Annotated in this window: 72 protein-coding genes and 1 pseudogene; 40 read left to right on the plus strand and 33 right to left on the minus strand. The window is 64.4% G+C overall.

Annotated features, from left to right (window positions below):
* Nucleotides 1–607: 607 nt before the first annotated feature.
* Nucleotides 608–1,045, minus strand: a complete 438-nt coding sequence (locus SR3_RS14780; protein ID WP_068087500.1) for an Rrf2 family transcriptional regulator — start codon at nt 1,043–1,045, stop codon at nt 608–610.
* Nucleotides 1,046–1,132: 87 nt separating this feature from the next.
* Here SR3_RS14780 and SR3_RS14785 point away from each other — a divergent pair, with 87 nt between their 5' ends.
* Nucleotides 1,133–1,912 (plus strand): class I SAM-dependent methyltransferase, encoded by a 780-nt coding sequence (locus SR3_RS14785; protein WP_068087678.1) that lies wholly within the window; start codon nt 1,133–1,135, stop codon nt 1,910–1,912.
* 51 nt (nt 1,913–1,963) lie between these two features.
* The gene (locus SR3_RS14790; RefSeq protein WP_068087504.1) at nt 1,964–2,815 is read left to right on the plus strand and encodes an exonuclease domain-containing protein; all 852 of its coding nucleotides are present in this window, start codon (nt 1,964–1,966) and stop codon (nt 2,813–2,815) included.
* Here SR3_RS14790 and SR3_RS14795 read toward each other — a convergent pair.
* A complete protein-coding gene (locus SR3_RS14795) occupies nt 2,812–3,345 on the minus strand; it encodes an NADPH-dependent FMN reductase (protein WP_068087508.1) in 534 nt (177 codons plus the stop codon). The two genes, SR3_RS14790 and SR3_RS14795, sit on opposite strands and share 4 nt — an antisense overlap.
* A gap of 132 nt (nt 3,346–3,477) precedes the next feature.
* On the opposite strand from SR3_RS14795, the gene SR3_RS14800 reads away from it, so the two are divergent.
* The 4 genes from SR3_RS14800 (at nt 3,478) to SR3_RS14815 (ending at nt 7,659) form a co-directional block, all read left to right on the plus strand.
* A complete protein-coding gene (locus SR3_RS14800) occupies nt 3,478–4,437 on the plus strand; it encodes a bifunctional helix-turn-helix transcriptional regulator/GNAT family N-acetyltransferase (RefSeq protein WP_245653932.1) in 960 nt (319 codons plus the stop codon).
* A 92-nt stretch (nt 4,438–4,529) separates the two neighbouring features.
* The gene (locus SR3_RS14805) at nt 4,530–6,287 is read left to right on the plus strand and encodes a chloride channel protein (protein ID WP_068087511.1); all 1,758 of its coding nucleotides are present in this window, start codon (nt 4,530–4,532) and stop codon (nt 6,285–6,287) included.
* Between the two features lie 245 nt (nt 6,288–6,532).
* The gene (locus tag SR3_RS14810) at nt 6,533–7,201 is read left to right on the plus strand and encodes a FadR/GntR family transcriptional regulator (RefSeq protein ID WP_068087685.1); all 669 of its coding nucleotides are present in this window, start codon (nt 6,533–6,535) and stop codon (nt 7,199–7,201) included.
* A 131-nt stretch (nt 7,202–7,332) separates the two neighbouring features.
* Entirely contained in the window at nt 7,333–7,659 is a 327-nt protein-coding gene (locus SR3_RS14815) for a hypothetical protein (RefSeq protein WP_068087514.1), read from the plus strand.
* 6 nt (nt 7,660–7,665) lie between these two features.
* Here the strand turns inward: SR3_RS14815 and SR3_RS14820 are convergent, their stop codons facing one another.
* The 7 genes from SR3_RS14820 to SR3_RS14850 all read right to left on the minus strand — a co-directional run bounded on the left by SR3_RS14820 (nt 7,666) and on the right by SR3_RS14850 (nt 16,478).
* The gene (locus SR3_RS14820; protein WP_068087517.1) at nt 7,666–9,003 is read right to left on the minus strand and encodes an MFS transporter; all 1,338 of its coding nucleotides are present in this window, start codon (nt 9,001–9,003) and stop codon (nt 7,666–7,668) included.
* A 62-nt stretch (nt 9,004–9,065) separates the two neighbouring features.
* Nucleotides 9,066–10,418 carry a hypothetical protein gene (locus SR3_RS14825; protein ID WP_157098866.1) on the minus strand — a complete coding sequence of 451 codons (1,353 nt, stop codon included), beginning with the start codon at nt 10,416–10,418 and terminating at the stop codon, nt 9,066–9,068.
* 157 nt (nt 10,419–10,575) lie between these two features.
* On the minus strand, nt 10,576–12,063 hold the full coding sequence (locus SR3_RS14830; protein ID WP_068087523.1) for an aldehyde dehydrogenase: 1,488 nt from the start codon (nt 12,061–12,063) through the stop codon (nt 10,576–10,578).
* A complete protein-coding gene (locus SR3_RS14835; protein WP_068087526.1) occupies nt 12,056–12,967 on the minus strand; it encodes a dihydrodipicolinate synthase family protein in 912 nt (303 codons plus the stop codon). The genes SR3_RS14830 and SR3_RS14835 overlap by 8 nt, the downstream gene beginning before the upstream one ends.
* A 25-nt stretch (nt 12,968–12,992) precedes the next feature.
* Nucleotides 12,993–14,330, minus strand: a complete 1,338-nt coding sequence (locus SR3_RS14840) for an MFS transporter (RefSeq protein WP_068087529.1) — start codon at nt 14,328–14,330, stop codon at nt 12,993–12,995.
* 28 nt (nt 14,331–14,358) lie between these two features.
* Nucleotides 14,359–15,678, minus strand: a complete 1,320-nt coding sequence (locus SR3_RS14845) for an NAD(P)/FAD-dependent oxidoreductase (RefSeq protein ID WP_068087532.1) — start codon at nt 15,676–15,678, stop codon at nt 14,359–14,361.
* 86 nt (nt 15,679–15,764) lie between these two features.
* Nucleotides 15,765–16,478, minus strand: a complete 714-nt coding sequence (locus SR3_RS14850; protein WP_068087535.1) for a GntR family transcriptional regulator — start codon at nt 16,476–16,478, stop codon at nt 15,765–15,767.
* A 173-nt stretch (nt 16,479–16,651) separates the two neighbouring features.
* Here SR3_RS14850 and SR3_RS14855 point away from each other — a divergent pair, with 173 nt between their 5' ends.
* Nucleotides 16,652–17,605, plus strand: a complete 954-nt coding sequence (locus SR3_RS14855) for a DMT family transporter (protein ID WP_068087538.1) — start codon at nt 16,652–16,654, stop codon at nt 17,603–17,605.
* Nucleotides 17,606–17,624: 19 nt separating this feature from the next.
* Here SR3_RS14855 and SR3_RS14860 read toward each other — a convergent pair whose 3' ends face one another.
* The gene (locus SR3_RS14860; RefSeq protein ID WP_068087542.1) at nt 17,625–18,275 is read right to left on the minus strand and encodes a DsbA family oxidoreductase; all 651 of its coding nucleotides are present in this window, start codon (nt 18,273–18,275) and stop codon (nt 17,625–17,627) included.
* A gap of 171 nt (nt 18,276–18,446) precedes the next feature.
* Between SR3_RS14860 and SR3_RS14865 the strand changes: the two genes are divergently transcribed.
* Nucleotides 18,447–19,316: a hypothetical protein gene (locus tag SR3_RS14865; protein WP_068087546.1), complete on the plus strand. Its 870-nt coding sequence runs from the start codon at nt 18,447–18,449 to the stop codon at nt 19,314–19,316.
* On the opposite strand, the gene SR3_RS14870 is transcribed toward SR3_RS14865, so the two are convergent.
* Both SR3_RS14870 and SR3_RS14875 read right to left on the minus strand, forming a co-directional pair.
* Nucleotides 19,317–19,541 carry a tautomerase family protein gene (locus SR3_RS14870; protein WP_068087551.1) on the minus strand — a complete coding sequence of 75 codons (225 nt, stop codon included), beginning with the start codon at nt 19,539–19,541 and terminating at the stop codon, nt 19,317–19,319. It abuts the gene before it with no gap.
* A 46-nt stretch (nt 19,542–19,587) separates the two neighbouring features.
* Nucleotides 19,588–20,298: an SDR family NAD(P)-dependent oxidoreductase gene (locus tag SR3_RS14875; protein WP_068087555.1), complete on the minus strand. Its 711-nt coding sequence runs from the start codon at nt 20,296–20,298 to the stop codon at nt 19,588–19,590.
* Between the two features lie 78 nt (nt 20,299–20,376).
* Between SR3_RS14875 and SR3_RS14880 the strand changes: the two genes are divergently transcribed.
* Entirely contained in the window at nt 20,377–21,276 is a 900-nt protein-coding gene (locus SR3_RS14880) for a LysR family transcriptional regulator (protein ID WP_068087559.1), read from the plus strand.
* Between the two features lie 129 nt (nt 21,277–21,405).
* On the opposite strand, the gene SR3_RS14885 is transcribed toward SR3_RS14880, so the two are convergent.
* From SR3_RS14885 to SR3_RS31340, 5 genes are all read right to left on the minus strand, one after another.
* The gene (locus SR3_RS14885; RefSeq protein ID WP_068087562.1) at nt 21,406–22,407 is read right to left on the minus strand and encodes an MBL fold metallo-hydrolase; all 1,002 of its coding nucleotides are present in this window, start codon (nt 22,405–22,407) and stop codon (nt 21,406–21,408) included.
* A gap of 123 nt (nt 22,408–22,530) precedes the next feature.
* Nucleotides 22,531–23,616, minus strand: coding sequence for an MBL fold metallo-hydrolase (locus SR3_RS14890; protein WP_068087565.1), 1,086 nt, complete (start codon nt 23,614–23,616; stop codon nt 22,531–22,533).
* Nucleotides 23,617–23,716: 100 nt separating this feature from the next.
* Nucleotides 23,717–24,034, minus strand: a complete 318-nt coding sequence (locus SR3_RS14895; RefSeq protein WP_068087568.1) for a 2Fe-2S iron-sulfur cluster-binding protein — start codon at nt 24,032–24,034, stop codon at nt 23,717–23,719.
* A 71-nt stretch (nt 24,035–24,105) separates the two neighbouring features.
* Nucleotides 24,106–26,529: a TonB-dependent receptor gene (locus SR3_RS14900; RefSeq protein ID WP_307561654.1), complete on the minus strand. Its 2,424-nt coding sequence runs from the start codon at nt 26,527–26,529 to the stop codon at nt 24,106–24,108.
* A gap of 196 nt (nt 26,530–26,725) precedes the next feature.
* Nucleotides 26,726–26,908, minus strand: coding sequence for a hypothetical protein (locus SR3_RS31340; RefSeq protein WP_157098867.1), 183 nt, complete (start codon nt 26,906–26,908; stop codon nt 26,726–26,728).
* A gap of 246 nt (nt 26,909–27,154) precedes the next feature.
* Between SR3_RS31340 and SR3_RS14910 the strand changes: the two genes are divergently transcribed.
* From SR3_RS14910 to SR3_RS14950, 9 genes are all read left to right on the plus strand, one after another.
* Nucleotides 27,155–28,237, plus strand: a complete 1,083-nt coding sequence (locus SR3_RS14910) for a putative urea ABC transporter substrate-binding protein (protein WP_068087575.1) — start codon at nt 27,155–27,157, stop codon at nt 28,235–28,237.
* Between the two features lie 37 nt (nt 28,238–28,274).
* A complete protein-coding gene (locus tag SR3_RS14915; RefSeq protein WP_068087687.1) occupies nt 28,275–29,090 on the plus strand; it encodes an ABC transporter permease in 816 nt (271 codons plus the stop codon).
* Complete coding sequence (locus tag SR3_RS14920; protein ID WP_068087578.1) at nt 29,087–29,872, plus strand: ATP-binding cassette domain-containing protein; 786 nt, start codon at nt 29,087–29,089, stop codon at nt 29,870–29,872. Before SR3_RS14915 ends, SR3_RS14920 begins: the two co-directional genes overlap by 4 nt.
* Nucleotides 29,869–30,336: a CopG family ribbon-helix-helix protein gene (locus tag SR3_RS14925; protein WP_068087581.1), complete on the plus strand. Its 468-nt coding sequence runs from the start codon at nt 29,869–29,871 to the stop codon at nt 30,334–30,336. The genes SR3_RS14920 and SR3_RS14925 overlap by 4 nt, the downstream gene beginning before the upstream one ends.
* Entirely contained in the window at nt 30,333–31,157 is an 825-nt protein-coding gene (locus SR3_RS14930) for an urea amidolyase associated protein UAAP1 (RefSeq protein WP_068087584.1), read from the plus strand. The genes SR3_RS14925 and SR3_RS14930 overlap by 4 nt, the downstream gene beginning before the upstream one ends.
* Nucleotides 31,158–31,258: 101 nt before the next feature.
* Nucleotides 31,259–31,894, plus strand: a complete 636-nt coding sequence (locus SR3_RS14935) for an urea amidolyase associated protein UAAP2 (protein WP_068087587.1) — start codon at nt 31,259–31,261, stop codon at nt 31,892–31,894.
* A complete protein-coding gene (gene uca, locus SR3_RS14940) occupies nt 31,891–35,484 on the plus strand; it encodes an urea carboxylase (protein WP_068087589.1) in 3,594 nt (1,197 codons plus the stop codon). The genes SR3_RS14935 and uca overlap by 4 nt, the downstream gene beginning before the upstream one ends.
* A complete protein-coding gene (gene atzF / locus SR3_RS14945) occupies nt 35,481–37,250 on the plus strand; it encodes an allophanate hydrolase (protein ID WP_068087592.1) in 1,770 nt (589 codons plus the stop codon). The genes uca and atzF overlap by 4 nt, the downstream gene beginning before the upstream one ends.
* A 20-nt stretch (nt 37,251–37,270) precedes the next feature.
* Complete coding sequence (locus SR3_RS14950; protein ID WP_068087595.1) at nt 37,271–38,194, plus strand: Vgb family protein; 924 nt, start codon at nt 37,271–37,273, stop codon at nt 38,192–38,194.
* A gap of 44 nt (nt 38,195–38,238) precedes the next feature.
* On the opposite strand, the gene SR3_RS14955 is transcribed toward SR3_RS14950, so the two are convergent.
* From SR3_RS14955 to SR3_RS14975, 5 genes are all read right to left on the minus strand, one after another.
* Nucleotides 38,239–38,586 carry a UrcA family protein gene (locus SR3_RS14955; protein WP_068087598.1) on the minus strand — a complete coding sequence of 116 codons (348 nt, stop codon included), beginning with the start codon at nt 38,584–38,586 and terminating at the stop codon, nt 38,239–38,241.
* Nucleotides 38,587–38,677: 91 nt separating this feature from the next.
* Nucleotides 38,678–39,043 (minus strand): hypothetical protein, encoded by a 366-nt coding sequence (locus SR3_RS14960; protein ID WP_068087600.1) that lies wholly within the window; start codon nt 39,041–39,043, stop codon nt 38,678–38,680.
* Nucleotides 39,030–40,607, minus strand: a complete 1,578-nt coding sequence (locus SR3_RS14965; RefSeq protein WP_068087604.1) for a tetratricopeptide repeat-containing sulfotransferase family protein — start codon at nt 40,605–40,607, stop codon at nt 39,030–39,032. The genes SR3_RS14960 and SR3_RS14965 overlap by 14 nt, the downstream gene beginning before the upstream one ends.
* A complete protein-coding gene (locus SR3_RS14970; protein WP_068087607.1) occupies nt 40,604–41,500 on the minus strand; it encodes a sterol desaturase family protein in 897 nt (298 codons plus the stop codon). Before SR3_RS14970 ends, SR3_RS14965 begins: the two co-directional genes overlap by 4 nt.
* Nucleotides 41,501–41,629: 129 nt before the next feature.
* Nucleotides 41,630–42,556, minus strand: a complete 927-nt coding sequence (locus tag SR3_RS14975; RefSeq protein ID WP_068087690.1) for a LysR family transcriptional regulator — start codon at nt 42,554–42,556, stop codon at nt 41,630–41,632.
* A gap of 147 nt (nt 42,557–42,703) precedes the next feature.
* On the opposite strand from SR3_RS14975, the gene SR3_RS14980 reads away from it, so the two are divergent.
* The 9 genes from SR3_RS14980 to SR3_RS15020 all read left to right on the plus strand — a co-directional run bounded on the left by SR3_RS14980 (nt 42,704) and on the right by SR3_RS15020 (nt 52,088).
* Nucleotides 42,704–43,687 carry a sterol desaturase family protein gene (locus SR3_RS14980; protein ID WP_068087610.1) on the plus strand — a complete coding sequence of 328 codons (984 nt, stop codon included), beginning with the start codon at nt 42,704–42,706 and terminating at the stop codon, nt 43,685–43,687.
* Nucleotides 43,688–43,712: 25 nt separating this feature from the next.
* A complete protein-coding gene (locus tag SR3_RS14985; protein WP_068087613.1) occupies nt 43,713–44,351 on the plus strand; it encodes a hypothetical protein in 639 nt (212 codons plus the stop codon).
* A 271-nt stretch (nt 44,352–44,622) separates the two neighbouring features.
* Nucleotides 44,623–44,706, plus strand: coding sequence for a pyrroloquinoline quinone precursor peptide PqqA (pqqA, locus tag SR3_RS32810; protein WP_068087616.1), 84 nt, complete (start codon nt 44,623–44,625; stop codon nt 44,704–44,706).
* A gap of 9 nt (nt 44,707–44,715) precedes the next feature.
* Entirely contained in the window at nt 44,716–45,618 is a 903-nt protein-coding gene (gene pqqB / locus SR3_RS14995) for a pyrroloquinoline quinone biosynthesis protein PqqB (protein WP_068087619.1), read from the plus strand.
* Nucleotides 45,615–46,346 carry a pyrroloquinoline-quinone synthase PqqC gene (gene pqqC, locus SR3_RS15000; RefSeq protein ID WP_068087622.1) on the plus strand — a complete coding sequence of 244 codons (732 nt, stop codon included), beginning with the start codon at nt 45,615–45,617 and terminating at the stop codon, nt 46,344–46,346. Before pqqB ends, pqqC begins: the two co-directional genes overlap by 4 nt.
* 3 nt (nt 46,347–46,349) lie before the next feature.
* On the plus strand, nt 46,350–46,622 hold the full coding sequence (pqqD, locus tag SR3_RS15005; protein ID WP_068087625.1) for a pyrroloquinoline quinone biosynthesis peptide chaperone PqqD: 273 nt from the start codon (nt 46,350–46,352) through the stop codon (nt 46,620–46,622).
* Entirely contained in the window at nt 46,619–47,704 is a 1,086-nt protein-coding gene (gene pqqE / locus SR3_RS15010; protein ID WP_084455590.1) for a pyrroloquinoline quinone biosynthesis protein PqqE, read from the plus strand. Before pqqD ends, pqqE begins: the two co-directional genes overlap by 4 nt.
* 6 nt (nt 47,705–47,710) lie before the next feature.
* Nucleotides 47,711–48,673 (plus strand): prolyl aminopeptidase, encoded by a 963-nt coding sequence (pip, locus tag SR3_RS15015; protein ID WP_068087627.1) that lies wholly within the window; start codon nt 47,711–47,713, stop codon nt 48,671–48,673.
* 373 nt (nt 48,674–49,046) lie between these two features.
* Nucleotides 49,047–52,088 carry a TonB-dependent receptor domain-containing protein gene (locus SR3_RS15020; RefSeq protein WP_068087630.1) on the plus strand — a complete coding sequence of 1,014 codons (3,042 nt, stop codon included), beginning with the start codon at nt 49,047–49,049 and terminating at the stop codon, nt 52,086–52,088.
* A 71-nt stretch (nt 52,089–52,159) separates the two neighbouring features.
* Here the strand turns inward: SR3_RS15020 and SR3_RS15025 are convergent, their stop codons facing one another.
* From SR3_RS15025 to SR3_RS15035, 4 genes and pseudogenes are all read right to left on the minus strand, one after another.
* A complete protein-coding gene (locus SR3_RS15025) occupies nt 52,160–52,834 on the minus strand; it encodes a DsbA family protein (RefSeq protein WP_157098869.1) in 675 nt (224 codons plus the stop codon).
* A gap of 77 nt (nt 52,835–52,911) precedes the next feature.
* Nucleotides 52,912–53,319 carry a thiol-disulfide oxidoreductase DCC family protein gene (locus SR3_RS15030; RefSeq protein ID WP_157098870.1) on the minus strand — a complete coding sequence of 136 codons (408 nt, stop codon included), beginning with the start codon at nt 53,317–53,319 and terminating at the stop codon, nt 52,912–52,914.
* Nucleotides 53,320–53,333: 14 nt separating this feature from the next.
* Nucleotides 53,334–53,611: pseudogene (locus SR3_RS32815) on the minus strand (SbmA/BacA-like family transporter).
* 114 nt (nt 53,612–53,725) lie between these two features.
* Nucleotides 53,726–54,412 (minus strand): CHAP domain-containing protein, encoded by a 687-nt coding sequence (locus SR3_RS15035; protein ID WP_245653933.1) that lies wholly within the window; start codon nt 54,410–54,412, stop codon nt 53,726–53,728.
* A 339-nt stretch (nt 54,413–54,751) separates the two neighbouring features.
* Here SR3_RS15035 and SR3_RS15040 point away from each other — a divergent pair, with 339 nt between their 5' ends.
* Entirely contained in the window at nt 54,752–55,456 is a 705-nt protein-coding gene (locus SR3_RS15040) for a ZIP family metal transporter (protein WP_157098871.1), read from the plus strand.
* Here SR3_RS15040 and SR3_RS15045 read toward each other — a convergent pair.
* The 4 genes from SR3_RS15045 to SR3_RS15060 all read right to left on the minus strand — a co-directional run bounded on the left by SR3_RS15045 (nt 55,453) and on the right by SR3_RS15060 (nt 60,456).
* Entirely contained in the window at nt 55,453–56,607 is a 1,155-nt protein-coding gene (locus tag SR3_RS15045) for a CobW family GTP-binding protein (RefSeq protein ID WP_245653934.1), read from the minus strand. The genes SR3_RS15040 and SR3_RS15045 overlap by 4 nt on opposite strands.
* Before the next feature lie 177 nt (nt 56,608–56,784).
* Nucleotides 56,785–57,375 (minus strand): TetR/AcrR family transcriptional regulator, encoded by a 591-nt coding sequence (locus tag SR3_RS15050; protein WP_068087639.1) that lies wholly within the window; start codon nt 57,373–57,375, stop codon nt 56,785–56,787.
* Nucleotides 57,376–57,377: 2 nt separating this feature from the next.
* Entirely contained in the window at nt 57,378–58,781 is a 1,404-nt protein-coding gene (locus tag SR3_RS15055; RefSeq protein WP_084455597.1) for an efflux transporter outer membrane subunit, read from the minus strand.
* Nucleotides 58,782–58,854: 73 nt separating this feature from the next.
* The gene (locus tag SR3_RS15060) at nt 58,855–60,456 is read right to left on the minus strand and encodes a DHA2 family efflux MFS transporter permease subunit (protein ID WP_245653935.1); all 1,602 of its coding nucleotides are present in this window, start codon (nt 60,454–60,456) and stop codon (nt 58,855–58,857) included.
* Between the two features lie 106 nt (nt 60,457–60,562).
* Between SR3_RS15060 and SR3_RS15065 the strand changes: the two genes are divergently transcribed.
* Nucleotides 60,563–61,714 carry an HlyD family secretion protein gene (locus SR3_RS15065; RefSeq protein WP_157098872.1) on the plus strand — a complete coding sequence of 384 codons (1,152 nt, stop codon included), beginning with the start codon at nt 60,563–60,565 and terminating at the stop codon, nt 61,712–61,714.
* A gap of 3 nt (nt 61,715–61,717) precedes the next feature.
* On the opposite strand, the gene SR3_RS15070 is transcribed toward SR3_RS15065, so the two are convergent.
* Nucleotides 61,718–62,707 carry a sensor domain-containing diguanylate cyclase gene (locus SR3_RS15070; protein WP_084455593.1) on the minus strand — a complete coding sequence of 330 codons (990 nt, stop codon included), beginning with the start codon at nt 62,705–62,707 and terminating at the stop codon, nt 61,718–61,720.
* Between the two features lie 134 nt (nt 62,708–62,841).
* Nucleotides 62,842–65,127, minus strand: a complete 2,286-nt coding sequence (locus SR3_RS15075) for a TonB-dependent receptor (protein ID WP_068087646.1) — start codon at nt 65,125–65,127, stop codon at nt 62,842–62,844.
* A 283-nt stretch (nt 65,128–65,410) separates the two neighbouring features.
* On the opposite strand from SR3_RS15075, the gene SR3_RS15080 reads away from it, so the two are divergent.
* Nucleotides 65,411–67,528 (plus strand): methyl-accepting chemotaxis protein, encoded by a 2,118-nt coding sequence (locus SR3_RS15080; RefSeq protein ID WP_157098873.1) that lies wholly within the window; start codon nt 65,411–65,413, stop codon nt 67,526–67,528.
* A gap of 25 nt (nt 67,529–67,553) precedes the next feature.
* Here SR3_RS15080 and SR3_RS15085 read toward each other — a convergent pair whose 3' ends face one another.
* Nucleotides 67,554–68,522, minus strand: coding sequence for an SDR family NAD(P)-dependent oxidoreductase (locus SR3_RS15085; protein ID WP_068087709.1), 969 nt, complete (start codon nt 68,520–68,522; stop codon nt 67,554–67,556).
* 189 nt (nt 68,523–68,711) lie between these two features.
* On the opposite strand from SR3_RS15085, the gene SR3_RS15090 reads away from it, so the two are divergent.
* The 10 genes from SR3_RS15090 to SR3_RS15135 form a co-directional block, all read left to right on the plus strand.
* The gene (locus tag SR3_RS15090; RefSeq protein ID WP_245653936.1) at nt 68,712–69,602 is read left to right on the plus strand and encodes an AraC family transcriptional regulator; all 891 of its coding nucleotides are present in this window, start codon (nt 68,712–68,714) and stop codon (nt 69,600–69,602) included.
* Between the two features lie 69 nt (nt 69,603–69,671).
* A complete protein-coding gene (locus SR3_RS15095) occupies nt 69,672–70,850 on the plus strand; it encodes an ROK family transcriptional regulator (RefSeq protein WP_068087655.1) in 1,179 nt (392 codons plus the stop codon).
* 230 nt (nt 70,851–71,080) lie between these two features.
* Complete coding sequence (locus SR3_RS15100; protein ID WP_218018832.1) at nt 71,081–72,187, plus strand: mannonate dehydratase; 1,107 nt, start codon at nt 71,081–71,083, stop codon at nt 72,185–72,187.
* A gap of 31 nt (nt 72,188–72,218) precedes the next feature.
* Complete coding sequence (locus tag SR3_RS15105; protein ID WP_068087662.1) at nt 72,219–75,011, plus strand: TonB-dependent receptor plug domain-containing protein; 2,793 nt, start codon at nt 72,219–72,221, stop codon at nt 75,009–75,011.
* Entirely contained in the window at nt 74,947–76,347 is a 1,401-nt protein-coding gene (locus SR3_RS15110) for a sugar porter family MFS transporter (protein WP_084455594.1), read from the plus strand. The genes SR3_RS15105 and SR3_RS15110 overlap by 65 nt, the downstream gene beginning before the upstream one ends.
* The gene (locus SR3_RS15115) at nt 76,344–77,705 is read left to right on the plus strand and encodes a family 43 glycosylhydrolase (protein ID WP_157098874.1); all 1,362 of its coding nucleotides are present in this window, start codon (nt 76,344–76,346) and stop codon (nt 77,703–77,705) included. The genes SR3_RS15110 and SR3_RS15115 overlap by 4 nt, the downstream gene beginning before the upstream one ends.
* A complete protein-coding gene (locus SR3_RS15120) occupies nt 77,702–80,857 on the plus strand; it encodes a glycoside hydrolase family 2 TIM barrel-domain containing protein (RefSeq protein ID WP_068087668.1) in 3,156 nt (1,051 codons plus the stop codon). Before SR3_RS15115 ends, SR3_RS15120 begins: the two co-directional genes overlap by 4 nt.
* Nucleotides 80,854–81,786 carry an ROK family protein gene (locus tag SR3_RS15125; RefSeq protein ID WP_068087671.1) on the plus strand — a complete coding sequence of 311 codons (933 nt, stop codon included), beginning with the start codon at nt 80,854–80,856 and terminating at the stop codon, nt 81,784–81,786. The genes SR3_RS15120 and SR3_RS15125 overlap by 4 nt, the downstream gene beginning before the upstream one ends.
* A gap of 71 nt (nt 81,787–81,857) precedes the next feature.
* Nucleotides 81,858–82,439: an RNA polymerase sigma factor gene (locus SR3_RS15130; RefSeq protein ID WP_068087675.1), complete on the plus strand. Its 582-nt coding sequence runs from the start codon at nt 81,858–81,860 to the stop codon at nt 82,437–82,439.
* Between the two features lie 108 nt (nt 82,440–82,547).
* Nucleotides 82,548–82,751 (plus strand): FecR/PupR family sigma factor regulator (locus tag SR3_RS15135; protein ID WP_245653937.1); only part of this gene is annotated, 204 nt, incomplete at its 3' end.

Raw genomic sequence — 82,751 nt, forward strand, 5'->3', positions numbered from 1 at the left:
GAGCCGGTGACGACGATATCGGCGGGCTGGCTGGCGGCGTCGGGCGCGGCGGCGTCCTGCTGCGCGAAAGCGGGTGTGGCGCTCAGCGTCAGCGCCAGACAGGCGCAGCTGTGCAGCAATGTGGTTCTGGTCATTGAATGTATTCCCCCCTGTGTGGCTTCGCAACTGGATCAGACACGGCGTCGGTTCATGCTGCGGCGGGCCGGTGGCGCGATGCATCTCGTCTTTTTCCTGCCGGCGCGCGGCTTTCGGATGGAAAGCCTGAGCCGGGCAGGTCAGCCCTGACGAAGCGTCGCGATCAGCCTGCTTTGGCATGATCGTGTGGGTACGAAATCCGGCTCCCTTACCGGTCCTGGTTCGCCTTTGATCGGCAGTGGTTTTGTCACATTACTGTCATGGAAAATGAGAGTTAAGTCAAGTCCATTGCAAGACGAAAGATAGATTGGTATTGTAAATTATTAAAACATACAATTATTACAGCTGTATGAAATCCAATACCTGTCGTGAATGGTATTGTTTTTGCAGGCGAAAGCGACCCTTGTGGAGGGGCGCCGGCCTGCAGGCGCGCTCGTGCGCAAGGATGGGCGGTTCTTCCCTTATCGATCGATTATGACAGGGGCGCTGCCTTGCAATGCGCATCGAACTGCTGCGCCAACTGGGCCAGCGTGACCGCGCCGAGCCGGGCGATCAGCAGCGCCTGCGCGTCCTGCAGCGCATCCTCCAGCGCGTCATTGACCGCTTTCTCCACCGCGCAATCGGGGTTCTTGTGCTCATGGCCGATGGCGAAGATGCGCGGGCCGCCGACCGCGCGATGCACATCGAGCAGCGACACCTTGCCCAGATCCGCGCAGAGCGCCCAGCCGCCGCCATGGCCCTTTTCGGAACGGACATAGCCCGCCTCGCGCAGCCCGGCCATGGTCCGCCGGATCACGACCGGATTGGTGCCCAGCATCCGCGCGATCGCCTCGGAGGTCATGGGGCCGTCATGGCGCGCCATATGCAGCAGCACATGGAGCATGCGGGAAAGGCGGCTGTCATTGCGCACGGTTCATCCTTGTCCGGCATGGCGCGGATTGGCAAGGGTGCTCAATCACGATACCTATAAAGTTACATGATTCGCGAAAGGCATGCCATGCACGAGTTCGAGAACCCCGATCATTGGGATACCGCTGCCCTTCATTACGAAAAGACGGCCCATCCTTTCACCAGCCTCTATGCGCAAACCGCGCTGGCGCGCGTGCCGCTGCGGCCCGGCAGCCGTGTTCTCGACGTGGCGGCGGGCACGGGGGCCCTGTCTCTGGCCGCCGCGCGGAGCGGGGCTCAGGTGCTGGCGACCGACTTTTCGCCCGGCATGGTGGCGCGCATCGCCGCGGCCGGTCTGCCCAATGTCGAGGCGCGGGTGATGGACGGGCAGGCGCTCGATCTGCCCGATGCCTCTTTCGACGCCAGCTTTTCGATCTTCGGCGTCATCATGTTTCCCGACTGGCGCAAGGGGCTGGCGGAGATGGCGCGTGTCACGCGTGCCGGTGGTTATGGCGTGGTCGCCACATGGCAGGACCGGGGCGCGGCGACCTTCCTGCTGCTGGGGCAGGTGCGGCGCAAGCTCTTCCCCGAGCGTGAGGCCATGACCATGCCCGAGGCGGTGCAGGCGCTGAGCAAGCCGGAGGATTTCGCCCTTGAACTGCTGGCGGCGGGCTTTGGCGATTCCCACATCGAAGCGGTCACCCATGATTACGCTCTGGAGGTTGCCGCGCTGGCCGAGCCCGACACGCTCTTCGGCATGTCCCCGGACTGGGCCAGCCTGAGCGAGGCCGAAAAGGCCGACGTGGTGGCCGAAGTCCGGCGCATGGCCGGTGATCGGGCGGTGCTGCCCATTCCCTCGACAGCGCTGATCGCTGTCGCGCGGCGCTAAGGTCGCGCGCCCGGGCTTCGATCCTGGCGGGCGGTTTGCTATGGGCCTGCCATGAACCTTTCGAATCCTCTGCATGAGCCCGATTTCGTCGTTGTCGATGTGGAAACCGCCTGCGCGCGGGTCAGCAGCATCTGCCAGATCGGCATTGTCGGCTTCCGGGATGGGAGGGAGGTTTTCTCCTATGAAACGCTGGTCGATCCGCGCGACGAGTTCTCCGCCTTCAACATCGGCATCCACGGCATCACGCCCCGGCATGTGGCGGGGCAGCCCGGCTTCGCCGACATCCACGCCATCGTGGAGCGCCATCTGCGCGGGCGGATCACCGTGGCCCATTCCTGGTTCGACAAGGGCGCTCTGGCCGCTGCCTGCCGGGTGAGCGACTGCCCCGAGATCGCCACCGCGTGGCTCGACAGCGTGCGGGTGGCCAAGCACGCCTGGCCTCAGTTGGAGAATCACAAGCTCAACCGGCTGGCCGCCTTTCTGGGGATCGAGCACCGCCATCACGATGCGCTGAGCGATGCGCGCGCGGCAGGCATGGTGATCGTCAAGGCCATCGAGCATACCGGCATTGACCTCAAAGGCTGGATGGCCAAGCCCGACCGCAAGAAGGCCCAGCCTCCCGCCGCCGCTCTGGAGGGCCCGCTGAAAGGCCAGCGCATCGCTCTGCTGGGCGAACCGCGCGACGGGCCGCTGGCCCAACATCTGGCGGGCGCGGGCGGGCGGATTGTCGCTTCGGTCGGCTCGACCACCAGCATGCTGGTGGTGGCCACCAAGCAGCCTTACGGGCGCTGGGCCGAAACCAGCGAGCCCTATCGCAAGGCTGTCGCGCTGCGCGGGGCAGGCAGGCCTATCGAGATCATCACCGAAAAGGATCTGCGCGCCCGGTTGCAGCGCGGCGGCTAGATCGGCGCGGAGGCGTGCCGCGCCAGATCGGAGAGGAAGCGCCGGATCTGCGTGGCATGATCGGGATGGCGCAGGGTTTCGTCAATCTCTTCGGGCGTCATGTTGACCAGTTTGAAGCGCAGGAAAATCCCCTCGCTGAAGCGGTCTGACACGGTGGAGAGCACAAGGCGCAACTGGGCCAGCATGTCATCCCCGCGATACGAGGCATGGGCCAGCGCGATCGGCTTGCCCACGATCTCCTGCCGTGAGACCAGCCAGTCGATGGCGTTCTTCAGCCCGCCCGGCAGGGCCCTGACATACTCCGGGCTGGCGATGATCAGCGCCTGATGCGCCGCGATCAGATCGGCAAAGCGCCGCACCGGGGCGGGCAGGGCATCACCCTCCAGATCCGGCGTGAAGACGGGCAATGCGGCCACGTCGCTGAACACCGTGATCTCATGCTCGCCCGCGGCGCTGGCGGCGATGGAGCGCAGCATGGCAGTGTTAGTCGAGGCCAGACGTCCACTGCCGGACAGGGCGAGAATCTTCATGACATGCCACCACAGGATCGGAAAAATCGGGTCTTTCCATCTGTTAGCGCGGATCGATGCGCTGGGCCATGGACAGACATCATAGCTGGATATATACCATGATATATAGATTCGGAGCGTATGATGGCAGACGTGTTGAAAGACGCAGATGTATTGAAGGATTATGGCGACCTGTTCCTCGGCAGCCGCCTCAAAAGGCTGGCGGAAAGGCTTCAGGCCGATGCCGCGCGGATCATCCGCGAGGCGGGGCTGCCCATCCAGCCCGCGCAATTCCCCATGCTGGCCGCGATCCATCGCTATGGCCCGCTGACCGTCGGCAAGGCGGCGGAGGTGCTGGGCATCAGCCAGCCGGTGGTCACCCGCACGCTGGGCGGGCTGATGGAGATGGGCCTGCTCGACACCACGCGGGATGGCGCAGACCAGCGCCAGAAGACCATCCGCTTCACCAGCGCCGGGCAGGCGATGATGGCGCAGGGCACGGTCAGCGTCTGGCCGCGCGTCGATGCGGCGGTCAAGGTGCTGTGCGCGGGGCTGGAAGGCCCCTTCCTCGACCAGATCGGCCAGATGGAGGCCGCGCTGGACCGGCAGTCGCTGGAAAGCCGGGTGCTGTCGCAGCCGCCCGCGCTCACCATCCGCCCCTACGCCGACGATCTGGCCGAGGCCTTCTATCGCATCAACGCCGAATGGGTGCAGGCCATGTTCACGCTGGAGGAGAACGATATCCAGATCCTCACCCGCCCGCGTGAACTGATCCTCGACCGGGGCGGAGAGATCCTTTTCGTCGAAACGCCCGATGCCGGTGTGGTGGGCACCTGCGCGCTGATCCGCATGGAGGAGGGCGTGTTCGAACTCACCAAGATGGGGGTGAGCGCGGCGGCGCGCGGGCGCAAGGCGGGCGAATTCCTGCTGGCCGCCACGCTGGACCGGGCCCGCGCCATGGGGATCGAGACGCTTTATCTGCTGACCAACCGCACATGCGAAGCGGCGATCCATCTCTATGAAAAGCTGGGCTTCGTCCATTCCGAGGCGATCATGGAGCGTTACGGCGCACGCTATGAGCGCTGCAATGTGGCGATGCTCTACCGCTGGTAGGGCGTGCCCGGCGCATAGGCTCTTCCGCTTGCCGGGCCTTGATCCTAAGGAGGTCAGGCCCCGGCGTGCGGTGAAGAGGAGTAAGCTTGCGCATGCGATTGGCCAGACTGCCCAGACATCATCGCCTGCGGCAGGGCATCATCGCGGTGCGGCGCTGGCTGCGCGCCAGCGAAGCGGCCTTCATCGTGCTGGCGGCGGCGGTGGGCGTTCTGGCGGGGCTTTCCACGCTGATCCAGAGCTGGCTGGCCCATGGCCTGCAGCATCTTTTCTATGGCGTGACCATCAACCGGTTGAGCGCGCTGGCCTCGATCCGCCATCCCTGGAGGCTGCTGGCCCTGCCTTTGGGGGCTTTGGCGCTGATCGGCCTTAACCGCTGGCTGGCCTTGCGCGGGCGCACGCCGGTCGACGTGGTGGAGGCTAATGCGCTGCATGGCGGGCGCATCGCCATGTTCGACAATCTGGTGATCGGCGCCCAGACCGTCATTTCCAACGGCTGCGGCGCTTCGGTGGGGCTGGAGGCGGCCTATGCGCAATTGGGCGGGGGCCTTGCCTCATGGCTGGGGCAGAAGGTGCATCTGCGCCGCGCCGATCTGCGCACGCTGGTGGGGGCGGGAGCGGGAGCGGGGGTGGGCGCGGCCTTTGGAGCGCCGCTGGCCGGGGCCTTTTATGCCTTCGAGATCGTGATCGGCACCTATGGCACGGCGGCGGTGGCGCCGGTGATCACCGCCTCGCTGGTGGCCGCCGCGATCATGCGCGCGCTGGGCCCCGAGCCGTGGTTGATGGCGACCACGGCGGTGCGCATGATCACTCTGGGGGACTATGTCGCCTATGCGCTGCTGGGCCTCCTCTGCGCGGGGCTGGGGATTGCTGTGATGCGCCTCGTCACCGCCGCCGAGCGGGTGATGCAGGCGATAACACGCTCCAGCTCGTGGCGACCGCTGGCCGGGGCGCTGCTGCTGATGCCGATTGCCTGGGTCTCGCCTCAGGCGCTGTCGGCGGGGCATGGGGCGTTGCATCTCGATCTGGCGCTGAAGCCGCCGATCGCCTTTCTGCTGGGCGTGCTGGCGCTGAAGGTGGCGGCGTCTGTGGTGTCCCTGGCCAGCGGTTTTCGCGGGGGGCTGTTCTTTGCCTCGCTGTTTCTCGGCTCGCTGGCGGGGCAGGCCTTTGGCGAGGTGGCCAATCTCTGGGGCTTCGGCATCGATCCCAACGATGCCGCGCTGGTGGGCATGGCGGCGCTCAGCGTCTCCATCGTGGGCGGATCGATGACGCTGGCCCTGCTGATGCTGGAGATCACCCATGATTTCGCGCTGATGGGCGTGGTGCTGACCGCCGCTCTGGTCTCCAGCGCGATCACGCGGGAGGCTTTCGGCTATTCCTTCTCGACATGGCGGCTGCATGTGCGCGGCTCGGACATCCGTTCCCCGCGTGACATCGGCTGGCTGACCACGCTGACCGCCGGGCGGATGATGCGCCGTGACTGGACCGCGGTGCAGGCCGGGACCAGCGTGGGCGTGTTTCGCCAGACGGTGCCTCCAGGGTCGGTCAGCAAGGTGGTTCTGGTGGATGAAAGCGGCCATTATGGCGGGATCATCCCGATGGCGGCAGCCCATGCCGCCACGCTGGACCCCGACCTGCCCATCGAGACGGTGGCGCGGCTGCAAGACAAGGTGCTGATGCCGGCCATGGGCATTCGCGCCATTCTCGACGCGCTGGACGAGGCAGGGGCCGATGAGCTGGCGGTGGTCAATGCCGAAGGCCAAGTGGTGGGCGTGCTGAGCGAAAAGCATGCCCGCCGCCGCTATCTGGAGGAGATCGAGGCTGACCAGAAGCGCATGTTCGGTGAAATGTAGGGGAGAGGATCGAGGACTATGCGACCTTGATGACGATGGTGTTAACCCTATCGTCACCGCTATAGGGAAGATGGATGATACGCCGGGCCTGGTTCGATAACAGGGCTCGATAACAGGACACACGCATGACCCAGCGCCATGACCTTGATGATGACGATGAGGCGCTGGAGAATGACGGGGCGGGCGAGGATGCCGGTGAGGCCGTGGCCGGGCAGGGCCGGGCTGGCCGCAATCTGACGCAGAGCATGCTCGATGCGCTGGGCCGCTCCATCGTGACGGGCGAGTTCAGCCACAAATCCTTCCCTACCGAGAACGATCTGGCGCACAGCTATGGCGTCAGCCGCTCGGTCACGCGGGAGGCCACCAAGATGCTGAGCGCCAAGGGCCTGCTCACGGCCCGCCCGCGTCAGGGCACCAGCATCCAGCCGGAAACCTCGTGGAACCTGTTCGACCCTGATGTGCTGCGCTGGCTGCTGGAGCGCGCCTTCTCGCTGGAGCTGCTGGCCCATTTCACCCAGTTGCGCGTCGCCATCGAGCCAATGGCGGCGGAGCTGGCCGCGCGCAACGCCTCGGGCGAGGGACTGGCGCTGATCGAGGCCGCCTACCGCCGCATGGAAGCCGCCGAGCGCGGTGAGGAGGACGGCCTGCTGGCCGATATCGCCTTCCATGTCTCCATTCTGGAAGCCTCGAACAATCCCTTTTACGCGCAGTTCCGCGATGTGGTGGGCACGGCGTTGAAAAAGTCGATCGTCTTCACCAACCGCTTCGCCGGGCGGCAGGCCAGCCTTCCGGCGCATAAGGCGGTGATGGACGCCATCAAGGCGGGCGACACCGCCAACGCCCATGCCGCCATGGCGATGATCGTGCATGAGGTGATGCAGCTGATCGATCAGGCGCGGCGCGACGAGGGCTGAGGCAAGATGCCTATGAATGCATGGGTATCATCTGATGAAAAGGGAATGAACAACGCGACCAGCCGAAGAGTAAACCTATGGAAGATAATCCATTCCATGGTAAGGGCTGCTTGAAACGTGATGGAGAAAGCATGTTCGCCCTGACACTACTCATCGCGGCCCAGGCCGGGCCTTCTCTTGCTCCACCCGGCGGTGGGCACGCTTTCAAGGTCTTTGGTATTGGCGCGACCAGCTGCGCCTCGGCCTATGGCAATCGTAACGCCGAAGCCATGTCCGAGGCCTGGGTGCTGGGCTATTTCACGGCGCTCAACACGCGCAGCGACCCGGGCGTGGGCCAGAGCGTGAATGCCGAGGGCATGCTGGCCGCGGTCAGGCAGGCCTGCGGGCAGCAGCCCTCCGCCTCGCTGGATGCGACGGCCCATGGCGTCTACACCTTCATGCAGAGTCTGGGCCGGTAGAGCATCCTATCGTTTCAGCGAAGCGGCTTCCTCAAGGCTGAGCGAGGCGGTTTCGGGCGCCAGCAACAGCGAGATCGCCAGACCCAGAAAGGTGATGGCCGCCGCCGCCTGCATGGTGTGGCCGATGCCGATCCACTCCAGCGCCACCGGCACCAGCCATGTGCCCGCCGAAGAGCTGAGCGCCGCCAGAGACGCGCCGAAGCCCACCGCGGCGGGGCGGATTTCGGTGGGAAACAGCTCGTTGGGATAGACGATTTCCAGCACCTGCGCGCCGCCGATGAACAGGGCATAGATGCCGAACAGCGTCAGCACGATCCAGCCCGGCGCATCTGGGAACAGCCCCAGCCCCAGCAAGCCCAGCCCGGAAAACAGGAAGCTGCCGATGATCATCGTGCGCCGCCCGATGATGTCGATCAGCCCGGTGGCGAGGCCGCAGCCCACCGCCAGCAGCAAGGTGATGGCGATCGAGCCGTAGGAGGCCATGTCGCCTGTCAGATGCAGCGCGGAAAACAGGCGCGGCACAAAAGCATAGAGCGCGAACATCGGCACCACGGCGCAGGCCCAGAACACCACCACGAACAGGATGCGCGGCCCGTAACCGGCGCGGATCGCATCGAGGAAGCGCATCGCCCCGGCGGGCGCATGTTCGCCAAGATTCGCCAGCGAGAAGGTGGGGCCATAGACCTTCTTGATGATGCGGTCGGCCTCGTCGCGGCGGCCCTTGCTCAGCAGCCAGCGCGGCGATTCCGGCGCATCCAGGCGCAGCAGCAGCATGGTGATGGCGATCAGCGCCGGGCTGGCCATGATATGGCGCCATGCTTCCGGACCCCAGATTTTCAGCGCCGTGGTGCCCACGATATAGGCCAGGGCCGCCCCCGCAAACCACATCACCGTCAGCAGCGAGAGGCGCGAACCCCGGCTCTTCTGCGGGATGAATTCGGTCAGCAACGATCCCGCCGAGGTGTATTCGATGCCCACGGCCAGACCCGAGAACACCCGCAGCCCTGCCATCACCGCGCTGTTCTGCACCCAATACATCGAGAGCGAGACGGCAAGGATGATCAGCGGCCCCAACGCATAGGGGCGGCGTCGCCCGAAGCGCCCGGTCAGCGCGCCGCCGACAAAACCGCCGAAGAACACGCCCAGCAGCTCCATGGCGGCGACCATGCCCTGCTCATTGCCGCTCAAGTGCAGCTCGGAGGCGATGGGGATGGTCGCCACGCCGATCACGCTGACGATATAGCCCACCATCGACCAGCCGATGCAGGCGCTCAGGGTCAGATGCTGGTGGAAGCGGTTCACCGCCACATCCTCGATCCTGATCGGTGTTTCGGATGATGTCATGAAGAATCCTTATCCGTGAAATGCGTGGAGCTGGCCAGAGCGTGAGCGGGGTGATGTGCGGTTCAGAAGTAGTAACCAAAGATGCACAGGAACGAGACCTTGGTGCGATTGTCCCCGCCCATGGCCGCGCCTTGCGAGAACTGGCCCGCGCCGATGTTGGGATCGTTCTGGCCGATCAGCGCTTCGGTCCAGACGCGAATGCGCTGATGCGCCTTGTCGGTCCAATAGGCGCCGACATTGACGCGGGTGGTGTCCCTGAAACCCGCCGCATCCTTGAGGAAGCGGGCATAGTTGGCATAGAGGTCCAGCTTCACCGGGAGCTTGCCGGTATCGATGCTGCGGCCAACCTCGCCGAACACCAGCGTGCCATGGGCGGCGATGTTGTAGGCGCCGTCGTAATCGCCCACCGAAACCACCTCCCGGTTGCCCGGATTACGGGCCCAGATGTCCTGACGCGCCACGCGGGCGGCGGCATGCCAGGGGCCTTGCGTGGCCTTGAGGCTCAGCGCGAAGCTGTGGCGCGCGCCGTTGAGGCCGGTGTCGAAATTGTGGATTTCCGAAATCCATGCCGAAGCTGCCACGGTCAGGCTGCTGTTGGGGTTGGCGATCAGCCTGTAGTGGACATTGCCGATGCCCATGTTGCGCTCGGCATTGCTGGAGCCGTTGGCGAGGCCGTTGTCGCCCTTCACGATATTGACCGAATAGCGCGAACTGTCCGCGCTGATGCCGAAAGCGGCCGGGGCTGGGGCGGGGAAGAAGCCGCCGGCAAAGCTCAGGCGCTTGCCGTTATGCGCGAAAGTGGCGCCGACATTGTAGGTTTCCTCCATGCCATAGACGAAGCCGAGGCTGTTGAGGAAGGATGAGCCGAAGAACTGGTCGTCGAAAGGCACCGGTTGCAGGCCGAAAGCCACCTTGTTCTTGGCGTCCAGCTTGACCCCTGCATAGGCATAGACTGGAAAGCTGATCTCGCCGGGGTAATTCTGATAGCCCGAGGCTTTGCCGTAGAGAAAGCTGCCACCGTAAAAACGGTACTGCGCCGAGGCGAAAAACTTCGAGGAATCGTAATCCGCGCTCAGGATCACCGTGTCGAAGGAGAGGTGGCTGGAGGTCTTGCGCGCACCCGCGCCATTGGCATCGTTGAAGCGCAGATCGTAGCGGCCACGCACAGCGCCGCCCAGCTTCAGCTTGCCCGCGCTGTCCACCGGCGTATCGGCGGCGGCAACCTTGGCGGCCGCCGTGTTGGCGGGCGGCGGCGAGAAGCGCGAAGGCTCGGCGGTGTTCTGGATCACGGGCGCTGCAGGCAGCGGTGCGGGATCGATCATCACCTCGGCCGCGGCGGTTTCAGGCGCGACATCAGCAGCAAGCGCAGGCGAGGCCAGCGTGGCGGCAGCGGCAAGCGTAACAGTGGCAATCATGGTCATACCCTCCCCAAGGCGTGTTCTATCGTTGGGCTTGCCCCCGTTTTCGGGCAAAGCCTCCCCGTGCCCCGCAGCGCGGGGCTTTGGCCGTTACGGCCTGCGTGTGGTGGTTCCTTCCGCCCCCTCACGACGAGGGGACGGAAGGCCTTGCGTCTTATGCCGAGGCGTCGATCCAGATGGTCTTGATCTCGGTGTACTGGTCATGCGCCCATTGCGACTTGTCGCGCCCGCCGAAGCCGGACTGCTTGTAGCCGCCGAAGGGCGTGGTGATGTCGCCTTCGCCAAAGCAGTTGATCGTCACCACGCCGGCGCGGATCTCGCGCGAGAGGCGCAGCGCGTGTTTCAGACTGCCGGTGTAGGCCGAGGCGGCCAGACCGTAGATCGTGTCATTGGCGAGGGTGATGGCCTCATCGATGGTCTCGAAAGTGGTGACGGCCAGCACCGGGCCGAAGACCTCCTCCTGGAACAGGCGGTCTGCGGGCTTCACCCCGTCGACGATGGTGGCCTCGACGAACACGCCATCCCGCGTGCCACCGCCGACGCGGACAGCAGCCTTGTCGGCCTCATCGAGGAAGGTCTTCACCTTCTCGAAATGGGCCTTGCTCACCAGCGCGCCCAGACGGTTGTCCGGGTCCATCGGATCGCCCAGCTTCCAGTCGGAGAGCTTTTCTACCACACGGTCGAGCAGCGCATCCTTGATGCTGGCATGCACGATCAGCCGCGAGGAGGCCGAGCAGTTCTCGCCCATGTTCCAGAAAGCGCCGGCCGCGATATGCTCGGCCACGGCGTCCAGATCTTCGACATCGCCCATCACCACGGCGGGGTTCTTGCCACCCAGCTCCAGCACGATACGCTTGAGGTTCGATTCCGCCGCATAGCTCAGGAACTTGCGCCCCGTTGCCGTCGAGCCGGTGAAGCTGACCATGGCGATGTCCTCATGGCGACCGATGGGCTCGCCCACCTCGCGTCCGCTGCCGGGCACGATGTTGAAGACGCCTGCCGGAATGCCCGCTTCCTGCGCCAGTTTAGCCACATAGAGTGCCGTCAGCGTGGTTTCCGCCGCAGGCTTCACCACGATGGAGCAGCCCGCCGCCAGCGAGGGGCCGATCTTCCACGCCAACATCAGCAGCGGGAAGTTCCACGGCAGCACGAGGCCCACCACGCCGATGGGCTCACGCACCACCAGAGCAACGGCATTGTTGCCGACCGGCGCGGTGTTGTCATAGACCTTGTCGATCAGCTCGGCATGCCAGCGGATGGTGTGGATCGTCTCGGGCACGTCCACCGTCTCGCATTCGGCGACCGGCTTGCCGCTGTCGAGGCTTTCCAGCACGGAAAGCTGGTGGCTGTGGTCTTCCAGCAGATCGGCGAAGCGCAGCAGGATATGCTTGCGCTCCGAGGGGGCCAGCTTCCACCAGCGGCCATCCTCGAAAGCGGCCTTGGCCGCGGCGACGGCGGCGTCCACATCGCGGCTGTCACCGGCGGCGATCTGGCCCAGCGAGGCGCCGGTGGCGGGGTTGGTGGTCTCGAAGGTGCCGCCACCGATGGCGTCGCGGAAGGCGCCATCGATGAAGGCCTGACGCGGCGTGTCCAGCCCGGCGGCTATGGTGGCGTATTCGGCCTTGGACAGCAGCTCAGCCAAGAACCTTCTCCTTGGTGACGGCGGCGACTTCGGCCTTCAGCGCGGTGATGACATTGCCCAGTTCGGCCTTCTCGTCAGCATTCAGCGGCTGAAGCGGCGCGCGCACGCCGCCGGTCTTCAGGCCGATGAATTCGCTGCCCGCCTTGATTGACTGGACGAACTTGCCGTTCTCAAGGAAGTCCATCAGCGGCAGCATGGCCGACATGATCTTGCGGCCCTTGGTAAAGTCACCCTCGACCACGCAGGCCTGATAGAGCGCGACATGCTCGGCGGGGGTGAAGTTGGACCCCGCGCACACCCAGCTGGTGGCGCCCCAGGCGAAGAATTCCAGCGCCTGATCGTCCCAGCCGCAGGAGAGGGCGATTTCGGGATAGTTACGGGCCAGACGGTGCAAGCGGATCGGATCGCCCGAGCTTTCCTTGATCGACTGGATGTTCTTCGTGCCCTTGATGGCGGCAAAGAAATCATCACCCATGCTCACGCCCATGCGGGCGGGGTAGTTGTAGAGCATGATCGGCAGATCGGCGGCGGCGTCCACGGCCAGCACATGGGCGGCGATCTCAGCCTCGGTGGGCAGGGCGTAGGGCGGGGTGGTGACGAGGATGGCGTCGGCGCCGATCTCGCTGGCGTGCCGGGCGAAGGCCACGGCATCCTCGGTGCGGATGGCGCCGGTGCCCACGATCAGCGGCAGGCGGGTGCCGATCACCTTGCGGGTGCGCTCGGCCAGCTGCTGGCGCTCCTGCGTGGTCTGGGCGTAATATTCGCCGGTCGAGCCGCCGATGATGATGCCATGCACACCGCTGGCGATCAGATGCTCCAGCACCGCGTCGAAAGCGGGCCAGTCGATCTGGTTGTCTGCGGTCAGCGGCGTGATCGCCGGGGTGTAGATGCCTTCGAACTTCATGGAACGTCTCCGTTGAAAGGGGGGATCAGGTACGGTTGGGGAGGGCCGAGGCTTCGGCGAGATTGAGTGCGCGGGTCTCGGGCGCCAGCGCCAGCGAGACGATCAGGCCGACCAGCGTCACGCCTGCCGCGATGTACATCGTCACGCCGATGCCGTAGCGGTCGAGCGAGATCGGCACGAGCCACGTCCCCGCCGCCGCGCCGATGCGCGAGAAGCTGGTGCCGAAGCCCACGGCCACGGCGCGGATTTCGGTGGGGAAGATCTCGTTGGGATAGACCAGCTGGAGCACCTGCGCGCCGCCGATGAACACCGCATAGCTGCCGAACAGCAGCAGGATCATCAGCGGCGAGGCATCGGCCGAATAGCCCAGACCCAGCAGCGCCAGCCCCGACCACAGGAAGCTGTGGATCACCATCGGGCGGCGGCCGATGCCGTTGATGAGGCCGGTGGCGATGATGCAGCCCACCACGAAGAGCAGGGTGATGGCGATGGAGCCGAACGCCGCCATCTCGCCATGGAGGTTGAGCGCCAGCAGCACCTTGGGCGCAAAGGCATAGACCGCGAAGACCGGGATCACCGAGCAGGTCCAGAACAGCGAGACGAAAGCCAGACGGCTGCCGTAACCGGCCTTCAGCAGGCCCCAGAGCGAGATGTTCGAACGCTCGGGCTCGGCGGCCAGATCGGCCATGGAATACTGAGGCCCGAAAACCTGCTTGATTATGCGGTCGGCATCCTCGCGGCGGCCCTTGCTGATCAGCCAGCGGGGCGATTCAGGGGTGCCCAGACGCAGCACGAAGAGGATCAGGCCAAAGAGGGCGGTGCTGGCCAGCGCCAGACGCCAGGCCTGCGCCCCGCCGAACTGCAGGATGGCATTGCCCATGATGTAGGCGCAGGCGGCGCCCGCGAACCACAGGATGGTCAGCGTGGCCAGCCGGGGGCCACGCGCCGTCTTGGGCAGGAATTCCACCAGCAGTGCTGTGGCCACCGGATATTCGATGCCGACCGCCACGCCGAGCATGAAGCGGCAGGCGAACAGCTGCCAGCCAGCGGAGATCACCAGCTGGACGATGGAGAAGGCCATGAACAGGACGGGCCCCACGAAGAACACGCGCTTGCGCCCGAAATGATCGGTCAGCCAGCCACCGACCATGCCGCCGCAAAAGATGCCGATCAGCGCCGAGGCGGCGATCAGCCCCTGCCACAGGCTGTCGACATGTAGCGCGTCGGCCATCTGCACCATCACGACGCCGATGATGCTCAGCACATAGCCATCCACGAAGGAGCCGCCGCCAGAACGCACGGTCAGCCTTTTGTGGAAGCGGTTGAGCGGAATGTCTTCGAGGGTTTGGCCCTTCATAAGCATGGTTGTTCTCCCGTTGTCTTGTGGTTGCTTAGCGTTCCAGACCGGCGCGATACTGGCCCCAGGCGAAGCTGGCGTTCACACCGATGTCGAGGAAGGGGCGCGGCGGATTGCGGTTCGGCCCGGGCGAGGCGAGCAGGAAGTCGATCACCTCGCTGCGCTCGCCCGCCAGCCAGTCGGCCAGCAGCAGACCGGTCGCGGTGCCGCGCGTGACGCCAAGGCCGTTGCAACCCATCGCGCCGTAAACATTGTCGGCCAGCTGCCCGAACTGCGACTGATGGTTGCGCGCCATGGCCAGCGCGCCGCCCCAAGTGTAGTCGAACTCGACATCGGGCAGCATCGGGAAGCGGCGGTCGTAAGAGATGCGATGCTGCTTGCGGAACGCCTCAAGATAGCGCGGGCGGGCGCGGCCATCGGGGATGAAGGCGAAGCTGTTGCGCACCAGCAGGCGGTTGTCGGCGGTGCGGCGCAGGGTGGTGCCCATGGGATCGGCGGGGATCAGGCCCCAGAAATCCTTGCCGCCCAAGCGGGCCTGTTCGTCCTGCGTCAGCACGCGGGTCAGGCTGCCGTAGGTGAAGGTGGGCACGAAGCTGTTCTTCAGGAAGCCGAAGGCCATGCCGAAAGCATTGGTGGTCAGCAAAAGCTTGTCGGCGATGATGCGGCCACGGGCATGGGTCAGCGTGAGCTTCCGGCCATAGTCGACGCCGGTGATCGGCGTGCCTTCATACAGGGTGACATTGGCGGGCAGCGTCTCGGCCAGACCTTTCACCAAGGCCGAGGGCTGGATCAGCGCCGTGCCGGGGGTGAAGAGCGCCTTGCGGTAGAAATGCGTGCCGATGTGATCGGGCAGATCCTTGCCCTCGATCACCTCATAGGGCTGGCCCAGCTTGTCGAGACCGCCGCGATAGGCGTCGAGAATGGCGATGCCGCGATCCTCCACGGCGCCTTGATATTTGCCCGAAGCGCGCATCTGGCAATCGATGCCATGCTGCGCGACCACCTCTTTCAGGTGGTTCTGGCCGGTCATGTTCAGCTTGAGGACCAGCTTGGCCGTGTCGATATCGCCGATGTAATCAGGCGCGCCAATGTCATGCGGCAGGTCGATGGCGAAACCGGCGTTGCGGCCCGAGGGGCCAAAGCCCACCTCCTGCGCCTCGATCAGCAGGATTTCGTCGGCGGGGAAGCGTTCGGCCAAACGGCGGGCGGCGGCCAGACCCGTAAAACCCGCGCCCACGATCACCCAGCGCGCATGGCTTTCGCCCTGATGCGGCGCCTTGGGGGTGCGCCTGGGGCTGAGATGATACCAGCCGCAGCCGGTATCGTCAGCGGGAAGGTCTTTGACGGTATGCATGGCAGGAACTCGTGACAAGGGCGTGCCTCGACACCTCGGCGGTGCCATGGGCAGCGAGTTTTGAAAGGAAATGAGGCGGAGACGGATCAGCTGAGCGGGATGTCCAGCCCCTCCGGCGTGGCGTAATCGGACATGCGGCGGCGCGAGAGATCCCAATGCGCCCGCACCAGCATGCCGGCGCGATCCGGGCTGCGGCTGGCGATGGCCTCGATGATCTGGTCATGCTGCTCGACGGCGGAGCGCAGGCTGTCCTGCATCTCCTGCGTGGGCGGATGCCGGTAGAAGGTCATGCCAAGCCGGGCATGGTCAATCAGCAGGCGGCGCAGGCTGGGCATCAGATAGTCGTTATGCGCCATCTGGCCGATCGCGAAGTGGAAGCGATCGTTGTAATGGACGCGTTCGTTCACATCGCCGGCCTCGATCGCCATGCGGAAGCGGCGCTGAATGTCCTTCAGCCCGTCGATCTCGGCGGTTGTGGCGTTGGTGGCCGCCAACTGGGTGGTGGCGACATAGAGCAACGGCGCGGCCAGAAAGAAATTGCGCAGCGACTGATAGCTCATGGACGAGACGCGGGCGGGGCGGTTGGGCTCCAGCTCCAGATAGCCTTCGGCGGCCAGCTGACGCATCAGTTCACGCACTGGCGGGCGCGAGAGGCCGAATTCATCGGCCAGCGCCACCTCATCCACCACCGCGCCCGGAGCCAGCTCCATCGTCACGATCCGGCGGCGCAGGCTGTCATTCAGGACGGCCTTGCGGTCTTGAGGTTGCGCGGCAGCCTCGATCATGTCTGGCGCTTTCATACCTGCCTCTCCACCGCCCGGGTGGGGCGGCTTTCTCCATGTCGTCGCTTTTAGGGCAACTTTGACGGCGATCTGAGTCGAAATACAATCTGTAGACATTGCATAGACTGAAAGAAGGCATCTCGTCTATAGGGCGCGCAACAGATTTTGATTCGCGCCATGGGGACGTAAAAATGTCATCGAAAAACATCCCCTTGGGGCTCGCCTTCGGCATGGCGGCAGGGGCGCTGTGGGGGCTGGTCTTCGTGGTGCCCGACGTTGCGAATCACTTCGGGCCGCTGCAGCTCTCGGCAGGGCGCTATCTGGCCTATGGCGTCTTCGCGCTGGCGCTGCTGGCGCCCCACTGGCGGCGGATCGCGCCTTTGCTGGGGCGCCGGGAATGGATCGCGCTGGCCTGGCTCAGCCTGCTGGGCAACATCCTCTATTACGTGCTGCTGGCCAGCGCCGTGCAGATGGGCGGGGTGGCGATGACCTCTCTGGTGATCGGTTTTCTGCCCGTGACGGTCACCATCATCGGCAGCCGCAGCAAGGGCGCGGTGCCTCTGCCCAGACTGATGCCTTCGCTGGCGCTCAGCGTGGCGGGCATCGCCTGCATTGCGTGGGAAGCGTTGGGCCGGGCGAGCAGCGCCTCCTTCCTCACCCAGATCGGCGGCTTTGCCTGCGCGGTGGGGGCGCTGGTGTCATGGACCGGTTTCGCGGTGGGCAACAGCCGCTGGCTGGCCCGGCTGGACGGCCTCTCCGGCCATGACTGGAGCCTGCTGATCGGGGTGATGACCGGCGCTCAGGCCCTGTTGCTGGTGCCGCCCGCGCTGCTTTGGGAAGGCATGGGGCAAACCGCGCGGGACTGGCTGATGTTCGCCGGGGTCTGCACCGGCATCGCGCTGCTGTCCTCGATCATCGGCAATGGCTTGTGGAACCGCATGAGCCGCCTGCTGCCGCTGACGATGGTGGGGCAGATGATCCTGTTCGAAACCCTCTTCGCGCTGCTCTACGGCTTTTTGTGGGAGAAGCGCTGGCCCACCATGTTCGAAGGGCTGGCCATCGTGCTGGTCTGCGCCTCGGTGCTGTCATGTCTGGCGGCCCATCGCCCCCGGGAGGGGCATGCGCCCCTGCTGGCCGAGCATTGACCGGTGAACCGCCCTAGCCTCAGACGGTTTCGCTCGCGATCTTCTGCAACATCTGCTCGAAGACCTCGACCGGTTGGCCGCCGCTGATCAGATAGCGCTCGTTCACGATGATGGCGGGCACGCTGTTGATGCCGCGCTGGCGCCACAGATCCTCTTCCTCGCGCACGGCGGCGGCGAAGGTGTCGCTCTCCAGAATCTCCCGCGCGCGCCGGGTGTCGAGGCCGACCGACCCGGCCACATCGAGCAGCACATCATGGTCGCTCACATTGCGCTGCCGCGTGAAATAGGCCTCGAACAGCGCCAGCTTCAGCGCCTCCTGCTTGCCCTCTGCGCGCGCCCAATGCAGCAGGCGATGGGCGTCGAAGGTGTTGTAGATGCGGCTCTCGCCCGACATGGCCATGGTGAAGCCGAATTCCGCAGCGCGCTCACGGATCATCGCCCGGTTGGCTTCGGACTGCTGGGGCGTCGAGCCATATTTCTGCGCGATATGCTCGCCCAGATTCTGGCCCTCGGGCCCCATATCCGGGTTGAGTTCGAAGGGGTGGAGTTGGAGCCCGCCCTCCACGCTGGCGCCCATGCGCTCGAGCGCGGCTTCCAGCCCTTTGATCCCGATCACGCACCACGGGCAGGAGACATCCGAGACGACATCGATCTTGAAGCTGGGAGGCATGGGAAGGGCTTTCTCTCGCTTGGGGGGATGGTCGATATAGGGCGCGATCCGGGGAATGCGATGGTCGCGGCAGGAAGAAGGAGGGAGGAGCCTAAAAAGGCCGTATAAAATCAGGCGGATCCTGAAGCAGCAGGCTCTTATGCCGTTCTGGCCATGGCAAAGGATTGGCCCATGACGAGCATCAGCAGCAGTTCTCCCTTCGCGATTCCCAGACTGTCCGCCAGCCTGTCGGCCCTCGCGGCGGGCACATCGAATGCCGCTGCCCAGAGCGATTCGGATGTGGCGCCGCTCCAGCCAAAGCAGGTCCAGCCCTTCGACATCACCAAGACCGACACCTACGCCCAATGGCAGGCGGAGGGTGCGGTCGCTCAGGACACGCAGGATCTGGCCAACACGATCACGGCGGCGTTTCAGAGCATCCTTGCTCAGCGGCCCGATCTGGCCGACGCCACCTTCGATTTCACCGGCGGCAAGGACGGGATCAAGGTGATCTCCAGCGCGCTGAGCGACGAGGATCGCGCCTGGCTGGAAAAGACGCTCAATGCCAACACCGCGCTTGTCGATCTGGTGAACCGTTTCAACAGCGATCTGGGCAAGGCGATGGACGGGGCCGCCGCCCTCAAGGCCAGAGAGGCCAGCGCTCCGGGCACGACGCCTCCGAAGAGTCCGGCGGCGAAGGTGGACGGCAAGGTTTCCTTTCTGGCGCTGATGCAGGGGGTGATGAACAAGGCTGCGCCCTCGGGCTCCTCCGATGATTCCACCTATACCGACCAATGGGACCGACCGGTTGATCTGCGCAGCGCCAAAACCACCTCGCTGGCCGGGATGATCGACGCCAAGCGGCAGCTGGATGCCCTGCAGGATGGTTCCATTGTCACGCATCTGGGCAATGGGCGTGTCCTGCATGGCTCCTATGTCGATCCCGATCCCTATGCGGCGGCGGTCAGCATCGCCGCCGCCTTCGTGCCGAGCGCATCCTCGACCGCATCTCTGGCGGTGATGGTGCGTGCGGTGACGCCGCAGATCGACCAGCGGGTGTGATCAGCGCTTGCTCTGGCGCCATTCCGGAAGCGGCAGGCCGCCGCGCCCCCAGTCTTCCAGCTCGATCTCCTGAAAGATGACGAAGGTGTCGTCGGGGTCTTTGCCGAGCACCTGCTGAAGCAGATCGCTGACGCCTTTGTGGATCATCGCTTTCTGCAAGGTGGTGGTGCGGTCCGCGGCGGCGGTGGTGCCCTGACGGGTAACCTGCACGGTGACGATGGGCATGATGGTGATCCTTTGGGGGCGGGAGGCGGGGCTCCCTTGCGAAGACTCAGAAACCGGCGATCATGCCGCCATCGACGTGGAGCGTTTCGCCCGTCACGAAACTCGCGTCTTCCAGATACATCACCGCCCGGGCGATATCGGAAATCTCGCCCATCCGGCCCATGGGATGCATGGTGGCCAGCGCTTCATGAGTGGCGGGGGCATGCATCGGCGTCTTGATGATGCCGGGTGAGATCGCATTGGCGCGAATGCCGCGCGACGCATATTCGATGGCCAGACTGCGCGTGGCGGCGTCCAGACCGCCCTTGGTCAGCGAGGCGACCACCGAAGGCACGGCGGAGCGCGCCTGATCGACCAGCGTGGTGGTGATCTGCACGATCAGCCCCGCGCCCTGCTTCAGCATGGCGGGGATCACGGCCTGCGTGATGAAAAAGAAACCGTCGAGATTGGTGTGCAGCTTCTGGCGATACTGGTCCTCGGTGTAATCGGTGAAGGGGCTGGCGACGAAGATGCCCGCATTGTTGACCAGCGTGTCGACGCGGCCAAATTGGGCGATGGCCTGCGCTACCACGCGCTGGCCGGTTGCCGGATCGCCGATATCGCCGGGGATGGTCAACAGATCGGGATCGCTCGACGGCTGGATCGAGCGTGAGGTGGCGGCAACGCGCCAGCCGCGCGCCCGGTAAGCCTGCACGATACCTGCGCCAAGGCCCTGCGAGGCCCCGGTCACGATAGCCACTTTCTGATGGTCCGACATGGTCACTGCTCCTGTAGGATGATGTGGAGCGGGATTTAGGGCCTTGGTGTCTGCGTGATAATTCACTATCCTTGCACCATGGCTGATCAAAAACGCACAGCAATGGATTGGGAGGATCTGCGCTTCTTTCTGGCGCTGGCGCGGCATGGCACGCTGTCCGGCGCGGCGCGCACCCTTGGTGTCAATCACGCGACGGTGGCGCGCAGGCTGCAGGCGCTGGAGGAGGGGCTGGGCGTCAAGCTGGTCGAGCGCCGTCCCGAGGGCTATGTACTGACCCCCGCCGGCACCCGCGCGCTGGATGCTGTCAGCGATATGGACCATGCCGCCCGGACGCTGGGCCATGGCGAGGCCGAGGGGGCGCCGACGGGCCTGGTGCGCGTGAATGCGCCGCCCGGTCTGGCGCTGGGGTTTCTGACGGACCGTCTGGCGCGGATCGCCTTGCGCCATCCGGGGCTGGACCTGGATCTGGCGACCAATCTGCGCTCGGTCAGTCTGGAGCGCCACGAAACCGATATCGCCATCCGCATGGACCGCCCCGAGGATGGCGATGTGATCGCATGGCCGCTGGGATCGGTTCATCATGGCTTTTACGCCACGCCGGAGCTCTGCCGCAAGGTCGAGGGTGGGGCGCTGCCCACCTTCATCGGTTTCGATGAGGCCAATGCCTTTGTTCCCCATGCGGCATGGCTGGCGCGGCACTTCCCTCGGGTGCGCGTGGTGTTTCGCGCCAACAACCATGCCGCTCAGGCGATTGCGGCAAGGTCGGGCGTGGGGATTGCCCTGCTGCCGCATTACATCGGCAAGACCGAAGGGGCGCTGCGGCTGATTGATTTGCGCAGCGTTCCGCCCCCGCGCGACCTGTTTCTGCTCACCCGCCGCCGTGACCGGACGGCTTTCACCATCCGCGCCGTCGCTGATGAGATCATCCGCATCTTTGCGCAGGAACAGGCGCTGTTTCAGCCCTCCCCGGCCAGATAGACCGGCGGGTCGATGGCGGTTGCACGATGCGATGGTTGCAGGTTGCCATCCGGGTATGAATTCAGGGCATCTGCCCGTTAAACAGGTGTGATATTATATTTTCTTTGGTGTGAATGCTGATTTTTCTGATTATGTATATTTATAGGGGTTGCGGTCGATCGTTGTTAAATGACGGGTTTGATTGCAGAGGAACACGGTTCCTGTGAAATAGATGCCGGGCTTGGTGATTGTCTTTGCCATTGCGAAGGCCTCGCGCAATTGCTGAACGGTCATTTCGACAGGAGCCTCATCCGGCTGGTATGTTAAACCGTAAGGATAATCCTTCCCGTCTTTGCTGATTTCCACATGGCAGCCCATGACATGGGTGACAGGATGAGTGTCACAAAATGCAATCAGGCGCTGCATGCTGGCGAACCAGGGCTCCCAAAAGCTGATATAGCACCGTCCGCGATAGAACATATCACCGGTGTATAGGATTTGCGTGTAGCTGTCATAGTAGGCGAACTCGGAAATGACATGCCCCGGCGATCCCCAGATGAGAATCTCTCGTCCGCCAAGGTCCAGGGTAACCCGTTCTTCCGGAAAGTTCGTCATGCCCCAGAAGCCGACCATTTCTTCATGGGTCAGGCCCATATAACGGGTGTTGGGGCGGTCTGCGAACTGGTTGGTCGCGGCGTAGTGATCGATATGGAGGTGGCTGAAGGCAACCAGAAGCTCAAGGCTTGCCGGATCGCGCCCATTGCGTCGGCACCAATCCTCAATGCATGAATCGACGACGCTGCGAAGATCCCAATCGTTGCGCAGTTGGACGAACCCTTCATCCAGAAGAAGAACCCGGTCGTTCCCGAAGTATAAGGGTGCGAAGGGGGCCTCGTAGCTGTAGGCCTTGTTCTGCCTCAGGATCGCTGTATGCGGATTGTACCAATGGACATGAACCGGAGGATCGGTGTTGTCCATGCAGGACGCCGATCCGCAAATCCACTTTTGAGGAAACGTGCCGGTTGCGGGCAGATTGCTCTTGAAATCGATGGGGTCAGGTCTGACGGCCGCCATTGCGGCCGACGCGCCTTCGATCGATCCGGAAACAGTCGCCGTGACGGCAGCGGCGGAAAGAAATGTGCGACGGTCCATGGTGGCGTGTCCGATCGTCTGTTTTAGAGCAGTTGTTCCGATTGCATCGGATCAACGGCTCTTGATTCTTGTTTTACCGCGTTTTCCGAGTCGCTGGGTGATTCCACCCAGCTTGAAAACGCTCTAGAAAGGGCGGGGGGGATCGATGACGGGCAGATCGCCGGGCCAATCGGCATTGCGCTGATCCGGGCTGACGCCGTTGTAGAGCACAAAATCCCCGCGAATCTGCATCATGGCCTTGCCCTGAACAAGCTGAGCATATTTCAGCACCTCATCGACGAGCGTGGGGGTGATTTCCAGAACCCGCTCATAGGGCTTGTATGTCGCGAACCTTGGGTAGAAGCGGCCAGGCACGAACATCATTTCGATATGGCCGCCCAGAATCCATTTGACCGGATTGCCGACGATGAAGGCCTTGATGCGTTGCAGCGAGACAATGAAGTCCTTATCATTGCTGATGTTGATCTTGCCCGGATACAGGAAGTCTCCGGTGAAGAGCAGGTCGCAATAGGGATCGTAGAAGCTGACCCCATCCTTATGGGTGCCTGGCGTGGGGATCACCTCGACAATGCGGTCCCCCAGATCGATCTTGCCCGTGCCCGATGGCCAGCTGCCGAGCCGATAGAAAGCCTTCATGAGCTCCAGGGGCTTGGGAACGATGGTGGTGTCGGGGCGATCGGCAAACTGCTGCAGGCCCTGGTTCTGCGCGATGTCCTCGCCCGATGTCAGGGCAATGGTGAGCGGGACGTTCCGCCGGTTGCGCGCCTTTGCCCAGCGCGTGATGATGGCATCCACCGTCTCGCGCAGGGGATAGTGGCGCGGGTCGGTAGTGGCTCCGGTGTCAATAAGCAGGGCGCCCTTGTTGCCGAACAGCAGATAGGTGAAGGGGGCTTCCCAATGGACACACACGTTCTGGCGCAGGACGAAGGTGTCCTCGTTATATTGCACGACTTGTACGCGCGGATCGCGGTTTTTGGCGGCCACGTTGGAGCCATAGGTCCAGCGGAAGCCGAGCGTGCCTGCTGCCGGCCCATCGCTGCGATAGTCATGTTGCACCGGCGTGTTGCGGTGCAGGGGAATGGCGCTGTCCGTGTTACGAACGCCGGGCGGATTATAAGGAAGGTTGGGGTTTCCGTTGGGATAGGAAGGCGCTGGCGCAGCTCGCGCCTTTTCCGTCAGGCATGCATTGTTCATCGTCATCTCAGCCATAAAAATCCCCTGACATTTCGATCGATGACCGCCAGCGCTTTCGCATTTGTTTCGACCCCTCGGGACAGTCTCCACCGTCCCCTTTTTGGGCTCTGGTTGTTCAGACCGCCGGCGGGATCATGATGGCCATGCCCTCAAGCTCGTCGCAGAGTGGAATCTGGCAGGCCAGGCGTGAGGTGGCGAGGCGACCTTCGATGGACTCAAGCAGATCCTGCTCATCGTCAGAGACGGGCGGCAGTTTTGCGAACCAGTCCGGGTTCACCACCACATGGCAGGTCGCGCAGGAGCAGCCGCCGCCGCAAAAGGCTTGAATATCCTCGAAACCGTTGTCGCGCAGCGCTTCCATCAGCGATTGGCCAGCCGTGGCCTGCACGCTGATGTCCTGCGTGCTTGCGGTCGAAACTGTGAAAGTGGTCATGCTTGTCCTTTGGCATGCTGAGCCGTCCGAAAGGGAAGGGCGGGCGCCCGCTGTGGAGCGCCCGGCCCGGCTCAATAATAATGGAAGTGGAAATCCACGCCGACGCGGCGGGGCGTCAGCACGCCCTGCGCATAGTAGCGCTCGACCACGCCGGTGCGGGTCTGGTTGTAAGAGCTGACGTCATTGCTGATCGCGGTGACGGCATATTTGTTGAAGATGTTGTCGGCATAGACGCCGATGTCGAACGTCTTGGCGTGATAGGTGACAGAGGCGCGGTGCAGCACATAGCCAGGAATATCCTGACCATTGCCGCGCAGGCCAATACGGGAATAGATATCGCCGGTGTAGGTGGTTGCCCAATTGGCCTCGATATCGCGTCCCTGGCTCAACGGGAAGGTGTAGGTCAGCTGGGCGCTGCCCGAGTTCTTGGCAGAACCCGGCAGGCGATCCCCAGCCTTCACGTCATAGGCCACGCCGCCGCTGACCACCACGCCAGAGGCATCCTGCGTAAGATGCGCATCGGTGTAGGAATAGGTGCCCGCCAGCTGCAGGCGCGGTGTGATCTTGAACTGGCCTGAGAATTCAAAACCTTGCGATACGGCATCCTTGGCGTTGACCGTCACGCCCGTCGCGCCGTTGACAGTCTGGGTCGCAACCTGAATGTTGTTCCAGTTGACATGGAAAGCATCCACCGTGAATTGCAGGCGCTTGTCGAACAGCGATGCGCGGATGCCGATTTCCGCATTGCGCGTCTTGTCCGGCTTATAGGACAGCTCATTGGGCAGGGCGCAGACATTCTGCCCCGGGCCAAGTGGCAGCACGCAGGGCGCCACGCGGTTGACATTGCCCGTGCGATAGCCCGTGCTGAAGGTGGCATAGGCCAGCAACTGATTGCTGAACTTGTAGGAGGTGTTCGCCTTCCAGACCGTGCCGCTGGCGCTGGTCGCGCCGGATTTGATGCGGCTGGCGGCGAATTGCACCAGCGGATAAGGGGTGCGGGCAAGGCCGCCGCCAGTCAGCGGCGTGTCGGTGCCGCCGGTGGCCATGGCGTCATAGTTGAAATAGCGCAGGCCGCCGGTCACTTGCCAGGCCTTGGTGATATGGAAGGTGCCTTCGCCATAGACCGCCTTTTCCTTGGTGGCGGTGTTCACGAAGGACATATATTCCAGATCGTCAGGGCGGTTAACGCCGATGTAATTGGCATAACCCGGCGTGTATTCGCGATAGTTGCGGTAATCGCGAAGATTGTTGTAGAAGCCGCCGACCACCCAGCTGAACGGCCCGCCATGCGATGAGACCAGCCGCACTTCCTGGTTGAACTGACGGTAATATTCGGTCTGCGTGTTGTAGGACGAGAAAGCCGGGAAGGCTTCATAGCCGTAGTCCAGATCGAGCAGAAGGTCGGTGTTGTCGCCCTTGGTCTGGTTCTTCTGATTGGTAAAGGCGGTGGTCGCCACGAGCTGCGCGATGCCGAGGTTGACGTTGAACTCCGCCGAGAACAGATCGGAGATACGCGCGCTCGGCTCAAGATAGCGCCAGGGGGCTTCATAATTGCCGGTGCCCAGCACGCCTGCGCCATTGGCCTGGCGGCCACCCGTACGGGTTTCCTGATGCGCGTAGGTGAAATAGGATTTGATGTCGGGATTGATCTCTACAAGCAGCTGGTTGCGGGTTGTGAAGGTGTGTTCGTAATTGACATCGCGCTTGCTGTAGAAGTTGGCGTTGTAATCGGCCTGCGTGCCGAAGGAACCTTGCGCCGCCGAGGTGCCCCGCACCGGCTGAGGGTTCGACACGCCCGGGTTCTTCAGCAGATGATTGTAATCGATAAAGCCGGGATTGTCATAGTAACCGACCACCGATCGCAGTGCGACATGATCCTTGATGATGGGAATATTCACCGCACCATCGATGTTGATGCCGGGCGATGAGCTGTGCGACTGTCCAAAGGCACGCTCATGGAAATCGAAGGAGAAATGGTCGGCAGTGGGGCGGTTGGGCATATAGCGCACCGCGCCCGACAGCGTGCCGAGCCCATAAAGCGTGCCTTGCGGGCCCTGAAGAACCTCGACCCGGCTGATGTCGATCAGCTTGAAGTCCAGATACATCGGAACTTCGCCAAGGTAAACGCCAAGCGAGTTCTGGTAATTGGAGCCACCTGCGCTGGTGCTGGAAGACGAGATGCCGCGCAGGATGATGTTGCCGGTCGATCCGGGGCCCGTATCGACCACCGTCATGCCGGGCGTAAAGGCCGACAGCGATTTGACATCATCGATGCGTTGCTTGGAAAGCTGTTCCGCGCTGACGGCACTGATGTTGATCGGCGCGTCCTGAATCGTGGTGGAGCGGCGGGTGGCCGTGACCACGATTTCATTGGCCGCACCCGGTGCGGCGCTTGCGGGATCCGGCGCAGCATCGGCTGCAAAGGCCGGGGCGGACGCGGCGCCCATCAGCATGGTCGCGCATAATAACGACTTACGGAAAGATTGCTCGGTCACTTCGGCCCCCTTCTGTCTTGAAAAAGCCTGTCGCAAAGTGACATCCCCTCATGGACGCCTGACTATGCCAGTGTCGTCAGCCAGATCTTGGCCATTATTCCCTGATGGAACCCCGAATGGAGAAGGCGTTCCACGTTTTACTCTTGGATTGGCCCGGCATGGACACGATGCAGGAGGGTCTTCTGCCGGGCGATGCTCATACGCTATTGATATTACCTAGATGGTCAAGCGTAATAATTTTTGTGCGTTGCAGTATGAAGGGATTGCGCATCATCCGCAGGAATAGCGCGATATTTCCCAAACGATCCTTGCGGCAAGCGCCGTAATCATGCGCATGCTTGAAGGCGGAAATGCGTGTGGCGTTCATCGAAACAGTCATGAAGAAGCTTCCTGATTCGCAGTGGAGCCATGTTCATAAAGGTAATGAAAAACGGATGTTTATCTGATGATTTCGGGCGCATGACCTCAGCCGGCGAGAAGCGCCTGATAGGTCGCTTCTCGCCGCTCTGCGTCCGGATTTTCCGAGAGGCAAGCTGACTTGATATTACCAATCATCGAATACGTAATATTTCCACTGGACAGTTTGGCGGATCGTCGCAATGCTGCAATGCGAAGGGGACGAATCATGCCAGGATCATTCCGCAAGACCCGCAATCTCACCCTGATGGCCGCCGTGTTTCTGGCGGCATCCTGCTCTCCCTCTACCAGCGACAGCGCCAAGCCGCGTCATGAATTCAACATCGGCTGGTCGATCTACACCGGTTGGATGCCATGGCCTTATGCGCAGCAGGCCGGTATCGTGAAGAAGTGGGAAGATAAATACGGTATCAAGATCAACATCGTTCAGGTGAACGACTATGTTGAATCGGTCAATCAATACACCGCCGGAAAGTTCGACGGCGTCACGGTCACCAATATGGACGCGCTGACCATCCCGGCTGCAGGCGGCAAGGACACCAGCGCGATTATTCTTGGAGATTATTCCAACGGCAATGATGGCATCCTTGTGAAGGGTGGCGACAAAGTTGGCGATATCAAGGGCAAGTCGATCTATCTGGCCGAGCTGACGGTGTCGCATTATCTGCTGGGCCGCGCGCTCGATACCGCCAAATTGTCGTTCAATGATGTGAAGACCGTCAATACGTCAGATGCCGATATCGTGGGGGCCTTCGCCAGCCCGGACGTCAAGGCCGCGGTGGCGTGGAACCCGCAGCTTTCGACCATGAAGGCGCAGGACGGGGTGAAGCAGGTCTTCAGCTCCGCCGATGTGCCGGGCGAGATCCTCGATCTGCTGGTGGTCGATACCAACACGCTCAAGGCCAATCCCAATCTGGGCAAGGCGCTGGCGGGCATCTGGTATGACACGGTGACGCTGATGAAGAATCCTGACGCCAAGGGTAAGGAAGCCCGCGCCCAGATGGCCAAGCTGGCGGGCGCAAAGCCCGACGTCTTCGACAGTCAGATCGCCACGACCTATCTTTATGACGATCCCAAGGCGGCTGTCGCGGCAACAACGGCTCCGGCGCTGGAAACGACCATGAAGAGGGTGCGTGACTTCAGCTTCTCCAAGGGGCTGTTCAAGGGCGCGACGTCCGCGGACGCCGTGGGCATTGGTTTCCCTGGCGGCAAGACTTTGGGCGACAGCCAGCATGTCACGCTGCGTTTCGACGAAAGCTTTATGAAAATGGCCGCTGACGGCAAGCTGTAATCGCTTGGGTTTCGCGCTCCATCAAGGTGCTATGAAGATGCGTTGGGTCAACCGTCACATGCGGCGGCAGGATCGCCTATTTTTGGGCGGGCTGCCGATTGCGCTGCTGCTGCTGCTCTATCTGTTCATGGCGATGCAGCGCCACAGCATCAATCCTGCCGACAAGATCCTGCCCCTGCCCGGCGGCATGGCGCAGAGCCTTGGTGCGCTGATGGCCCAGCCCGATCCCCTCTCGGGCAAACTGATCTTTGTGGCTGATACCATGGCCAGTCTGGAGCGGCTTGGCATCGGCATCGGCATCTCCACCCTGATCGCGCTGTTTGCGGGGCTTGCGCTGGGCGTGCTGCCGCCGGTGCGCGCAGCCTTCGGGCCGCTGGTGACGGGCATTGCCGTGATCCCGCCGATCGCCCTGCTGCCGATCCTGTTTATCGCGCTGGGGTTGGGCGAAACCGCCAAGATCGCGCTGATCGTGCTGGGCATTGCCCCTGCCATGCTGCGCGATCTGGCAGGCCATGTTGCGGCCCTTCCGCGTGAGCAGATCATCAAGGCGCAGACTTTGGGCGCCGGCAGTTGGCAGATCATGATCCGTGTTGCCCTGCCTCAAGCCATGCCCCGTCTGCTGCAGGTGGTGCGCCTGTCGCTCGGCCCGGCATGGGTGTTCCTGATTTCCGCAGAGGCGATCGCTTCGGATGTCGGCCTTGGCTATCGGATCTTTCTGGTGCGGCGTTATCTGGCGATGGATGTGATCATTCCCTATGTCGTGTGGATCGCCTTGCTGGCGATCCTGATGGATGCCGCACTGGCGCTGATGAGCCGCCGTCTCTTCCCCTGGGCCCATGGAGCAAGCCATTGAGCGCGCTTCTCAGCCTTCGCGGCGTCTGGGTCGAATATGGCGACAAGGTCGTGCTGGAGAAGGTCGACCTCGATGTCGAGGCGGGGTCTTTCGTCTCCATCGTCGGCCCTTCTGGTGCGGGCAAGAGCAGCTTCCTGCGCGTCATCCTGGGGCAGGAAGTGCCGACACGCGGCAGCATCCTGCTCGATGGCGTCCCGCTTGCTCCTGAATGCGGCCCTGATCGCGGCGTCGTTTTCCAGCGCTATTCGGTCTTCCCGCATCTGACCGCGCTGCGCAATGTGGTGTTCGGGCTGGAATGCGAGAAGGCGCCGTTGGCCGCAAGGCTCTTCGGCAGCGCCCGCCGCGCCGCCGAGGAAGAGGCTGCCGCCATGCTCAAGGCCGTGGGGCTGGGTGACAGTCTGCATCTCTACCCGGCGCAAATGTCGGGCGGCATGCAGCAGCGCCTGGCCATTGCGCAGGCTTTGCTCAAGCGCCCGCGTATTCTGCTGCTGGATGAACCCTTCGGTGCGCTCGATCCCGGCATCCGCGCTGATATGCATGCGCTGATCCGCCAGTTGTGGAGCGATTATGCCCTGACCATCATCATGGTCACGCATGATATTCGCGAGGCTTTCAGCCTTGGCACCCGCGTTCTGGCGCTCGACAAGCGCCGCCATGACCCGCATGCGCCGCATCGTTACGGCGCCACGGCGGTTTATGACCTGCAACTCGACCGTAAGGACAGAAAACCTCTCGGTATTACGGTTGACAATAAAGGTAATAAATTAGAGGCTGCGCTATGAGTTCAGAATCGACCCTGGCCCGCCTCAGCATCAGCCTGCCCGCCGACCTTTTTCGACAGCTCGACATGATGGTGGAGGAGCGGGAACTGCCCTCCCGTTCGCAGCTGATCTCCGAGCTGATCCGCCACGCGCTGGCCGAGCATGAAGCGCTGATCCGGCCCGAGGAGATGCTCGCGGGCACGATCACGCTGGTCTATCGCGGCGAGCGTGGCCGCGTCCGCCATCAGCTCGCCCAGACCGAAGCGGAATTTCTGCGCGAAGTGATTTCCGCGCAGCATGTTTTTCTTGAGGACGACCAGTCGCTGGAGGTGCTGCTGGTGCAGGGCCCGGCGATAAGGCTGAAGGAATTGTGCGATGCGTTGCGCCGGGTGCGCGGCGTGCAGCAACTTGAACTCGTCACCACCACGGCGCTTCTGCCTCCTTTGCATGAGCAGGACGCCAAGCGGAAAGGAACAGGCGAATGAGCCAAATTCTGGCCAACCCGCTCGCCGCGCGCGATCACGCCCGCGCCATGGGCGGCACGCAGGTCGAGACCATGCCGATCATCCCGCCGGTCGCCAGCGACCTGCCCGAGGGTGTGGCGGCAGAGGATCTGCTGTGGGAAGAGACCATCGCGGCAGGCGGCTATGCCACGCGGCGCCTGGCGCGCGGCACGCGGCTGCGGCTGATCGATCTGCAGGGCGATGCCTGTGCTTCGCTGATGCTCTTCAACGCGGAGATGCCCACCGAAAGGCTCAATGTCGCCGACACGGTCAAGATCCAGTGGAACGCCTATCTGGAGGCGGGCAAGCTGCTGCTTTCGGATATGGGCCGGGTGCTGGTGAGCATTCTGGAGGATGACGCGGCAACCCATGACACCTTCTGCGGCACCTCCAACGAGGCGGTCAACACGCGCAAATATGGTGATGGCCGCAACAGCGGCGCCTTTCCCAACGGGCGCGACCGCTTGCTGCTGGGCGCCGCCAAGCATGGGCTCGGCCGCCGCGACGTGCATCCCTGCATCAACCTGTTCAAGGGCACGCGCATCGAGGCGGACGGCACGATCACCCCGGTGATTGGCCCCTTCGATGCGGGCCGCAGCGTGACCCTGCGCGCGGAAATGGATGTGATCGTGGTCATCGCCAACTGCCCCCATGTGCTTGACCCGCGCGAGGCGTGGACGGTTGCGCCGCTGCGCGTTTCCGCCTGGCGCGGCGCGGTCACCCCCCCGCAAGACCCTATTCGCAATGCGACGCCGGAGGGCCTGCGCGCCTTTCAGAACGTCGAGGATTATTACCGCCGCTAGAGCCGCTTAACCCGCTCCAGATTCTGTTTGACCGCGTTTTCGCGCGGGTGAGGCCCTGCGCCCGCCGCATGCGACAACGCCCAGTTGCAAGGAAGGCCGCCATGAGCGCTGATCCTCATCTCTCCGGACTGACCGGCACCCCGATCCATGACGAGATCGTGCCCGCCCGCGCGCCCTGGCTGCATACGGTGAAGGCCGGGCAGACTCTGCGCATCGTCGATCTGGAAGGCAATCAGGCGGTGGATTTCATGATCTATGCCGCCGCCGATGATGCCGAGCGTTACAGCGCGCAGGATACGGTCTCGGCGCAAGGCAATCTGTTCCTGCGCGGCGGCAGCGTGCTGCTCTCCAACGAGGGCCGCCCGATGATGACGATCACCGGCACCTCGGTGGAGTATCATGACACGATCGGCGGCGCCTGCTCCTGCGAGTCCAACACATTGCGTTACGGCCACCACACCAAGTCGCAACACGCCTGCGTCGAGAACTTCCTCGAAGCCAATCTGGCGCAGGGCCGCGGCAAGCGCGACATCGTGTCCAACATCAACTTCTTCATGAATGTGCCGGTGGAGGCCGATGGCGCGCTGGGCATTGTCGATGGCATTTCCGCGCCCGGCCTGCTGGTCGATCTGCGCGCGGAGATGGATGTGATCGTGGCGGTGTCCAACTGCCCGCAGATCAACAATCCCTGCAACGCCTTCAACCCCACCCCCGTGCGCATGATCGTCGCGGCATGAGCTTCGACACCGTTCTGATCGCCAACCGGGGCGCGATCGCCACCCGCATCATCCGCACGCTCAAGCGCATGGGGCTGCGCTCGGTCGCCGTCTATTCGGAGGCGGATGAAGGCTCTTTGCATGTCGCCCTGGCCGATGAGGCGGTGTGCATCGGCGCGGCACCGGCGACGGAAAGCTATCTCAACGCCGCCAAAATTCTGGAGGCGGCCAAGGCCACCGGCGCCGGGGCGATCCATCCCGGCTATGGCTTTCTGGCCGAAAACGCCGATTTCGCCGAAAGCTGCGCGGCGGCAGGCATCGTCTTCATCGGCCCCACGCCCGAGAACATCCGCACCTTTGGCCTGAAACACAGCGCACGCGCTCTGGCGCAGGCGCATGGCGTGCCTCTGGCGCCCGGCACGGGCTTGCTGACCGATGAGGAAGAGGCCGTTTCGGCGGCGCAAACCATCGGCTATCCCATCATCCTGAAAGCCACCGCAGGCGGCGGCGGCATCGGCATGCGCATTTGCGAGGATGAAACCGCCATCCGCCAGGGCTTCGCCACCGTGGCGCGGCTGGGCGAGGGCAATTTCGGCGATGCCGGGGTCTTCCTCGAACGTTACGTGGGCCGCGCGCGCCATGTCGAGGTGCAGATCTTCGGCGACGGCGCGGGCCATGTCATGCCGCTGGGCGAGCGTGACTGCTCGCTCCAGCGCCGCAACCAGAAGGTGGTGGAGGAGGCGCCCGCCCCCCTGCTGCCCGATCATGTTCGCAAGGATCTGATCGCCGCGGCGGTGCGGCTGGGGCAGGCGGCCAGCTATCGCTCGGCAGGCACGGTGGAATTCCTCTACGATGCCGATCAGCAGCAGTTCTTCTTCCTGGAGATGAACACCCGCCTGCAGGTCGAACATGGCGTCACCGAGGAGGTGATGGGCGTCGATCTGGTGGAATGGATGGTGCGCGGCGGGGCGGGGGATTTCACCTTCCTCGATGGTGAGCCGCCCTTGCCAAAGGGCCACGCGGTGCAGGTGCGCCTCTATGCGGAGGATCCGGCGGTCGATTACCGCCCCACCTCGGGTATGCTGACGGCGCTGGAGTTCCCAAGCGATATTCGCGCCGAAACATGGTGCATGGCGGGCACCACGATCAGCGCCTGGTATGATCCGATGCTGGCCAAGCTGATCGTCCACGCGCCCACGCGCGATGAAGCTGTGGCCGCGATGCAGCACGCGCTGGACCACAGCCGCGTCGATGGCATCGAGACCAATCTGCGCTGGCTGCGCGATGTGGTGCGCGCGCCCGCCTTCACCAGCGGCGAGGTTTCGACCAAGGCGCTCGACAGCGTCACCTATCACCCGCGCAGCATCCGCGTGATCAGCGGCGGCACCGCCACCACCGTGCAGGACTGGCCGGGGCGTGAGGGCCTGTGGGCGATCGGCGTGCCGCCCTCGGGGCCGATGGACGATCAGTCCTTCCGTCTGGGCAACCGGCTGCTTGGCAATCCTGAAGGCACGGCGGGGCTGGAAATCACTGTTTCGGGCCCCAGCCTGCTGTTCAACACCCCTGCGCGCATCTGCTTGATGGGCGCCGATTTTGGCGCGACCCTCGATGGTGCTGGCGTGGCGCGGGGCATTCCGGTGGAGATCGCCGCAGGGCAGACGCTGGCGCTGGGCCGTCCGGCGGGCGGCGGCATGCGCGGCTATGTGTTGTTTGCCGGGGGGCTGGATGTCGCCACCTATCTCGGCAGCAGCAGCACCTTTGAACTGGGCCAGTTCGGCGGCCATGCCGCGCGGCGCCTGTTGGCGGGCGATACGCTACATCTGGGCGATGCCCCGGCGCAGCAGGCTCTGCCTGCCGTCAGCCTGCCCGAATTCGGCACGGATTGGGCCTTGCGGGTGCTCTATGGCCCGCATGGCGCGCCCGATTTCTTCACCGCCAAAGACATCGACACCATCACCGCTGCCGAATGGCAGGTGCATTACAACAGCAACCGCACCGGCGTGCGTCTGGTCGGCCCCAAGCCCGAATGGGCGCGGTCCGACGGCGGCGAGGCGGGCCTGCACCCCTCCAACATTCACGACAATCCCTATGCGATCGGCGCGGTGGATTTCACCGGCGATATGCCGATCATTCTGGGGCCTGACGGCCCTTCGCTGGGCGGTTTCGTCTGCCCCTTCGTGGTGATCGCGGCGGATCGCTGGAAGATCGGCCAGCTCAAGCCCGGGGACAGGCTGGCCTTCGTGCCGGTCACCATTGAGGACGCGCAGGCCGCCGATGCGGGGCAAAAGGCGCTGATCGCCACCGGTGCGGCACCGGGCTCCACCCCTGCGTGCACCATGGCCGGTCTGTCCCCGATCCTCGCGCAGATCGCGCAGGCGCCGGGTCGCCCGCGCGTGGTCTATCGCCAGCAGGGCGACCGCAACATTCTGGTCGAATATGGCGATATCGTGCTGGATATCGAGTTGCGCATCCGCGTCCATGCGCTGATGCGCGAGCTGGAGCAGCAGGCGCTGCCCGGCGTGATCGACATCGTGCCCGGCATCCGCTCGCTGCAGCTGCATTTCGACGGCAACGCCCTGACCCAGCAGACCGCTCTGGCGGCGCTGGTCGCGGCGGAGGAGCAGCTGGGTGATCTGGCCGATTTCTCGATCCCCTCGCGCATCGTACATCTGCCGCTCAGCTGGCGCGATCCGGCCACCATCGAGACCATCGAAAAATACATGAGCGCCGTGCGGGCCGATGCGCCATGGTGCCCGGACAACATCGAATTCATCCGCCGCATCAATGGTCTGCCCGATGCCGATGCGGTGGAGAAGCTGATCTTCAACGCCAGCTATCTGGTGCTGGGTCTGGGCGATGTCTATCTCGGCGCTCCGGTCGCCACGCCTGTCGATCCAAGGCACCGGCTGGTCACCACCAAATACAATCCCGCGCGCACCTGGACTCCCCCCAATGTGGTGGGCATCGGCGGGGCCTATATGTGCATCTATGGCATGGAGGGGCCGGGGGGCTATCAGCTGTTCGGCCGCACGATCCAGGTGTGGAACACCCACCGCCAGACCGACAGCTTTATCGATGGCAAGCCCTGGCTGCTGCGCTTCTTCGACCAGATCCGCTTCTTCCCCGTCAGCGCGGATGAGCTGACCGAATGGCGCCGCGATTTCCCCAGCGGCCGCCGCCCGATCCGGGTGGAGGAGTCCGAATTCCGCCTCTCCGATTACCGCGCCTTTCTGGCCGAGAATGCTCAGGATATCGCGCAATTCGAAACCAGCCGTCAGGCCGCCTTCGATGCCGAGCGCGATGACTGGCAGCGCAAGGGCGAGTTCGACCGCGCGCCGGAAACCGAAGACCTCGATAGCGCCCCTGTCGCCATCGAGGTGCCGGAAGGAGCGGAACTTCTCGAAGCGTCCTTCGGCGGCAGCGTCTGGAAGATGCTGGCGGCGCCCGGTGATGAGGTCGAGGCGGGCGATACGCTCGCGGTGATGGAGACCATGAAGATGGAATATCCGGTGGAAAGCCCCGGTGCGGGCACGATCGTGGAGGTCTACCTGCAGGAGCGCCAATCCTTCCAGCCCGGCGCCGCCATGTTCGCGATCAGGCGCCAGTCATGAGCGGGATGAACCGGCGCAACGCCGCCACCATCGCCGCTGCCGTCAAGGCGGGCTGGATGAGCGCTGTTGCCGTGGCGCAGGACACGCTGGAGCGGCTGGAGGCCTATGACAAGGTCCAGCCGCAGATCTGGATCAGCCGTGCTTCTCCCGAAGCGCTGCTGGCTCAGGCCGAGGCCATCGATGCCCGGGTTGCGGCAGGTGAGGTGTTGCCCCTGGCGGGCGTGCCTTTTGCGGTGAAGGACAACATCGATGTCGCCGGTTTCGAGACCACGGCGGCCTGTCCGGCCTTCGCCTATCGCCCGGAAGCCACGGCCAGCGTGGTCGAGCGGCTGCTGGCGGCAGGCGCGCTGTGCGTGGGGAAAACCAATCTCGATCAGTTCGCCACGGGGCTGGTCGGCACGCGCAGCCCTTATGGCATTCCGCGCAATGCCTATAATCTGGATTATGTCAGCGGCGGCTCCAGCTCTGGCTCGTCGGTGGCAGTGGCGGCGGGCCTCGTCTCCTTTGCATTGGGAACGGACACGGCTGGCTCCGGGCGCGTGCCCGCCGCTTTCAACCATCTGATCGGCTTCAAGCCCAGCAAGGGGCGGTGGAGCACCAGAGGGCTGGTCCCGGCCTGCCGCACGCTCGACTGCATCACGGTGTTTACCGACGATACGGCCGATGCGCGGCTGGTCGATCTGGTGTTGGCGGAGTATGACGCCGGCGATCCCTATTCCAAAGTCTCCACCGATCAGCCGATCCGCCTGCCCGGCATCGGCGTGCCGCGCCGCGATCAGCGCGTGTGGTTTGGCGACGCGGAATCCGAATATCTTTACGACCGAGCCATCGAGCGGCTGGCCAGTCTGGCGCCGATTGTCGAGATCGATCTCGAACCGCTGAGGGAAGCGGCAAGGCTGCTTTATGATGGGCCTTGGGTCGCCGAGCGCACCGCAGCCATTGCCGCTCTGCTGGCCGATAACCCCGATGCCATCGATGAAACCGTGCGCGCCGTGGTGGAGCCCGGCGCCGCGATCAGCGCTGTCGAGGTGTTCAACGGCATCTATCGTCTGGCCGATCTGAAGCGTCAGGCCGATGAGATGTGGACGCAGGTCGGCATGCTGGCCTTCCCCACCACCGGCACCACCTTCCGGGTGCGTGAGCTGGAGGCGGCGCCGATTGCGCTCAACAGCAATCTTGGGGCCTACACCAATTTCGTCAATCTGCTGGATATGGCCGCCGTGGCTGTTCCGGCGGGCGCGCGCGCCAATGGCACGGGCTTTGGCATCACACTGATCGGCCCGGCTGACAGCGACATGGCGCTGCTGGCCGAGGCGGATTCCTATTTCTCGGCGTCGGATTTGCCGATGCTGCCACCTTTGGATCTGGAGGGTAAAATGCAGACTGTGAAACTGGCGGTTGTGGGTGCTCACCTCAAGGATATGCCGCTGCACTGGCAGCTCACCTCGCGCGAGGCGACCTTCGTTGGCGCGTTCCAGACGGCGCCGACCTATCGCCTTTACGCCATGGCCGACAGCGTGCCGCCCAAGCCCGCGCTGGTCTATGACGAGAGCGGCGCGGCCATCGCCGTGGAGGTCTATGAGCTGGGCGTGGCCGAATTCGGCAGCTTCGTGGTGGAAGTGCCCGCGCCGCTGGCGATTGGCACCGTGACGCTGGAAGATGGCACCAGCGTAAAAGGCTTCGTGGCCGAGCCGCGCGCGATGACGGGGGCTCGCGATATCACCGATCTGGGCGGCTGGCGCGCCTATATCGCCCAACTGGCCTGATCTTTCGAGGGGAGGCGCGTATGCGCAGGCTCTGGGTTTTGTGGATGGCGGCTGCGGGTTGCATGGTGCCGGCTCTGGGGCATGCCCAGACCGCGCAGGTGATCGAGGTGCCTGGTTTCGCCGATTTTCTGGCGGTGGAGGGCAAGGCCGTCTGGGCCACCAACCGGGGGCGGGTGGAGCATTGGTCACGCAAGGGCAAGCTGGCCGAGGTGGCCATGGCGCATCCTTGCGGGGCGATGGCTCTGTCTCGCCACACGCTGTGGGTGGCCGATTGCCAGGAGGGCGCGCTCAAGCGGATCGACACGCGGACAGGGACCATCACCGCCACCATTCCCACCGGCATCGCCAACCCCAAGGGCGAGCTCAATGTGGTGGAAGGCGCCGGTTCGATCTGGGTGGCCAGCGATGAGAAAGGCGTGATCGCCCGCGTCGATCCGGCCAGCAACCGGGTGGTGAGCAGCATCACCGTGGACCCGGGCACCTTCTATCTGGCTTTCGGCTATGGCGCGCTCTGGGCTGTGAGCAGCGATCAGCAATCGGTGCAGCGCATCGATCCGTTGACCAGCAGGGTGACGGCGCGGACGGCCTTGGGCAAGATGCCCGGCTTTCTCGCCGTGGGGGAGGGCGCTGTCTGGGTGCAGGAGCAGGGCGACGGCACTCTGGCCCGTGTTGACAAGGACAGCGGTGCGGTTTCTGGCCGGGTGAAGGTGGGCGACAACCTCAAATGGGGCGATATCGACACCGGCGGCGGCAAGGTCTGGCTGCGCACCACCGACGATCAGCAATTTGCGGTGATCGACCCTGTGACGCTGGCGATCCGCGCGCGTGTCGGCGCGGCGGCGGGCAGCGGGGCCTTGCGTTACACCAAGGCAGGTGTGTGGAGCTCCGCGCATGACAAGCACACGCTGTCATGGTGGAAAAAGCCTGATAAGATAGGGCGTTAAGGCGTTAGCCTGCCGGGGGTGGACCACCGGCAGGCGATGCTGTGTCAGCGATTGGAGGCGAGCCGGACCGGCGCGGGCTGGTTCGCCAGAGCGCTGCGGGCCTCGATCTGGCTGCGGATATCGGCCAGCACATCGGCGCGGCAGGCGCGGGCCTGATCCTCCAGCGCGAGATGCACGCTGGCCATCTTCTCGCCGCAGACGGCGCGAGCGGCCTGATCCATGCGAATGGCGAGGCGGCGCTGACCCTGAGGCGTGGCAAGATCGAGGTCGCTCAGTTGCAGCACGGCCTTGTCCTGAGCGAAGGGGTTGCTTGTGGTGGTGGCCGCAGAGGCCGTGCTCGCCAGCGTCGCGGCGGCCAGCAGGGCGGCGAGGCCCATCAGGCGGGTGGTCATGCATCATCTCCTGCGAAGCGTCGCTTTATGGCGACTGCATCCGACAGCATAGCGCATGGGGCACGGGAAGGCCAGAAGAAGCGTTTTGGGGTCAGCGTTGCCCGATGGTCAGGGCCGCAAGATCGGTGGTGTGGCCCAGCAGGCCGATGGGCAGATCGGCCATGGTTGGGCTATCCTGCCCCGCGATGTTGATCGCGATCCTTCGGGCAAAGGGCGTTGCCCATTGGCGCAGGGTGGCCACTGGCAACCGGGCACGCCAGGTGCGGCTGCCTTCGACAGGCACCTCATGGCCCTCGATCCGTACAGCGGAGGCCGGATTGTCGCGTTGGCCGGAGACGAGCAGGCAGATTTCGCCGTGATAGGTGACCAGCCTTGCGCCGGGCTGTGAGGCCGCCATCGCGGGAGCCGCTAGGCCGAGGATCAGGCTCGCGGCCAGCAGGGGGCTAGTCCAGCGCAATGTCTGACCTTTCGAAAAAGCGCGCCACCGGGGCCAGAACCTCGGCATGCTGTTTCCAGCGCGCCACCGCGTCCTTGTAGAGCGGGCGGCGCACCTGAGCGGCGCTGGGGGTGGAGACCGGGGCGCTGTTGGTGTGGAAATTCAGGCAGGCGTCCGACCAATCCAGCCCGCAATGCTCCAGCAGGCGGCGGGTCTGGCCCTCTTGATCCTCGACCACATCCTCATAACGCAATTCCAGCACGCGGCCGGGCAGGGCTTGGCGCCAGAAGGCCATCAGCCGGTCGAAACGGGCGTAATAGGCCGCGATATCCAGCAGATCGTAGCTGTAATCATAGTAGCGCGAGCTGATCGCAAAAAGATTGCGGAAATTGCTGAGCACCGTGTCCATCGGATGGCGGCGCAGGCAGACGATCCGTGCCCGGGGCAGCGCTTTCGCGATAAAGCCGACATAGTGGAAATTGCCGGGGAATTTGTCGGTGAAGCGGCGGGTGGTGTCGCGGCGGTGATGGCTCGCGATGCGCAGATAGTCGTGGCCGATCTCGCCCATATCCTTCAGCGCCGCCGCCGCGACGGTTTCGGGGTCCAGAATGACGGGGCTGCGCGTGGCCGAGGCTTTTTTGACCGCCAGCGGCATGGCTTGCAATTCCCCGGCGCTTTCCACCTCGGGATGCGAAGAGAGAATGCGGTCGATCAGCGTGGTGCCGGTGCGGGGCATGCCGATGATGAAGATCGGCGAGTCTTGCGGCGTTTCGCTGACAGGCGCCTGGGCCAGTTGGGGCCAATGGGCTTCCATGGCGTCGAAGGCGGCCTCGTCTTGCGCGAAGCTGTAGGGTAAGGTTTTGCGATAGGCCTTGTTCACCGCGCAAAGCCGGGCCAGCGCCTCTTGCGGCCTGCCCACATCCTCCAGTTCCTTGGAGAGGGCATAGCCCAGCAGCAGTCTGCTGCGGTCATCGCGTGCCTGCGCATGGGTGTGGGTGAGGCGGTCGATATGGTGGGTCTGCGCGCTCTGTTTGCGCAGGCCGGAGAGCAGGTGGTGGGCGCGGGCATGGCCGGGCTCCTGCGCGATCAGCGCCTCGAGCGCGGCATCGGCCTCATCGACACGGCCAAGGAAATTGAGCGTCACCGCCTGATTGTAGAGATACTCGCTGTTGTGCGGCTCCAGCCGGACGGCCTCGACGAAATGGGGCAGAGCGGCGGTGTGATCGCCCAGGCGGGCATAGACGCAACCCATCGTGTCACGGCTCAGCGCATCTGCGGGTGGCGCGGTTTCGGCGGCGCGCAGCATGGCCGCGGCCTCGCCATCCTGCCGCAACATGATCAGCAGTCGCGCCAGTTGCGCGCGATATTCCCCCTGAGGATCGAGCGAGACCGCCTTTTCCAGATGGGGAATGGCCAGCCTGATACGCCCCGCACCCGCCTCGGCGATGCCGAGCAGGAAATGGCCCTCGGCATCTTTCAGATCACGCGCCACCAAGGCCGCCGCATGGCGCTGCGTCCCGGCAAAATCGCCCCGGGCAAGGGCGCCGCGCGCCGCGCTGGTCAGCTTGGCGCGCAAGGTCGTCATGCTGTTGCATCACCGCTGGGTTGAAGCGCTGCCTGCTGGCGGCGCTGCCTGTAGGCTTCGATCAGGGGCTGGAAGGGAAAGATCATCTGCTCGCGGATGGTCAGGCGCTTACGGTCGTCCTGGCCCACGATGCTGGCTTCACCGCTGCGGAAGGTGCCGAAGATACGGTCGATCAGGATCAGCGAATTGCCGTAATTGCAGCGGGTGCTCTCATAATCGGTCGAGTGGTGCAGGCTGTGATGCTGGATGGTGGTGAAGAAGAAGGAATAGAACCACGGCGGATCGGCGCGCACATTGGCATGGGCGAAGGTGGACACCACCGTCATCACGCCAAAGGCGCAGAAGAGGGCCTTTTCCTGAAGATCGAACAGGGCCAGCACGCTCAGGCTGATGAGGAACAGCTCGATCGGATTGCCCACCGCGCCCTTGGCCGCATTGAGCTGGGTGATGTGGTGATGCGGCGCATGAACCAGCCAGAAAGGCAGCTTGTTGTGCATCAGGCGATGCATCCAGTACTGGCCGAATTCCACGATAAAGACCGCCAGCGCCACCTGCGCCAGAAAGGGCATATGCTCGGCCCATGGCGTGGTGATGCCCAGCGCAAGCTTGAGATCCTTCAGCGGTGTTTTGGTCAGGAAATCGGAGGCGCGTTCGATCGCTGTCGCGCTCAGCACCACGTAGAAAAGGTCGGTGAAGAACTCCCGCCAGTTCATGCGCCAGCCGGCGTGCCGCTCATGCACGAATTCCAGCCCCAGCACGATCACGGTGATCAGCGGGCTCATCACGATGATGGTCCAGGAATTCTCGACCAGCGCCTTGGGGCCCATACACCAGAACAAGACCACCATGGCGACCATCGCCGGGGGCACCAGATTGAACAGCCTGTCCTTCATACCGAGTCCCGCCTTGCCGATTCCAGTTTTGAACGCCGCTTTTGTCGTCGGTGGAAGACTGATGCAGGGTGGGTCATCAGGGCAGATGCAAATTTGCGATGAAAGCCATAGATACACGCTATGCCCCCCCTAGGATCGGCGCTGCGCGCGGATGCGCCGCACCACTTCATCGAGGAAAAGCTGAGTGGCCGTGTCACGCGCGGGCTCGGCGCGGGCCAGCAGGAACAGCTCGTAGGATGGCTCGAATTCGGTGTGGAGCATCGGCCACAGCTTGCGCTTGGCCACCTCATCCTCCACCGCCATGATCGGCAGAAAGCCGATGCCCACGCCCTGCAGGATCAGGCGCCGCGCCTCATTGATGTCCTCGGCCATGCCGCTGACCTTCTTGCCCAGCCGATAGCGGCGGCGCAATTGGGTGATGGTCTCGATTTCGTCCTCGCCGGTGAGGACGAAGCCTTCATCCTTCAATTCGTTGAGGCGACCGACGCGATAGCCGAAAAGGCGGTGGTTGCGCGCGCAGTACAATTGCTGGCGTTCGGTGAACAGCGGCTCATAGATCAGCGAGCCGCGCACATTGTGGTCATAGCCCACGCCGATCTCCACCTCGCCCTGCTCGATGGCGTCGAGCACCTGCCGCCAGGGCGAGACGCGGATTTCGATATGGATGTCGGGATTGCGGACATGGAAGCTGGCGATGGCCTCGTCGAATTCGGGCGAGACCAGGCCCGAGATGATCTGGATGCGCACGATGCCTTCCACCCGCTTGGTGGCCTGGGCGATCTGATGCGGCATCATCCGCGCCGATTCGAGCATATCCTCGCACAGCGTCATCATTGCGCGGCCAGCCGTGGTCATCTCGACGCCGGTGGCGGTACGGTGAAGCAGCGTGGCGCCGACGCTTTCCTCCAGGCGTTTGAGCGCCGCGCTGATGCTGGGCTGCTGCCGGTTGAGCTGGCGCGCCGCGGCGCCGATGCCGCCTGCGCGCACGATGTCCACGAAGGTGCGCATCAGATTCCAGTCGACGCGGCTGGCGAATTTCTTGTCACTGATCGGCATGGGCGGAAAGTCGCGCAAATCCTCGCGCGATGCACTGGGGCATAGAGCGTATCTATGGCCTGCATAAGATATTGGCCTCTGGCGTGATGGGGGGGCTTTTATGAAGCTGCCGCCCCATGGTGAGGCCAAAATCACAAGGAAAGCCTTATGGAAGCGGTTCGTGTCGGCAAAAGGCTGATCGGGGCTCAGGCGCCGGTGACGGTAGGGTGGGAGAACATTCCCCGCGTTGAGGGCGGTCCGCTCAAGCGCTTTGTCTTCACCTGGTTTCAGCCCACGATGCTCTTCGCGCTGATCCTGTTCTGGTATTATGTGCCCAATTCCATCGCCAAGACCTCCACCGCGGTGGGGATCGGCATCGGGTTCAAGGTGTTGCTGCTGGGGCTGGAATGGGTCAATCCGCGCCATCGCAGCTGGCGGCTGACCTGGAAGGAGCTGGTGACCGATCTGTTCTATGTCGGGCTGGGCTACACGCTGGTGCGGCTGGTGAACGGCTACATCGGCTCGGGCGTGATGACCAAGGCGGTGCAGCATGCTTTCGACTGGGACAAATTCACCTGGTTCATGGGGATGCCGCTGCTGGTGCAGGCCTTCCTGATCTCCTTCATCTTCGATTTCGGCCAGTACTGGATGCATCGCGGCATGCACAACTGGTATCCGCTGTGGCTGCCCCATTCGGTGCATCACTACATCACCCAGCTCAACATCAACAAGGGCGCGGTGGGCAATCCGGTCGAGATCTTCCTGATCGGGCTGGGCGTGGGCGGCTTTTTCGATTTCCTGCCGCGCGCCGCGCTGCTGGCGGGGGCGATCGGCATGGCGGTCAGCACCTATCAGCATATCAATGTGCGGTTCAACACGCCGCGCTGGTGGCGCTTTGTCTTCAACACCACCGAGCATCACAGCGTGCATCACTCGCAGGATTTCGAGGCCAGCCGCAGCAATTATTCCGGCACCTACATTTTCATCGACCGCATGTTCGGCACTTGCGTCGATGGCGAGGCTGAGTTGCTGGGGATGGAAGGCGGCCGCCGCATGTCGATCCGCGAGCAGATGACCTATCCCTTCACCGAGGGCTGGAAAGCGATCAAGGACCGCTTTTCGCGCCCTGCCGAGGTCATGCCCGCCGAATAAGGCGCAATTTGGAAGGGTTTCTGCCGTGAAAGCGCATTGGATCGACTGGATATGGCATGTTCGGGGCAGCCTGCCGCTGGCCCCCGGGCAATCGGGCGAGGAGGCCTTCGGTCGGCTCGATCCGCTGTTCCGCCAGGGTGGCACCACGCGCTCGCGCATCGGCGACACGCTGACCTTCACCAAGAAGGATCAGGCCGCGCAGGACAGCATGTCGGTGTTCGATGGCGGCGTGCTGCAGATCCGGGATGGCGTGGTCGGGCCGGTGCTGCATTACCGTCTGGCCAGCCGGGCGCTGCTGTTTTGCTTTCTTGCGCCACTGCTGTTTCTGGCCTTTGCGCAATTGACCGTCGCGCTTGGCCGGTGGGAGAAACCGGCGGCTCAGGCCGCAGGCGCTCACAAGCAGCAGAAGAAGCTGGTGGAACTGCCGCAGAACCCCATCGATAAGATGCTGGGCAGCCCCGCTCCTGAAAAGCCGAAGCCGGACGGCAAGGACGGCGAAGACGATAAGAAGAAGGCTTCGCCTACGTCCGCCTATGTGTTCGCAGCGATGTTTGCGGTGCTTTATGTCGTTGGGCGGGTTCTGGAAGGCAGGTTGGTCAGATCCTTGTTCAGAAAAGAGCTGCTTGGGACGGGTGATCAACCACCTATGGCGTTAGCAGGTTGACGAAAGAGGTCGCCCCACTCACTGTCACAGACGTTCGACGCCTCGACGCAGTTTCCGTCGCTTGCGCTTGATGGATGACATCGCGGCCAGGCGGCGGCTTTAGCGGCGCCAAAGGCCCGATGTGCGAAAGGCTCTGAGCGGGTCTGATCGGAGGTTCGGCCCGGTTCACCGCATCCTGTACCTTGGTCCTATCGCGGCTTCTTCCACATCGGTTAGCATGCGAATCCCGGCAGCCAACATGCCGAGGATAAAACAATCAAGGAGAGTGCATATGAAGTGGAAGACGCCCAAAATCCGCGAAATCGTGCTCGGCGCCGAGATCAATTGTTATGCCTCCGCGGAGCTGCCTGCCTAAGCCCCCTCGGTGAGGATCATCACGCTGGGGGCGGCGGCCGGCGGCGGCTTCCCCCAATGGAATTCGCATGGGGCAGGGTGCCGGCGGGCGCGCGCCGGAGATCCAGCCGCTTTGGCGCGCACGCAGGCCAGCATTGCTGTGAGCGGCGATGGCGAGGGTTGGTTTATCATCAACGCCTCGCCGGATTTGCGGCAGCAAATCAACGCCACGCCTGCGCTGCATCCCCGGCAGGGATTGCGCCATTCGCCGATTGGCGGGGTGGTGCTGACGGGCGGCGATGTGGATGTGATCGCGGGTTTGCTGACGCTGCGTGAGCGGCAGGCCTTCGCGCTGCACGCCACCTCGCGCATTCACGCCGTGCTGGACGCCAACCCGATCTTCGAGGTGCTGGCCCGCGATGTGGTGGCGCGCCCGGTTCAGGCGCTGGACCGGCCTTTCGCGCTGGATAAGCATCTGATCGCAAACCTGTTCGCCGTGCCCGGCAAGGTGCCGCTCTATCTGGAAAGCGGGGTTGAGCCGCCGCCCATCGTGGTGGACGACACCACTGTCGGTCTGGAGATCACGGCTGGTTCGAAACGGCTGGTCTATATCCCCGGCTGCGCGGCGATGACGCCCGAGCTGAAAGCCCGGATCGCGGGCGCGGATCTGCTGTTTTTCGATGGCACGCTCTGGCGCGATGACGAGATGGTTGCCGCAGGCCTCGGCCCCAAGACCGGTCTGCGGATGGGGCATATGAGCCTCTCCGGGCCAGAGGGGACGATGGCTGCCTTCAGCGATGTGCCGGTGGGGCAGAAGGTCGCTTTGCATATCAACAACAGCAATCCGGTGCTGCTGGCCGACAGCGCCGAGCGCGCCACGATCGAAGCCGCAGGCTGGCGCGTGGCCGAGGATGGCATGGAGTTTACCCTATGACGACCCTGCTGTCCGCCGAAGAGCTGGAAGCCGCCCTGCGCCAGATCGGCGCCGAGCGCTACCATATCCACCACCCCTTCCACCGCCTGCTGCATGACGGCAAGTTGAGCCTTGCGCAGGTTCAGGCCTGGGCGCTCAACCGCTATTACTATCAGGCCTTGATCCCGGCCAAGGACGCCATTTTGATGGCGCGCCTGCCCACCGCCGGGCAGCGCCGCGAATGGCGACGCCGCATCGAGGACCACGATGGCGATGGAGACAAACCCGGCGGCATCGAACGCTGGCTGAAGCTGGCCGAGGGCGTCGGGCTTGATCGCGCCATGGTGGAAAGCGCCGCGCTGATCCTGCCCGAAACGCGTTTCGCGGTGGATGCCTATCTCCATTTCGTGCGGGATCGTTCGTTGCTGGAGGCGGTGGCTTCCTCGCTGACCGAACTCTTCTCGCCGCAGGTCATCGCCGAGCGGGTTTCGGGCATGCTGGCCCATTACGATTTTATCCAGCCCGAAACCTTGGCCTATTTCACCCCGCGCCTGACGCAAGCGCCTCAGGACAGTGCATGGGCGCTGGCCTATGTGAAGGAGCATGCCGATACGGCCGAAAAGCAGCAGGCGGTGCTGGGCGCGCTGCGCTTCAAATGCGATGTTCTGTGGTGCCAGCTGGATGGGCTTTATCTGGCCTATGTCGCGCCGGGGATGATCCCACCGGGCGCCTTTGCGCCGCAGGTTTGAGGGGTGGGGGCCGTCAGCGATGTGCCCGCCTTCCGGCGCGGCGTGAAATTCCGCTTCGACAGCGTGCGCGACAGCTGGGTGCTGCTGGCCCCGGAAAAGCTGTTCATGCCCGATGACATCGCGGTGGAGATCCTGAAGCTGGTCGATGGCGAGCGCGCCATCAAGGCCATCGTCGATGATCTGGCCACCCGTTTCGATGCCCCGCGCGGGGAGATCGAGGCCGATGTGATCGCCACGCTCGATGATCTTTCGGCCAGGGGAGCCATCCAGCTATGACCATGCCTGCGCCGCCGATGGGGTTGATCGCGGAACTCACGCATCGCTGCCCGCTGCAATGCGCCTATTGCTCCAACCCGCTGCGGATGGATGCGCCCAAATCGGAACTTTCCACCGATGACTGGAAGCATGTGCTGGATCAGGCGGCTCGGATCGGCATTCTGCAGGTCCATTTCTCCGGCGGCGAGCCCATGGCGCGGCGCGATCTGCCCGAACTGATCGCCCATGCGGCGGGGGCGGGGCTTTACACCAATGTCATCACCTCGGGCGTGCTGCTGAGCGATGCGGCGATGGACGGGTTGATGGCGGCGGGCGTCGATCATGTGCAACTCAGCTTTCAGGACGTCGATCCGCAGAAGGCCGATCATGACGGCGGCTATCGCGGCGGCCATGCCAGGAAACTGGAAGCGGCGCGCCGTATCCGCGATTCCGGCCTGCCGCTGACCGCCAATTTCGTGATCCACAAGCGGAACATCGCCCGCGTCGCGGCGATGATCGCTCTGGGGGAGGCGTTGGGCGCCGAGCGGATGGAAATCGCCCATACCCAATATTACGGTTGGGCGCTGCTCAACCGCGATGCGCTGCTGCCCAGCCGCGAACAGCTGGATTTCGCCACCGCCGTGGTCGAGGCTGCCCGCGCAAGGTTGAAGGGCCGGATCGCCATCGATTATGTGGTGCCCGATTATCACGCTGCCCGGCCCAAGGCCTGCATGGGTGGCTGGGGAAACCGTTTCATCAACATCTCGCCCTCGGGCAAGGCGCTGCCCTGCCATGCGGCGGAGACCTTGCCCGGCTTCACCTTTCCCTCGGTGAAGGAGGCGTCTCTGGCCGAAATCTGGCTGGGATCGGACGCTTTCAATCGCTTTCGCGGCACCGGCTGGATGCCCGAAACCTGCCGCAGCTGCGACCGGCGCGAGATCGACTGGGGCGGCTGCCGCTGTCAGGCGCTGGCTCTGGCCGGGGATGCTGCGCAAACCGATCCGGCGTGCCACCGCGCACCCGATCATCATCGGATCGAGGAGGCTGTCGCCAAGGCTGCCGCCTCTGAAGCACTGGAACTTGTGCCGCGCAGGATGCAATAAGGGCTTATGACGCAGCTTCGCACCTTCTATCCGCCCATCGAACCCTATGAAACCGGCACGCTCGATGTCGGCGACGGCCATGTGATCTATTACGAGCGCAGCGGCACGCCGGGCGCCAAGCCCGCGGTGTTTCTGCATGGCGGGCCGGGTGGCGGGATTTCGGCCAGGCATCGGCGGCTGTTCGACCCGGAAGCCTATGATGTGCTGCTGTTCGATCAGCGCGGCTGTGGCCGCTCGACCCCGCATGCCGGGCTGGAGGCCAACACCACCTGGCATCTGGTCGCCGATATCGAGCGCTTGCGCGAACTGGCCGGGGTGGACAAGTGGCTGGTGTTCGGCGGTTCATGGGGATCGGCGCTAGGGCTGGCCTATGCTGAAACGCACCCCGAACGCGTGAGCGAACTGGTGCTGCGTGGTATCTTCACCGTGCGTGAGGCGGAGCTGTCCTGGTATTACCAGTTCGGCGCCTCCGAAGTGCATCCGGAGAAATGGGAGGCGTTCCTCGCCCCGATCCCGGTGGAAGAGCATGGCGATCTGCGCGCCGCCTATCGCCAGCGCCTGACGGGCGAGAATGAGGCGGAACGGCTTGCCGCCGCTCAGGCCTGGACCCTGTGGGAAGGCCGCACCCTGACCCTGCTGCCCGATCCGGACACCACCTCCGGCTTTGAAGACCCGCATTTCGCTCTGGCCTTCGCGCGGATCGAGAACCATTATTTCGTCCATCATGGCTGGCTGGAACCCGACCAGCTGATCCGCGATGCCAGCCGCCTGCGCGGCATTCCCGGCACCATCGTCCATGGCCGCTACGATATGGCCTGCCCCACGCGCACCGCCTGGGATCTGCACAAGGCCTGGCCCGAGGCCGAGTTCCATCTGATCGAGGGCGCGGGCCATGCCTTTTCCGAAGCTGGCATTCTCGACCGGCTGATCCGCGCCACCGATGCTTATGCGGGGTTGCCCGGAGACTGATGGGCGCCGCCTGAGCGGGGAAACCGCCTCAGCGATTGCCGCGACACATGACGACTCGCGAGGGGGCGGTTGGCGAACCGGCCCCTGATGCATCGCGGCATGGCCCCTCTTGCATGAGCTTTCCCTGCAAAGGCCTGGCCTCTCGCGGATCATGCGTGATTCGAAGACTTTCGATCATCCTGACCTTGTCGAAATGCGACAGGTAAGGGGAAATTTACCATTGAAGTATTAGAGGGCTCGCGCGTTTCGCGGGTTTGCCGGGTCTCTGGCATGCCCGGATGACACGGACATGCATGTCGGCTTGCTGCCGGCAAGAAGATGAAAACATTCGGTTGTCTGGGAGACATCAGGCAACAATAACAGGGGTCTGATCATGAGAGAACTCGGCCATGAGGCGCGGCGCATGCACACGCGCCTGTTAATCGGCGCGGCATTCTGCAGCCTGATGCCCGCCAGCATGGCCATGGCGCAGACAGCAGGCGCCCCTTCCGATCAGGGGGCCCCCGATCAGAATCAGGCCGAGGCCGACACCATCGTGGTCACCGGATCGCGCATCCCCACCCCGCGCATCACGGCGCAGCCGGTCACGCGGATGACGGCGGACGATATCGCCAAGCGCGGCTTCACCAATCTGGGCATTGCGCTGCTCGACCAGCCCGCCTTTGGCGTGCCCGGCAACAGCCCCTTCGGCAGCCAGAGCAATTACAGCGCGGGGCAGACCTTCGCCAATCTCTACGATCTGGGATCGCAACGTACGCTCACGCTGGTCAATGGCAACCGTTTCGTCAGCGCGGCCAGCAGTTCGGTTCTGGGGGCGGTGGCCGGTTCGCCGGTCGATCTGTCGCAGATCGCGCCTGCGCTGGTCGACCGCATCGAGACTGTTTCGGTGGGCGGCGCGCCGATCTATGGTTCGGATGCCATTGCGGGCACCGTCAACGTTATCCTGAAGAAAAACTATCAGGGTTTTTCGGTCAACGCCTCACAGGGCATCTCCGGGCAAGGTGACGCGCAGGACAGCAATGTCTCGCTGCTGGCCGGCAAGAATTTCGCCGAGGGGCGCGGCAATATTACGCTCAGCGTCTATTACGATCGCCAGCATGGCCTGACCAATGGTAACCGTTCCAGCCTGATCGGCGGCACGCGGCCCTTCACCGGCACGGCGACGGCAGGCAGCAGCTATGCGCAGCAGCTCTATTATGGCGGGCTGCATTACGGTCTCTTCACCAACACCGGCATGCCGATGGTGGCCGATTCCTATCCGATTCTGAGCGGGCGGGCCTATGCGGGGATCACCAATGCCGCCGGGCAGGCGCTGACTTTCAACAATGCCGGGCAATTGACGCCCTTCGTCAACGGGCAGTTGACCGGCAATGCGGCCTATCAGGCGGGTGGCAGCGGTTTCGCCATCAGCGACTATGACAATTTCCTGGCCGATACCGAGCGTCTGCAAGGCACGCTGCTGGGCCATTACGACTTCACCGACCATATCCATTTCAGCGGCGAGTTCTGGCTGGGCCGCAACAATGGCACCAATCTGGCCAAGCAGCCCTATTACAACACGCGGCAGTTCGCCGCTGCGGGCCAGCCCACCGGCAATCTGATCCTCAGCACATCCAACCCCTATCTGAGCGCCGCCGACCGCCAGACCATCATCAGCAATCTTGCGGCCTATGGCCTGCCGACCGATCATTTCTATCTCTCGCGCGCGAACACCGATCTGTCGACCGGCGCCTTCCGCACGCGCAGCGATCTGATGCGCGTGGTGGGCGGGCTGAACGGTGATTTCGCCGCGGGCGAGCGCCAGTTCGCCTGGGATCTGACGGTCAACTATGGCCGCTCCACTTCATCGACCGCCTCGCGTGAACTGGTGACCCAGAACTTCAACAATGCGCTCAATGCGGTCACCAACAGCAGCGGGCAAATCACCTGCGCGTCGGGTTACACCAATTCGGCCTATCCCACGATCAGCAGCACCTGCGCGCCGCTGGACATCTTCGGCTATGGCAATGCCAGCCAGGCGGCAATCGACTATGTGACGGCCAATGCCTTCACCCATCAGCTCAACACCCAGACCGATGTGGTGGCCGATGTGAAGGGCGATCTCATCAAGCTGCCCGGCGGCTACGCCAAGGGTGTGGCGGGTTATGAGTATCGCCGTGAAAGCGCGAATTTCGATCCCGGCGCCTTCTTCGCGGGCGCCTTGCAGGCCAATGGCACGCGCGTGGCCTATGGCGCGTCCTCGCCCATCGCCGCAGTGGTGGGCAGCTTCCACACCAACGAATTCTTCGGCGAATTGAACGCGCCGATCGTTGCGCCCGACAACAATGTGCCGCTGATCGCCCAGCTCGATCTCAATGCGTCGGTGCGCTATGTGAAACACAGCCTGACGGGCGGCTTCACCTCTTACACCGGCGGGGGCAGCTATGCGCCGGTCAAGGGCCTGACGTTCCGGGGGAATTTCACGCGCTCCTTCCGCGCGCCTTCGGTGACGGAGCTGTTCACGCCGATCAGCACGGTGACCTCGCTGGCCAATGATCCCTGCGACAAGAGCTACATCGGCGCGGGCAACAACCCTGCGGCCCGCGCGGCCAATTGCGCCGCTGCCGGGATTGCGCAGCCCTTCACCTCATCGGTGGTGGGGGCCAGCGTGCGCGGCACGGCGGGCGGCAATCCCGGCCTGCAGAACGAAATCGCCAACAGCTGGACGATGGGCGCGGTGCTGCAACCGGCGCAGTTGCGCGGGCTGGAGATCAGCGCCGACTATGTCAACATCGACATCCGCAACGAGATTTCGGCCCTGAGCCTGACCGATCTGATGTCAGCCTGCTATGATTCCTCGCTGTCCAGCCCCTATTGCCGCGCCTTTACGCGCAACAGCGCGGGTCAGGTGACCTCCTTTGCCTCGGGTTATTACAACATCGGGCAAGAGGTCTTCCGCGCGCTGCAGGGTAATCTGGCCTACACCCTGCCGCTGGAGCGGCTGGGGCTGACCTCCTCGGCGGGCGTGCTGGATCTGCATGTCAATTACCTGCACACCTTCCGCCACTATTACCGCATCGGTTCGGGCGATCTGCAACAGGTGGCCGGGCAGTCGAAGGATCCGGCGAACACCTTCACGGCGACGGCGAATTACTCGCGCAAGGCCTTCAACTGGATGGTGCAGGGGATCTATTATGGGTCCACGAAGGTCAATCCCAACTCGCCGGACTCCGCTTACCAGTATCCGGTGATCCATTCCTATGTGACCTTCAACACCTCGGTGGGTGTCGATGTGAATCAGAATGTGAACCTCCGCTTCATGGTGAACAATGTGTTCGATCGCGGATTGCCGTTCCCCTATACGGTGAATGTCCAGCGCTATTACAGCGCCATCATGGGTCGCTATTTCCGGGTGAGCGCCGGGATCAAGTTCTGATCCCGCGCCTTGGAAGCTGAACGCCGCGGTTGGCAGCAACCGCGGCGTTTCATGTTTCTACGCCTGTACCCTCAGATCTGCTCTGCCGCACGGGCTGCCTGATTGCGCCGCGCATGCTGCACAGCTTCCTTCAGCGTCTCCTCGCTGACCGCGCCGGGCAGCAGATAGGAATCGACGATCAGCGCGGGCGTGCCCGACAGGCCGATGATCCGCGCGTAATGATCGGTGCGGGCGATGGCGCCGTTGATTTCGGTGCGGTGCCTGGCAAGATCGGCCTGCAAACGCGCCCAGTCCACCCCGGCGCTGGCGGCGGCCTGACGGATGCCCTCGCTGCTCAGCCTGCCTTTGGTGCTGAGCAGGGCATCGTTGAAGGCCGCATGCTTGCCCTGATAGCGCGAGGCCATCGCCGCCCGCGCCGCCTCGGTGGAGACCGCGCCGAAGATCGGCCAGTCGCGATAGACGATGCGCAGCTTGCGGTCCTCGCGCAGCAGCTTTTCCAGCGTGGGGTGGATCTGGTGGCAATAGGGGCATTGATAGTCGGAAAAGATGATGATCGTGGCATCGTAACCGGCAGGCGCGACCTTGGGCACGTCGGGATCGTTCTGCAGGCTGTCGAGGATGCGGTCACGCGTGTTCTCGACGCTGTTCTGGGCCGAGGCAGCGGTGTTGGCCCCCAGGGCCGCCATGCCGCTCAGCATCAGCGCGGCGGCCGTGGCGACACAGGTCTTGAGGGAGGGCTTTTTCACGCGTCTTGGCCTTTCAGCATCATCTTGAGGGGCTTCCCTAGGAAAGCAGGTATGGGCAAGGCAAGCCCGTTCGTCGCTTACAGCAGCCGCCCCGCCTGGGCGCCGTCCGGAGCCCAGCAGCTGTCACGTCGCCCGAACAGGCGGTAGCGATGGCGGGCGACCCAGCGATACACCCGATCACGCAGCCCGCGCGGCATCAGCCGCAGCAGGCCCAGCGCCCGCCATGGCCAGCCCAGGCCCGACCAGATGGCGATGATGGCATCGCTGTCGCGCCGGGCCCGATCGCCCTCGACCACGATCAGCGTGTCGGGATCGGCGGGATCGATGCCGAAGCGCCGGTAGAGCGCCGCGCCAGCCTCGCCCTGCATCGATGCCAGCAGGAAATGCCCGCGCCGGTCATGGCGCAGCACGAACCGGGCATGGGCCGAACACAGCACGCATTGCGCATCGAAGACGATGATGGGGTGGCCGTCTGGCAGGGGCATAAGGCCCCATACCATCACCGCGCCGCCGCTTCAAAGGGCCGCAGACGCTTGTGGATCGAGGCCATCTCCACGATGGTCGTCCATGAATTGACGTGATATTGCAGCGCGCCGCGCAGCTGATCGAAAGCGTTCAGAATCTGTTGCAGCAGGCCCAGCGTGAAAAGGCATAGTGCAGATAGAGCCGGACGTAATTCCTGCGCATGCCGTCGAACAGCGTGGCCAGTGTCGGCGGCTGCGCGCGCAGGGGATCGTCCTCGCCATAGACCAGCTCCTTGCGATAGGCGGCCTCCACCCGCTGGTCCGGGCAGGCGGATGCCGATCAGCGCCAGCAGCGCGGCGCACAGCCAGAAATAAGCATAGAACCAGAGACAGGGCGCAGACCTGCACAGCGAAGCATGAATGGCGATCAGCGCGTGAGGGCGGTTTCGGCGCTGGCGAGGGCGCTTTGCGGCACCGGGCGTTCGTCCATGATGGCGAAGCGGTCAGCTGGGGCGTAATCGGCAGCGCTTGCCGGGGCTTCCGGCTGCGCCGGGGCGCCCATCGCGGCGAAAGCGCGGTCGAAGGCGGTGACAGTCGGTTTGGCGGCGCTGCCATAGATAAAGCCATAGGCCGGGCTCTCGCGGCTGCCCAAGCCATGGACCGGGCCGTACCACACGCGCACCTCGCTCCAGTCGCCCGCCGCGGAGGTGTCGACGGCCAGCACGCCCTGCTCGATCAGCCCGGGCTGAGACCAGTTGGCGTGGTCCAGCAGGATATGCCGGTCATCGAGGATGGCATCCACCACGGCGACATGACCATGCGGCATCACCGAGGTCGCCCGAAAGGCCAGCACCGCGCCGACTTTGGGCGTCAGCCCGCGGCCGAACTGATGGGCGGCTTGGCTCCACCAGCTGTCGGCATCGCCATGGATGTTGATGCCGGACATGGCCCGCGCAAAGGGTACGCATTGCAGCACCCCGGCCTGCGCCTGCGCCGTTGCTGCCAGCATCATCGCCAGAGCCATGCAGCCGTGCAGAGCCAGCGCGCCGGTTTTGCCAAGGCATGCTCGCACAGCATTGACGGCGCCCGCCCGCGCCGCATCAAAACCAAGCACTCTGGTAACTCCCGAAGCGATCCCGAATTAAAGTTATAATATAACATTTCCTGAATCAAGATAGTTTGCGGTTCCACCGTTAACCGCGTTTCTCTCACGGTTGGGCGAGGTTTTCTGCTGGCGTTGCGGTGCGGCCTGGCATGCTGGTCACCATAACCGCGATGATAGGCGACAGGTCCGGCACGGGCGCCCTAAACGAAAAATGTCAGGCAAAGCCTTGAAGACATGCGAAAACGCCACATATGTAACATTGTATCATGAATGGCGGATGGCGTGCGTGTCGAAATTTCCTTTCCAGCCGATGAGGCCAACTCCTGCCCACGCCTCACGATCCGGCTCATGCCCATGGAACTGATTGCCGTCTGGCCGCCGCTGTTCGGAGCCCTGGCGGGATGCTCCGCCTTTGCCGGGGGGCAGTTGGTGCTGCGCATGCCTGCCCGCGTCGGGCTGTTTCAGGCCTTTGCGGCGGGGATGGTGGTGGGGGCGGCGCTTTTCGATCTGCTGCCCGAAGCGTTGGCCCTGCATGGCCCGGCCACGCTCTGGCCTCTGCTGATCACCTTGGCGGTTCTGATCGCTTGCCTTGCTCTGGCGCGCATCGCACGGGCGGGCATGAGAGGCCAGCGCGGCACGATCATGCCGCTGTTTCTGGTGTTGCACAGCCTGATGGACGGCGCGAGCATCGCTCTGGCGTTTCAGCTCACCAGTACGGCCGGCTGGTTGGTGGCGCTGGCGATTCTGGCGCATGATCTGGCCGATGGCGTCAACATCGTTAGCCTCTCGGGCGGGAGGGGCAGGGCTCGCTGGTGGCTGGCGTTCAATGCGGTTGCGCCGCTGATCGGCACGCTGTTGGGCGGCTCGCTCGATCTTCCGGCGCCGGCACTGTCTGCCCTGCTGGCCGGGATGGGCGGCATCTTCCTCTTTATCGCCGCCTTCCATCTCATCCCCGACAGTCTGGAGCGATGCCCCGTCTGGGCGGCCACGCTGCTGGTCGCCACAGGCTTGTCGGGGATGGCGGCGATCACCCGGCTGATCGGAGCCTTTTAACGCGCCAGATCGAAAAGCCCGCCGCCGTTTGACGCCAGAGGCTGAAACTGCGGGCTCATGCCTGTCAACTCCGATCCTTCCGGGCCATAGACCGAAAAGCGGTTGAGGTTTTGGGTCAGCAGCCCCAGCGTGGAGCGCAGCGCCTCCTCATCCAGATCGCGGGTGATGAAGACGATGCGTGAGCGGCGATCCTCACTCGGCCATGCGTCCAGCCGCATGGGGGGATGGAAGACATGCTGCACGCCGTGAAGCACCATCGGCCCTGCCTCCCCGGCCAGATTGAGGATCGCTTTCACCCGCAAAATATCCTGGCTGGCGAACATCATCAGCGTATCGAGCCAGCGTTCCACGCCCTCGCCATCGAGCGGTTTGTCGAAGGTCAGGCAGACCGAGCGGATATGATCGTCATGCCGGTTGATGTCGTGATGATGATGATGTCCATGGTGGTGGTGGCCGGCGGCATAGGCCTCGGCATTGAGCCATGCCTGCACCGCCTCGCCCCGCGCCGCCGGATCGTAAAGGGCGGCATCGAACAGCACATCCGGATCGACCGCGCCCTGCACCCCATGGATCAGCGGCGTGGCGGGATTGATGCCGCGCAGCCTGCGTTCCATGCGTTCGACTTCGGCCGGGGGTACCAGATCGCTCTTGGTCAGCACCAGCCGGTCGGCGACGGCGGCCTGTCGCACGGCTTCCTCCTGCCGGTCCAAAGTGGCCATGCCGGTGGCGGCATCGACGGTGGCGATCACCCCATCGAGCCGATAGAGCGAGGCGATCTGTTCATCGGTCATCAGCGTGTGGAGGATCGGCACGGGATCGGCCAGACCTGTGGTCTCGATCACCACGCGGTCGAACCAGCAGGTGCCGTCGCGGGCGAAACGCCATGGCGCATCGCGCAGGGTACGGACCAGATCGCCGCGAATGGTGCAGCACAGACAGCCGCTGGACATTTCCACGACCACCTCCTTCGAGGATGCGATCAGATCATGGTCGATGCCGATCGAGCCGAACTCATTGATGATGACCAGCGCCCGGCTCATCCGGGGATCGCGGACCAGCGTGTTGAGCAGGGTGGTCTTCCCGCTGCCGAGAAAACCGGTGAGCAGCGAGACAGGGATTTGCGCCTTGGCGCCGGACAGCAAGGTGGCCAAAGGATCAGCTTTCTGACGATGGAAAGCCAAATGATACAATGTATCATCGATGGACGCAACCTCGGGATAAGAGCCTGACAGGTAGTTTGTACGCGAGGTAGACATTAAAGGGAGCGCGAGGGAGGCATAGCTTGTCGCTCGCGACAAGCGCTCGCTAAGGGGCCCTCGTATTTCCTTTTAAACCCCCTGTAATCCTAACCTCTGCTTGATCTGATCCCGGGATGTTTTGAGAAAGGCCGAAGCCATCTCGCCCTCTCCCAACGCCCGCGCCGCCGTGGCCGCGCCCACCATTTCGGAAAGGGCGGAGGTGGCCTCTTCCTCGGCCTGCTCATGGCCCAGCGCCACCAGCGTATCGCGCAGGCGGTTGCGGAAACGCTCGATCCCGGCGGCAAAAGCGGTGCGCGCCTGAGGGGGCAGGCGGATCACCTCGCTCATCAGCGAGGTCAGCGCGCAGCCGCGCGCCCGCCAGTTGATGCGCTCCTCGGAGAGGTAATCGTCGATATAGGCAGCCAGCCCGGCCTTGAGATCGGGCTGATCCAGATGCCGCGCCAGAGAGGTGCGGTTGTCATCGAAGAGGCGGTCGATGGTATGGGCGACCAGATCGTCGCGGCTCTCGAAATGGGCGTAGAAGCCGCCATGGGTCAGCCCCGCGCGCTTCATCAGCGCGGCCACGCCGATGCCGTCGAAACCATGCTCGCGCATGGCCTTGGCGGATTCGTCGAGGATGCGGGCGCGGGTGCGTTCCTTGTGGGACAGTTTTTCACTCATCGTCAGATCCTTTGCTCCCATCCGCCGCCCAGCGCGCGGATCGCCGCCACGCTGGCCCGCGCGGTGTCGGCCCGCGCCATGGCCAGTCGGTCAGCGGCGGCGAGCAGCGCGCGATCGGCATCAAGGACATCGATCAGCGACACTACACCGGCGCCATAGGCTTGTCGCGCCTGGTCGCGCGCTTTGGTGAGGGATGCAAGCTGCTGTTCGCGCAAGGCAATCTCGGCGCGGCCTTGAGCGAGGCGGGTGAGGGCGTTCTCGACATCCTGCGTGGCCTGCAGCACCGCGCCGCGATAGAGCGCCAGCGCTTCGGCCTCACGCCCGCGCGCTTGGGCGACGTCGGCATCGACCTTGCCGAAATCGAAAAGCCGCCAGCGCAAGGCGCCGCCGCCGCTGGCCTGAAGCGCATTGCCGGAGACCATGCTGGCGCCGCCCACGGTGGCCACGCCCAGCAGGCCATCGAGCGATAGATGCGGATAGTAGTCGGCCATGGCGACACCGATCCGCGCATTGGCGGCGGCGACCTGCCGTTCCGCCGCGACCAGATCGGGGCGGCGGCGCATCAGCTCGGCAGGCTCGATGCTGCCGCCCGGATCGGGGGCGAGCGGGATGGCCACGGCGGTGGCCAAGGTTTCGGCCCCGGCGCCTGCCTGCTGGCCGCCCAGCACGGCGAGCCGGTTGATCTGCCCGGCAATCGCGGCCTGCAGCGGCGGGATGGAGGCCTCGATCCCCTGCTGCTCGCCCAAGGTGCGGTTGAGCGCCAGATCGGAGGCGACGCCCTGATCGCTCTGCTGGCGCACCAGATCGACCAGTTGCCTTTCGGTCTGCAACTGCCCCTGCGCCACGGCCAGCCGCGCTTGAAGCCCGCGCAATTGCAGATAGGCATCGACGGTTTCCGCCGCGATGCTGAGGCGCACCGCATCGGCGCTGGCCAGCGTGGAGGCCAGATCGGCGCGTGCGGCTTCACGCCCGCGCCTGAGGCTGCCAAAGAGATCGATCTCCCAACTGGCCTGAGCGCCTGCCTGATAGAGCGCATAGTCGCGCGGGAAGCCGAGTTCGCGCGAGGCGGCGCCAAAGGGTGTTTGCAGCGAGGTATGGTCGCGTTCCGCCGAGGCCCCCACGCCCACCGTGGGCAGCAGCGCCGCACCCGCCGCCCTGGCCATGCCCCGCGCCTGATCGATCCGCGCGGCGGCTGCGGCAATGTCCATATTCTGCGCCAGCGCCTGATCGACCAGCCTGTCCAGCACAGGATCGTTGAAGCGCTTCCACCATTGCGCCTCTGCCGGGGCGATGGTGGCGGGCGCATGATAGGTGGCGGTCAGCGCAACATCGGGTTTGCGGTAATCCGGCCCGACGGTGCAGCCCGTGAGCAGGCTGGTGGCCAGCAATGCGGATAACAGTTTCATGGGGCAAAACTCCAAGTTTTTGTTGGTCGCGTTTTCCGAGCCGCCGGATGTGCCCATCCGGCTTGAAAACGCTCTAGTGCGCCGCATCGGGCGGCGGCGGGGCGGCGTTGGCGGGCGGTCGGCAGAAGGGCACCATCACCAGCGCGGCGATGAACATCCAGGCCAGCAGGCGGAACACATCGTTGAAGGCCAGAGTCAGCGCCTCGCGCCCCGCCACGCGGGCGAACAGGCCCTGAGCGCTGAGCAGCGCCTGGTGCGGATCGGGGGCGATGGCGCTCATCCGACCGGCCATGGCGGCGATGGTGTCGTTGATGGGAGCCGCGCCATGGGCCATGGCCTCGCCCAGACGCAGGCTATCCATGCGCGTGTGGTTCTGCAGCAGCGTGTTGACCACGGCGATGCCGATGGCCCCGCCCAGATTGCGCATCAGATTGAACAGGCCGGAGGCGTATTTCAGCTCGGCGGGCTGGAAACCGGCCAGGGCCATCGTCACGCTGGGCACGATGCAGAGCATCATCGCAAAGCCGCGCAGGGCCTGGCTGGGCGCCAGCTCCCAAAAGCCCCAGTTGCTGGTCATGTTCGACGACAGCCACAGGCTGAGCGCAAAGCAGGTGAGCCCCACCGTGATCATGATTCGCGCATCCAGCTTCTGGCTGAGCGAGGCGGCCACCACCACGCTGAGCATTTGCGCCAGCCCGACAACGATCACCGTCTCGCCGATCTGCAGCGAGTCAAACCCGCGCACCTGCCCCAGATAGACCGGCACCAGATAGACCGCCGAATACATGCCGACGCCAAGCACCAGATTGAAAATGCATGCAAAGGCGAATGTAGGCCGGCGAAAGGGGCTGAGCTTCACCAGCGGATTGGGCGAGAAGAAGGACCGCTCCAGAAACAGCACAAAGCCCACCAGCGAGCACCAGCCCGCCATGGCGATGGTCTGATCGCCGAACCAGTCATGCCGGGGGCCTTCCTCAAGGACATATTCCAGCCCCGCGAGGAAGACCGCCATGGCGATCAGATGGCTCCAGTCGATGCGGCCGAAGAGGGCGGGTTGCGCGCGGTCGACGCGGATCACCTGCGATGACAGCAAAGTCACCACGATCCCCGGGATCACATTGATGAAGAACAGCCAGCGCCAGTCGAGCCAGTCGGTGATCGCGCCGCCCGCGCTGGGGCCAAGGGTGGGGGCCAGCACGCTGACCGCGCCCAGAATCGCCGGGATCATCGCGCGCTGTTTGCCGGTGAAGATGGTGAAGGCGGTGGCGAAGACCAGCGAGACCATCGTGCCGCCGGTAAAGCCCTGCGCCGCGCGAAAGGCGATCATCGAGCTCATATCCCAGCTCAAGCCGCACATCAGGCTGAAAAAGGTGAAGCTGGCGGCGGAAAAGGTGAAGGCCCAGCGCGTCGACATCGCATGGGCCAGATAGCCCGAGAGAGGGATCATCACGAGTTCGGCCATCAGATAGGCGGTCTGCACCCAGCTGATCTCGTCTGGCCCGGCGGCCAGGCCCGCCTGCACATCGCGCAGGGATGCCGAAACGATCTGAATATCGAACAGCGCCATAAATTGCCCGAAGGCCATCACGGCCAGAATCAGGAACTTGCGACCCGTGGGCATGCCTTGCGGATCATGCGCCCAGTCCTGTCCGATCCCCTTTAGCCAAGCTGTCATCACGGCCCTTTCCGATTCCATCTCGACAAATATGATGTTCATCATCTAAATGACGATCATCATATTTGCAAGGGCGCGTCGTCAGCCAGGCATGCAGGAGGTTTCGATGAGTGAAGCGGTACAGCAGATCACAGCCCGCCGGGCCGAGCCGGAACCCTCCGGACATGGCGCCGCGCAGGCGCCGGAAACCGCGCGGGGGGGGGCCGGCCGGCGTACGGTGATTGCCTCGGCCATCGCGCTGGGCGTGGCCCTGGCGGGCATCGGCTGGATCGCCATGAGCCCTGCCACCGAGTCGACCGACGATGCCTATGTCGCCGCCGACTCGACCTCCGTGGCGCCCAAGGTGCGCGGACTGGTCTCGGCGGTGCTGGTGCGTGACAATCAGGCGGTGCATGCGGGCGATCCGCTGGTGCGCATCGATCCGGAAGAGTTCGATGCCAGGCTGCTGGCGGCGCAGGCCAGCCTTGCCGATGCCAGGGCCAATGTCGCCTCGGCGCGCGCCGCGCTGGTTAGCCTTGGGGCGGAGGAAAGGTTGAACGCCGCGCAGGTGACGGCGGCGCGCACGCAAATCCGCTCCAGCACGGCGGAAGCCGAGCGCGCCGATGCCGACCGTCGCCGTTACGACACGCTGGTGGCCACGGGCGCGGTGGCGCGGCGCGATGCCGATACCTATCGCACCACGGCGGTTTCCGCCGAGCAGGCGGCTGCCAAAACCGCCGCTTTGCTGGCGGTGGCGCAGCGGGAATCCGGTGTGACCTCGGCCAGGCGCCCCGGTCTGGAAGCCGCGCTGGACAAGGCTTTGGCCGGGCAGCAACAGGCGCAGGCCGCCATCGATCTGGCGCGGCAGGATCAGGGCCATGCGCTGATCCGCGCGGCGGTGGATGGGGTGGTGGGCAACCGGCAGGTGCGGGTGGGCGATTATGTGCAGCCCGGCTCTCGCCTGCTGACGCTGGTGCCGATGCATGCCCTCTACATCACCGCCAATTTCAAGGAGACGCAGATGCGCCATATGCGCGTGGGGCAGAGCGTCACCATTGCGGTCGATGCGCTGGGTCATGGCCTGCGCGGCACGGTGGAGAGCATCGCGCCCGGATCGGGCTCAAGCTTTTCCCTGCTGCCCTTCGAGCCGGGCACGGGCAATTTCACCAAGATCGTGCAGCGCGTGCCGGTGCGTATCCGCTTCGATGGCAGTCAGGCCGGGGCGGAACTGCTGCGGCCCGGCCTGTCGGTGACGGCCAGGGTGAAGGTCGGCGATTGACCGTCACGCAGCGGCGGAAGGGGAGCCTTCGCCGCTGAGCAGCAGGGCGGTTTCCACCCGGTTGCGCCCGTTGCTCTTGGCCTTGTAGAGCGCGGTATCGGCGGCCTGAAGCAAGGAGGAGGGCATCTGGATCGAGGCCCCCGTGCGCGACAGGGCCGTGGCCACGCCGGTGCTGATCGTCACGATGCCGCCCGCGTTCTCGCTATGCGGGATGGCCAGAGCCTGCACGGCGTTGCGGATCGCCTCGGCCACCTGCACCGCGCCTGCGGCGTCGGTGTCGGGCAGGATCACCGCCAGTTCCTCGCCGCCATAGCGCGCGGCCAGATCGGCGGGGCGGCGCAGCGCCGACTGGATCGCCGAGGCCACCGCGCGCAGGCAATCGTCGCCCACCTGATGGCCATAGCGGTCGTTGAAGGCCTTGAAATGGTCGAGGTCCATCAGCAGCAGCGAAAGCTGCCCATTGCCGCGCCGGGTGCGCAGCCATTCATGGTCCAGCGCGGCATCGAAGGCGCGGCGGTTGGCAAGGCCGGTCAGGCCATCGGTCATGGCGAGGCGGGAGAGCTGTTCCTCCAGTTGTTTGCGCTCGGTGATGTCGCGCATCACGATCACCAGCTCGTGCTCGCCGCTCTCGGGAGCGATGACCCGGCGCGCGCTGCCCTCCACCCAGACCACCGTGTCATCCTTGCGGCGCACGCGATAGGCGAGGGGCGGACTGCTTTCATCGCCCTCCTGATGCTGCGACTGGGCCGCCATGATCAGTGGCAGATCCTCGGGCAGGACGAAATCGGCGGGGCCTTTGCCGATGATCTCGTCTGCGGGCCAGCCCAGCACGCGCTCGGCGGAGGGGGAGACGTAATGGGCGATTCCCCGGGCGCTGCAGCGGAAGATCACGTCATTGTTGTGCTCGGCCAGCATGCGGAAGGTGGCGGCCTCCTTGCGGGCCAGTTCGGCCTTGCGTCCGCCGCCCAGCAGGGTTCTGATCCATGACAGCATAGGTTCCCTGCCCCTTGTCGACGCCACATCCTTGGCCGACCGAAGCAGGGCTTTGGAATGGTGGGGAGGCTAACCAAACGTCGCTGATATCGGTTTAGGCGGAGGTTGCGCGTTTTTACGTATCTGGCGACAAGCTAGGGCTTGAAGCGCATCGTGGCGCGCAGGCCCCATGTGCGCGGGCGGGCGTAGACGCTCAGCACTTCGCCGTCATAGATCGACTGGTCCAGCGCATAGCTGCGATAGTGAGCATCGTTGATGTTGTTGATGAAAGCGGCGAGATCCCAGCGGTCGCCGGGCAGGGTGAGGCCGATCCGCAGATTGGCGACCGTGTAGGCGTCCTCACGCTCGACGGGGGCGCACAGGACGGTGAAGCAGAAGCCTCCCGAATGCATCACATCGGCCTGAAGCGAGGGTTTGAAGCTGCCGAGGGCGAAGGTGTAGCGCGCCAGCGCGAAGCCCGAAAAGCCCGGCGCCTGAGGCAGGTCATGGCCGACCACGGTGATGCTGTCGGGCAAGGTCACATTGCTGACATGGGTGCTGAGGAAGGCGGTGCTGGCTTCAAGGTGCAGGCCGCGCAGAGGGTCTGTCTGAAATTCGGCCTCCAGGCCTTTGGAGCGGGCGGGCAGGTTCAGCACCGTCTGGATCAGGCCCAGTTGCGCAAAGGCCTGATAGTTCCGGTAATCGTAGGAGAAGGCCGCAAGGTTCAGGCTGGAATGGCCCGGCAGCGTCAGTTTCGCGCCCAGCTCATAGGCGTCGAGCGTTTCGGGCCGGTAGGGGATGCCGTTGAGTGAAGCGGCCTCATCGCCGGGCAGGGGGGTGCTGATCGGGAAGGTGAAGCCGCCGCTCTTCGATCCGCGGTTGAAGCTGGCGTAGAACAGCATGCGCGTATTGGGTTTGTACTCCAGCTGAGCGCGCGCTGTCAGCCCTCGATAGGTTTGCGTGGTGTCGGCGGGCGTCAGGGTGATGCCGTCCGAGGGCTGGGGCACGCCAAAGCTGCTGTAGCCGATTTGACTGGCATCGAAGGTGAGGCCAACCCCGGTCAAGGCTTCAGAGGCGGTGTAGGCGCCTCGTTTGCGATCGTTCCAGTAGCGCAACCCGCCCACCAGCTTGAGCGTGTCTGTTAGCCGCCATTCGTCTTGCGCGAAAAAGGCGAAGGAGCGCATGTTCTGGGAGAAATAGGCATTGGGGAAATAGTCATTGGACACCGTGGCATACTGTCCGTAATAACGGCCATCCAACACCATGGCATAGGCTCCGGCCATCAGTTGGTGACGTCCGAGACGAGCCGCCAGCCGCACTTCCTCGGACCCTTGATGCAGATGGGATTCCTGCATGAACAGCACGCCGGGATCGGGATAGGGATCCTCGATATAGCGCTTGCTGCTCGCCTGATAGTCGGTGATCGCGGTTAGGTTGAAGGCGCCTAGTGCGGCCTCCAGCTTGAGCGTCGATCCGAACAACTGGCGGTCGGTGTAATTCCGGCCCGAGGTGCGCCATGTGTTGTAGATGGCGCCGCCGAAATTGGGCTCGATGGCGTCAATGCGATGGCCGGTCGCGGTGGTGCCCGGCCCCGCCAGACCATTGCCCGCCCAATAGGCGCAGGTCTCGTCCGCGCCGAGATAGACGCCCTGCAATTGCGCATTCGGGCAGGCGGCGGTCAGTGTGTAATTGCCGCCCTGCCGCTCCCTGGGGGCACGCAGGTAACGCAAGGTTAGATTGGCTTTGAGCCAGTCGGCGGCATCCCAGGCCAGAATGCCGCGCAGGGCATAATGGTTGTTGGCCCCCAGCGCGCCATAGCCCTGATAATAATTCTTCAGGTAACCATGATCGCGCTCGCGCTGGCCGGCGATGCGGAATGTCAGCCTGTCGGTGATCGGGCCGGAGAATGCGCCTTCGGTCAAAATCTGACCATAGCGTCCGGTTTGCAGGGTAAGATAGCCGTCCGCACGATCCGTCGGCTGGGTGGAGACGAAGCGGATCGCCCCGCCGGTGGCGTTGCGCCCGAACAGCGTGCCTTGCGGCCCGCGCAGCACCTCGACGCGCTGCAGATCGAAGATGGGGAAGCTGGCGGCGTTGATCGAACTGGCGTAGCTGTCATCCTGATAGACGGCGATGGGCGGCTCCTGCTGGTCGCCGTAATCGTTCTGCGAGACGCCGCGAATGTTGTAGACCACCTGCGCCGAGGAATAGGCGTTCTGCTTGAGCGTGGGCACCGCGCGCACCAGATCGCTGGCGCTGGTGATCCCCATGCTTTCCAGCGCCGGCCCGCCCAGCGCGGTGATGGCGATGCCGACATCCTGCAGCTTTTGCTCGCGATGCTGGGCGGTGACGACGATGTCGGGCCGCACCTCCGCGCCATCCTCGGCACAGGCCCGCCCGGCGCACAGCAGCCCTGCCAGCAGCGGCAGGCAGCAGGCCATAGCTTGCCCTGCCTTGACCCCGGGGCTGCCGATCCTGCCTGTTCCTGCCACCTGACCCCACGCTTCACCATGACGCGTTACGGATCTACCAAGGACACTTTCAGATAATCTGAAAGCCCCGCGCCATTCCCTAAGGGTATTTCGAGGTCAGGCCTTCACGGATCGCTCTGCCGCCGGGTGAACATGCCGCGAAATCTTTATCGGTCTATGTGCTTATCCCTGATCCCTTTCCTCACCGGATTTTTGCATAGAGCCGTCATGACGGTGAGCAGGAGACTGCCCCATGCCCGGCCAGCCACGGCTTAAAACCTTGTCATCGAAACTGAGCATGCGCGCCGCCGTGGTGATCGCGGTGATCGTTTCGCTGTCGCTGTTGGTCACTTCGGTGATTTTCGAGGCTTCGGCCCGGCGTCAGGCGCGGCAGGTCAGCCAGGTGGTGGCGGTGCAGGCCGCCGCCGAGGTGCGCGCCGAATTCCGCCAGACCATCGGGGTGATCGCGGGCGAGCAGGCCGCCTTCAAGGCCGCCCGCGCGGCTGGCCTGCGCGACCGCGCCTATTACCGCGAGATCATGCGCGCCACTCTGGCCGACAATCCCGATATGCTGGGCACATGGACGATCTGGCGCCCCAATGCCTTCGACGGGCATGACAAGGATTTCATCCATGATCCGGCGCATGACCAGACGGGCCGCTTCATCCCCTATTGGCATCATGACGCGAAAGGGGGGCTGGCCCTCGATCCGGTGAAGGATTATCTGAGCGGCCCGTCCTCTGACTTTTACTATCAATCGCTGCGCAGCCCCAAGCCGATCCTGATCGAGCCTTACCCCTATATCGTGGGCGACCGTTCGGTGCTGATGACCTCGGTGGAATGGCCGGTCATCGAAGGGGGGCAGGCGGTGGCGGTGATCGGCGGTGATCGCGCGCTCGATGATCTGCAGGGGGTGGTGGGGCGCATCGAGGTGCCGTTTGGCGGGCGGATTTCGCTGCTCTCGGCCACGCGCCTCTACATTTACAGCGCCGACAAGCGGCTGCTGGGCAAGCCGGGGCCCAAGAGCACCGGCGGCTTTGCCATCATCGACGATCCGGTTCTGGGCTCGGTGATGCGGGTCGAGGCGCCCGTGCGCTTCCCTGGCTTCGAGGCGCAATGGGCGGTGCTGGTCGATCTGCCGATGGCGGCGGTGATGGCTCCGGCGCGGCGCACGCAGATGCTGCTGCTGCTGAGCGCGCTGGTGCTGATCGGCCTGCTGGCCTGGCAATTGCGCGGCGCGGCGGAGCAGGTGGTGGGCCTGCCGCTGGCGGCGGTGCAGGCGGATATGGCGGCGTTGGCGGAGGGTGACCTCTCCGTGCGGGCGCGAACGATGACCGACACGCAGGAGATCGCCCGGATGCAGGCCGCGCTGGGGGTTTTCCGTGACAATGCCATCGCCAAACGCCTGAACGAGGAGGAGCAGGCCCGCGCCGTGGCGGCCTTGGCGCAATGTCTGGCAAGGCTGGCCGAAGGTGATCTCACCGCCCGGCTGGAGGGCCGCTTTGACGGCGTGTTCCAGCAGGTGCAGGGTGATTTCAACATGGCGATGCAGCGCGTCGGCATGGCCTTCGCGGCAGTGTCGCACAGCACGGGGGCGGTCAATGTCGGTTCGGCGGAGATCCGCTCGGCCTCGCGCGATCTGGCCGAAAGGACCGAGCGGCAGGCGCTGGGGCTGGCCCAGATGACTCAGGCGGTGAAGGACATCAACGCGCAGGCCCAGCAGACCACCAGCTCGGCCCATCAGGCGGCGCAGGTCATCGGCCAGTTCCGCGGCGAGGTCGAGGCCGGGGGCACGGTGATCCGGCAGGCGATGGAGTCGATGCAGGCGATGCAGCGCTCCTCCTCGGAAATCACCGAGATCATCCGGGTGATCGAGGGCATCGCCTTCCAGACCAATTTGCTGGCGCTCAACGCCGGGGTCGAGGCGGCGCGCGCGGGTGAGGCGGGCCGGGGCTTTGCCGTGGTGGCGGGCGAGGTGCGGGCGCTGGCGGTGCGCGCCTCTCAGGCGGCATCGGACATCAAGGCGCGGATCGGGGCCAGCCTGCAGCAGGTGGAGACCGGCGTGGCGCTGGTCGATCACATGGATCAGGCGCTGGACCGCATCACCGCGCGCATGGGCGAGATCAGCGATCTGGCCAGAAGCATCTCCACCGCCAGCGAGGAGCAGCTCGACAGCGTCGGCGCGGTCAACACCAACATGGAGCATATGGGCGGCTTCACCCGCCAGAACGCCGCCATGGTGGAGGAATGCGCGGCCTCGGCGGACAATCTCTCGCAATTGGCGGGCGATCTGGCCGAGCAGGTCGAGCAGTTCCGGATCGCCCATCAGCATGCGGTGGCCCTCGGTTCGGGCCGTTCGCTGGCTGCCTGATCCGGGCAGCCAGCGCCAGCATGCTTTAGAAGGTTTCGCCCACCAGTTTCTCGCTCAGCGCCCAGAGGGCTTGGGCGCGGGTTTCATCCAGCGCATAGGGGCGTACCCCGGCGCGGATGCCCGGCTGATCGTCAAGCTGGGCGACATGGCAATCCTCGCAATAATGCGCGCCGACCTGATCGGCCGGGGCGACCACGCCGCTCCACACCGAGGTCGCCGCGCCCTGAGGGATGGATTTGCCGACCAGCGGTGGCAACCCAGCCTCGGCCAGCGAGGTTTCTATCGAGCCGACCAGGGCCTGAATATCGGCCTCATTCATATGGCGGCTGAGTTCCGTCTCGAAGATCACGCCGGGATGGACCGCCGTGGCCCGCAGGCCACGCCCGCGATGGCGACGGTCGAACTCGACGGCAAAGAGGATGTTGGCGGTTTTGGACCGACCGTAACCAACCCAGGGATCATAGGGCGTGGTTTCGAAATGGGGATCTTCCAGATCGACATCGGCCAGGCGATGGCCCGAGGACGACAGGCTCACCAAACGTCCGCCCTCGCGGATAAGCCCGGCGATGCGATTGACCAGCAGGAAATGCCCCAGATGGTTGGTGCCGAGCTGGGTTTCGAACCCATCCGCCGTCTGGCCGAAGGGCGGCGCCATCACCCCGGCATTGGTGATGACGATGTCGAAGGGGCGGCCATCCGCCTTCAGCGCATCGGCGCAGGCCCGCACGCTGGCCAGCGAGGCCAGATCGAGCTGCACCAGTTCAAAGCTGCCGCCACCGGCCCGGGCGGCGTCCCGCACGGCGGCGGTGGCGTTTTCGCCCTTGGCCAGATCGCGCACGGCGCCCACCACATCAGCGCCATGGGCGGCCAGAGCACGGCAGGTTTCGATGCCCAACCCCGCCGAGGCGCCGGTCACCAACACGCGCTTGCCGCGCAGATCGACACCTGCAAGCACATCATCGGTGGTCGAGGTCGCTCCGAATGCATTCGTCATGATCGTCTCCATGTCTTTGCGAGCGCTGCCGAAAGGGGGAGGTGGCAAGCGGCCCGTACCCGCCATCTGGGGAGGCATCGGGTCAAACCGGTGCCCGATCGTCTCAATCGCTTGCCTGATCCTCTCAAGCTGCTTGCAAAGCGCGGGGAAGGGGCCAAGTCTGGCTCCATGCAGGATTTGCTCGATTCCATGTGCCGGCGCGTGCAGCGCCATACCGATGATCTGCGCTGGGAAACCCCGGTGCCGCGTGTGGGGCTGTGCGTCTTGCGGGAAACCGGGCAGCCAGTGACCAGCGTCTATCAGCCCATGGCCTGCCTTGTGCTGCAAGGCGCCAAGGAGGCGACGATCGGCGACAGACACTTGCGCTACGATGCGGCGAGCTGCTTTATCGCCACGGTGGATGTGGCGGTGACGGGGCAGGTGACGCAGGCGTCGTCGGAACGGCCTTATGTGGTCACCTGCCTGTCGCTCGATCATCAGGCGCTGGCGGCGTTGCTGGCCGATCTTCCCGTCGATGGCCGCTTTGCCGATTCCGCTCAGCAGCCCACGGAAGCCTTTGGCGTGGCGCCCGTCACGCGCGATCTGCTGGAGGCCTGGGACCAGCTGCTGGCGCTGCTCGACCGGCCAGAGGACATTCCCGTTCTGGGCGCGGCGCGCGAACGCGCGGTGCTTTACCGCCTGCTGCAAGGCGGCCATGGCGCGATGCTGCGGCAGGTGGCGCAGGCCGACAGCCGGCTGTCGCGCATCCGTCAGGTCATCGAGCATATCCGCCGGCATTTCGACCAGCCCCTGCGCACCGAGGTGTTGGCGACCATCGCGGGGATGAGCGTGCCCTCCTTCCACCGCCATTTCAAGGCGGCGACCGGCATGAGCCCGCTGCAATATCAGAAGAGCCTGCGTCTGCAGACCGCCCGCCGCCTGCTCTCGACCAGTGCGGAGGCAGCGCGCACGGCTTTTGCCGTGGGCTATGAAAGCGCCTCGCAGTTCAGCCGAGAGTATGCGCGGCAGTTCGGCCTGTCGCCTTCGCGCGATGCGGCGTTGATGCAGGGCGGATCATGGCGTGGCGGCGCCTTGATCTAGAGGGCTGTCGTCTTTCGATTCATGGGCTTATGAACCGTCTTTCATGAGCCTGCCGGAGCGAATCTTCCCATGATCGAGAGAGCAACCCGTCTGGCCGGCGCCAACATCGAGCATGCCGGCCGCCATAATGCGCGGGTGGTGTTGCAGGTGATCCGCGCGGATGGGCCGATCACCCGCTCGCGCATTGCGGCGCGCACCGGGCTGACGACCGCCACCGTCACCAACATCACCAACCGGCTGCTGGACGAGGGGCTGCTCTCCAGCGTGGGGCAATTGCGCGGCGGGCGCGGGCAACCGGCGGTGCAGCTGGAGGTGCGGGCCGAGGGGGCCTTTGCCCTCGGGCTCAACATCGACCGCGATCATCTGACGTTGGTGGCGGTGGATTTCGCCGGAACCGTGCGCGCGCGGATCAGCGAGCACCACGTCTATCCCGGCCCCGATCACGTCGAGGCTTTTGTGGCGCGGCATATCGAGGCTTTGCTGGTGCAGGGTCAGGTGCGGCGCGAGGCCCTGGTGGGCATGGGCGTGGCAGTGCCGGACGATCTGGGCATTCTCTCGCTGCCCGGCTATCCGGCGGATCACGACGATTGGTCCTCGGTGGATGTCGAGCATCTGCTGGCGCCCCTTGTGAAGCTGCCGATCTCCGTCGAAAATGACGCCGCCGCCGCCGCAATCGGCGAGATGCAATTCGGGCTGGGGCAGAATCTGACGCGGTTTTTTCATCTGCTGCTCACCTTCGCGCTGGGCGGCGGTGTGGTGACCAATGGCTTTTACGACCGCGGCGCCGATGGCCGCAGCGGAGAGATCGGCTTTCTGCTGATCGATGATGGGCATGGTGGGCGTATTCCGCTGCAGTCGATCGTGTCGCTGGCGGGGCTGTCCGCGTTTTTGGTGGCCGACGGCCATGGCGAGGAGGCGATCCGCGCGCTGGACGATCCCGCGCTGGCAGGCACGCTGGAGCGCTGGATCGCGCGTTCGGCTAGGGCGCTGGTCGAGCCGCTGATCGCGGTGAATTGCCTGCTGAACCCGCAAGCCGTGTTGTTCGGAGGGCGTTTGCCGATGCCTGTGTTGCAGCGATTGATCGGACAAACGCAGCGCGAATTGGATGCACGTGCGGGCGATATGCCCACGCTGGCCCCGGTGCGGATCGCGGCGCTGGCGGAGGATGCGGCAGCGGTGGGCGGCGCGCTGCTGGCTTTTGGCGATCTGTTGCTGCCGGCTGAAGGCGGGGCAGCGCCGGTTTCCTGAGATTTTCCTCCCGCCAGCGATAGCGCGCCCACATGGATCGATACCAATTTCGCATTGGACGATATGGGGTTGAATCTCGCAATCATTTTTAATAATTAATCGGACTATTCCGGCTTGCCTGTGAATTGTCGGATTTAAGATGGGGTGGATCGCTGCGCGGCATGGCGTGCGGTTCATGGGCGCATATGCGATAAAGAAATGGGGCTAGAGGCATGAATCGAAGGGGTTTTGTGATCGCAGGCGGCGTCGCCGCGCTGGCGGCGGGCGGCAGCGCCCCGGCGGCGGTGTCGCGGCGTGCGGTGGCCTCTGCCCCCAGGCGGCTGGCCTACACCATGAAGCTGGGCTGCCAGAGCATGCCCTCCGATGATGAGCATTTCGCCTTTTTCGCGCGCTATGGCGTCACCAACATCAGCGCCCGCGCCAAGGTGGCCGATGGGCGGAGCTATCCCACCGTCGATGAACTCGCGACGCTGAAAAAGATGGCCGAGAAGCACGGGCTCAAGCTGGATATGCTGGAGCCCGAACTGCTGCCCTCCAGCCATATCGACCGCGAAGCGCATCCCGCCATCATGCTGGCCAACAGCCCCGAACGCGACCGCGATATCGAGGCTTTCGCCAAGACCCTGCGCAACTGCGCCGAGGTCGGCATCCCCGCCGTGAAGTACAATATGAGCCTGCTGGGCGTGCTGCGCACCGGCACGGTGCCGGGGCGGGGGGATGCCACCTATGCGGAATGGGATCTGGCCAAGGCGCATCCCGCCAGGCCGCTGACGCGCGCGGGTGTGGTCGATGCCGAACATTTTTGGGAGCGGATCACCTATTTCCTGAAAGCCATCGTGCCGGTCGCCAATGAGACCAGGGTGCGCATTGCCTGCCATCCGCAAGATCCGGGCGTTTCACCTGCCGGCTATCAGGGGATCGACCGTGTGCTGGGCACGGTCGACGGGTTGAAGCGCCTGATCTCGATCGAGGAAAGCCCTTATCACGGCCTGAACTTCTGTCAGGGCACCATCAGCGAAAACCTGACCGATCCTGCCACCCAGATCTTCGATGTGATCCGTTATTTCGGGCTGCGCAAGAAGATCTTCAACGTCCATTTCCGCAACATCGTGGGCGGGCGTGACCATTTCCATGAGAGCTTTCCCGATGAAGGCTCGGTCGATATGGTCCGCGCGCTGCAAACCTATGCCGAGGTCGGCTATGACGGCATGATCATGTCCGATCACGTCCCCGGCATGGACGATCCCGCCGAGGCCAAGCGCCAAAGGCTTGAAAATTTCGCGTTCTGCTATGGTTACATCCGTGGCCTGCTGCAATCGGCTCAACGTCTGACCTGACATTGCCAACCCCAGGGGAGGGGACTTTTCCATGTTTTATCGTACCGCCATGCTGGGCGGCGCCTCGGCGCTCGCCCTGACGATCTCTGCCAGCGCCTTGGCGCAGACCACCCCTGCTGAACCGGCGCCGACCGGGCAACAGGCCCCGGCGCCTGAAACCGCGCCCGCGTCCACCGGTGGCGACGAGGGTATCGTCGTCACCGGCAGCCGCATTCCCGCCAATGGTTTCAGCGCGCCGACGCCGGTGACGGTCTCGTCTGCCGCGCAGCTTTCCGCCGCATCACCCACCACCATCGGCGACGCCTTGCGCCAGTTGCCGGCGCTCAGCGCCTCGGCGGGGCCGCGCGGGGCGCAGACCTCCAGCGGGCAGGGCGGGGCCTATCTCAACCTGCGCAATCTGGGCTCGACCCGCACGCTGACGCTGTTCGACGGCAAGCGCTTCATTCCCAATGATGGCAGCGGCCAGGTCGATACCAACCTCTTCCCGCAGGCTTTGGTCGAGCGGGTGGAAGTCGTCACCGGCGGCGCCTCGGCGGCCTATGGTTCGGATGCGGTTGCGGGCGTGGTGAACTTCATCATCAACAAGAAGTTCACGGGGCTGACGGGCGGCGTGCAGGGCGGCGTCACCACCTATGGCGACAATCCCGAGCGCAAGGCTGATCTTTCCTATGGCACGAAGTTCGCCGGAGGCCGTGGCCACTTCATCGTCAGCGGCGAATATTTCCACAATGACGGCGTGGACGATCGCGTCAACCGCCCCTATTCGGCGGCCAGCTGCCAGCCGATCTCGCTGCCTTCCGGCTCGGCCACGGCGCGCGATTTCGCCTGCAATGTGCGCGTTTCCAATGCGGCTTTCGGCGGCCTGATCACCGGCCCCACGGCGCTGCGCGGGACCACCTTCGACGCCAATGGCAATCCCGTGCCCTTCACCTATGGCTCGCAGGTCACGGGTTCGACGATGGTGGGCGGTTCGGGGGTCAATCCCCAATTCGCGCCGCTGGTCGCCAAGCTGGACAAGAAGATCCTCTACACCCGCGCCAGCTTCGATGTGAATGACAATCTGACCGTCTTTGCCGAGGGCAATTATGGCGATGTCTTTAACGAATATCAGGTCGGCTCCTACAGCAATCAGATCGGCAGCACCGCGCTGACCTTGCGCAATGACAATGCCTATATGCCCGCAGCCCTGCGCGCGCAGATGGCGACGGCGGGTGTTTCCACCGTGACGATGGGCCGTTACGACCTCGATCTGCCGCGCACCGATGTGAATGTGCGTCAGCGCACCCTGCGCGGCGTGTTCGGGGCCGAGGGCAGCGTCTTCTCGGGCCTCAAGTGGAACGTCTATGGCGAGATTTCGCGGAACAAGCGCAATCTCGATCTGAAGAACGACCTTATTCAGGCCAATTACGTCAATGCAGCCGATGCGGTGGTCAGCCCCTCGACCGGCCAGATCGTGTGCCGTTCCAGCCTGACCAACCCCGGCAACGGCTGCGTGCCGGTGAATGTCTTCGGCACCAATCAGGTGTCGAATGCGGCGCTGAACTATGTGACGGGCACCAACTCCTCGGTGCAGGTCTTCCACGAATATGTCGCCTCGGCCTCGGTGGCAGGCAAGCCTGTCAAGCTGTGGGCGGGCGATCTGGGCTTTGCGGCGGGCGTGGAATACCGCAAGCAGGACTTCAACCAGACGGTCGATGCGCTGTCCGAAGCCTTCAACCCCATCACCAATGCCGATGGCGCCTATCGCGTCGGCAATGCCAAGGCGCAGCGCGGCGCGGTCAATGTGAAGGAGGCTTTCCTCGAACTGGAGGTGCCGCTGCTGCGCGATGTGACGCTGTTCAAGTCGCTGGATTTCAACGGCGCGGTGCGCCGCACCGATTACAGCACCAGCGGTGCGGTCACCGCCTGGAAGGCTGGCCTCAGCTGGCAGATCGTCAGCGATCTGCGCCTGCGCGGCACACGCTCGCGCGACATCCGCGCGCCCAGCCTGTATGAACTCTATCAGCGCGGCACCAGCGCCTACAATGGCCAGCTGTTCGATCCGCTGACAGGCACCACCGCATCGAATGTGCGCACGCTGACGCTGGGTAACGCCAATCTGCGCCCCGAAATGGCCGATACCACCACTTTCGGCTTTATCTATTCGCCGTCGTTCCTGCGCGGGTTCAATGCCTCCGTCGATGTCTATGACATCAACATCAAGGGCGCGATCACCTCGCTTTCGGCGGCGCAGGAACTGCTGGATTGCTCCAACGGCAGCGCCGCCAGTTGTGCGCTGATCCAGCGCAATGCGGCAGGCACGCTGACGCAGGTGAACATCGTCACCCAGAATCTTGCCGCCTTCAAGACGCGCGGTCTGGATTTCGAGCTGGGCTATCGCGGCAATGCGCGCTGGCTGGCCAATGATGCCAAGCTTTCACTGCGCCTGCTGGGCAATTACATCGACCGCTATATGCAAATCACCCCGGGCGTGAAGCCGGTCGATCTGGCCGGGCAGATCGGTGTCGCCCCGCATTGGCGCATGACGCAGCAGACCAATCTGGACATCGGCAACTTCTCGCTGTTCGCCCAGGGCCGTTTCATCGGCGGCGGCTTCTATGACAAGACCACGGCGGCCACCGATCTGCCGCAGCGCTCCTTCCATGGCCAGCTGCTGGTCGATACGCGCCTGACCGCGCGCATTCCCGGCGCGGTGAAGTGGGAAACGTATCTCTCGATCACCAATCTGTTCAACCAGATGGTGAACCCCTACGTCGTGAATGTGCAGAACGATTTCGATACGATCGGTCGCACCTATCGCGTTGGCGTCCGTTTCACCTATTGATGATGCGATAAACGGGACGGGGAGTCGGGATATGAATGCACTTTTGATCCGGGGCGTGGCGGTGGGCGCGCTCGCCGGCCTGCTGTTCGGCTTTGATACGGCCGTGATCGCGGGCACCACGGAGGGTATTCGTGCCGCTTTCTCGCTCGATGCGGCGGGGCTGGGCATCACCGTGTCCAGCGCGCTGTGGGGCACGCTGGCCGGCGCGCTGCTGGCGGGCGTGCCGGGCGACCGTTATGGCGCCCGCACGTCACTGATTTTTATCGCCATGCTGTATCTGGCTTCGGCGGTGGGCTGCTTCCTCGCGTGGAATCTGGGATCGCTGATCCTGTTCCGCGTGCTGGCGGGGCTGGCGGTGGGTGCATCCTCGGTGCTGGCGCCGGTCTATATCGCGGAGATCGCGCCCACGGATAGGCGCGGCATGCTGGTGGGGGCCTTCCAGCTCAATGTGGTGCTGGGCATTCTGGTGGCCTATCTCAGCAATGCGGTGGTGACATCGCTGCAACTGGGCGCGCTGGACTGGCATGTGAAATTCGCCGTCACGGGCATTCCGGCGCTGGTGCTGCTGGCCATGATGTTCACCATCCCAGACAGCCCGCGCTGGCTGACCGCCAAGGGCCGCACCGGTGAGGCGCGCGACGTGCTTCAATCGCTGGGCAGTTCCGACCCCGATGCCGAAGTGGCCAGCTACGCCCGTGCAGAGGCGGCCACCGCCGCCCCGCGCCTGAGCTGGGCCCGCCATCGCCGCCCGATCCTGCTGGCCTTTGGCATTGCCTCCTTCAACCAGTTCTCGGGGATCAATGCGATCCTCTATTACCTCAACAACATCTTCGCCGCCGCCGGTTTCGACAGCGTGTCCGCCGACCGACAGGCCATTGTGATCGGCGCCTGCAACCTGATCTTCACCGCTCTGGCCCTGACCGTGATCGACCGCTTCGGGCGCAAGACGCTGCTGCTGGTGGGCGCGGTGGGCGTGACCATCGCGCTGGCGGGCGTGGCGGCGGTGTTCATGTCGAACACGCATCAGGAGCTGCTGCTGCCGCTGCTCATCATGTTCATCGCTTTCTTCGCCTTCAGCCAGGGCGCGGTGATCTGGGTCTATATCAGCGAGATCTTCCCCAGCGACGTGCGCGCCCGCGGCCAGAGCCTCGGCTCCTCGACCCACTGGTTTATGGATGCGGTGATCGCCACGGCCTTCCCTCTGGTGGCGCAGCATATGAAGGGCCTGCCTTTCATTTTCTTTGCGGCCTGCATGGCGGCGCAGTTCGTGGTGGTGCTGCTGTTCTTCCCCGAGACCAAGCAGCGCTCGCTCGAAGCTTTGGGAACCGGGCTGTGATCCGCTTGGCGGCGACCCTGTTGCTGGGCTTTTCCAGCGCGGCGGCCGCCGCCGCGCCCTCCAATCCCGATCCCTTTGCGGAGCATGCGCGCAACCCGCTGCTGCCGGGCTATTTCGCAGACCCGTCCATCGTTCACGATAAGGGCGAGTGGTTTATCTACGCCACCATCGACCCATGGGGAGAGGGCAAGCTGGGCCTGTGGCGCTCACGCAATTTCCGCGACTGGACCTTCGCCACGCCCAACTGGCCCACGAAAGCGGCGGCCACCAGCCCCACCTCGGGCAAATCCGGGGTCTGGGCGCCATCGGTGGTGCGGGGGCGTGACGGGCATTTCTGGATGTATGTCTCGGTCGGCAATGAGGTGTGGGTCGGCACCGCCGATCACCCTGCCGGGCCGTGGCGCGATGCCAATGGCGGCAAGCCGCTGATCCCGCGCAATTTCCGCCCCGGCTTCCACATGATCGATGCCGAGGCCTTTATCGACGATGACGGGCAGGCCTATCTCTACTGGGGATCGGGTCTGAACTGGGTCAACGGGCACTGCTTCGTGGTCAAGCTGAAGCCCGACATGGTGACATTCGACGGCGCGGTGCGCGACATCACGCCCGAGCATTATTTCGAAGGCCCCTTCATGCTCAAGCGGAACGGGCGCTATTTTCTGACCTCAAGCTGGGGCAACACCACCAAGGACAGCTATCAGCTGCGCTATGCGGTGGGCGACACCCCCTTCGGACCCTTCCACGAGCCGGAGGACAAGCCCCTGCTGGCCACTAATCCGGCGAGCCAGATCATCAGCCCCGGCCATCACGCCATCTTCCGTGAGGGCGGGCGGGATTTCATCCTCTACCACCGCCAGGCCCTGCCTTTCCCGCGCGAGGGCGACGAGGTGCTGCGCCAGGTCGCGGTGGACGCGCTGACCATTACTGGCGACCGCATACTTCCGGTGAAACCAACCCATGAGGGCGCCGATGTGCCCGGTACCGCCGCGCATCGTGCCGCTGGCCGCCCGGTTCGGCTGACCGCCTCCTCCGCGCGCGACCCGCTTCATCAGGCGGCCAAGGCGGCGGATGACAATTATGCCACGGGCTGGCAGGCCGCACCCGGCACTCGCTCATGGCTGCAAGCAGACCTCGGGGCATCGCGCCGCATCGGCGCCAGCCAATTACGCCCGGCCCGCCCGAGCCAGCCTCTGCGTTTCACCATCCAGCTTTCCGATGATGCGCAACATTGGCGCAGCATCGGCGGCGCCATCACCGCCAGCGGTTCGCCTATCGCTTTGCCCGCCATGGCCAAGACCCGCTTTGTGCGCCTGACCTTCGACAACACCCCCAGCATTCTGGAATGGACTTTCCCATGAAGCGCCGCGCCCTGTCCGCCCTGCCTTTCCTGCTGTGCGGCACCGCTGCCTTGCCTTTGACCGCGACGGCCGGATCGCCCGATCTGCCCTTGCCGATCCAGCCGCAGATCGATGCGGCGCGCCCGGATTGGGAGAACCCGGCGGTCTTCGCCATCGGCAAGCTGCCCGCCCGCGCCACCGCTTTCCCTTATGGAAGCGCGCAGCAGGCGCTGGATGGCAAAATGGCCGCTTCGGCGCGCTATCGGTCGCTGGACGGCTTGTGGAAATTCGCCTTCTCGCCCTCGGCGGACGCCACGCCTCAGGGCTTTTTCAAAAGCGACTTCGATGTCTCCGGCTGGAAGGAGATCAAGGTGCCCGCCGACTGGCAGGCCGAGGGCTATGACCAGCCGCGCTACAACAACATCACCTATCCTTTCCCGGCCAACCGCCCGCTGATTCCGCATGCCACCAATCCGGTCGGCTCCTACCGCCGCGATTTCACCGTGCCCGGCGACTGGAAGAACAGCGATGTGGTGCTGCATATCGGCGCGGCGGGATCGGCCTATTACGTCTGGGTCAATGGCCAGAAGGTGGGCTACAGCGAGGACAGCAAGCTCCCCTCCGAATTCGCCATCTCGCGCTATCTGCGCCCCGGCAAGAACAGCGTCTCGATCCAGGTCTACCGCTGGTCCGATGGCAGCTATATCGAGGATCAGGACTTCTGGCGCGTTTCGGGCATCGAGCGTTCGGTCTATCTGATCGCCCAGCCGCGCGCGCGGATTGCCGACTTCTTCGTCAAGGCAGGCCTTGCCAACGATTATCGCGACGGCACGCTGGACATCGCCTTCCAGACCACCGCCCCCGCCAAGGGCATGGCCCTCCGCGCCACCGTCAAGGATGGCGATGCGGTGCTGCTCACCCGCTCCACCCCGGTGCAGGGAAGCCAGCAGACCATCACCGCCAGCCTGCCCGCCATCCGCGGCTGGAGCGCCGAAACCCCCAATCTCTACACGCTGCTGCTCGAACTGGTCGATGCGAAGGGGCAGGTGGTGCAGGCCAGCGCCCAGCGCATCGGCTTCCGCACCGTGGCGATCGCGAACGGGCTGGTCACCGTCAACGGCAAGCCGATCACCATTCGCGGCGTCAACCGGCACGAGCATGACCCGGAGACCTTTCACGTCATCTCCGAAGCCTCGATGCGCCGCGATCTGGAGTTGATGAAGCTGAGCAACATCAACGCCCTGCGCACCTCGCATTACCCCAATGATGAGCGCCTTTACGCGCTGGCCGACGAACTTGGCCTTTATGTGATGGACGAGGCCAACATCGAGAGCCACGGCTATCTCTCCACCGCCAACAAGCATCCCGACAAGCAGGAAGCCTATCTGCTGGGCTACGATCCGGCATGGGAGGCGGCGCATGTCTCGCGAGTCACCAACATGGTCGCGCGGGACAAGAACCATCCCTCGATCATCTTCTGGTCGCTGGGCAATGAAACCGGCATCGGCCCGAATTTCGAGAAGGCCGCCGCCGCCGCCCGCGCCATGGACCCGACGCGGCTGATCTCCTTCCTCGGCCATTCGGGGACTCAGGATCACCGCCCCAACGCCTATGCCGATATCTATGCGCCGATGTATCACTCCATCGCGCAGATGCTGGATTACGCGCGGCATACCGAGTTCAAGCAGCCGCTGATCCAATGCGAATATGCCCATATGCAGGGCAATTCGGGCGGCGGCTTCAAGGATGACTGGGACGCGATCTATGCCCATCCCGACCGTCTGCAGGGCGGCTTTATCTGGGATTGGGTCGAACAATCCATGTATCGCTATACGAAAGACGGTCGCCGCTATTGGGGCGATGGCGGGCAATATGGTCCCAACCCCGGCGGCGATGTGGAGTTCGGCGACGGTTTGCTGCAATCGGACCGCACGCCCAATCCGCAGCTCTTCGAGGTGGCCAAGGTCTATGCGCCGGTGCAGTTTGCCGCGCAGGATGCGGCGGCGGGGCGTTTCACCGTCACCAACCGCAATGATTTCCGCGACCTTTCGGCCTATCGTTTCGACTGGGAGATCACGCAGGATGGCGTCGGCATCGCCCATGGCGCGGTCCCCACGTTGAAGACCCCGGCACGCGGCGCCGAAACCTTCGCGCTGACCCTGCCCGCCATCCCCCGCAAGCCGGGCGCGGAGTATATGATCACCATCCGCGCCTTCGATGCCGCGTCTCACCCGGCCTATGAGCCCGCCGACCATGTGGTGGGCTGGGATCAGTTCGCCTATGGCCAGACCATCCCGACCCTCCCGCTGCCCCCCAAAGGGGCGGTCGTGGCGAAGGGCCTGACGCTCTCGGCAGCGGGCGCAACCCTCTCCATCGACCGCAACACCGGCCTGATCGCCAGCTATACGGTCAAGGGCGCGGCGGTGCTGAGCGGCGGCGCGCCCAACTTCTTCCGCATGCCCACCGACAATGATCTGGGCACCGGCACCGCCAAGGCTGCCGCGCCATGGGAAGCCATGTCGCAAAGCCGCAAGGTGGAAGCCGCCGAACAGAAGGGCCAGAGCATCACCATCCGCTACGGTCTTGGCGAGGGCGCGGCGCGGTTCGAAACGCGCTACACGATGATGGGCGACGGCAGCGTGGCGGTGGAGGGGCACTTTATGCCGCTGAAATCCGGCCTGCCCGATCCGATGCGCATCGGTCTGTCTTTTGCCATGCCCAGCCGCTTCCAGACGGTGCAATGGTATGGCCGCGGCCCGCAGGAAAGCTATGCCGACCGCAAGAGCGGCGCGATGGTGGGCCTGTGGAGCGGCGCCATCGCCGACCAGCATCACGATTTCATCCGCCCTCAGGATACGGGCACCAAGAGCGATGTGCGCTGGATGGCGCTCTCGGGCGGAGGCCCCGGCCTGCGTGTCGGCGGGCCCACGCCGCTGACGATGAACGTGCTGGCCTTCCCTTACGAAGACCTGCGCCGCCGCCCGATCGGCGAGGCCAGAAGCAGCGATATCGTGCCCCGCGATCATGTGACCCTGCTGGTGGATGCCGTGCAGATGGGTCTGGGGGGCGACACCACCTGGGACTCGCACGGCCAGCCCTTGGCGCCCTATCGCGTCAAGCCGGACGAGCGCCGCTTCAGCTTCACCCTGTATCCGGAGGGCGTCACGCCATGAACGGCTTTCGCGCGGGCGTGGAACTGGGGGGCACCAAGACCATCGCCGTGATCGGACGCGGGCAAGAGATCGTCGAACGCATCACCTTTCCCACCACCACGCCCGAAGCCACGCTGGGCGCCGTGGCCGGTCAGCTTGCCGCATGGCATGCAACCTTTCGCCCCGAGGCGCTGGGCATAGCCAGCTTTGGCCCCATTGCGCTGAATGCCCGCCACGGCGCGCATGGTCATATGCTGCCCACGCCCAAGGCCGGCTGGTCGGGCGCGGATGTGCTGGGCATCCTGAGCGCCGCCATGCCGGTGCCGGTCGCGCTGCACACCGATGTCACCGCCGCCGCTCTGGCCGAGCAGCGCTGGGGCGCGGCGCGGGGTTTGAGCGATATCGCCTACATCACCATCGGCACCGGCATCGGCATGGGGGTGATCGCCGGGGGCCAGCCCGTGACGGGCCGCATGCATCCCGAGGCGGGGCATCTGCGCGTGCGCCGCCTGCCGGGGGACAGGTTCGCCGGGGTTTGCTCTTTCCATGGCGATTGCCTCGAAGGTCTGGCATCGGGCCCCGCCATCGCGGCGCGCGCGGGCATGACGGCGGATCTGCTGCCCGAGGATCATCCGGCGTGGCTGCCGGTGACCGATGCGCTGGCCGAGGGCATCGCGACCCTGATGCTGACCCTCTCCTGCGAGCGGATCGTGATCGGCGGTGGCGTGGGGCTGGGGCGCCCGCATCTGCTGCCGCTGGTGCGCGGCAGGATCGCGGGAAAACTGGGCGGCTATCTGCCTTCGCTGGGCGAGGCGGAGATCGCCGCGCTGGTCGTGCCCGCCGCGCTTGGGGGGGATGCCGGGCCGCTGGGCACGCTGGCGCTGGCCGACACCGCGCTGCCTGCCCGCGTTTTGGCATGCGCGGAGGCTGAACGACAGGCGGTACGATAAGGGCGGCCCGTTTCACGGAACTGACATGCTGCGCGCCTACCGGAACGCGACTCTTCTGTTCGCGAGGAACCGTGTCCGTCATCCGTCCCATCGACCGCTGGTTTATCGAGGAGGTTCTCCCCTGTGAGGGCCGCCTGCTGGCCGCGGCCCAGCGCTTGTGCCGCGATCCCGAGGATGCGCGCGATCTGGTGCAGGACGTGCTGGCCCGCATGCTGACCATTGAGGGGTGGAGCGCCATCGCTGCGCCGCAGGCCTATATGCTGCGGATCATGCGCAATATGGCGATCGAGCGGATGCGCCGCGCCCGCATCGTCGATTTCCGCCAGCTGAGCGAGGTCGATCAGATCGATCTGGCCGACGATGCCCCGGATCAGCAGCGCATCGCCGAGGATCGCGAGGCGCTGGCCCATTTCCAGCATGCCTTGGGCGCGCTGCCCGAGCGCTGCCGCGAGGTTTTCGTGCGCCGCCGTCTGGAAGATCAGCCCCCGCGCGCCATTGCCGAGGCGCTGGACGTCAGCCTCTCCACGCTGGAAAAGCGTCTGGCGCGCGCGATCCATCTGCTGACCTGCGCCATGGCCCCATGGAGGCAGCAGCACCATGGCGAACCACCCTTGCAGGATGCGCCCGGGCGCGATAGCGCGGCGGGCGGTTAGCGCGATCCGCGCGCATCGCCGGAAATCTTGCTCCGGGCGGGAGAGGATTTGGCGGTTTGCGGCGCCTCAATCGTCCATGCTCTGGGCAAGCCATGAAAGAGAGATCCGTTGACGCGGAAAAATGACGATTTTTCAGAGCTGATGCCAGAGTCGATGGGGGATCCGGTCGCCGCTCAGGCCGCGCTCTGGCTGGCGCGCCATCAGCTTGGCACGCTGGACGACAAGGCCTTCCAGCACTGGCGGCGCGCCGATCCGCGCCATGCTCTGGCCTTTGCCCGCGCACTGGCGGCGTGGGATGCGGCGGGCCGCCTG

The organism is Novosphingobium rosa NBRC 15208 (assembly GCF_001598555.1).
In the GTDB taxonomy this organism is placed as follows: domain Bacteria; phylum Pseudomonadota; class Alphaproteobacteria; order Sphingomonadales; family Sphingomonadaceae; genus Novosphingobium; species Novosphingobium rosa.

Excerpts from the sequence above, each read along its gene's own strand:
- SR3_RS15095 (WP_068087655.1), top strand. The coding sequence starts at position 69,672 with ATGATCGAGAGAGCAACCCGTCTGGCCGGCGCCAACATCGAGCATGCC.
- pip (WP_068087627.1), top strand. The coding sequence starts at position 47,711 with ATGACGCAGCTTCGCACCTTCTATCCGCCCATCGAACCCTATGAAACC.
- SR3_RS14935 (WP_068087587.1), top strand. The coding sequence starts at position 31,259 with ATGAGCGCTGATCCTCATCTCTCCGGACTGACCGGCACCCCGATCCAT.
- SR3_RS15105 (WP_068087662.1), top strand. The coding sequence starts at position 72,219 with ATGTTTTATCGTACCGCCATGCTGGGCGGCGCCTCGGCGCTCGCCCTG.
- SR3_RS14930 (WP_068087584.1), top strand. The coding sequence starts at position 30,333 with ATGAGCCAAATTCTGGCCAACCCGCTCGCCGCGCGCGATCACGCCCGC.
- SR3_RS15050 (WP_068087639.1), bottom strand. The coding sequence starts at position 57,375 with ATGAGTGAAAAACTGTCCCACAAGGAACGCACCCGCGCCCGCATCCTC.
- SR3_RS14875 (WP_068087555.1), bottom strand. The coding sequence starts at position 20,298 with ATGTCGGACCATCAGAAAGTGGCTATCGTGACCGGGGCCTCGCAGGGC.
- SR3_RS14805 (WP_068087511.1), top strand. The coding sequence starts at position 4,530 with ATGCGATTGGCCAGACTGCCCAGACATCATCGCCTGCGGCAGGGCATC.
- SR3_RS14835 (WP_068087526.1), bottom strand. The coding sequence starts at position 12,967 with ATGAAGTTCGAAGGCATCTACACCCCGGCGATCACGCCGCTGACCGCA.
- SR3_RS15065 (WP_157098872.1), top strand. The coding sequence starts at position 60,563 with ATGAGTGAAGCGGTACAGCAGATCACAGCCCGCCGGGCCGAGCCGGAA.
- SR3_RS15080 (WP_157098873.1), top strand. The coding sequence starts at position 65,411 with ATGCCCGGCCAGCCACGGCTTAAAACCTTGTCATCGAAACTGAGCATG.
- SR3_RS15110 (WP_084455594.1), top strand. The coding sequence starts at position 74,947 with ATGTGCAGAACGATTTCGATACGATCGGTCGCACCTATCGCGTTGGCG.
- SR3_RS14850 (WP_068087535.1), bottom strand. The coding sequence starts at position 16,478 with ATGAAAGCGCCAGACATGATCGAGGCTGCCGCGCAACCTCAAGACCGC.
- SR3_RS15070 (WP_084455593.1), bottom strand. The coding sequence starts at position 62,707 with ATGCTGTCATGGATCAGAACCCTGCTGGGCGGCGGACGCAAGGCCGAA.
- SR3_RS15060 (WP_245653935.1), bottom strand. The coding sequence starts at position 60,456 with ATGACAGCTTGGCTAAAGGGGATCGGACAGGACTGGGCGCATGATCCG.
- SR3_RS14915 (WP_068087687.1), top strand. The coding sequence starts at position 28,275 with ATGCGTTGGGTCAACCGTCACATGCGGCGGCAGGATCGCCTATTTTTG.
- SR3_RS14980 (WP_068087610.1), top strand. The coding sequence starts at position 42,704 with ATGGAAGCGGTTCGTGTCGGCAAAAGGCTGATCGGGGCTCAGGCGCCG.
- SR3_RS14865 (WP_068087546.1), top strand. The coding sequence starts at position 18,447 with ATGACGAGCATCAGCAGCAGTTCTCCCTTCGCGATTCCCAGACTGTCC.
- SR3_RS15090 (WP_245653936.1), top strand. The coding sequence starts at position 68,712 with ATGTGCCGGCGCGTGCAGCGCCATACCGATGATCTGCGCTGGGAAACC.
- SR3_RS14855 (WP_068087538.1), top strand. The coding sequence starts at position 16,652 with ATGTCATCGAAAAACATCCCCTTGGGGCTCGCCTTCGGCATGGCGGCA.
- SR3_RS15040 (WP_157098871.1), top strand. The coding sequence starts at position 54,752 with ATGCCCATGGAACTGATTGCCGTCTGGCCGCCGCTGTTCGGAGCCCTG.
- SR3_RS14820 (WP_068087517.1), bottom strand. The coding sequence starts at position 9,003 with ATGACATCATCCGAAACACCGATCAGGATCGAGGATGTGGCGGTGAAC.
- pqqC (WP_068087622.1), top strand. The coding sequence starts at position 45,615 with ATGACGACCCTGCTGTCCGCCGAAGAGCTGGAAGCCGCCCTGCGCCAG.
- SR3_RS14845 (WP_068087532.1), bottom strand. The coding sequence starts at position 15,678 with ATGCATACCGTCAAAGACCTTCCCGCTGACGATACCGGCTGCGGCTGG.
- SR3_RS15020 (WP_068087630.1), top strand. The coding sequence starts at position 49,047 with ATGAGAGAACTCGGCCATGAGGCGCGGCGCATGCACACGCGCCTGTTA.
- SR3_RS14895 (WP_068087568.1), bottom strand. The coding sequence starts at position 24,034 with ATGACCACTTTCACAGTTTCGACCGCAAGCACGCAGGACATCAGCGTG.
- SR3_RS14870 (WP_068087551.1), bottom strand. The coding sequence starts at position 19,541 with ATGCCCATCGTCACCGTGCAGGTTACCCGTCAGGGCACCACCGCCGCC.
- SR3_RS14975 (WP_068087690.1), bottom strand. The coding sequence starts at position 42,556 with ATGCCGATCAGTGACAAGAAATTCGCCAGCCGCGTCGACTGGAATCTG.
- SR3_RS15085 (WP_068087709.1), bottom strand. The coding sequence starts at position 68,522 with ATGACGAATGCATTCGGAGCGACCTCGACCACCGATGATGTGCTTGCA.
- SR3_RS14970 (WP_068087607.1), bottom strand. The coding sequence starts at position 41,500 with ATGAAGGACAGGCTGTTCAATCTGGTGCCCCCGGCGATGGTCGCCATG.
- SR3_RS14840 (WP_068087529.1), bottom strand. The coding sequence starts at position 14,330 with ATGCTTATGAAGGGCCAAACCCTCGAAGACATTCCGCTCAACCGCTTC.
- SR3_RS15120 (WP_068087668.1), top strand. The coding sequence starts at position 77,702 with ATGAAGCGCCGCGCCCTGTCCGCCCTGCCTTTCCTGCTGTGCGGCACC.
- SR3_RS14885 (WP_068087562.1), bottom strand. The coding sequence starts at position 22,407 with ATGGACCGTCGCACATTTCTTTCCGCCGCTGCCGTCACGGCGACTGTT.
- SR3_RS15055 (WP_084455597.1), bottom strand. The coding sequence starts at position 58,781 with ATGAAACTGTTATCCGCATTGCTGGCCACCAGCCTGCTCACGGGCTGC.
- SR3_RS15125 (WP_068087671.1), top strand. The coding sequence starts at position 80,854 with ATGAACGGCTTTCGCGCGGGCGTGGAACTGGGGGGCACCAAGACCATC.
- uca (WP_068087589.1), top strand. The coding sequence starts at position 31,891 with ATGAGCTTCGACACCGTTCTGATCGCCAACCGGGGCGCGATCGCCACC.
- SR3_RS14910 (WP_068087575.1), top strand. The coding sequence starts at position 27,155 with ATGCCAGGATCATTCCGCAAGACCCGCAATCTCACCCTGATGGCCGCC.
- SR3_RS14815 (WP_068087514.1), top strand. The coding sequence starts at position 7,333 with ATGTTCGCCCTGACACTACTCATCGCGGCCCAGGCCGGGCCTTCTCTT.
- SR3_RS14790 (WP_068087504.1), top strand. The coding sequence starts at position 1,964 with ATGAACCTTTCGAATCCTCTGCATGAGCCCGATTTCGTCGTTGTCGAT.
- SR3_RS15030 (WP_157098870.1), bottom strand. The coding sequence starts at position 53,319 with ATGCCCCTGCCAGACGGCCACCCCATCATCGTCTTCGATGCGCAATGC.
- atzF (WP_068087592.1), top strand. The coding sequence starts at position 35,481 with ATGAGCGGGATGAACCGGCGCAACGCCGCCACCATCGCCGCTGCCGTC.
- SR3_RS14795 (WP_068087508.1), bottom strand. The coding sequence starts at position 3,345 with ATGAAGATTCTCGCCCTGTCCGGCAGTGGACGTCTGGCCTCGACTAAC.
- SR3_RS14965 (WP_068087604.1), bottom strand. The coding sequence starts at position 40,607 with ATGACGACCTTGCGCGCCAAGCTGACCAGCGCGGCGCGCGGCGCCCTT.
- SR3_RS14880 (WP_068087559.1), top strand. The coding sequence starts at position 20,377 with ATGGCTGATCAAAAACGCACAGCAATGGATTGGGAGGATCTGCGCTTC.
- SR3_RS14955 (WP_068087598.1), bottom strand. The coding sequence starts at position 38,586 with ATGACCACCCGCCTGATGGGCCTCGCCGCCCTGCTGGCCGCCGCGACG.
- SR3_RS14810 (WP_068087685.1), top strand. The coding sequence starts at position 6,533 with ATGCTCGATGCGCTGGGCCGCTCCATCGTGACGGGCGAGTTCAGCCAC.
- SR3_RS14925 (WP_068087581.1), top strand. The coding sequence starts at position 29,869 with ATGAGTTCAGAATCGACCCTGGCCCGCCTCAGCATCAGCCTGCCCGCC.
- SR3_RS14785 (WP_068087678.1), top strand. The coding sequence starts at position 1,133 with ATGCACGAGTTCGAGAACCCCGATCATTGGGATACCGCTGCCCTTCAT.
- SR3_RS14950 (WP_068087595.1), top strand. The coding sequence starts at position 37,271 with ATGCGCAGGCTCTGGGTTTTGTGGATGGCGGCTGCGGGTTGCATGGTG.
- SR3_RS14825 (WP_157098866.1), bottom strand. The coding sequence starts at position 10,418 with ATGATTGCCACTGTTACGCTTGCCGCTGCCGCCACGCTGGCCTCGCCT.
- pqqE (WP_084455590.1), top strand. The coding sequence starts at position 46,619 with ATGACCATGCCTGCGCCGCCGATGGGGTTGATCGCGGAACTCACGCAT.
- SR3_RS31340 (WP_157098867.1), bottom strand. The coding sequence starts at position 26,908 with ATGACTGTTTCGATGAACGCCACACGCATTTCCGCCTTCAAGCATGCG.
- SR3_RS14860 (WP_068087542.1), bottom strand. The coding sequence starts at position 18,275 with ATGCCTCCCAGCTTCAAGATCGATGTCGTCTCGGATGTCTCCTGCCCG.
- pqqA (WP_068087616.1), top strand. The coding sequence starts at position 44,623 with ATGAAGTGGAAGACGCCCAAAATCCGCGAAATCGTGCTCGGCGCCGAG.
- SR3_RS15075 (WP_068087646.1), bottom strand. The coding sequence starts at position 65,127 with ATGGCCTGCTGCCTGCCGCTGCTGGCAGGGCTGCTGTGCGCCGGGCGG.
- SR3_RS14890 (WP_068087565.1), bottom strand. The coding sequence starts at position 23,616 with ATGGCTGAGATGACGATGAACAATGCATGCCTGACGGAAAAGGCGCGA.